98 protein-coding genes, 1 tRNA gene and 1 pseudogene are annotated in these 114,343 nt (G+C 72.4%); 58 read left to right on the top strand and 42 right to left on the bottom strand.

The features are described 5' to 3' along the window. Nucleotides 1-348 precede the first annotated feature (348 nt). Together ACL02R_RS18650 and ACL02R_RS18645 are read left to right on the top strand one after the other, a co-directional pair. Nucleotides 349-1,341: a hypothetical protein gene (locus ACL02R_RS18650; RefSeq protein WP_412798065.1), complete on the top strand. Its 993-nt coding sequence runs from the start codon at nt 349-351 to the stop codon at nt 1,339-1,341. After that, nucleotides 1,338-1,877: an N-acetyltransferase family protein gene (locus ACL02R_RS18645; protein ID WP_412798064.1), complete on the top strand. Its 540-nt coding sequence runs from the start codon at nt 1,338-1,340 to the stop codon at nt 1,875-1,877. Before ACL02R_RS18650 ends, ACL02R_RS18645 begins: the two co-directional genes overlap by 4 nt. 107 nt (nt 1,878-1,984) lie before the next feature. Here the strand turns inward: ACL02R_RS18645 and ACL02R_RS18640 are convergent, their stop codons facing one another. Further along, complete coding sequence (locus ACL02R_RS18640) at nt 1,985-3,187, bottom strand: DNA cytosine methyltransferase (protein ID WP_412798063.1); 1,203 nt, start codon at nt 3,185-3,187, stop codon at nt 1,985-1,987. Between the two features lie 227 nt (nt 3,188-3,414). Between ACL02R_RS18640 and ACL02R_RS18635 the strand changes: the two genes are divergently transcribed. From ACL02R_RS18635 to ACL02R_RS18615, 5 genes are all read left to right on the top strand, one after another. Continuing rightward, nucleotides 3,415-5,487 carry a hypothetical protein gene (locus tag ACL02R_RS18635; protein ID WP_412798062.1) on the top strand — a complete coding sequence of 691 codons (2,073 nt, stop codon included), beginning with the start codon at nt 3,415-3,417 and terminating at the stop codon, nt 5,485-5,487. Continuing rightward, a complete protein-coding gene (locus ACL02R_RS18630) occupies nt 5,488-6,468 on the top strand; it encodes a hypothetical protein (protein ID WP_412798061.1) in 981 nt (326 codons plus the stop codon). Nucleotides 6,469-6,491: 23 nt separating this feature from the next. Then, entirely contained in the window at nt 6,492-11,939 is a 5,448-nt protein-coding gene (locus ACL02R_RS18625) for a DEAD/DEAH box helicase (RefSeq protein WP_412798060.1), read from the top strand. Between the two features lie 122 nt (nt 11,940-12,061). After that, nucleotides 12,062-13,609: an AAA family ATPase gene (locus ACL02R_RS18620; RefSeq protein WP_412798059.1), complete on the top strand. Its 1,548-nt coding sequence runs from the start codon at nt 12,062-12,064 to the stop codon at nt 13,607-13,609. Between the two features lie 92 nt (nt 13,610-13,701). Then, complete coding sequence (locus ACL02R_RS18615) at nt 13,702-14,454, top strand: HNH endonuclease (protein WP_412798058.1); 753 nt, start codon at nt 13,702-13,704, stop codon at nt 14,452-14,454. Between the two features lie 718 nt (nt 14,455-15,172). On the opposite strand, the gene ACL02R_RS18610 is transcribed toward ACL02R_RS18615, so the two are convergent. Together ACL02R_RS18610 and ACL02R_RS18605 are read right to left on the bottom strand one after the other, a co-directional pair. Continuing rightward, a complete protein-coding gene (locus ACL02R_RS18610) occupies nt 15,173-15,517 on the bottom strand; it encodes a putative quinol monooxygenase (RefSeq protein WP_412798057.1) in 345 nt (114 codons plus the stop codon). Between the two features lie 245 nt (nt 15,518-15,762). Beyond that, the gene (locus ACL02R_RS18605) at nt 15,763-16,443 is read right to left on the bottom strand and encodes a type 1 glutamine amidotransferase domain-containing protein (protein ID WP_412798056.1); all 681 of its coding nucleotides are present in this window, start codon (nt 16,441-16,443) and stop codon (nt 15,763-15,765) included. A gap of 157 nt (nt 16,444-16,600) precedes the next feature. Between ACL02R_RS18605 and ACL02R_RS18600 the strand changes: the two genes are divergently transcribed. From ACL02R_RS18600 to ACL02R_RS18570, 7 genes are all read left to right on the top strand, one after another. Continuing rightward, nucleotides 16,601-17,497, top strand: a complete 897-nt coding sequence (locus ACL02R_RS18600; protein WP_412798055.1) for a LysR family transcriptional regulator — start codon at nt 16,601-16,603, stop codon at nt 17,495-17,497. A 425-nt stretch (nt 17,498-17,922) separates the two neighbouring features. Further along, a complete protein-coding gene (locus tag ACL02R_RS18595; protein WP_412798071.1) occupies nt 17,923-19,479 on the top strand; it encodes an ABC transporter transmembrane domain-containing protein in 1,557 nt (518 codons plus the stop codon). Between the two features lie 5 nt (nt 19,480-19,484). Further along, nucleotides 19,485-21,224 carry an ABC transporter ATP-binding protein gene (locus tag ACL02R_RS18590; RefSeq protein ID WP_412798070.1) on the top strand — a complete coding sequence of 580 codons (1,740 nt, stop codon included), beginning with the start codon at nt 19,485-19,487 and terminating at the stop codon, nt 21,222-21,224. Between the two features lie 66 nt (nt 21,225-21,290). Continuing rightward, nucleotides 21,291-22,385 carry an iron-siderophore ABC transporter substrate-binding protein gene (locus ACL02R_RS18585; RefSeq protein WP_412798054.1) on the top strand — a complete coding sequence of 365 codons (1,095 nt, stop codon included), beginning with the start codon at nt 21,291-21,293 and terminating at the stop codon, nt 22,383-22,385. Between the two features lie 146 nt (nt 22,386-22,531). Continuing rightward, nucleotides 22,532-23,560, top strand: a complete 1,029-nt coding sequence (locus tag ACL02R_RS18580) for a FecCD family ABC transporter permease (protein ID WP_412798053.1) — start codon at nt 22,532-22,534, stop codon at nt 23,558-23,560. A 1-nt stretch (nt 23,561) separates the two neighbouring features. Continuing rightward, on the top strand, nt 23,562-24,656 hold the full coding sequence (locus ACL02R_RS18575; protein WP_412798052.1) for a FecCD family ABC transporter permease: 1,095 nt from the start codon (nt 23,562-23,564) through the stop codon (nt 24,654-24,656). Between the two features lie 11 nt (nt 24,657-24,667). Beyond that, on the top strand, nt 24,668-25,570 hold the full coding sequence (locus ACL02R_RS18570; RefSeq protein WP_412798069.1) for an ABC transporter ATP-binding protein: 903 nt from the start codon (nt 24,668-24,670) through the stop codon (nt 25,568-25,570). Here ACL02R_RS18570 and ACL02R_RS18565 read toward each other — a convergent pair. From ACL02R_RS18565 to ACL02R_RS18535, 7 genes are all read right to left on the bottom strand, one after another. Further along, nucleotides 25,511-26,224 (bottom strand): dienelactone hydrolase family protein, encoded by a 714-nt coding sequence (locus tag ACL02R_RS18565; protein WP_412798051.1) that lies wholly within the window; start codon nt 26,222-26,224, stop codon nt 25,511-25,513. The two genes, ACL02R_RS18570 and ACL02R_RS18565, sit on opposite strands and share 60 nt — an antisense overlap. A 67-nt stretch (nt 26,225-26,291) precedes the next feature. Further along, nucleotides 26,292-27,275, bottom strand: a complete 984-nt coding sequence (gene egtD / locus ACL02R_RS18560; protein WP_412798050.1) for an L-histidine N(alpha)-methyltransferase — start codon at nt 27,273-27,275, stop codon at nt 26,292-26,294. Nucleotides 27,276-27,285: 10 nt separating this feature from the next. Continuing rightward, a complete protein-coding gene (egtC, locus tag ACL02R_RS18555) occupies nt 27,286-28,032 on the bottom strand; it encodes an ergothioneine biosynthesis protein EgtC (protein ID WP_412798049.1) in 747 nt (248 codons plus the stop codon). Beyond that, on the bottom strand, nt 28,032-29,417 hold the full coding sequence (egtB, locus tag ACL02R_RS18550) for an ergothioneine biosynthesis protein EgtB (RefSeq protein WP_412798048.1): 1,386 nt from the start codon (nt 29,415-29,417) through the stop codon (nt 28,032-28,034). The genes egtC and egtB overlap by 1 nt, the downstream gene beginning before the upstream one ends. Nucleotides 29,418-29,489: 72 nt before the next feature. Then, nucleotides 29,490-30,818, bottom strand: coding sequence for an ergothioneine biosynthesis glutamate--cysteine ligase EgtA (gene egtA / locus ACL02R_RS18545; RefSeq protein ID WP_412798047.1), 1,329 nt, complete (start codon nt 30,816-30,818; stop codon nt 29,490-29,492). Between the two features lie 153 nt (nt 30,819-30,971). After that, nucleotides 30,972-32,168 carry a M20 metallopeptidase family protein gene (locus tag ACL02R_RS18540; protein WP_412798046.1) on the bottom strand — a complete coding sequence of 399 codons (1,197 nt, stop codon included), beginning with the start codon at nt 32,166-32,168 and terminating at the stop codon, nt 30,972-30,974. A gap of 67 nt (nt 32,169-32,235) precedes the next feature. Then, on the bottom strand, nt 32,236-33,693 hold the full coding sequence (locus tag ACL02R_RS18535) for an FtsW/RodA/SpoVE family cell cycle protein (RefSeq protein ID WP_412798045.1): 1,458 nt from the start codon (nt 33,691-33,693) through the stop codon (nt 32,236-32,238). Between the two features lie 472 nt (nt 33,694-34,165). Between ACL02R_RS18535 and ACL02R_RS18530 the strand changes: the two genes are divergently transcribed. The 4 genes from ACL02R_RS18530 (at nt 34,166) to ACL02R_RS18515 (ending at nt 38,620) form a co-directional block, all read left to right on the top strand. Next, nucleotides 34,166-35,176, top strand: a complete 1,011-nt coding sequence (locus tag ACL02R_RS18530; RefSeq protein WP_412798044.1) for an RNA polymerase sigma factor RpoD/SigA — start codon at nt 34,166-34,168, stop codon at nt 35,174-35,176. A 203-nt stretch (nt 35,177-35,379) separates the two neighbouring features. Continuing rightward, nucleotides 35,380-36,045: a TetR/AcrR family transcriptional regulator gene (locus ACL02R_RS18525; RefSeq protein ID WP_412798043.1), complete on the top strand. Its 666-nt coding sequence runs from the start codon at nt 35,380-35,382 to the stop codon at nt 36,043-36,045. 173 nt (nt 36,046-36,218) lie between these two features. After that, nucleotides 36,219-37,745, top strand: coding sequence for an MFS transporter (locus ACL02R_RS18520; RefSeq protein ID WP_412798042.1), 1,527 nt, complete (start codon nt 36,219-36,221; stop codon nt 37,743-37,745). A 197-nt stretch (nt 37,746-37,942) separates the two neighbouring features. Then, nucleotides 37,943-38,620, top strand: coding sequence for an AMP-binding protein (locus tag ACL02R_RS18515; protein ID WP_412798041.1), 678 nt, complete (start codon nt 37,943-37,945; stop codon nt 38,618-38,620). 97 nt (nt 38,621-38,717) lie between these two features. Here the strand turns inward: ACL02R_RS18515 and mscL are convergent, their stop codons facing one another. The 5 genes from mscL to ACL02R_RS18490 all read right to left on the bottom strand — a co-directional run bounded on the left by mscL (nt 38,718) and on the right by ACL02R_RS18490 (nt 43,054). Further along, nucleotides 38,718-39,221, bottom strand: coding sequence for a large conductance mechanosensitive channel protein MscL (mscL, locus tag ACL02R_RS18510; protein WP_412798068.1), 504 nt, complete (start codon nt 39,219-39,221; stop codon nt 38,718-38,720). Between the two features lie 135 nt (nt 39,222-39,356). Next, nucleotides 39,357-40,007, bottom strand: a complete 651-nt coding sequence (locus tag ACL02R_RS18505) for an RcpC/CpaB family pilus assembly protein (RefSeq protein ID WP_412798040.1) — start codon at nt 40,005-40,007, stop codon at nt 39,357-39,359. Between the two features lie 195 nt (nt 40,008-40,202). Beyond that, nucleotides 40,203-41,042 carry an S-methyl-5'-thioadenosine phosphorylase gene (locus ACL02R_RS18500; RefSeq protein WP_412798039.1) on the bottom strand — a complete coding sequence of 280 codons (840 nt, stop codon included), beginning with the start codon at nt 41,040-41,042 and terminating at the stop codon, nt 40,203-40,205. After that, nucleotides 41,039-41,389: an FmdB family zinc ribbon protein gene (locus ACL02R_RS18495; protein ID WP_412798038.1), complete on the bottom strand. Its 351-nt coding sequence runs from the start codon at nt 41,387-41,389 to the stop codon at nt 41,039-41,041. Before ACL02R_RS18495 ends, ACL02R_RS18500 begins: the two co-directional genes overlap by 4 nt. 111 nt (nt 41,390-41,500) lie before the next feature. After that, on the bottom strand, nt 41,501-43,054 hold the full coding sequence (locus tag ACL02R_RS18490; RefSeq protein WP_412798067.1) for a potassium/proton antiporter: 1,554 nt from the start codon (nt 43,052-43,054) through the stop codon (nt 41,501-41,503). 149 nt (nt 43,055-43,203) lie between these two features. Between ACL02R_RS18490 and ACL02R_RS18485 the strand changes: the two genes are divergently transcribed. Beyond that, nucleotides 43,204-45,912 (top strand): penicillin acylase family protein, encoded by a 2,709-nt coding sequence (locus tag ACL02R_RS18485; protein WP_412798037.1) that lies wholly within the window; start codon nt 43,204-43,206, stop codon nt 45,910-45,912. Nucleotides 45,913-45,968: 56 nt separating this feature from the next. Here ACL02R_RS18485 and ACL02R_RS18480 read toward each other — a convergent pair whose 3' ends face one another. Beyond that, nucleotides 45,969-46,601 (bottom strand): 5-formyltetrahydrofolate cyclo-ligase, encoded by a 633-nt coding sequence (locus ACL02R_RS18480; RefSeq protein WP_412798036.1) that lies wholly within the window; start codon nt 46,599-46,601, stop codon nt 45,969-45,971. 131 nt (nt 46,602-46,732) lie between these two features. Between ACL02R_RS18480 and galU the strand changes: the two genes are divergently transcribed. From galU to ACL02R_RS18435, 9 genes are all read left to right on the top strand, one after another. Beyond that, the gene (gene galU, locus ACL02R_RS18475) at nt 46,733-47,644 is read left to right on the top strand and encodes a UTP--glucose-1-phosphate uridylyltransferase GalU (RefSeq protein WP_412798035.1); all 912 of its coding nucleotides are present in this window, start codon (nt 46,733-46,735) and stop codon (nt 47,642-47,644) included. Further along, nucleotides 47,637-48,911, top strand: coding sequence for a gephyrin-like molybdotransferase Glp (gene glp / locus ACL02R_RS18470; RefSeq protein WP_412798034.1), 1,275 nt, complete (start codon nt 47,637-47,639; stop codon nt 48,909-48,911). The genes galU and glp overlap by 8 nt, the downstream gene beginning before the upstream one ends. Nucleotides 48,912-48,934: 23 nt before the next feature. Next, nucleotides 48,935-49,414, top strand: a complete 480-nt coding sequence (moaC, locus tag ACL02R_RS18465) for a cyclic pyranopterin monophosphate synthase MoaC (protein ID WP_412798033.1) — start codon at nt 48,935-48,937, stop codon at nt 49,412-49,414. Next, nucleotides 49,411-49,899, top strand: coding sequence for a MogA/MoaB family molybdenum cofactor biosynthesis protein (locus ACL02R_RS18460; protein ID WP_412798032.1), 489 nt, complete (start codon nt 49,411-49,413; stop codon nt 49,897-49,899). Before moaC ends, ACL02R_RS18460 begins: the two co-directional genes overlap by 4 nt. Then, nucleotides 49,896-50,519, top strand: coding sequence for a GNAT family N-acetyltransferase (locus ACL02R_RS18455; RefSeq protein WP_412798031.1), 624 nt, complete (start codon nt 49,896-49,898; stop codon nt 50,517-50,519). Before ACL02R_RS18460 ends, ACL02R_RS18455 begins: the two co-directional genes overlap by 4 nt. 139 nt (nt 50,520-50,658) lie before the next feature. Beyond that, nucleotides 50,659-51,585, top strand: coding sequence for a hypothetical protein (locus ACL02R_RS18450; protein WP_412798030.1), 927 nt, complete (start codon nt 50,659-50,661; stop codon nt 51,583-51,585). Between the two features lie 48 nt (nt 51,586-51,633). Further along, nucleotides 51,634-51,707 (top strand) — tRNA-Ala (locus ACL02R_RS18445). A gap of 299 nt (nt 51,708-52,006) precedes the next feature. Continuing rightward, complete coding sequence (locus ACL02R_RS18440; RefSeq protein ID WP_412798029.1) at nt 52,007-52,648, top strand: DsbA family oxidoreductase; 642 nt, start codon at nt 52,007-52,009, stop codon at nt 52,646-52,648. A 28-nt stretch (nt 52,649-52,676) separates the two neighbouring features. Then, nucleotides 52,677-54,137 carry an MFS transporter gene (locus ACL02R_RS18435; RefSeq protein ID WP_412798028.1) on the top strand — a complete coding sequence of 487 codons (1,461 nt, stop codon included), beginning with the start codon at nt 52,677-52,679 and terminating at the stop codon, nt 54,135-54,137. 47 nt (nt 54,138-54,184) lie between these two features. On the opposite strand, the gene ACL02R_RS18430 is transcribed toward ACL02R_RS18435, so the two are convergent. Then, a complete protein-coding gene (locus ACL02R_RS18430; RefSeq protein WP_412798027.1) occupies nt 54,185-55,516 on the bottom strand; it encodes a PHB depolymerase family esterase in 1,332 nt (443 codons plus the stop codon). 27 nt (nt 55,517-55,543) lie between these two features. On the opposite strand from ACL02R_RS18430, the gene ACL02R_RS18425 reads away from it, so the two are divergent. Further along, on the top strand, nt 55,544-56,680 hold the full coding sequence (locus tag ACL02R_RS18425; protein WP_412798026.1) for a PucR family transcriptional regulator: 1,137 nt from the start codon (nt 55,544-55,546) through the stop codon (nt 56,678-56,680). Nucleotides 56,681-56,687: 7 nt separating this feature from the next. On the opposite strand, the gene ACL02R_RS18420 is transcribed toward ACL02R_RS18425, so the two are convergent. Further along, complete coding sequence (locus ACL02R_RS18420; protein WP_412798025.1) at nt 56,688-57,632, bottom strand: alpha/beta hydrolase; 945 nt, start codon at nt 57,630-57,632, stop codon at nt 56,688-56,690. A gap of 304 nt (nt 57,633-57,936) precedes the next feature. Between ACL02R_RS18420 and ACL02R_RS18415 the strand changes: the two genes are divergently transcribed. The 9 genes from ACL02R_RS18415 (at nt 57,937) to ACL02R_RS18375 (ending at nt 67,123) form a co-directional block, all read left to right on the top strand. Continuing rightward, the gene (locus ACL02R_RS18415) at nt 57,937-59,265 is read left to right on the top strand and encodes an SGNH/GDSL hydrolase family protein (protein WP_412798024.1); all 1,329 of its coding nucleotides are present in this window, start codon (nt 57,937-57,939) and stop codon (nt 59,263-59,265) included. 153 nt (nt 59,266-59,418) lie between these two features. Then, entirely contained in the window at nt 59,419-60,654 is a 1,236-nt protein-coding gene (locus ACL02R_RS18410; RefSeq protein WP_412798066.1) for an SGNH/GDSL hydrolase family protein, read from the top strand. Nucleotides 60,655-60,693: 39 nt separating this feature from the next. Beyond that, nucleotides 60,694-60,942: a hypothetical protein gene (locus ACL02R_RS18405; protein ID WP_412798023.1), complete on the top strand. Its 249-nt coding sequence runs from the start codon at nt 60,694-60,696 to the stop codon at nt 60,940-60,942. A 121-nt stretch (nt 60,943-61,063) separates the two neighbouring features. Beyond that, nucleotides 61,064-61,714 (top strand): hypothetical protein, encoded by a 651-nt coding sequence (locus ACL02R_RS18400; RefSeq protein WP_412798022.1) that lies wholly within the window; start codon nt 61,064-61,066, stop codon nt 61,712-61,714. A gap of 280 nt (nt 61,715-61,994) precedes the next feature. Beyond that, entirely contained in the window at nt 61,995-62,909 is a 915-nt protein-coding gene (locus ACL02R_RS18395; RefSeq protein ID WP_412798021.1) for an endonuclease/exonuclease/phosphatase family protein, read from the top strand. A gap of 223 nt (nt 62,910-63,132) precedes the next feature. Further along, nucleotides 63,133-63,819, top strand: a complete 687-nt coding sequence (locus ACL02R_RS18390; RefSeq protein WP_412798020.1) for a LuxR C-terminal-related transcriptional regulator — start codon at nt 63,133-63,135, stop codon at nt 63,817-63,819. Beyond that, entirely contained in the window at nt 63,809-64,492 is a 684-nt protein-coding gene (locus ACL02R_RS18385) for a pyridoxal 5'-phosphate synthase (protein ID WP_412798019.1), read from the top strand. The genes ACL02R_RS18390 and ACL02R_RS18385 overlap by 11 nt, the downstream gene beginning before the upstream one ends. Nucleotides 64,493-65,341: 849 nt before the next feature. Beyond that, the gene (locus ACL02R_RS18380) at nt 65,342-66,040 is read left to right on the top strand and encodes a VanZ family protein (protein ID WP_412798018.1); all 699 of its coding nucleotides are present in this window, start codon (nt 65,342-65,344) and stop codon (nt 66,038-66,040) included. A 174-nt stretch (nt 66,041-66,214) separates the two neighbouring features. Continuing rightward, entirely contained in the window at nt 66,215-67,123 is a 909-nt protein-coding gene (locus ACL02R_RS18375; RefSeq protein ID WP_412798017.1) for a putative RNA methyltransferase, read from the top strand. A 77-nt stretch (nt 67,124-67,200) separates the two neighbouring features. Here the strand turns inward: ACL02R_RS18375 and ACL02R_RS18370 are convergent. After that, nucleotides 67,201-67,642 (bottom strand): annotated as a pseudogene (locus ACL02R_RS18370) (LuxR C-terminal-related transcriptional regulator); the annotation flags it as partial. A gap of 102 nt (nt 67,643-67,744) precedes the next feature. Between ACL02R_RS18370 and ACL02R_RS18365 the strand changes: the two are divergent. Together ACL02R_RS18365 and ACL02R_RS18360 are read left to right on the top strand one after the other, a co-directional pair. After that, nucleotides 67,745-68,278 carry a VOC family protein gene (locus tag ACL02R_RS18365; protein WP_412798016.1) on the top strand — a complete coding sequence of 178 codons (534 nt, stop codon included), beginning with the start codon at nt 67,745-67,747 and terminating at the stop codon, nt 68,276-68,278. Beyond that, on the top strand, nt 68,271-69,062 hold the full coding sequence (locus ACL02R_RS18360) for a MerR family transcriptional regulator (protein ID WP_412798015.1): 792 nt from the start codon (nt 68,271-68,273) through the stop codon (nt 69,060-69,062). The genes ACL02R_RS18365 and ACL02R_RS18360 overlap by 8 nt, the downstream gene beginning before the upstream one ends. A gap of 5 nt (nt 69,063-69,067) precedes the next feature. Here the strand turns inward: ACL02R_RS18360 and ACL02R_RS18355 are convergent, their stop codons facing one another. The 6 genes from ACL02R_RS18355 to ACL02R_RS18330 all read right to left on the bottom strand — a co-directional run bounded on the left by ACL02R_RS18355 (nt 69,068) and on the right by ACL02R_RS18330 (nt 73,766). Then, complete coding sequence (locus ACL02R_RS18355) at nt 69,068-69,808, bottom strand: nucleotidyltransferase domain-containing protein (RefSeq protein WP_412798014.1); 741 nt, start codon at nt 69,806-69,808, stop codon at nt 69,068-69,070. Continuing rightward, nucleotides 69,805-70,089, bottom strand: coding sequence for a SelT/SelW/SelH family protein (locus tag ACL02R_RS18350; RefSeq protein ID WP_412798013.1), 285 nt, complete (start codon nt 70,087-70,089; stop codon nt 69,805-69,807). The genes ACL02R_RS18355 and ACL02R_RS18350 overlap by 4 nt, the downstream gene beginning before the upstream one ends. Nucleotides 70,090-70,203: 114 nt before the next feature. Further along, on the bottom strand, nt 70,204-70,995 hold the full coding sequence (locus tag ACL02R_RS18345) for a phosphotransferase enzyme family protein (protein ID WP_412798012.1): 792 nt from the start codon (nt 70,993-70,995) through the stop codon (nt 70,204-70,206). Between the two features lie 44 nt (nt 70,996-71,039). Then, nucleotides 71,040-72,206: an alpha/beta hydrolase gene (locus ACL02R_RS18340; protein ID WP_412798011.1), complete on the bottom strand. Its 1,167-nt coding sequence runs from the start codon at nt 72,204-72,206 to the stop codon at nt 71,040-71,042. 145 nt (nt 72,207-72,351) lie between these two features. Further along, nucleotides 72,352-72,756, bottom strand: a complete 405-nt coding sequence (locus tag ACL02R_RS18335; RefSeq protein WP_412798010.1) for a hypothetical protein — start codon at nt 72,754-72,756, stop codon at nt 72,352-72,354. Continuing rightward, a complete protein-coding gene (locus ACL02R_RS18330) occupies nt 72,747-73,766 on the bottom strand; it encodes a ScbA/BarX family gamma-butyrolactone biosynthesis protein (protein ID WP_412798009.1) in 1,020 nt (339 codons plus the stop codon). The genes ACL02R_RS18335 and ACL02R_RS18330 overlap by 10 nt, the downstream gene beginning before the upstream one ends. 286 nt (nt 73,767-74,052) lie before the next feature. Here ACL02R_RS18330 and ACL02R_RS18325 point away from each other — a divergent pair, with 286 nt between their 5' ends. Beyond that, nucleotides 74,053-77,070: a BTAD domain-containing putative transcriptional regulator gene (locus tag ACL02R_RS18325; protein WP_412798008.1), complete on the top strand. Its 3,018-nt coding sequence runs from the start codon at nt 74,053-74,055 to the stop codon at nt 77,068-77,070. A gap of 23 nt (nt 77,071-77,093) precedes the next feature. Then, the gene (locus ACL02R_RS18320; RefSeq protein ID WP_412798007.1) at nt 77,094-77,447 is read left to right on the top strand and encodes a hypothetical protein; all 354 of its coding nucleotides are present in this window, start codon (nt 77,094-77,096) and stop codon (nt 77,445-77,447) included. Nucleotides 77,448-77,528: 81 nt separating this feature from the next. Here the strand turns inward: ACL02R_RS18320 and ACL02R_RS18315 are convergent, their stop codons facing one another. The 4 genes from ACL02R_RS18315 to ACL02R_RS18300 are packed head-to-tail and all read right to left on the bottom strand — an operon-like array spanning nt 77,529 to nt 82,507. Further along, entirely contained in the window at nt 77,529-79,328 is a 1,800-nt protein-coding gene (locus ACL02R_RS18315) for a DUF2264 domain-containing protein (protein ID WP_412798006.1), read from the bottom strand. Beyond that, entirely contained in the window at nt 79,325-80,239 is a 915-nt protein-coding gene (locus ACL02R_RS18310; RefSeq protein ID WP_412798005.1) for a carbohydrate ABC transporter permease, read from the bottom strand. Before ACL02R_RS18310 ends, ACL02R_RS18315 begins: the two co-directional genes overlap by 4 nt. Next, entirely contained in the window at nt 80,236-81,180 is a 945-nt protein-coding gene (locus ACL02R_RS18305) for a carbohydrate ABC transporter permease (RefSeq protein ID WP_412798004.1), read from the bottom strand. The genes ACL02R_RS18310 and ACL02R_RS18305 overlap by 4 nt, the downstream gene beginning before the upstream one ends. 43 nt (nt 81,181-81,223) lie before the next feature. Next, the gene (locus tag ACL02R_RS18300; RefSeq protein ID WP_412798003.1) at nt 81,224-82,507 is read right to left on the bottom strand and encodes an ABC transporter substrate-binding protein; all 1,284 of its coding nucleotides are present in this window, start codon (nt 82,505-82,507) and stop codon (nt 81,224-81,226) included. A gap of 162 nt (nt 82,508-82,669) precedes the next feature. Here ACL02R_RS18300 and ACL02R_RS18295 point away from each other — a divergent pair, with 162 nt between their 5' ends. After that, nucleotides 82,670-83,785, top strand: a complete 1,116-nt coding sequence (locus tag ACL02R_RS18295) for a substrate-binding domain-containing protein (RefSeq protein ID WP_412798002.1) — start codon at nt 82,670-82,672, stop codon at nt 83,783-83,785. A 214-nt stretch (nt 83,786-83,999) separates the two neighbouring features. Here ACL02R_RS18295 and ACL02R_RS18290 read toward each other — a convergent pair whose 3' ends face one another. From ACL02R_RS18290 to ACL02R_RS18280, 3 genes are read right to left on the bottom strand one after another with little or no spacing between them, the layout of a single operon-like run. Further along, on the bottom strand, nt 84,000-84,560 hold the full coding sequence (locus tag ACL02R_RS18290; protein WP_412798001.1) for a DinB family protein: 561 nt from the start codon (nt 84,558-84,560) through the stop codon (nt 84,000-84,002). Between the two features lie 53 nt (nt 84,561-84,613). Next, nucleotides 84,614-87,787 carry a CHAT domain-containing protein gene (locus ACL02R_RS18285; RefSeq protein ID WP_412798000.1) on the bottom strand — a complete coding sequence of 1,058 codons (3,174 nt, stop codon included), beginning with the start codon at nt 87,785-87,787 and terminating at the stop codon, nt 84,614-84,616. A gap of 2 nt (nt 87,788-87,789) precedes the next feature. Further along, a complete protein-coding gene (locus ACL02R_RS18280) occupies nt 87,790-88,752 on the bottom strand; it encodes a hypothetical protein (protein ID WP_412797999.1) in 963 nt (320 codons plus the stop codon). Nucleotides 88,753-88,941: 189 nt separating this feature from the next. Between ACL02R_RS18280 and ACL02R_RS18275 the strand changes: the two genes are divergently transcribed. The 3 genes from ACL02R_RS18275 to ACL02R_RS18265 all read left to right on the top strand — a co-directional run bounded on the left by ACL02R_RS18275 (nt 88,942) and on the right by ACL02R_RS18265 (nt 92,301). Beyond that, nucleotides 88,942-91,599, top strand: a complete 2,658-nt coding sequence (locus tag ACL02R_RS18275) for a tetratricopeptide repeat protein (protein WP_412797998.1) — start codon at nt 88,942-88,944, stop codon at nt 91,597-91,599. 72 nt (nt 91,600-91,671) lie between these two features. Beyond that, complete coding sequence (locus ACL02R_RS18270; protein WP_412797997.1) at nt 91,672-91,839, top strand: NAD(P)-binding domain-containing protein; 168 nt, start codon at nt 91,672-91,674, stop codon at nt 91,837-91,839. 33 nt (nt 91,840-91,872) lie between these two features. Continuing rightward, complete coding sequence (locus ACL02R_RS18265) at nt 91,873-92,301, top strand: NADPH-dependent F420 reductase (protein ID WP_412797996.1); 429 nt, start codon at nt 91,873-91,875, stop codon at nt 92,299-92,301. Between the two features lie 4 nt (nt 92,302-92,305). On the opposite strand, the gene ACL02R_RS18260 is transcribed toward ACL02R_RS18265, so the two are convergent. Both ACL02R_RS18260 and ACL02R_RS18255 read right to left on the bottom strand, forming a co-directional pair. After that, entirely contained in the window at nt 92,306-92,470 is a 165-nt protein-coding gene (locus ACL02R_RS18260) for a hypothetical protein (protein ID WP_412797995.1), read from the bottom strand. 20 nt (nt 92,471-92,490) lie between these two features. After that, nucleotides 92,491-93,792, bottom strand: coding sequence for an erythromycin esterase family protein (locus ACL02R_RS18255; RefSeq protein ID WP_412797994.1), 1,302 nt, complete (start codon nt 93,790-93,792; stop codon nt 92,491-92,493). 346 nt (nt 93,793-94,138) lie between these two features. Here ACL02R_RS18255 and ACL02R_RS18250 point away from each other — a divergent pair, with 346 nt between their 5' ends. After that, nucleotides 94,139-94,504, top strand: coding sequence for a hypothetical protein (locus ACL02R_RS18250; protein ID WP_412797993.1), 366 nt, complete (start codon nt 94,139-94,141; stop codon nt 94,502-94,504). After that, nucleotides 94,501-94,758, top strand: coding sequence for a hypothetical protein (locus ACL02R_RS18245; protein ID WP_412797992.1), 258 nt, complete (start codon nt 94,501-94,503; stop codon nt 94,756-94,758). The genes ACL02R_RS18250 and ACL02R_RS18245 overlap by 4 nt, the downstream gene beginning before the upstream one ends. A 78-nt stretch (nt 94,759-94,836) precedes the next feature. Here ACL02R_RS18245 and ACL02R_RS18240 read toward each other — a convergent pair whose 3' ends face one another. Next, the gene (locus tag ACL02R_RS18240) at nt 94,837-95,271 is read right to left on the bottom strand and encodes an ATP-binding protein (protein ID WP_412797991.1); all 435 of its coding nucleotides are present in this window, start codon (nt 95,269-95,271) and stop codon (nt 94,837-94,839) included. 146 nt (nt 95,272-95,417) lie between these two features. On the opposite strand from ACL02R_RS18240, the gene ACL02R_RS18235 reads away from it, so the two are divergent. After that, nucleotides 95,418-96,293: a helix-turn-helix domain-containing protein gene (locus tag ACL02R_RS18235; protein WP_412797990.1), complete on the top strand. Its 876-nt coding sequence runs from the start codon at nt 95,418-95,420 to the stop codon at nt 96,291-96,293. Nucleotides 96,294-96,297: 4 nt separating this feature from the next. Further along, on the top strand, nt 96,298-96,486 hold the full coding sequence (locus tag ACL02R_RS18230) for a DUF397 domain-containing protein (RefSeq protein ID WP_412797989.1): 189 nt from the start codon (nt 96,298-96,300) through the stop codon (nt 96,484-96,486). Here the strand turns inward: ACL02R_RS18230 and ACL02R_RS18225 are convergent. After that, nucleotides 96,471-97,589, bottom strand: a complete 1,119-nt coding sequence (locus ACL02R_RS18225; protein ID WP_412797988.1) for an ADP-ribosylglycohydrolase family protein — start codon at nt 97,587-97,589, stop codon at nt 96,471-96,473. The genes ACL02R_RS18230 and ACL02R_RS18225 overlap by 16 nt on opposite strands. Then, nucleotides 97,586-100,186: a bifunctional FO biosynthesis protein CofGH gene (locus ACL02R_RS18220; protein ID WP_412797987.1), complete on the bottom strand. Its 2,601-nt coding sequence runs from the start codon at nt 100,184-100,186 to the stop codon at nt 97,586-97,588. The genes ACL02R_RS18225 and ACL02R_RS18220 overlap by 4 nt, the downstream gene beginning before the upstream one ends. A 73-nt stretch (nt 100,187-100,259) precedes the next feature. On the opposite strand from ACL02R_RS18220, the gene ACL02R_RS18215 reads away from it, so the two are divergent. The 5 genes from ACL02R_RS18215 to ACL02R_RS18195 all read left to right on the top strand — a co-directional run bounded on the left by ACL02R_RS18215 (nt 100,260) and on the right by ACL02R_RS18195 (nt 106,029). After that, entirely contained in the window at nt 100,260-101,684 is a 1,425-nt protein-coding gene (locus ACL02R_RS18215; protein WP_412797986.1) for a CehA/McbA family metallohydrolase, read from the top strand. Nucleotides 101,685-101,734: 50 nt separating this feature from the next. Further along, nucleotides 101,735-104,668 (top strand): BTAD domain-containing putative transcriptional regulator, encoded by a 2,934-nt coding sequence (locus ACL02R_RS18210; protein ID WP_412797985.1) that lies wholly within the window; start codon nt 101,735-101,737, stop codon nt 104,666-104,668. A 172-nt stretch (nt 104,669-104,840) separates the two neighbouring features. Next, the gene (locus tag ACL02R_RS18205) at nt 104,841-105,158 is read left to right on the top strand and encodes a hypothetical protein (protein WP_412797984.1); all 318 of its coding nucleotides are present in this window, start codon (nt 104,841-104,843) and stop codon (nt 105,156-105,158) included. Nucleotides 105,159-105,298: 140 nt separating this feature from the next. After that, the gene (locus ACL02R_RS18200) at nt 105,299-105,514 is read left to right on the top strand and encodes a hypothetical protein (RefSeq protein ID WP_412797983.1); all 216 of its coding nucleotides are present in this window, start codon (nt 105,299-105,301) and stop codon (nt 105,512-105,514) included. 311 nt (nt 105,515-105,825) lie between these two features. Continuing rightward, on the top strand, nt 105,826-106,029 hold the full coding sequence (locus ACL02R_RS18195; RefSeq protein WP_412797982.1) for a hypothetical protein: 204 nt from the start codon (nt 105,826-105,828) through the stop codon (nt 106,027-106,029). A 600-nt stretch (nt 106,030-106,629) separates the two neighbouring features. Here ACL02R_RS18195 and ACL02R_RS18190 read toward each other — a convergent pair. From ACL02R_RS18190 to ACL02R_RS18180, 3 genes are all read right to left on the bottom strand, one after another. Continuing rightward, on the bottom strand, nt 106,630-108,918 hold the full coding sequence (locus ACL02R_RS18190) for an ATP-binding cassette domain-containing protein (protein WP_412797981.1): 2,289 nt from the start codon (nt 108,916-108,918) through the stop codon (nt 106,630-106,632). A gap of 298 nt (nt 108,919-109,216) precedes the next feature. Continuing rightward, complete coding sequence (locus ACL02R_RS18185; RefSeq protein ID WP_412797980.1) at nt 109,217-109,351, bottom strand: hypothetical protein; 135 nt, start codon at nt 109,349-109,351, stop codon at nt 109,217-109,219. A 69-nt stretch (nt 109,352-109,420) separates the two neighbouring features. Beyond that, on the bottom strand, nt 109,421-109,789 hold the full coding sequence (locus ACL02R_RS18180; RefSeq protein WP_412797979.1) for a hypothetical protein: 369 nt from the start codon (nt 109,787-109,789) through the stop codon (nt 109,421-109,423). Nucleotides 109,790-109,866: 77 nt separating this feature from the next. Here ACL02R_RS18180 and ACL02R_RS18175 point away from each other — a divergent pair, with 77 nt between their 5' ends. Beyond that, complete coding sequence (locus ACL02R_RS18175; RefSeq protein WP_412797978.1) at nt 109,867-110,622, top strand: SDR family oxidoreductase; 756 nt, start codon at nt 109,867-109,869, stop codon at nt 110,620-110,622. Nucleotides 110,623-110,626: 4 nt separating this feature from the next. Then, on the top strand, nt 110,627-111,073 hold the full coding sequence (locus ACL02R_RS18170) for an NUDIX hydrolase (protein ID WP_412797977.1): 447 nt from the start codon (nt 110,627-110,629) through the stop codon (nt 111,071-111,073). Between the two features lie 18 nt (nt 111,074-111,091). Here the strand turns inward: ACL02R_RS18170 and ACL02R_RS18165 are convergent, their stop codons facing one another. Both ACL02R_RS18165 and ACL02R_RS18160 read right to left on the bottom strand, forming a co-directional pair. Next, complete coding sequence (locus tag ACL02R_RS18165) at nt 111,092-111,538, bottom strand: nuclear transport factor 2 family protein (RefSeq protein WP_412797976.1); 447 nt, start codon at nt 111,536-111,538, stop codon at nt 111,092-111,094. An 89-nt stretch (nt 111,539-111,627) separates the two neighbouring features. After that, a complete protein-coding gene (locus ACL02R_RS18160) occupies nt 111,628-113,430 on the bottom strand; it encodes an endonuclease/exonuclease/phosphatase family protein (protein WP_412797975.1) in 1,803 nt (600 codons plus the stop codon). Nucleotides 113,431-113,539: 109 nt separating this feature from the next. Here ACL02R_RS18160 and ACL02R_RS18155 point away from each other — a divergent pair, with 109 nt between their 5' ends. Next, entirely contained in the window at nt 113,540-114,334 is a 795-nt protein-coding gene (locus ACL02R_RS18155; RefSeq protein WP_412797974.1) for a hypothetical protein, read from the top strand. Nucleotides 114,335-114,343 lie beyond the last annotated feature (9 nt).

The following is a 114,343-nucleotide window of genomic DNA, read 5'->3' as shown; positions in this document are numbered from 1 at the left end:
GACGTTTTGACCTCTCCTTTACCTGGCAGGTGAGGATCGCGCGGGCTACCGTGCCCGCATGGACACCACCCGCAACACCGTTCTTGAGGCGTGGATGACCGAACACGGCTACAGCTCCAACAGCCTCGCCGAGGCCGTGAACAGGGCCATTGAACGGTTGACCGGGCGCCCTGGAGGGCTCGACGGCTCATCGGTCCGGGCATGGAAGGCGGGCCGGGTGCCTGGCCAAAGTCAGCCGCCCGCAAGGCACTTAAGGACGTCACCGGACTACCCGCCGTCGCTTTAGGGTTCGTGCCACGGGGCCGGCCTCCGTCCACCCCGGCCCCACCGCAGCAGGAGGACCCCGACATGAAGCGCCGTACCCTCGTCGGCAGCATCGCGGCGGCTGCCGCAGCAGCAGCCTCCCCCGGCACCGCATCGCCGCGCCGTATCGGCATGAGCGACGTCAACCGCCTGAACAAGCGCTTCTCCGAGATCATCGCCAGCGACCACCGCCACGGCGGACAACTCGGCATCGAGCAGCGGGCCGCCGCCCTCGCCGATGAGGCGCTCAATCTCCAGAACGTCGGCAGCGCCACCCAGCGCGTACGAAGCAACCTCTACGCCTCCGCAGCCGCCTTCCGCTCCTCCGCGATGTGGGCCGCCATCGACGGCCGGCGCTACGACATCGCCAAGGCACACATGCGCGAGGCCCAGGCCCTCGCCGAGATGTCCGGCGACCAGGCAATCAAGTTCCGTATCTGGAGCCACGCGGGCACCATGTACCGCCACATGGGCCGACCGGCGGACGCGTTCGCTGCCAACGACGTCGCCCGCAACCTGCACCTCACCCGCCGAGACCCCCTCTTCGCGTCCCTCGGCATGGCCCGCCAGGGGGCCATCCACGGCGCGGCGCAGGACCGCACCGGCACCCGCCGGGCGTTCGAACGGGCGCAGGACGCCATGCTGCGCGCCGACCCCGCCGCCTACCGGCCGGTGTGGATGCTCGCCTTCTACGACCAGGCCGAACTGGACTCCCTGGCCCTCTCCGCACACTTGGCACTCGGCGACTACTCGACCGCTGAGTACCACGCCCATCGCTGCCTGTCCGCCCTCCGGCCCCACATGATCCGTTCCCGGTCCATCACCACCACCCGGCTCGCACACGCCCAGCTCGCACAGGGCGCCCCCGACGCCGCCACAGCCACCGCGATGAAGGTCCCCGCCGAAGCCGCCACCCAGCACGCCCGGGTCACGCGCATGCTGCAGGAGTTCGGGGCCGCACTGCGCGCCACCGCGCCGGGCAGCCCCAGTGTGCAGACCTGGACGGAGCACACCGCCACCTGGAGGATGGCCGCATGACCACGGCGCCCGCCATCGAACTGCGCACCTTCACCACCCTCGACACCGCCCGCGGCGACCTCCTCGACGTGTACGCCGACGTACGCGCCCCACTCCTCCACCTGCCGAACTACGCCGTCACCGCGTTCGGCGAACGCCTGGACCGACACAGCACCGAGCCGGGGTTCACGGCCGTCCTCGCGTACGCGGACGGGCATCCGGTCGGCTACGCCTACGGCAACACCATCGAGCACGGCGACCGCTACTGGCAGCGCACCAGCCCGACGCCGGCCGAGAAATACACCGAGCGCCCGGCGTTGGCCCTGAAGGAGATCGGTGTCCGGCCGGCCTGGCGGAAGACCGGCACCGCCCGCCGCATCCACGACGCACTCCTTGCTACCCGCGACGAGCCGTTCGTCACTCTCATGGTGAACCCGGCCGCCGGGGGCGGGAAGGTCCACGTGCTCTATAGGTCGTGGGGGTACGAGGACATCGGGCGGAGCCAGCCGTCACCGGCCTCGCCGGTCCTAACCGTGATGATCCGGTCCAGCCACTAAAAACCCGCCCCCGTCACAGCCCGCCTTCTGGGTTCAGCGGCGCAGACGCTCCCTCTTCGGCCGAAGGCTCGCCCAGCAACAGATTTCGCAGAAGAGGGCAGATCAGGTCAGCCTCTCGTCGCCAACCGTCGAGGCGAAGGTCCAACCCCCTCGCCTGGATGAGCCTCCTTGGTACCCACGTGCGGTTGGTACGCCTCAGGAATCGGGACAGGCGCGACGGCACGCGGGACCCTCAGCTGACGCTCGGGCAGCAAGGACGGCGCTCCCGACAAGAGACGAGCCCTGGCTGAAGCCCCGCCCAGTTCAAGGTCTCTCACGATTGTTCGCCCCAGCACCTCTGCAAGTAGCGGGGGGGTCGCGTTACCCACCATCCGCCGACCGGCGCGGAACGGCTGATCGATGCTCCATTCATCAGGGAAGGTCTGCAAGCGCATTTGTTCACGCACAGAAAGGGGCCGATTATCCCAGTGGAACGGCCCAGTGCTCGGCCCAGGAGAGGCCGGCAAGGTCCAGGACGGTCGATCCTTGGCCAGCTTCAGCAGAAACGACCAGTACCGGGTTCGCCAGCCGAAGAGTTCCTCACCGTCGCCACGGGCGGTGAGATGGAGATAGTTGCCACCTTCCGGGATGGAAGGCAGTAGCGCTGCCCATTGCCCCGTAGCAACAGGCTTCTCGTCCTCTTCAAGATCCCAAAGCACGTCCCAGGCCCGCATCGGGTCGCCTGCATGCGTCGCCTCTGGCAGGTGAACCTCTGCACCGTCCCGGTACGCAATGCCGATAGCCCGGCGTCGATGCTGAGGCACCCCGTAGTCAGCTGCGTCAACGACCTTGGCCACCATCCTGTAGGAGGTGCCATGCCGATCGTTGATACCCGCGAGCCCATCGTCAATGACCTCGGAGGCGTTCCCGTTCCCTCTCAAGAACCCCTCAACGTTCTCGACAAGCAATGCCTTAGGGAGGAAACCCTCAACCAGGTCGAGCATCCCATGCACAGACTTGGCGCGGTCGTCCTCCATGCCGCTGCGGGCAGTCGAAGCCCACTGCGCAGCCTTTGAAAACGGCTGACAAGGCGGCCCCCCCGCAATGAGGTCGAGTTGCCCGCGCTTCATCCCTAGCGCTCGGGGAGTCAGGTACTGGGCAGCAGTGTTGACATCGCCGTTGCCAGGCATGACCCATCCCGGCCGATTGGCTGCGAGCACGGCCCTGGCGTCAGCGGCAACTTCCATGCAAGCGACGGTAGCCAGCCCAGCCCTCTCCAGACCCGCGTCAAGGCCACCCGCTCCTGTGAAGAGAGAGAGCACCTTCCCCATGGGCCGGGTTCGCGCTGACGATCGTGCGGCGGTCAACGGAGGCACTCCCCGAAGTAGATCTGCTCAATGTCTTGACAGAGGGAGCTCACCGGAGAAAACCGCGGTTGTCAAGGCAGTCGGGCAGTTAAGCGGGCACAGGCACCAAAGGATATCCGACAGATGTTCGAAAAGCGACCAATGTCCTACCGATGGGCTAACGTCTTCCTACGCAGATGAGGGGGTTGCCCATGGACTATGACAGCTGGAACAAAGTTCTCACGGAGTACTTCTTCCCTCTCCGTGAAGCAGCAGCCCCCGTGTACTTGTCGGTAGACGATGCCCTGCTCACCGAACTACTGACCAGTCACACCCAGACTGCCACAACGGTCACGACCGCAGCCGAGAACTTCCAAACTGCCATCAGAAGCCGGGTCTTCGGGCGTGACCCCTTCGAAGGCATCGCCTCCCGTGCTCGCCGCTGGCGCCGATACGGGGCCGCGGGCGACCCGCCCTTCATCGCACTCCTCGCAGCGACAGTGCTCGCGGCCTCCAGGATGCACCGCTCCGGCAACCCTGCAGTCGGCAAGTTTTCCTACTACGGCCCGCTCCGCGAGCTGCTCGGCCTGCACGAAGGCTCCGGCATACCGGACGGCTACGACGTGATCGTGCCCACCCTGTGGGGTCACCTGAAGTGGTGGCTGACCGAGCATGAACAGGGCCGCCGTGGCTTGCCCTCCGCTATTCCCCATGCGACCCAGGTCAACATCGGCTGGTCCCTGTCCCAAGCCGTTCTGGTCGGATCGGACCGCGTGCAAGTCGGGCTGTTCCTGTCAGCGATCGGGGCACAGCCGGGAGATTCGGTCCCCGCAACGGAACTCCTTGCCCGGTTCCAGGAGTGGGTACGGCTCAATCGGCCCAGCCCGCGAATCCAGCGCGCTCTGGCATCGCCGGAGTTGCGACCGATCCTGGCGAGCGTCCTACAGCAGGAACTCGCCCACTACGACGGGCTCCCGAGAAACTCCGCTGGCCTGCCGTATGTGCCCTTGTCTCTCACGACCGATGCCGGCGGTTTCCCCTACGGCATCGCAGCCCGCATCCCCTCCCACCTCCGTCTCGAATCGCTCAGTCTGAACGGCGACATCGTCAGGGTCCCCTCGGGCGCGGAATGGTTACCTCTCACGCCTCCGGACCAGAAGCTCACTCCGGGATCGGCGCTCGAACTGGCCGCCGACACCGCCACACTTATGCTCCCCGCTCGCGACCTCTACGTCCTCCAGGCCAACGACCTGGTCGGGAAGTGGACGTCCGTCAATACAGCGGAAATCGGCGTGCCGCATCGGGTATTGGTGAGAACTGCCTTCGCAGCGCAGGCCGAAGCGGTGATGCTTGCCTGTGGGTCAGGCGCCGTGCGCCAGCCCCGCAGAGTTCAAGTGCCGGACGGCTGGACGTTGTTCAGGGACTACACACCGACCCGAACCACGACGGTCCGAGGCATCGTCGGCCCGCTGGCCCCACTGCACCAGCAGTTGGCCCGCCTGTCCGGCGGCCTCCGCATCGATGGTGGCAAGCAGATCTACCTCCTGGGGTACGCACCCGACCTTGTTCTGCCAGCGACTTCCGATAACCATCCGCGCACCGTCACAATCGACGGGGTGCCCTTGCCGCCGGTTTTCCCAATGTCGACGGACACGATCACGATCCGGCTAGCGGATCGAGTGCACTCCGTCGGCGAGCACGAGATCGAGGTCGAGAATCGCAAGCTCACCTTCACCCTGGTCGAGCGCTACCGAGAGAGGGTTGCCCTGCCACTACTAGCGCTCCCTCCGAGGAGCGACAAGCTGGCTACCATCCCCAGCAGGATCCCGAACGCGGCAAGTCCGTCGGCGCCCGCCCCCTGGCTGCCACCCGGCCATTTGTCCGGCTCGTTCTTCGGAAGCTATCAACGCGACCCGCTCCCTTCGACGAGCCTCCTGCGCCTCGGCGGCTCGATCTACGCCCTGGGCAGGAATCGCCTCGCTGCCCAGCTCGCTCCCGAAGCGCCAGCCTGGATCGCCACCATGGACCACGTGCCTCACGCGATCGACATCGAACCGCTGCTCGCTGCTCTGCCTTTTCAAGCTCTATGGCTGCTTCAGGTGACCAGTTCCCAGAACGCCAGGGCCTGGCGAGCCCCGATCGTCCAAACCGGCTCGTGTGGCGTGCCTTCCGGGAGCTGGACAATTCTGAGCCAAGCCGACTGGCGCAGGCTGACCTCGGGAAACATCACCACCACCGCAGTGGCTTGTGCACAAGACTGGACCGACTACACGGCAGGGAAGTGAATGGTGCACGACGAGCTGCTCCTGTGGTGCTCCGAACGCGGCGCCGGGAGCCTCGATGCCTTCCGCGACACGTACACATGGCTGGGGAAGGGCAAGCAGGACAGTTCGACGCTGGACTGGCGCATCGCGCTGTACAACCTGCAGGTTCTCGGCCATGTCGAAGTTGACTGGGAAGCCCGGATCTGGAGTGTGACGCCACCGGTCCTCACCACCTTGCCCGATTCCGGAGGGCACGCGCTCCTGGTGGGGCAAAGGCCGCTCTGGCTCATACAGCGGCTGGAACGGCTACACGAAGACCCTGACCCTGACATTGCCACCCTCGCACAGTCCGTCGTACCACTTCCGCCATATCGACAGGCCGACGGCCCGTCGGTGCGGATGGTGTCACTAGCGGACCCTGATGAATGCCGCGCCCTCTGCGAGGTACTCGGCATCGCCTTCGAGGACCGCGCCGCGGATCAACTCGTTCTGCGTCTTCCCCGCTTCCAAGAAATGCTTACCGAGCGTGGCGTACAGCGAGGGCCCGGCGGCATCGAGCCTCAGAAGATGTCCGAGGGGGGCAGCGACATCTGGACAGATGTCGAAGGCCACGGCGAACCACCCCTCCACGGCGCCTACCGGTATCAGCGCTACAACACCCACCGCTATATCTACTGGATCGAAATGAGCGGCTTCATCGCCGACAAGCGCACGGTGATGTACGCGGAACTCGCGCGCGCAGAACGCTGGGTGCTGCGGTACAGCCCGCTGCGACAGGAACTTTACGCCCCGAAACGCATGCAGCTACCGCATCTCCACGCCCGCGCCGCCGTGCTGCGCAGCGGGCTGCTGCCGCAACTAACCGCGCTCGACCCGCAGACAGCGCCAGACCGGCAGTCGATCCCTGAGCATAAGAGCTACGTCAGATACGTGAACATCGACGAGGCATTCGCCAGCAAATTGGCCGAATCCCTATACCAGAAACTTCAACTCGTCCCCTAAGTCTGGCCCCCGTGAGGATCTTGATGTCTGGCATCTCCCCGTCGGCCGTCCACGGCCGACTTGCCGAGTACTTCCAGCGGTACTACGACACCGCCTACTCCCTTCGCGACTCTTCGGTGGGCGAGGAACTCAGAGAGCTACTCCGCACTCCCGGGGTCCTCTTTCAGGAGCCGTATCTGGAACTCTTGCCTCAATACGTGCAGTCAGCCCAGACCCTGGATGAGCTAACGGCGGAAATAGGGCTTCCGGAGTTCGCCGGACTTCTAGGATCCGGTCTGCTCCGGGGAATCCCGAGGCTCTATACCCACCAGGCGGAGGCACTGAGGGCAAACAACCACGGACGGGACATCGTGGTGACGTCGGGAACCGGTTCCGGAAAGACCGAAGCCTTCCTCGTCCCGGTGCTAGCCAGACTGACCGATGAATCCCGTCAGTGGGCACCGATAGGGCCCCAGGGTGCCGAGCAGCCCTGGTGGCGCACGTCACAGCACTGGCAGGCTCAGCGCCACGGAAGCGGTCGCCCCTCGGCCATGCGCGCCATGTTCCTCTATCCAATGAACGCACTGGTGGAGGACCAGCTGATCAGGTTGCGACGCAGCCTGGACGCACCGGACGTACGCGACTGGTTCGACAGGCACCGTGACGGCAACCGCTTCCACTTCGGACGCTACACCGGCCGCACCCCGGTTGCCGGCCCGCTGGAGCTAGCTTCCAAGCCGAACTCCTCCAAAATGAAGGAATTGCGCAGAACTCTGGCCTCGATGGAGGACCGAAGCCGCCAACTGGAGCAGCGCATCGCGGACGGCCTTGTGAAGGACGAGGAAGCCCGCTACTTCCTCCAGCGCCCCTTCGGGGCCGAGATGCGTTCTCGCTGGGACATGCAGGTCGCCCCGCCGGACATCCTCATCACCAACTACAGCATGCTCAACATCATGCTCATGCGCCGAGACGAGGATCCCATCTTCGATCGGACCCGTGACTGGCTGGAGAGTTCCAAGGACCACGTCTTCAGCCTGGTCGTGGACGAACTCCACATGTACAGGGGCACTCAGGGCACTGAGGTCGCCTACCTCCTACGCAAGCTTATTGACCGGCTCGGGTTGTCCACCGATTCCGACCAACTGTCCGTGATCGCCACCTCCGCCTCCATGGATCCGGAAAACCCGGTGGACCGGAAGTTTCTGAGCGACTTCTTCGGACGGTCAGCCGACCGCTTCTCCGTGCTGGCCGGTGAACGCGTCCGGACCACGGGCAGGACCGACCTCATGCCCTGGGCAGACACCGTTGGCCAAGGAACAGGTGCCCTGCCGCCACTTCCTGACCGACATGCGGCGCTCCAGGCTGCGTTCAGAGCGAGCGACGAGGACGACTTCCCCCGAGCAAAGCCGCTGACCGACGTGTCCGACAAGCTCTTCCCTGGCCTCGCACCCGATAAGGCGCTGGAGGCCACTGACGCACTCATCTCGCGCCTCGACGAGGAGGCGGATGCCGGCTCGCGATTCCGGCTCCACCTGTTCTTCCGGAACGTCACCGGCATGTGGGCGTGCGCGGATCGCAACTGCTCGGAGGTCCAATCACCCACCGCGGAGTCACCGGCGGAACGCCTGGTCGGAAAGCTCTACAGCCGACCCAGGTATGCCTGCGAATGCGGCGCTCGAGTCCTGGAATTGCTGTACTGCGACACGTGCGGAGAGGTCTTCCTCGGCGGATTCAATTCTCCGATCGTCGGCCACGATCCCACCAGGCGCTACCTGGTATCCACCGCAACCGATCTCGAATCCCTCCCGGACAAAGCGCGCTTCGATCGCACCGCCGATGTGTACAGCATCTTCCTGCCCACTGCGGGAGAACGCTCCGATCTCGACATATCGCCACACAAACACAAGGGTGGCCGACCGAATGCAAAGAATCGGCCGGAATACACGTTCACTTTTGTTCCGGCCTTGCTGGATCCCGTGAGCGGCAAGGTTGGCAGCTACCCGAACGAGGAGAACAACGGATACCTGCTGGTGGCACAGAGCCAACCGCAGGGCCACCTCGGGAAGGTCCGTGCCTTTCCCACAGTCTGTCCCTGCTGCGGGGAAGACAAAGAGATCTTCAAGAACGTCCGCCAGTTCGAGGACCCGTCACGTTCCCGGTCCCCCATCCGCACCATGGGTACAGGTTTTGAGAAGTCCAACCAGGTCCTGACCGATGCCCTCAAGAGGCAGCTGCAGACGAAGATCGTCGTCTTCTCAGACAGCCGACAGGACGCGGCCCGCATCTCGGCGGGCCTGGAGCGGTCGCACTATCAGGACTTGGTCAGGCAGCTCGTGATCGCCGCCCTCGACCATCCGAAGGATCTCGTGGCCCTGGCAGCAGAGTTCTTCAAGGGGAACCAGGCAGGCCAGGCCGCGCTAACCCAGCTCACAACGACTGGTTCACCCGATCTAGTTGCAGCAGTGGTTGCCTTGGCCCATGACAGCCTCACCCCCAAGCACGAACGCGTGCTGGCGGACTACCGGGCCCAGCAGAAGGGCCCGACACTTGTCGAACTCGGCAACGGAGTCAGCGCGCAAGCAGTCACGTACGGCGTGCACCCCGGTGGGCCTTCGTTTTCGCTGAGCGCAAGCACCGAATCCCGGAGCTGGACCAATCTCTACGACTGGACGAGTGGCGTCCCGGTCCAACGGCCCGCTGCCTCCCTCACCAACGATCTGAGCGTCCTGAGTTCCGAAATCCACCGGACAGTGCAAGCACAGGTCCAGCAGGCAGTCTTCGCGGGAGGCGGCCGCGACCTGGAATCGCTCGGCATCGGCCATGCCTCTCAGGACATCACGTTCAAGAGCCGGTTGCTGGTTGACGAGGTCTTCCACCAGGTGTGCCTGTCCACGCTGAGGCTGCTGGGTGTGCGCCGCCAGTTTCAGGAGCAGCGGCCTGAGCCGCCGGCGAATCTGCACACGGCAGCGAGAAAATACATCAAAGCCGTCGCACAACGTCACGATGTATTCCCGGACGCACTGGTCCAAGAGGTGAAGAATGCACTGGGTCTGAGCGACGCCGAGCCCCGGATCGAAGGCCAGAAGATCTGGATTGTCCTGGCCGGCGAGACAGAATGGCGCTGTGAACGCTGCACCAGAAGGCACCTGCACGGTTCCGCCGGCGTCTGTGCCTTCTGCCTCAGCTCACATCTCGTTGCCGAACCCCTCGACCCGGATTCCGTCACCCTGGACGACTACTACACCTTCCTGGCCCGCGAGGCCGGGATCCCCTTCAGACTCCACTGCGAAGAGCTGACGGGCCAGACCGACAACGACGACGCACAGGCCCGGCAAGCCCTCTTCCAGTCGGTCTTTCTGAGCGGGAAGGACATCGAGTTGGTCGATGAGGTCGACCTACTCAGTGTCACCACCACGATGGAGGCTGGCGTCGACATCGGCGCGCTCCGCGCGGTGGTAATGGCAAACATGCCACCACAGCGCTTCAACTACCAGCAGCGTGTGGGCCGGGCCGGCCGCCGGCTCGATCACCTGTCCATCGCCCTGACACTGTGCCGTGGCACCAGGACCCATGACGACCACTACTTCCAGCATCCCTATCGGATCACCGGCGATCCCTCGCCGAGCCCATACGTGGATCTCGATCGCCTGGAGATCCTGCTCCGTTGCTACGCTGCAAGCCTGCTGACTCTCGCCTTCCGGTCGGTCGAGGGAACGTCCGACTGGGATCCGGGACGCAATGTCCACGGGCCCTTCGGGACCGTCAGCGGATGGCCATTGGTGCGGGATGACGTCCGCACTTGGTTGGCCGGCAACGACATCGCTAAGAGACACGCGGGCCAGGTTCTCCTGCAGGGGGCGTCTCCTGGCGCGCCTTCGCTGGATGATCTGGTCTCCTGGGCCACTTCCCGCCTCTACCCCGAGATCGAGGAAGTGGTGACGAACGCGCCGGACGCGGGTCCGCTCAGCCAGTCGCTCGCGGAGCGCGGAGTGCTCCCCATGTTCGGATTCCCCACCCGGGTTCGCAACCTGCATCATCAGAGGCCGCACGGACCGGAACTCACCGACGTCATCGACCGGGACATCGACATCGCCATCTCGGAGTGGGCGCCCGGCGGTGAAGTGGTCAAGGACAAGGCGTTGCACACAGCAGTCGGCCTCGTGACGTACGAGCCCGCCGACGGGCACTGGTTGCCCGGCAAAGCTCCGGACAGTGATCGTCTCACGGTGGGCATCTGCGCCAAGTGCCTCTCCGTCAATCTCCGCGATTCCGAGCATTCGTGTCCTGTGTGTGGGGCCACTGCAGGAGAAGCCGGTGACTACCGGATGCTCCCGTCGTGTCAGCCGCTCGGCTTTCGCACCAGCTACAAGGCTCAGGATTACGACGGCACCTTCGAATTCACGCCACGCGCGTTCTCCGCGCGCCTCACTCTCGACACGACATCAGCGCTCGTCCCACGCTGCACTAAGGCCGCTGAATTCAGGAGTGGCCAGGGACGCATCGTGGTGGTCAACGCAGGAACTGGCGAGGGATACCAGTTCGGCAAGGTCAAGGGACACGACGGTCTACTGGACACAAAACTCCTGGCCGATGCCGACCGCGCGAGAGATCTGGGCCTGCCCACACAGCCTTCGGCCAGCAACGAGGAGAAACTGGCACTGGCCTCAGTGAAACTGACCGACGTTCTTTTGGTCGGCCTCCGCGAGCAACCCGCCGATCTGGCCCTCGACCCAAGACGCATGGCCGCAAGGGCTGCTTGGCTCTCACTCGGTACGGTTTTCAAACTCGCTGCCGTCAGGCTACTGGACATTGACGGAAGAGAACTCTCGGCGGGTCTGTATCCCGACCGAGGAGAAGAAGAAGGCAGTGTCAAGGCACAAGTCTTCCTCTCGGACACCTTGGAAAACGGTGCCGGATATTCGACCTGGCTGGGGAAGCGCCCTACCGACTTCCTGCTCGCTGCGCGTGAGGTCGCGGCCGATCTCACCCGCCACCGCTCCGGCAGCTTGAAGGCCGGGCCATGCGACTCGTCCTGCTACGACTGCCTGCGGGACTATAGCAACAGCGCCTACCACCCGCTGCTCGATTGGCGCCTTGCCACACAGATGGTCGAACTGCTCGATGGGGAGAACCCGGACTTCACTGCCGAGGAGGTCTATGCGTTCGAGCGCGTAGAGCAGTTCGCCAGAAGCTTCTCGCACTGGAAGGCCGATTCCTCCCACGGCCTTCCAGTCCTGAAAGACATACAGCACGATGATCTCGCTGTCCTCATCACCCATCCTCTTGAGTCCTGGACCGGTCCCGCCCGCTCGAAGCGTGTGGCCCGCGCGCTGGCCTCGCTGGAAGCAGAGGGCTTCGAGGTGTTCGAGGAGTTCGAAAACCCGGTCCTGGGCAGCGAACCACCACAGCGCGCGGTCGTCGCCGTCGATACGTTTGAACTGCTTCGACGGCCCGGCTGGATCGAGTCGAGACTACAGAGCCTTTTCGACTGACCGGTCGGGCAGCGGGCAGGGGCACCTTTCTACCCCTGCCAGCTGCCACCGACTCCCCCAGGCTCGCACACCTAGCAGTTCGCTTATATCGGTTCTGGTGGACACACGTCTGGAGTACGCCGATGCATTTTCTTGTAGTGCCTCGCAGCGCGGGCTTCACCGTGCCGTCCAGTCTCCCGGCACTCGTTCTCCGGCGCGACCTCTGGGATGATTTTGGCTTCGAAACCATGTTTGATGCCTATCTGTACCCGTCTCGAACAGAAGCGTCCATCGACTTGGGATCCGTCAAGATCATCAAAAGAGGCCAGCAGGGCGGCGCCACCGAGATGCCCGACAGTTTCATCCGGCTCGACGACAGTTACTGTTCACTCGGGCAGGCATTTTCTTACTACGAAGCACTGCACGGACTTCCAGGTGAATTGCGCGACAGTATTCTGTTCGGGCTCCGCGATATCGCCATCGACCCCTCACTCAGGGAATCTTTCGCCAACGAGCCGGCGATGGCCGCATCACTCCTGCGCTACGGGAACGCCGAACTCGCACTGAGAGACGCCACAGCCCTGTTCGGAGGAGCGATAGCCCCACGGGACAATGCGCTCGCGTTCACGTTCAGAACGAGTGTTGGAGGAGAACCCTTCCCCATTCACTTCGGTTTCGCGGACCGCCACCCCCTGCCCGGCCGCATCAACGTCGTCGTGGGTTACAACGGATGCGGAAAAACGCAGCTCCTTGCCAACCTAGCCAACACCGCACATGCGGACCTAACCGACCGAGCCGACGAGAGCTTCATCCGGCAGTACGGAGAATTCCCCGAAGGAGCCAGTGCTCCACGATTCTCCTCGGTCATAGCCATCTCTTACAGTGCTTTCGATACGTTCGACCTGCCAGGGAAGAACCGACAGGAAGAAGACCGGCTGCAATCAAGCGGTGAGGTCTCCGGATACACCTATTGCGGCCTTCGTAGGTACGATCGCAGTCTTAGTCCCGATTCGCCCCGCACCGGGTCGCTCAAAGGTTCCGAGGAGATCCAGGGTGACATCATGTCTGCCCTCGTTAGGGCTAGCACACCCGAGCGTAAACAAAGGCTGGCAGCAGCCCTCTCTCCGCTGAGCCGCGAACCGTCGTTCAAACGGGTCAAGCTGTCCGACACCTTCGCCTTCGACAGTGATTCGTGGCGGGATTCCTTTTCCGGTCTCAGCACCGGACACAAACTCGTGCTCAACATTGTTGTGCAGCTTGTGGCCCACTTGGAGCCCGGGTCACTGGTCCTCATCGACGAACCCGAATCCCACCTGCACCCTCCGCTCTTGGCTGCCCTGCTCAAGAGCATCAACATATCCCTGGATCAGTTCAACTCCTACGCTGTGATGGCGACACACTCCCCGGTCCTCCTCCAGGAAGTCCCCAGACGTTACGTCAGGGTTCTGCAGCGATTCGGAGATCTCACACTCGTTGCCACTCCGGAGATCGAAACTTTCGCAGAAAATGTAGGACTGCTGACGCGCCACGTATTCAACTTGGATAGCAGCGCGACCGACTATCACTCCACCCTCCGGTCGATGCAGGAGAGCCTGCACCTGGATGAGATCATGGAACTGTTCGATGGCGAGATGAGCGCGCAGTCCATTTCTTACCTGGCGAGCATCAGTCGTGATCGGCCTGCTAGATGATTCGGCTCCCCCGCCCGGACAGGGATCGCCTGGCCGATCTTGATCTCGCTGTAAGCCGGAGACGACCGTCCTCTCGACGTGTGCTCATGGGAGTGCGCACGGGAATCATCGACGCCTACGGAAACTATGAAGACGTGCTACGAGATATTCGCCGGTTTACGTCGCTCGCCCACGGTTCCGATGTGCTCACCAAAGCCCTTCTGGGAAATTACGCGCTTCTGGACAGAGGTCGCCCCCTGGAAGATCTCAGAAACTCGATCTTCCGGACAGCTCTGTCCCGCAACTCTCGGTGCCCGCTATGCGAAAGAGCTCAGGTCTGCGCCCTGGATCACTTCCTTCCAAAGAATCACTTCCCGGAATATTCAATCCTAGCCGACAACCTTGTCCCCGTTTGCGAAAGATGTAATCGACTAAAGGGAGATGAGTGTGACAGGGTAGACGGATTACTTATGTTCCACGCATACTTCGACGAGTTCCCGGACACTGAAATGCTACTCGCGGAAATAGACGTCGACAGCACCATCTCGATCAGATACACTTTGCATCGCTCCGACGAAATTGACGACCTCACCTTCGGGAGAGTCGAAAAGCAGTTCAAGATACTTGGCCTTTTCGATTTCTATCAGATGGAGGCCGTAGCGGAGCTAACGGATCAAATCGATCTATACGATGAAACATATACTTCGCTTGGCGATTCCGGGTTGCAATCAACTCTTAGCGCCTTGGCTCGGGGAGCTGAAAGAAAGAGCGTAAACCACTGGAAGGCAGCACTTTATCGCGCCCTATCTAGAAATGAAGAATTCTGTAGCGGTGGCTATCGACAGCTACTCACATCGCTGAATTGACGGCGTCAATCCGGTGTGCGCCCTGATAGAAGTGGTCTGGGGTGCTAAAGGCAGTGCTGGACAGCCAGCCGCGTCGCAAATCAAGGCGCCCAGGACCTGACCGGGCCCTGACACTCATTCGGCCAGGTCGCCGACACCTGCACTCACATGCGTGAGCGATGCGTGAGCGGACGGCTCAGCACAGCACATCCCAAGTGGGATCTCACACGACGTCGCGGAGCGCTGATCAGGCCAAACAGTACTCCGAGGCAGCACGGTGCATCCCCCGGCAAGGATTCGATCCCACTCCTAAAGCGGGTGTCGCAGGTTCGAATCCTGCCGGGGGCACAGCATTGAGGGCCAGCTCAGGGGCTTCATCCCCGTTGCTGGCCCTTTGCCGTACCAGAGGCCGTGCCGCTTACGCGCCACTATCCCCCGAGGGGCTGTCCGGGCGGACGGTGCGGATCATGGCTCCCAGGCTGTCTGCGATCTCGCGGTCTCTGCCGTTGACGACGTGCTGGTAGATCAGCGCGGCCCGGGGGGTGCTGTGCCCCATCCGGCTCATGAGTTCACTCAGGCTGGCCCGCGAGGGAAGACGTTTCCGCCACGGCCGCGCCCGGCGTAGGCGTCCAGGCGTCCAGGCGTCCAGGCGTCCAGGGCGCGCTCGATCCGCTCACCCCGTTTCACTCGGCCGCGTGCGGGTCAGCCCTGAGGACCGAGGGCAAGACACCCAGGCTGGTCAGGCCGTTGTGCAGACGGTGACGTCGCGGGTCTGAAGGTGGGGGGCGATGTCGGTGAGCACCAGTCGCTGGAAGTGAGGGCTGGTGCGGTGCGCCTCGAACGCCTCGCGGTCGGCATAGCGTTCCAGGAGCACGATGTCGCCAGCCTCCCCCGGGCTGGTCAGGGCCTGGTAGCCGAGGCATCCTGGCTCGGCCGATGAGGCCGCGACCAATGACGGCAGCGCCGACAGCACGAGGTCGCGCCCCTCCGGGGTGGGCTGCCAGCGCGCGATCACGACGATCTGCCCGGGACTGGCGCCGGCCAGCGGCCAGCGGTCGGTCGCGGATTCGCGAGGACTCGCCATGGGGGTGGTTTCTCCGCTCTTGCTCGTGAGGTGTGCGGTGAGCCGTTCGGGACCTGTGCTTGTCGTGCCGGGACCGCGCCCCGCACGACAAGCACCGTCAGTCGGGGAGTGTCAGCCGTCGGCGGTCCACTCGCCGCTGTTGATCTCCTCGATGGTTGCCCACACGACCGGGCGCAGGCCCTCGCCGGTCACAGGGACCCGGGCGTCGGCGACGCGCCCTCTCTTTCTCGCGTGTGTGTTGGCCGTCAGGCGTTGAGGATGGCGACGACGGCCTCGGCGGTGCCGGTGGCGGACGCCGGGTTCTGGCCGGTGGCCAGGCGGCCGTCGCTGACGACGTGGGCCTGGAAGTCGGCGGCACCGGAGTGCTTGGCGCCACGCTCCTCCAGGGCGGTCTGAAGGAGGAAGGGGACCACCTCGGTCAGGCCGAAGGCGGCTTCCTCGGAGTTGGTGAAAGCGGCGATGTTCTTGCCGTCGACCAGATGGGTGCCGTCGGACAGCGTGATGTTGACCAGTGCGGCAGGGCCGTGGCAGACGGCGGCGACGGCGCCATCGGCCTCGTAGATGTCGCGGGCGAGACCGGCCAGGGCCTCATTGTCGGGGAAGTCCCACATGGTGCCGTGACCGCCTGCGTAGAAGATCGCGTCGTAGTCCGCGGCATTGATGTCTTCGGGGCGCCGGGTGGCTTTGAGCTGGGCGGCCATGCGCGCGTCGTCCAGGAAGGCGCGCTGGATGGGATCGGAGGTGTCCACGCCATCCACGGGGGGCTCGCCGCCGGCGACGGATACCAGGTCCACCTGGTGTCCGGCGTCGGTGAACACCTTCCACGGGTGGGCCGCCTCGGGCAGGTAGTAGCCCGTGCCACGGCCGGTGTCGCCGAGGCGGTCGTGGCTGGTCAGTGCGATAAGGATCTTGCCCGTACGGGTCATGCCGTTCTCATTCCGTGGTCTGGGCGGGCATGGTGTTCGGTGGCCCGCCTCCGGAGTCCAAGGTAGGCCGGGCTACCTATCAGCAACCAATGGAAGGATGGGTATCGAGCTATCGGGTTTCTGATGGATTGATGTGCTATCGAGAAGGAGGCCCAGGGTGGACCTGTCACTGCTGAGGACGTTCGTGGCGGTGTACCGGGCCGGTTCGGTGACGCTCGGGGCCAGGCAGGTGGGCTTGGCGCAGCCCACGGCGACGGCGCAGATCCGCGCGCTGGAGGAGCAGTTGGGGCAGCAGCTGTTCGAGCGGCTGGCCCGTGGGGTGGCGCCCACCGCGGTTGCGGACGAGCTTGCGGCCGAAGTCGCCCCGCATGTCGATGCGTTGGCCGCGGTCGTCGAACGCGGCCTGGAGCGCAGTTCCCCGTTCAGTCGGCCGATGCACCTGGCCGGGCCCGCCGAGCTCACCACGACCCGGGTGCTGCCCGCGCTGGCCCCGCTGGTCGGCCAGGGTCTCAGATTGCGGATCTCGCTCGGTCTGAGCGACGACCTGCTCGCCGGACTGTCGGCGGGCCGCTTCGATCTGGTCGTCTCCACCACCCGCCCCCGCGTCCGGGCCGTCACCGCGGTGCCACTCGCGGACGAGGAGTTCGTCCTGGTGTCCGGACGGGAGTGGGCGGCCAGGATCGACCGCGACGCGCTGACCGACAAGGGGCCGGGCCGCCTCGCCGACGTTCCCCTGCTCTCGTACGCGGAGGACCTGCCGGTGATCCGCCGCTACTGGCGCACGCTCTTCGGCACCCACCCGCGCGGAACCGCCGCGGTGGTCGTCCCGGACCTGCGCGGCGTGCTCGCCGCCACCATCGCCGGGGCAGGCATCTCCGTCCTGCCCCGCTACCTGTGCGACCGGGAACTGGGCGACGGCACCCTCGTCGCACTGTTGGAGCCCGAGGTGCCCCCGATCAACACCCTCTACCTGGCCCATCGCACCGGCACCGAGCACACCCCGAACGTCGCGGCGGTCCGCACGCACCTGCTGATGCAGGCCCGCCTGTGGTGACACCACGGCACGTCCGCCTGCCGATCGTGCCGTCCACGACAGCTGTCGGCAACGTCCCCGGGGCGGCGAGGCACCGCGCGAACGCGACCCCAACCCAAGTACCCAGCCACAGGTCATGTGGCCGGAGGACCTGAACTCGGACAGCAGCATCTCGCTCACACCCGTCGCAACGCGCGACCTGCGCGCGTGACGGAACCTTGCGCTCCCGGCCGCTGCGACAGGGAGGCCGAGTCGAGGAGGGCAAGAGACTTAGGGTAGCCTCGCCTAAATTCTGGTCGGGTGAGGAGTCGGAGCCGATGTGGCGTGGGGAGGTGTCGGGGCGGCGTGTGCTGTGGGGTGCCGTGCGGGGGCAGCGGCGGGATGTCGTGGTCGCCGCTGTGCTCGGTGCGGGACACCAGGCGGCCGAGGCGTTCATTCCCGTTCTCATCGGCGTCGTCGTCGACCGGGCCGTCGCCGATGGTGACGGCGGGGGGATGCTGCGCTGGCTCCTCGTGCTCGCGGCCGTCTACGTCGGTCTGTCGCTGAGCTTCCGCCTCGGCGCGCGCGCCGGGGAGCGCGCCGCCGAGCGGGCGGCGCACGCGCTGCGGGTGCGCCTCGTGGACCGCGTGCTGCACCCCGGGGGCGGCGCCGACGAGGGGCGGCTGCCCGGCGTGCTCGCCAGCGTCGCGACGGAGGACACGCGCCGCGTCGGCGCCGTGTGCATGGCGGCGACGCTCGGGATCGGCGCGGCCATGGGCCTGCTGGTGGGCGCGGTCGTGCTGCTGCGCATCTCCGCCGCGCTCGGGCTGCTCGTCCTGCTCGGCGTCCCGGTCATCCTGGTGCTCGGCCACTACCTGAGCAAGCCGCTGGAACGCCGCAGCGCCGCCGAGCAGGAACGCGCCGCGCACGCGTCCGGCGTGGCCGCCGACCTGGTCGCCGGCCTGCGGGTGCTCAAGGGCATCGGCGCCGTGCCCGCCGCCGTGGGCCGCTACCGGCGGACGAGCCGCGCCTCGCTCGGCGCCACGCTGCGGGCGGCCCGCGCCGAGGCGTGGCAGAACGGTCTGACGACGGGGCTGATCGGCGTGTTCATCGCCGTCGTGGCGCTCGTCGGCGGGCGGCTCGGCGCGGCGGGTTCGGTCGGGCTCGGGGAGCTGGTGGCGGCCGTGGGCCTGGCGCTGTTCCTGATCTCGCCGCTCCAGACGCTGGCCTGGGTGAACGCCGAGCTGGCGCAGGGCCGCGCGTCGGCCGCCCGGGTCGCCGAGGTGCTGGCGGCGCCGACCGCCGTCGCGGTGGGCGGGCCGCCGCCGGGCCGCCCGTACGGGGGCGTGCTGCGGCTGCGCGACCTGCACACGGGCGGGCTGCGCGGTTTCGACCTGACGCCGCTGCCCGGCGAGGTGCTCGGCGTGGCGGTGACCGAGCCGGCCCACGCGCTGGCGCTGGTGCGCTGTCTGGGCCGCGAGACCGAACCCGAGGCGGGGGGCGTGGAGTTGGACGGCGTGCCCGTGGACGCCCTGGACCCCGCCGGGGTGCGGGAGGTACTGCTCGTCGCGGCGCACGACGCCGACCTGTTCGACGGGACGGTCGCCGAGAACGTCGCGGCGGGCGCGCCGGAGGGCGCCGACCTGGCGGACGCCATGGCGGCGGCCGGGGCCGACGAACTCGGCGCGGGCCAGGCCGTCGGGGAACAGGGACGGTTCCTGTCCGGCGGGCAGCGGCAGCGCGTCGCCCTGGCGCGCGCACTGGCCGCCGATTCCCCGGTGCTGGTGCTGCACGACCCGACCACGGCCGTGGACGCTGTGACCGAGGCCCGTATAGCGAACGGACTGCGCGCGCTCCGTACGCGTGAGCCAGGGCGTACGACGATGCTGATCACCACGAGCCCCGCGCTGCTCGCCGTCACCGACCGGGTGATGTGGGTGGACGGCGGCCGGACGGTGGACGTCGCGTCGCATGAAGAGCTGGTGCAGCGGCATTCCTCCTACCGAGCGGCGGTGCTGTCGTGAGTGCCATGGACCCCGGCGGCGCGCCGGAGCGCGAGTTGCTGCCCGTCGCGTCCGCTTCCCGTACCCGCGCCGCTGTACGCGATCTGCTGCGCGGCCGTACGGGGGCGGCGGTCGCCGCGTTCGGCACCATGGCCGCCGCCACCGCCGTCGGACTGCTGACGCAGCCGCTGCTCGGCCACATCGTGGACCTGGTCGCGGAACGACGCGGCGCGGGCGTGCTGACGGTGCCCGTGCTGCTGCTCGCGGCCGTCGCGCTGGCGCAGGGCATCGGAACGGCGCTGGGCCTTTCCCTGATCGCCCGCCTGGGCGAGACCGTGCTCGCCGGACTGCGCGAACGGTTCGTCGAGCGCGCGCTGCACCTGCCGCTCACCCAGGTCGAACGGGCCGGTACCGGCGACCTCACCGCCCGCGTCACCGGTGACATCGCCGTCGTCGCCCAGGCCGTGCGGCACGCCATGCCGGAGCTGGCCCGTTCGCTCCTCACCATCGTCCTCACCTTCGGCGCGCTGGCCCTGCTGGACTGGCGCTTCCTGGTGGCCGCCCTGCTGGCCGTGCCCGTGCAGGCCCACACCGCGCGGTGGTACGTACGCCGCGCCGTCCCGCTCTACGCCGAGCAGCGCATCACGACCGGTGCGCAGCAGCAGCAGTTGCTGGAGACCATCGGCGGCGCCGCGACCGTGCGTGCGTTCCGCATGGAGCGGCGGCACGTGGAAGCGGTCGGCGCGCGGTCCTCCGCCGCTGTGGCCGTGACGCTGCGCGGCGTACGGCTGGTGCTGCGTTTCTACGCGCGGCTGCACATCGCGGAGTACGTGGGGCTGACGGCCGTGCTGCTGACCGGTTTCTGGCTGGTGCGTGACGGGTCCGTGTCCATCGGCACCGCCACCGCCGCGGCCCTGTACTTCCACAGTCTCTTCAACCCCGTCAACGCCGCCCTCGTCCTGATGGACGACGCCCAGTCCGCCCAGGCGGGGCTGGCGCGGCTGGTCGGCGTCTCGGACCTGCCGGTGCCTGCCGAGGCCCCCGTGGCACGCGAGGCGCTGCCGGGGGAGATCACGGTCAGCGGGCTCACGTACGCGTACCGGCCAGGGCATCCCGTACTGCACGGCGTGGACCTGGCGGTCAGGCCCGGCGAACGGGTCGCGCTCGTCGGGGCGAGCGGCGCGGGCAAGACGACGCTGGCGCGGATCGTCGCGGGCATCCACGACACGGGGGGCGGCTCCGTACGGGTCGGCGGCGCGGTGGGGCTGGTCAGCCAGGAGGTGCACGTCTTCGCCGGGACACTGGCCGAGGACCTGCTGCTGGCCCGGCCGGACGCGGACGAGGCGGCGCTGCGGGCGGCGCTCGACCGCGTGGGCGCGCTGGAGTGGGCCGAGGCGCTGCCCGGCGGGCTCGGGACGGTCGTCGGTGAGGGGGGCCACCGGCTCACCGCGACGCAGGCCCAGCAGCTCGCGCTGGCGCGGCTCGTCCTGGCCGATCCGCCGGTCGCCGTGCTGGACGAGGCCACGGCTGAGGCGGGCAGCGCGGGGGCGCGCGCCCTGGAGCGCGCCGCCGACCGCGCGCTTGAGGGGCGCACGGCGCTGATCGTCGCGCACCGGCTCACGCAGGCGCGGGCCGCCGACCGGATCGCCGTGCTCGACGGGGGACGGCTGGTCGAGTGCGGCACGCACGACGAGCTGTGCGCGGCGGGCGGGGTGTACGCCGGGTTGTGGAACACCTGGTCCAGCTCACGCGCCGTCGCCCCCTGACGACCCCTTCCCCGGCCCCCGATCCCCTTCCGGAAGATCCATCCGAGAAAGACCAGAGGTACCACCATGCGCCACTCCCCACGTCGGCGGCGGTCCACCGCCGTCGCCGCGTTCGCCGCCCTGCTGCTCACCGCCGCCACCGCGTGCGGCGGCTCGGACGACACGGACGACTCCGGCGCGTCCGGCGGCTCGGCAGGGTCCGGTGACTCCGGCTCCCAGGGGGCGGCCGAGGCCGGCGCGTTCCCCGTGACCCTCGACGGGCGGTTCGGCGAGACGACCATCGAGGAGGAGCCCGAGCGGATCGTGACCGTCGGCCTGTCGGACCAGGACGCCGTGCTGGCGCTCGGCAAGGTCCCCGTCGGCACGACGGACTGGCTGGGCCTGCACGACGCGGCCATCGGTCCCTGGGCCGAGGAGGCCCTGGGCGACGCCGACCGGCCCGAGATGCTGACGGACCCGGGCACCGGGCCGCAGGTCGAGGCGATCGCGGAGTTGCAGCCCGACCTGATCCTCGCCGTCTACTCCGGCCTCACCGAGGACCAGTACGACAATCTGAGCCAGATAGCGCCCGTGGTGACGGCTCCCGAGGGCGTCCCCGACTGGGGCGTGGCCTGGGAGGACCAGACGCGGATCATCGGCACGGCGCTGGGGCAGCCGGAGCGCGCGGACGAGCTGATCGAGGGCGTCGAGGCGACGTTCGCCGAGGCCAGGGAGGCGCACCCCGAGTTCGAGGGGCAGACCGGCGTCGTGGCGACCCCGTGGGAGGGCAACTACGCGTACGGCAGCAACGACCCGCGTTCGCGGCTGCTCGCCGGGCTCGGCTTCTCGATCCCGCAGGAGCTGGACGACGTGATCGGTGACGACTTCGGCGCCACCATCAGCCGGGAGCGCACCGACCTGTTCGACCAGTCCGTCGCGGTGTGGCTCGTCGGCGACACGGAGGCGGCGCCGGACGAGCTGCACGGCGACGCGCTCTACGGGGACCTCGACGTCGTCACGGAGGGCCGCGAGATCTTCGTGAACGAGACGTCGGACCTGGGCGCCGCGTTCTCCTTCGGCACGGTGCTGAGCCTGCCGTACACCGTCGAGCACCTCGCGCCGCTGCTGTCGGCGGCCGTGGACGGCGACCCGGCGACGGCGGTCGAGGCGCCGGCGGAATGACCGGTGGCGCGACCGGCGCGCAGCCCCGTCGGGCCGCCCCCGCCACCGGGCGGGAGCGGCCGGACGGGCCGCCGGGAGCGTGAGTTAAGGTTTGCCTAACCTAAGGACGCCGACGGTGAGCTGAGGAAGCCAGTGGAGAGAGAACGGTGAGCGGTCGCGGCAAGGGACTGCGCCCTCTTTTCCTGGTGCTCGCGCTGGTCGGCGTGCTGCTGGCGGCCTGCCTGCTGTCGCTGATGTTCGGCTCGCGGGAGATACCGCCGGGCGACGTGCTGCGCACGCTGCTCGGTGACGCGCCCGACCCGCGCGTGGACGACATCGTGTGGGACGCGCGCGTGCCCCGTACGGTGCTGGCGCTCGCCACGGGCGCGGCGCTGGGGCTCGCCGGGGGGCTCATGCAGGCGCTGACGCGCAACCCGCTCGCCGACCCGGGCATCCTGGGGGTGAGCGCGGGGGCCTCGTTCGCCATCGTGCTGTCCACGGCGATGCTGGGGATCGGCGCGCCGAACGCGTACATCTGGTTCGCGTTCGCCGGGGCGCTGGCGGCCACGGTCGCCGTGTACCTGCTGGGCGGTTCGGGGCGCGCGGGGATGACGCCCGTGAAGCTGGCGCTCGCGGGGGTCGCGATCACCGGGCTGCTCTCGTCCCTGACGAGCGCGATGGTGCTCGTGAAGCCCGAGGCGCTGAACCGTTTCCGCTTCTGGTCGGCGGGCTCACTGGCCGACGACAACTCGGCCGCGCTACAGCAGGTCGCGCCGTTCCTCGTCGCGGGGATCGTCCTCGCCCTGCTCTGCTCGCCGTCGCTCAACAGCCTCGCCCTGGGCGACGACATGGCGGCGGCGCTCGGCCGCCGCGTCGGCCTCGTCCGGCTGGCGGGCGTCGTGGCGATCACGCTGCTGACCGGAACCGCCGTCGCGCTCATCGGGCCCGTCGTCTTCCTCGGCCTCGCGGTGCCGCACATGGCGCGCGTCCTCACGCAACGGGCCGGCATCGGGCCCGACCAGCGCTGGCTGCTGCCGGTCTCGGCGGCGCTGGCGCCCTGCCTGCTCCTGGTCGCCGATGTCGCGGGGCGGCTCATCGCGCGGCCGGCGGAGGTGCAGGCCGGGGTGCTGGTGGCCTTCATCGGCGGCCCGTTCTTCATCGCCCTGGTCCGCCGCCAGCGGCTGGCGGAGGTGTGACATGACGAGTACGGGAACGGCGGGCACGGAGACGGCGCCGCGGCCGGAACGGGTCTCGGCACGCCGGACGTTCCGCCTCACGGTGCCGCCGGTCTCCGGGTACGTCCGGACACGTCAGCTCGCTGTCTGCGGCGCCCTGACCGCGGCGGTGTTCCTCGCGTTCTGCTGGACCATGTCCGTCGGTGACCTCACCATTCCCTTCGCCGATGTCCTGCGGGCGGTCGCGGGGTCGGGTGACGGGGGAACGCTCCTGATCGTCCAGGAGTTCCGCATGCCGCGCGCGCTGGCGGGCGTCCTGGTCGGCGCCGCGTTCGGCATCTCGGGCGCGATCCTCCAGACGATGACCCGCAACCCGCTGGCCAGCCCCGACATGATCGGCATCACGCAGGGCGCGGGCACCGCCGTCGTCGCGAGCGCCGTCCTCGGCTGGGGCGGCGCGCTGGGCACGCAGACCCTCGGCATCCTCGGCGCGCTGGCCACGGCCCTGCTGATCTGGGTCCTGTCCTGGCGGCGCGGCACCACCGGCTACCGGATCATCCTCGTCGGCATCGGCATCTCGTGGATCTGCACCAGCGCCACCGACTACCTCCTCGCCCGCGGCCGCGCCCTGGAGGCGCAGTCCGCGCTCGGCTGGCTCTTCGGCAATCTGAACGGGCGCACGTGGGAGCACGTCCAGCCCCTCGCCTGGGCCATGGCCGTACTGGTGCCCGCCGCGCTGCTGCTCAGCCGCTGGAGTCTCACGCTGCAACTCGGCGACGACATCGCCACCGCCCTGGGCACCCCGGTGCAGCCGGTGCGCGTGGCGCTGCTGCTGACGGCCGTGGGCCTGGTCGCGTTCGGTACGGCGACGGGCGGGCCCATCGCGTTCGTCGCACTGGCCGCGCCGCAGATCGCCCAGCGCCTCACCCGTACGGCGTGGCCGCCACTGATCGCTTCCGCACTCACCGGCGCCCTGGTCGTCGTACTGTCCGACCTCGCTGCACGCGAAGTACTGCCCGGCACGGAACTGCCGGTCGGTGTCGTCACCGGCGTGCTGGGGGCGCCGTTCCTGCTCTGGCTGCTCATCCGTGTCAACCGCGCGGGTTCAGGAGGCTGACCGTGAAGACCCTGCATCGCGACGTGCCCGGCACCGCCCCGGACACACGACAGTCCCCCGGACCCGACCTGCGCGCCGACGCGCTGCGGCTCGCCTACGGCGACCGGCTGGTGGCCGAACACATAGACCTGGCCATCCCACCGGGCCGCGTCACTGCCATCGTCGGTGCCAACGCGTGCGGCAAGTCCACGCTGCTGCGGGCCCTCGCCCGGCTCCTGGCGCCCCGCGCGGGGGCCGTGCACCTGGACGGCCGCGCCCTGTCGGCCATCCCCACCCGCGAACTGGCCCAGCGGCTCGGCATCCTGCCGCAGGGGCCCGTGGCGCCCGAGGGGCTCACCGTCGTGGACCTGGTCAGCCGGGGCCGTTCTCCGCACCAGACGTGGTGGCGCCAGTGGTCGGGCGGCGACGAGCGCGCCGTGCACGACGCGCTGGCCGCCACCGGGATGACCGAGCTGGCGGACCGCACGGTGGACGAACTGTCCGGCGGGCAGCGGCAGCGCGCCTGGATCGCCATGGCCGTCGCGCAGGGCACCGACGTGCTGCTGCTCGACGAGCCGACGACCTACCTCGACCTCGCGCACCAGATCGACGTCCTCGACCTGGTCACGGACCTCAACCGCGAGCAGGGCCGCACGGTGGTGATGGTGCTGCACGACCTCAACCAGGCCTGCCGGTACGCCGACCACCTGGTCGCGATGAAGGGCGGGCGCGTCGTGGGCGAGGGCGACCCGGCCGAGGTCATCACGGCCGAGGCGGTGGAGGAGGTCTTCGGGCTGCGCTGCCGCGTCGAGCCCGATCCGGTGAGCGGCACGCCGATGGTGATCCCGGTGGGGCGCCACCACGGCGGGGCGTTGTCAGTGGCCCGTGGGAAGGTGGTCCCGCAGGAAGGCCAGGGTGCGGGTCCAGGCCAGTGACGCGGACGGCGCGTCGTACGCCTCCGGGCGTGCGTCGTTGAAGAACGCGTGGCCTGCCGGGTACGAGTAGAGCGTCGGGGTGCGGCCGGTCCGGCGCTTGAGTGTGGTGTGCAGTGTGGTGACGGCGTCCGGGGGGATCGAGTCGTCGTGCTCGCCGTAGTGGCCGAGGACGGCGGCGGTCATGCCCGTGAAGTCGGGGGCGGGCTCGGGGAAGCCGTAGAACGGGACCGCGGCGGCGACGCGGTCGTCCGCCGCGGCCAGGTGGAGGACGAACGTGCCGCCCATGCAGAAGCCGACCGCGCCCACCCGTTCACCGGTGGTCTCCGGAAGGCCGAGCAGGTGGTCGACGGCGCCCGCGAGGAGGGGTACGGCGCGCTCGGGCGGCAGATCGGCGATCATGCGCCGGGCCTCGTCGGTGTCGTGCGCCACGCGTCCGCCGTACAGGTCGGGGGCGAGCGCGACGAAGCCCTCCCGCGCGAACCGGTCGGTGACGTCGGCGATGTGGTCGGTCAGGCCCCACCACTCCTGGATGACGATCAGGCCGGGTCCGGTGCCGGAGCCGGGCCGGGCGAGGTAGCCGTGGGCGGTGGTGCCTGCGCTGGGGAAGGCTGCATTCTGCCGGGCGTTCTGCCGGACGTGCTGTGGAGCGGGCATGGCGCGAGCGTAGTGCGGCCGAGGGCGCCGGGCGGTGCGGCGCGGCGCCCTCGGGCGGGCCGCTGCGTCAGGCGGTGGGCAGGGCCAGGAGGACGGCGAACCGCTCCTGGGGATCGGTCCACCACTGCTCCACGGCGAACCCGGCCGACGCCAGCTCGGCCGTCAGCGGCTCGCGGCGGAACTTGACGGAGATCTCCGTGCGCAGGTCCTCGCCGCGCGCGAAGTCGACGGCCAGGTCGAGGGGCGGGATCTTCGCCGAGGTGGCGACGCGGGCGCGCAGGCGCATCTCCATCCGCTCCTGCTCCGCGTTCCACACGGCGCGGTGGTCGAACGCGCCGGGCTGGAAGTCGGCGTTCAGCTCGCGGTTGAGGACCGTCAGGAGATTCTTGTCGAACTCGGCGGTGACGCCCTGCTGGTCGTCGTAGGCGCGGATCATCATCGCCGGGTCCTTGACCAGGTCGACGCCGAGGACCAGCGCGTCGCCGCCGGTGAGCGCGGAGCGCAGCCGGGAGAGGAACGCGGTGCGCTGCCCGGTGTCGAAGTTGCCGAGCGTGGAGCCGAGGAACGCGACGAGGCGCGGGCCCGTCTCGCCGGGGGGCGGGAGGGCGAGCTCGTGCTCGAAGTCGGCGAGGACCGCGGTGACCGCGAGGGTGGGGTAGTCGCGGGAGAGCGCCTGGCCTGCCTCGCCGAGCGCGGTGCTGCTGACGTCGATGGGGACGTAGCGTTCGAGGGTTCCGGCGGCGGCGAGTGCGTCGAGGAGGATGCGGGTCTTCTCGGAGGAGCCGGAGCCGAGTTCGACGACGGTGCGGGCGCCGGTCTGCTCGGCGATGTCGGCGGCGTGGGCGCGCAGGGCCATGCGTTCGGCGCGGGTCAGGTAGTACTCGGGGAGGCGGGTGATGCGGTCGAAGAGGACGCTGCCCCTGGCGTCGTAGAACCACTTGGGCGACAGCGACTTGGGGCTTGCGGTGAGTCCGGCCGCGACGTCCTCGCGGAGGGCGCCGGCGTAGTGGTCGGCGGGGAGGCGGTCGTCGAGGGAGTACGGAGGTGTCATGTTCGTCCTCTCACAGGGCTTTTATGCTGACCGTGCTGTGATGGGTGGTGAGCAGGGAGTGGTCGGGGACCTCGTGCCAGTCGGGCCTGCCGGGGACGGGTTCGGACGCGACGGTGACCCGGTCGGCGGCGGCGTGGTACCAGAGGGACGCGCCGAGGCGTACGGCGGTGAGGTTGCCGCCGTCGGTGAGAAGGAGGTTGAGACGGGCGTCCGGGCGGACGTCATGGGTGCGGCGTACGACGTCGGCGAGCGCGTCCGCGGGCGCGTGGCCCGAACGGAGGCGGCGCGCCACCAGGAGCCACAGGAGCGCGGCGTCGCTGCGGGCTTCGAGGCTGAGCAGTTCGGCGGCGGAGAGGGGTTCGCCGATGTCGGCGGGGAGTGATTCCCAGTCGTCCACCGACCCGTTGTGGCTGAACAGCCAGGGGCCGAGGGCGAACGGGGCGCTGGCGGCCTCGTCGCGACTGGTGCCCGCCGTGGCGTCGCGGACGGCGGCGACGACGGCGCCGCTGTGCAGGACGGGAAGGAGACCGGGGAGGTTGATGTCGGCCCAGATGGGGATGGCGCGGCGGTAGCGGACCGGGGTGGCGGCGGCGCCCGCTCCCGGCGGGTACCAGCCGATACCGAAGCCGTCCGCGTTGACCGTGCCGTGGTCTTGGAGGCGGGGTGACCAGGATTGTTCGTAGAGGCTGTGCGGCGGGGCGGTGATCAGCTCGGCCAGGGAACGCGGCGGGCCGAGATAGGCGAGGTGGCGGCACATCAGCGGCCGGCCCCGGTGTCGCGACAGGTCCGGAAGCCGGCGAAGATCTGCCGCCTGACGGGGAGGTCCCAGTTGCGGAACGTCCCTCGGCAGGCCACCGGGTCCGTGCCGAACGAGCCGCCGCGCAGCACCTTGTGGGACGTGCCGAAGAACACCTCGCTGTACTCGCGGTACGGGTGCGCGCTGAAGCCGGGGTGGGGTCCGAAGTCGTCGGCGGTCCACTCCCATACGTCGCCCAGGAGTTGCCTGGCTCCGCAGGGCGCGGCGCCCTGGGGGTACGAGCCGGCGGGCGCGGGCTGGAGGTGGCGCTGCCCGAGGTTGGCCTGCTCGGGGCCCGGCGGGGTGTCGCCCCAGGGGTGGCGGAGGGATCGGCCGGTGGCCGGGTCATGGCGTGCGGCCTTCTCCCACTCGGCCTCGGTGGGCAGCCGCCGCCCCGCCCACCGCGCGTAGGCGTCGGCCTCGTACCAGGAGACGTGGCAGACGGGTTCATCCGGCGGTACCGGTTCGGCGTGGCCGAAGCGGCGGCGCAGCCACAGCCCGCCGTCGCGCCGCCAGAAGGCGGGGGCGGTCAGCCGGGCGCGCTGCCGGTGGAACCAGCCGTCGGGGTGCCACCAGCGCGGGTCGTCGTAGCCGCCGTCCGCGATGAAGTCCTGGTAGGCGGCGTTGGTGACGGGAACGGTGTCCAGCCAGAAGGGGGCGACATGGACGGTGTGGGCCGGGCGTTCGTTGTCGAGCGCCCACGGGTCGTCGGCCGCGTCGACGCCCATGGTGAACGGGCCGCCGGGGACAAGGACCTCGCGCGGGAGCCGGTCCGCGCCCGCGGGGGCCGGCCGCGGCGCGGGGGCGTCGAGGACGGCCCGGCCGCGCCGCAGCTGGTGCGTGGCGAGCATCGTCTCGTCGTGCTGCTGCTCGTGCTGCGCGACCATGCGGAAGAGGAAGTCGTCGCCGGGCGGCGCCGACGCGAGGACGTCCAGGGCCCGTTCGCGGACGTCGGCGAGATAGCGGCGGGCAGGTCCGGGGCGCAGCAGGGGCAGGGCGGGCCGGTCGGCGCGTGGGGTGCGGAACGCGTCGTAGTGCGAGTCGAGGTCGGCGCGCAGCGCGGGCAGGCCGCCGGCTGCGCGGACGAGCCAGATGTCCTCCTGGTTGCCGATGTGGGCGAGGTCCCAGACCAGGGGGGACATCAGCGGGGAGTGCTGGGCGAGGAGTTCGTCGTCCGGCAGGCAGTCGGTGAGGGCGAGGGTGCGCCGCCTGGCGGCCTCCAGGGCGGAGCGGGCGTGGGGCGCGGGACTGCCCGGCGGTTCCGGCGCGGTGGCGGGGGCCGTACCGGCGGTGGTGACGGCCCTGGGTACGGCGGGCGGCTCCGGCGTGAGGGTGTCCTCGGTCATCGGTGGCTCTCCTGGCGGCGGAACGGGGGCGGGGACAGCGGGGACAGCGCTGGCTGCGGTGACGGCGGGCGGTCAGGAGCGGGCGGCGGCGTCGAGCTGGTCGTCCGCCGGGCACCGGCCGCGTGCGGCGTACCGCTCGGCGAAGGCGGCGACGGCGCGGCGCAGCGGCGCGTCGGCGGGGTCGCGCGCCAGCACGGACTCGGCGGCGGTCAGGCAGGCGCGGACGGCGGGCCCGAGGAGCGGATCGGACGGCCCCCGGTGCGCGGCACGCAGCCACAGCCCAGGGCCGGGCAGTGGGCCGCCGCCGGTGAGCGGCTCCGTCGCGCGGTGGGCGGCCTCCGCCCCCGCCGGGTCGTCCAGCAGGGCGCGCACGACGGCCAGCGGCACCGTCCAGCCGTCGCCCGGCTGGGCGTCGATCATCCGCAGTTCCAGCCAGCCGCGCGGCCTGACCGGCGGGAAGAGCGTGCCCAGGTGGTAGTCGAGGTCGGCGATGCCGGGGCGTTCACCGTGCGGCGCGCGCAGCCAGGAGCGGAACGAGCGGCCGGGCGGCGCGGACCACGCGGCGGGCGGCGACCGGCGGACGCACAGCAGCGGCGCGTCGAGCGCGTACCGGGTCCAGGCGGCGCGGGGGTCGCCGTCCCCGGCGCCGCGTCCCGGCGTCCCGGTCAGCGCCGGGCGGGTGCGGCTGGGGTCGATCCTGCCCCAGACCGCCTGCCGGGTGGACCGCCAGCCGGTCGGGCGTCCGCGCCACAGCGGCGAGTTGGCGAACGCGGCGACGAGCACCGGGCCGAGCCGGTGGGCGAGCCGCCAGCGGTGGCGGTACCCGGCCGGGCCGTCCGTGTCGTCGCCCGCGTCCACGCAGACCTGCACGGAGGCGGTGGCGCGCATCATGACCCGCCCCGCCGCGCCGTACCGGTCGAAGTAGTCCTCCATGGCGCGGTAGCGCGGGTGGTCGAGCACGCGGGGCTGGGCGCGGAGGGGTTCGAGGCCGCTGTCGACGGGGGCGAGGCCCGCGTCCGCCAGTACCTCGCGCAGCCGGGCGCAGTCGGCGGCGGCGTCCCGTACACAGGTGGCGAGGTCGGGCGCCGGCCGGCTGCTCAGCTCGGTCTGGCCGCCGGGTTCGCGCGTCAGTCGGCTGCCGCCCGGCAGGGCGCCGGGTACGGCCAGCGGGGCGAGCGCGGCGTCGAGGAGGGCGGGCGGAACGGCCCTGCGCGCGTCGCGGGCGTCGCGGACGAGCCATTCCAGCTCGACGCCGACACGCCGCGGCGGGCCCGTGGTGAAGCAGACCCGGCCGACGTGGGCCTCGGCGTCGCGCTCGGACAGGGGGCCGTCGCCGGGCGCGGGCCCCCCGGGCCCCGGGCGCGGGAGCACAGGCGCGCCGGGATCGCGTTCGTCCAGCATCCGCCACCTCCACGCGCCCGTTCTGTCCCGTTTGTGCGGGTCGATGGGTTCACGCTACGGCGGCGGGGGCCGCCCGTCGTGCGGCGGGCGGCCGGGCGGGTGGCGGCCCCCCGGCGCGCCCGCGGGAATGCGGGCGGCCGGGCGGCGCGGGCGTCAGGCGGCGGACGCGGTCAGGCGGCGGACGGCCAGCTCGGCGTAGAGCGCGGCGCCGCCCGGGAGCACCGACTCGTCGAACGCGGCCAGCGGCGAGTGGTTGCCCGGCGCGGTCTCCGGCTCGCGGCCCTCCAGGGTGGCGCCCAGGAAGAGCATGGCGCCCGGCACCTCCGCGATGACGCGGGAGAAGTCCTCCGAGCCGAGGATCGGGTTCTCCATCGGCCGGTAGCGCTCCTCGCCGTGCAGTTCGCGCACGGTGTCGGCGGCGAACGCGGCCTCGGCGGCGTCGTTCACCGTGACCGGGTACTGCTCGGAAAAGTCGGCCTCCACCTCCAGGCCGTGCGCCGCCGCGATGCCGCGGACGACGGCGAGCGTCCCCTCGCGGAGCCTGTCCTTGGCCTCCTCCGAGAAGCAGCGGATGGTGGCGGCGAAGGACGCGGTGTCCGGGATGATGTTCGTCGCCGTGCCCGCGTGGAAGCGGCCCACCGTCAGCACGACCGGGTCGAAGACGTCGAACGCGCGGGTGACGAACGTCTGGAGCGCCGTCACCATCTCGCACGCCGCCGGGATCGGGTCCTTGGCGCGGTGCGGGGCCGAGCCGTGCCCGCCGGCGCCGCGCACCGTGACCTCCAGGACGTTGGAGGACGCCATCGCGGGGCCGCCGCGCGCGGTGAACACGCCGCGCGGGGTGTCGTTCGACATGACGTGCAGCGCGTAGGCGGCAACGGGCCGGTCGCCCGCCGCGTCGAGGACGCCCTCGTCGAGCATCTGCCCGGCACCGTCCCAGCCCTCCTCGCCCGGCTGGAACATGAACAGGACGTTCCCGGCGAGCCGGTCGCGGTGCGCCGACAGGAGGGTGGCCGCCCCCGCGAGCATCGCGGTGTGCAGGTCGTGGCCGCAGGCGTGCATGCGCTCGCCCTGCGCGGCGAACGGCAGGCCGGTGCGCTCGGTGACGGGCAGCGCGTCCATGTCGCCGCGCAGCAGCACCGTCGGGCCGGGCAGCGCGCCCCGCAGGACACCGGTGACCGAGCTGAGGCCCTGGCCGGTGGACAGTTCGAGCGGCAGGCCGTCGAGCGCGCCGAGCACCGTCTCCTGGGTGCGCGGCAGGTCGAGGCCGACCTCGGGCACGGCGTGCAGGTCGCGGCGCAGGCGTATGAGGTCGTCGGACAGGGACAGGGCGTCTTCGCGGAGGTTCACCGGGGCCTCATCTTCCGTGTTCGCGGATGAACGGGTGGAGCGTCGGGGGGTGGTCGAGGCGGGCGTCTCAGAGGATTTCGGGTCGTACCGGGTCGCGGACGACCGGCGTCAGGATCGTAGCGTTCCCCTCCGGCTGTGTCGCCGCCCGCCCGGCGCTGTCGCTGATCCTGATCAGCAGTGCGACCAGCAGGCAGTTCGCCACCATGGAGGAGCCGCCCTGCGCGAGGAACGGAAGTGCCTTGCCCGTCAGGGGGATCAGGCCGGTGACGCCGCCCCCGACGATGAAGACCTGTAGCGCCACGACCGTGGAGAGCCCGGCGGCGAGGAGCTTGCCGAACGGGTCGGTGGCGGCGAGCGCGGCGGCGAACCCCCGCTGGATCAGCAGCACGTACAGCAGCACGACCAGCGTCGTACCGGCCAGGCCCAGTTCCTCGCCGACGGTCGCCAGGATGTAGTCGCTGCGGCCCGCGAACCCGATCTGGTACGAGTGCCCCTCGCCGAGGCCCGTCCCGGTCAGGCCCCCGGCGCCGAAGCTGAAGAGCGACTGGGCCAGTTGGTCCGAGATCAGGCCGGGCGGCCGCTGCTCGGGCGGCAGGAAGATCGCCATCGGGTCGAGCCACGCCTGCACCCGGCCCTTGACGTGCGGCTGCGTGGTGGCGACGACGACCGTGCCGGCCACCGCCATCAGCGCGCCGAGGACGACCCAGCCGGTGCGCCGCGTGGCGATGTAGAGCATCACGACGAAGACGCCGAAGAAGATGAGCGAGGTGCCGAGGTCCCGTTCGTAGAACAGCACGACGAGGCTCACCGCCCAGACCAGCAGCACCGGCCCCGCGTTGCGCCCCCGGGGCAGCGCAAGGCCGAGGACGCGGCGGCCGACGAGGGCGAGCGCGTCGCCCGTCGCCGTCAGGTAGCCGGCGAAGAAGACGACGATCATCACCTTGACGAACTCGCCCGGCTGCACGGACAGCGAGCCGACCGTGATCCAGCGCTTGGCTCCGAACTCGTCCGCGCCGAACAGGGCGGGGGCCATCAGCAGCGCCATCGCGACGGCCATGCCGCTGTAGACGTACCGCTGCAAGATCCGGTGGTGGTGGACCACGACCAGTGTCGCGATCAGGACGCCGACGCCGATCAGGGCCCAGGTCGCCTGGGCTGGCGCGAGGGGCAGCGACTGGTAGTCGGACGGCGGGTGGTGCCGCGCGTAGTCGTGGTCGAGGCGGTCGATCAGCACGAGGCCGAGGCCGACGAGCAGCACGGTGACCGGCAGGAACAGCGGGTCCGCGTACCGGGCGAAGCGGCGTACGGCGAGGTGCGCGACCAGCGCGGCGGCGCCCAGCCCGGCGGCGTACGCGGGCAGGCCGGCGGGTATCCGCTCCTCCATGGCCAGCCCGGCGGCGGCATGGCCGCCCGTGGCGATGGCCACGGCGAACAGGACGAGCGCCAGCTCGGTGTTCCTGCGGCGCGCGGTCCAGCGCCTGACCCACCGGTCGTCCAGCCGGCCGTACCCGCCGTACCCGCGCATCGTTCTCCCCACCCCACCGGACTTCCCCGCTCGAACACGCCGTACGGCGGGCCGGTCCCGAGCGGCAACCTACCCGTGGCGCGGACGGGCGTCACCAGGGAGCCCCCACGACGGGCGCGCGGCGGGGAACGGGCGCGGGGCGCGTGACGGACGGCCGCGGGGCGTGCTCCGACGCCTGGGGGAGCGCGTCGAATGACGGGTTGGGGCGGCGGGTACCCGGAAGCAACTAAGACAGGATCTCGTTCGTCTTGAGGGATGTGGAGAGGATGACCGCGCACCGCGAGGGGGAGCAGGGTACTGCATCGCCCGGAAAAAGTTGCGCCGGTTGGGAATTCTGTCCGTATTCCCGTCGTTGATTCGTTACGGACGCGGGAGGCGAGGGGGCGTTCCCGTCCGGATCACGAGAAGACCTCACGACCAACCCACGAGAAGCCAGCCAGAGGTTTCGACCACTTCGCAAGGGAGTGCACGTATGGCAACCCGTGCCGTCGCCCGGCGCTCGGACACCGACAGTGTCGAGACGACGGGCAGTGTCCGGTCCAGCGCAGGCAGCGATGCCACGGAGCGCGACCTCGTCGGGATGTACCTCGACGAGATCGCCCGTACACCGCTGCTCGACGCCGCGAAGGAGGTGGAGCTCTCCCTCGCGATCGAAGCCGGGCTGTACGCCGAGCGCATCCTCGACGGCGAGGAGGAGCCGCCCGCGGACAGTGCGGTCGCCTCGGCCACACCCGAGGAGCTGCGGCGCATCGCCGTGGCGGGAGAGCGCGCCAAGGACACCTTCATCCGGTCCAACCTGCGGCTCGTCGTGGCCGTCGCCCGCCGGTACCCGCGCAGTGGGCTGCCGTTGCTCGACCTGATCCAGGAGGGCAACGCCGGCCTGGTCCGCGCCGTGGAGAAGTTCGACTACACCAAGGGCTTCAAGTTCTCGACGTACGCGACCTGGTGGATCCGCCAGGCGATCACGCGGTCGATAGCCGACCAGTCCCGGACCATCCGGCTGCCCGTCCACCTGGTGGAGGAGCTGGGTCGTATCCGGCGCGTGCAGCGGGAGTTCAACCGCGAGAACGGGCGCGAGCCGGAGCCCGCGGAGATCGCCAAGGAGCTGGGCTCCAGCGCCGAGCGCGTACAGGACGTGCTCGACTGGGCGCGTGACCCGGTGAGCCTCAACATGTCGGTGGACGACGAGGGCGAGACCCAGTTCGGCGACCTGCTGGAGGACACCTCGGCGGCGTCCCCCGAGCAGTCGGTCCTCGTGATGATGCGCCGCGAGGGCCTTGAGGACCTGATCAGTCGCCTCGACCAGCGGACCGCCGCCATCATCAGGGCGCGGTACGGCATCGAGGACGGCCGCGAGCGCACGCTCACCGAGGTGGGCAAGCAGCACGGCCTCACCCGTGAGCGCATCCGGCAGATCGAGAAGCACGCGCTGCTCGAACTGAAGCGGATGGCCAGCGACTCCGGGTTCGACGCGGCGGCCTGACCGGGCCGCCAGGGCCCCGGCGCCGGAGGGCGCCGGGGCTTTGCGCTGCCCGCCCCCGGAGGCTGTGACACAGGACACACGGGAGCCGGGAAATAACCGGGGACGCCGTATCCGTTTGGGACATTGTCCGCCGGAAGCGGGGAGCCAGTCCCCGATTGCGGACCCGGCGCCGGACGGCGCCCCCGACCGGAGAGGAGCGGCCCATGGGCGGCACGGCCACCGCGACCACCACGGGCCCACGGCTGCGCGCCGACGCGCTGCGCAACCGCGAGCGCATCCTCGCCGCCGCGCGGGAGGCCTTCGTCCTGTACGGGACGGACGCCAGGCTCGATGAAATCGCTCGACGGGCCGGCGTGGGCAATGCCACCCTGTACCGGCACTTCCCCGACCGGGAGGCGCTGCTGATCGCGGTGCTCCTGGACGTGAACCACCGCATCATCGACGACGCCCACGCGGCGCTGGAGGCCGATTCCGACCCCTTCGAGGCCCTTCACAGGCTGGTGCTCAACGCCGCAGGGGAACGGGTCGGCGGGCTGTGCCCGATGCTCGGGGGCGACGTCGACCCCGGCGACCCGCAGCTCGTCGCCAGCAACGCCCGCATGCACGAGATCGTCCAGCGGCTCGTGGACCGGGCGCACGCCTCGGGACAGCTGCGGCCGGACGCCGACTCGGGGGACATCCTCGTCGGCGTCGCCCGGCTCACCTCGCCCGTCCCGGGAACCGACCAGGACGACGAGATGCTGCTGCTGCGGCACCTCCAGATCTTCGTGGACGGGCTGCGCGCACCGGCACCCGGGACCCTGCCCGGCGAGAGCCGCTCCCTGGCCGACCTCAAGGAAGGGATCTGCCGGAGCAGCCGCCGCCACTGACCGGCCGGGACGCCGCCGTCCCGGCCACCGCCACCACCGTCGGACTCGCCGCCGAGTCGCCTTCCCACCGCGTGGCCGTGCCACGCCCCACCCGCTTCACCCTGCCGTCGTTTTTCGCTTTCACCTGATTCGTCACGTATTCAACCATTACGCTTCGTGAGGTAGTCACCCCTATGCCACCGGAAACGGCTGTGAGCCCCGCTCACAGCACCCTCGACCCCAAGCGCTGGAAGGCCCTGATCTTCATCGCGCTGGCGCAGCTGATGGTCGTGCTCGACGGCACGATCGTGAACATCGCGCTGCCCTCCGCCCAGGCCGACCTGGGCATATCCGACGCCAACCGGCAGTGGGTCATCACGGCCTACGCGCTGGCGTTCGGCGGTCTGCTGCTCTTCGGCGGCCGCGTCTCCGACATGTGGGGACGCAGGCGCGCCTTCGTCATCGGCCTGATCGGCTTCGCCCTGGCCTCCGCGCTGGGCGGCGCCGCGCAGAACGAGGCCATGATGTTCGGCTCCCGCGCCCTCCAGGGCGTCTTCGGCGCCCTGCTGGCGCCCGCGTCGCTGTCCCTGCTGACGGTCCTGTTCACCGAGGCCAAGGAGCGCGCCAAGGCGTTCGGCGTCTTCGGTGCCATCGCCGGTGCCGGCGCGGCCGTGGGCCTGCTCCTCGGCGGCGCGCTGACGGACTACCTGGACTGGCGCTGGACCTTCTTCGTGAACATCCCGTTCGCCGCCGTGGCCGCCGTGGGGGCGATCCTGACGATCAACGAGCCCGAGAGCGCCCGCAACCGCGCCCGGCTCGACATCCCCGGTGTCCTGCTGGCCTCGCTCGGCCTGGTCGCGCTGGTCTACGGCTTCGGCCGCGCCGAGCAGGAGAGCTGGGGCGAGACGTTCACCGTCGCCAGCTTCGTCGCCTCCGGTGTGCTGCTGACGCTGTTCGTGCTCGTCGAGTCGCGGGTGCGTTCGCCGCTGCTGCCGCTGCGCGTGATCTCCGACCGGAACCGGGGCGGCGCCTACCTGGCCCTCGGCCTGGCCATCATCGGTATGTTCGGCCTCTTCCTGTTCCTGACCTACTACCTCCAGATCGTCCGCGGCTACTCGCCGGTGCGGACCGGTGTGGCGTTCCTGCCGATGGTGGCGGGCATGATCATCGGCTCCACGCAGATCGGCGCACGCCTGGTGATGCGTGTCCCGCCCCGCGCGCTGATGGTGCCCGGCCTGCTGGTCGCGTCCCTGGGCATGCTGATCCTCACCCGCCTCGAACCGGACAGCGCTTACGTCTCGGTCGTCCTGCCCGCCGAGATCCTGCTGGGCCTGGGCATGGGCACCTCGTTCATGCCGGCCATGAGCCTGGCCACCGAGCGCATCCTGCCGACCGACGCCGGTGTCGCCTCGGCGATGGTCAACGTGTCCCAGCAGGTCGGCGGCGCCATCGGCACCGCCGCGCTGAACACCGTCGCGGCCAGCGCGACCACCTCCTACGCGGTGGCGCACCGGGCCACGGCCACCGACCCGCAGACACTCGAGTTCGCCTCGATGGTGCACGGCTACACGTCCGCGATCTGGTGGGCGTTCGGCATCCTGGTGGCCGCCGCGCTGACCGCCGCCCTGCTGATCAACAGCAAGGGCCACGGCGCACGGCGCGCCGCCGAGGGCGACGATGCCACCGAGGAAGAGCACGCCGTCCCGGTGCTCGTGCACTGACCCGCCCGTGAGACCGAGGCGACACGCCTCGTCTCCTCCCGAGGCCCCCGTGGCTCCCCGCCACGGGGGCCTCGGGCTGTCCGGGCCCCTCCCCCGCCCCCACCCTCCCCGCCCACCCCGCCCCTCCGAACCGACCCGCGCCGCCCCGTCCAGCGAACGTTTATAGGACGTCAATACCGTGCGGGCAGGCTGCCGCCATGTCCGGAGGAGAACGACACGAAGGCCCGTGGGATGGATCGGGCCCGGCCGATGTGGTCAGCCACGCCCAGTTGCTCTGGCAGGGCGGCCGCGTGGCCGGGACACTGGCCCGCCTGGGAGTGGGCGCCGGTGACGCCGTGGCCGTGCAGCTGCCCATGGGGCTCGAATCCATCGCCGTGACGGTGGGGATCATCCAGCTGGGGGCCCGCCGCGTCTCCCTGCCGATCACCCAGCAGTCCGCCTTCGCCCGGGACCGCGTCCGCGAATCCGGCGCGCGGGTGGCCATAGCCGCCGACGCCTGCCAGGCGGAAGGACGGGTGTACGCGGTGAAGGCGGCGCTCGACCGCCTCCTCACGCAGTGCCCGGACATCCACACCGTCCTGGTCGTCCCGCAGCACGCCCGGCCGGTGCCCTGGACGCCCGGCCGCGACCGGTGGTGGCACGAGGCGTTGGCCGAAGGGGCGGAGACCGCGCCGCCGTATCCTGGCCGTATGACCAGCGCCCCCTCCCCCCACCGGCCCGAGGACGCGGCACCGCCCGCGGCCATCGTCTTCGACGACCCGCTGGTACAGCGGGCGGCCGACGACACCGACGAGGGCTGGGGCGAGGGACTGCGCGACGACAGCACCGGGGACCTGGTCCGCTTCCTCAGCGAGAAGCCCCCGCACCACCTCTGAGCCCGCCGCGCCGCCCAGGACACGTGCCGTCCCCGGCACGGCCGGGAGCGCCGCGGCATCCGCGGTGCCCCCGCCGCCGTCAGGTACGCGCGTCCCGCTACGGCCGCCCGTCGGACGGCTTGTCCAGCGACGCGCCCCGCTCGGGCGCCGTGCGCTGCGCTCCCACCGTGGCGCCGCCCGACCGCTGGGCGATCAGCTCGTCCCGGATCTGGGCGAGCAGTTCCAGCTCCGTCTCGACCGGGGGCTCGGCCGGGGTCTCCACCGGCGCCTTGGCCCGCCGCCGGGCGAGAAAGCGGTTCATGGGCAGGATCATCAGGAAGTAGACGACGGCCGCCGTGATCAGGAACGTCAGCGAGGCGCTGACGACCGAGCCCCAGTGGATGGCCACCCCGTCGATCCGGCCCGCCTCGTTCGGCTCGCAGTTCCCGCGCAGGCACAGGGTGTAGTCGTCGAGGTTCTGGGTCCCGAAGGCGCCGATGACCGGGTTGATGACGCCTTCCACCACGGCGTTCACAATCCCCGTGAACGCCGCCCCGATCACGACCGCGACGGCGAGTTCGACCACGTTCCCGCGCATCAGGAAGTCCCTGAATCCGCCCATCACCTCGCGGGCTCCGGCCGCCAGGCCCTTGTTCTCGTCGCTCACCGCTGTCCCTTCCTGCCATTCCGCGTCCACTGCGCCGGACACGCTGCATCAGTACGCGGACACCTGTCCAATCGGGCGTCAGCGACACGTTCACCACCGGGCCACCGCCAATTCCGCCACAGCCGCCGCGCCCGCCAGCTCCGCGGCCGTGCCGGGGCTCACCGAGAGGACGAGGAGCGTGCCCCCGGGCCCCGCGCCCGGGGCCCCCGGCGCGGCTTCGGGCACCTCAGCGACCAGGGCACGACGCGCCACCACGGTGGCCGGTCCCGGCGTCTGACCAGCGGTGTCGGAGGCCGCGAGGACATCCACCCGGTCGCCTGGCCCGACGAGCCGGGCCACCGCCGGGTCGGCGACACGGACAGGCACCGAGACCCTGCGGTCGTCCGGCCCCTCCCTCGCGGCCGGGGACGGCGGCACGGGTGCGGGAGGCGCGGCTCGCACATCAGTGCCCGGGACGAGGAGCGCGAGGACGCCGGCCGCCGCCGCCAGGGCGAGGGCCGCCAGGCGCCGCCGCCCGTGCAGCAGGCGCCGCAGCCGGTGCCGCCCGCCACGGGGCCTGACCGGCGCGAAGGCGGGCACGCCCGTACCGGCCGGAAGGGGAGAACCGGGAGGTCGGCGCACCGCGGGGGAGGGCCTGGCGGCGGTGTCGGTGCCGAAGCCGGTACCGAAGCCGGGGCCGTCGGGGGGCTCGATGGGGGAGAGGGCGGTGTCGGTGACGGAGAGCCGCTGAGGTTCACGCATGGCCACACGGTGCCCGTTCCGCCGGAATCGTGCCGGAGCCTGTGGACGATGCAGGGCCTGTGGAAAACTTCATCACCCGTACGAGGGACCCGCGGCGGCTGCCACCCGTTTCAGGACAGCGCAGCCCATGTCCGAGCAGTGAAAAGGCCCGTGTGTCACGCACGGGCCCGGTCCCGCCGTACGGCGGGACCCGTGTCACGGCAGCGCGATCCCGGGGTCCTGCCCCATCAGGGCGTCGGCGCACAGACAGTCCCGCTCGCCGGTCTCCGGCAGCTTGCCGATCACGTCGAACAGCACCCCGCGCAGCCGCCCGATGTTCTGGGCGAAGACCTCCAGCACCTCCGCGTGCGAGACGCCCTCGCCCACGTCCGCGCCCGCGTCCAGGTCGGTGACCAGCGTGAGCGAGGTGTAGCACAGCTCCAGCTCACGGGCGAGCACCGCCTCGGGGTGACCCGTCATGCCCACGACCGACCAGCCCTGCGCCGCGTGCCAGACCGACTCGGCCCTGGTCGAGAACCTGGGCCCCTCGATCACGCACATCGTCCCGCCGTCCACGGCGTCCCAGTCGTGGGCGCGGGCGGCGGCGAGCGCGGCGGAGCGGCCCACCGGGCAGTACGGGTCGGCGAAGGTCATGTGCACGACGTTCGACCGGCCGCCGTCCGGCAGTGGCTCACCGTCGTAGAACGTCTGTACCCGGCTCTTGGTGCGGTCCACCAGCTGGTCCGGGACCAGCAGCGTGCCGGGCCCGTACTCGGCCCGCAGCCCGCCCACCGCACACGGCCCGAGGACCTGCCGGACGCCCAGGGAGCGCAGCGCCCAGAGGTTCGCCCGGTAGTTGATCCTGGCGGGCGGCAGGTGGTGTCCCCTGCCGTGGCGCGGCAGGAACGCCACGCGGCGTCCGGCCAGCTCGCCCACGACCAGGGAGTCGCTCGGCGGGCCGTAGGGCGTCTCGACGGTGACCTCGGTCACGTCGTCGAGGAACGAGTAGAACCCGGACCCGCCGATGACGCCGATGTCGGCCGCGGGCAGGCTCATGCGGCGGAGGCCGCGCTGCCCGCGCTCGGGGCGGTCGAGGACGAGGACGACGACCCGGACGAGCCGGAGCCGCCCGAGGCGGACGACGAGCCGCCCGCGGAGTCAGCCTTCTTCTCGGCCTTGTCGGCCTTCGCCGACGACGACGGGGCCGGGCTGCTGGACGACGTCGCGTTACGGCTGTCGTTGCGGTAGAAGCCGGAGCCCTTGAAAACGATACCGACGGCGGAGAAGACCTTCTTCAGCCGCCCCTGGCACGAGGGGCACACCGTCAGGGCGTCGTCGGTGAACTTCTGCACCACTTCGAGACCCTCGTTGCACGCGGTGCACTGATACTGATACGTCGGCACGTTCATCCTCCTGGCACTCATCCCTCTGGAGTGCTAACCACTCTCCATCGTGCAACATTCCGGCCCTCCAAGTCCACTGCCGCCCCTCCGCGCGGCTCCCCGCCGGTGCCGTCACTCGCTGCGCGGCGGGGGTGCGACGGCGTCAGGGGCGGACAGCCAGCCCGCCAGTTTGCCGCCGCGCCCCACCGCGATCAGGCGGCGTTCCACGGCGTCACGGACGGCGTCCGTCGCCACGACCAGCAGTTCGTCCCCATGGCGCAGCACGGTGTCCTGACCGGGGACGAAGCTGCGGCCGTCGCGCACCACCAGCGTGACGGCGGCCTGGGGCGGCAGCCGCAGTTCGGCGACCTCCACGCCGTGCATGCGGGATCGCTGCGGGATCGTGACCGAGAGGAGGTGGCCGCGCAGCCGTTCCAGCGGGGCGGACTCGATGTCCACGTCCACGGTCTTCTCGCCGTCCCCCAGCCGCAGCCGCCGGGCGACCCAGGGCAGTGTCGGCCCCTGGAGCAGCGTGAAGACGACGACCAGGACGAAGACGACGCTGAAGATCCTGTCGCTGTCGGGCACGTCCGCGACGACGGGGATGGTCGCCAGCACGATGGGCACCGCGCCGCGCAGTCCGGCCCATGACAGGAGCACCTGCTCGCGCCAGGGGCGGCGGAAGGGCAGGAGGCACAGCAGCACGGACAGCGGGCGGGCGAGCAGGGTGAGGACGCCTCCCACGATCAGCGCGGGCACGAGGTCGTCCCCGAGGGTGTCCGGATTCACCAGCAGGCCCAGCAGGACGAAGAGCCCGATCTGCGCCAGCCACGCCACCGCGTCCGCGAACCCCCGCGTGGCGGGCCTGTGGGGCAGGCCCGCGTTCCCCAGGAGCACGGCGCAGACGTAGACGGCCAGGAAGCCGCTGCCGTGGAGCAGGGCAGCCGACGCGTAGGCGAGGACGGTCAGTGAGAGCACGGCGATCGGGTACAGGCCGGCGGCGGGCAGCGCGACGGCCCGCAGTCCGTAGGCACCGGCCTTGCCGACGAGGAGGCCCACGGCCAGTCCGATGGCCAGCTCGGTCACGATCTCGGCCGGGAGGACGTACCACTGCTCCGCGGTGCTGTGGGAGCCCAGTTCGGAGAAGCCGACCACCAGGATGACGACCGGGGCGTCGTTGAACCCGGATTCCGCCTCCAGCACGCCGGACAGCCTTCTGGGGAGGGGTACGCGGCGCAGTACGGAGAAGATGGCCGCGGCGTCCGTCGAGGAGACGACGGCGCCCATCACGAGCGCCGACTGCCAGCCGAGTCCCACGAGGTAGTGCGCCGCGGCGGCGGTGATCCCGACGCTGACGCCGACGCCCGCGGTCGCGAGGACGGCGGCGACGGGGAGGGTGGGCCTGATGTCCCGCCAGCGCGTGCCGAGGCCGCCCTCGGCGAGGATGACGACGAGGGCGGCGTAGCCGATCAGCTGGGTCAGCTCGACGTCGCTGAACTCGATGCCGATGCCGTCGGAGCCGAGGGCGACGCCGATCGCCAGGTAGAGCAGCAGCGACGGGAGGCCGCTGCGGGACGTGAGGCGCACGGCGGCGACGGCGACCAGCAGGACGAGGGTGGCGGCCAGCAGCAGTTCGTTGAGGCGGTCGACGGTCAGGGGCGGGTCCTCTCCTCGGAGCGCTGACAGCGGGGATATGGGGTAATTCGCGCCATGTGCCGCGAATTTACCATCATATGATCGCGGCGATCCGGGCGGCTGACTCCCCGTAGGCTCACCTCAGTGGCCGTATGTCTATGGTTGCTTCCCATCGCTCAGCTGCCCTGCGAAGGACAGAAATGCCCGCCAAGAAGCCCAGGCGACGCGGTCGTCTGCTCGTGATCGCGCTCGTCGTCATGCTCCTGGCCGGTCTCGGCTACGGCGCCTACTGGAGTGTCAGTACCGTGCGAGCCTCCTACCCGCAGGTCTCGGGGGAACTCGCGCTCGACGGACTGTCCGCGCCGGTCACCGTGGAGCGCGACGCGAACGGCATCCCGCAGATCTACGCGAGCACCCCGGAGGACCTGTTCCGCGCGCAGGGGTACGTCCAGGCGCAGGACCGGTTCTACGAGATGGATGTGCGGCGCCACATGACCGCCGGGCGGCTGTCGGAGATGTTCGGCGAGGACCAGCTGGAGACCGACGCTTTCCTGCGCACCCTCGGCTGGCACGCGATCGCGCAGCAGGAGTGGGACCAGGAGCTGTCCGAGGACACCCGGGCGTACCTGGAGGCGTTCTCGTCGGGCGTCAACGGCTACCTGGCGACGCACAGCGGGGCGGAGCTGTCCGTGGAGTACGCCGCGCTGGGTTTCGTGAACGACTACGAGCCGGAGGCGTGGACCCCCGTGGACTCCATCGCCTGGCTCAAGGCCATGGCGTGGGACCTGCGCGGCAACATGCAGGACGAGATCGACCGGGCGCTGATGGGCCAGCGGCTCTCCCCCGAGGAAATCGAGGACCTGTACCCGGACTACCCGTACGACACCGCCACGCCGATCGTCTCCGAGCCGGGCGACAACACCGGGGAGTTCCCGCCCCTGGACGGCGAGGTGGGCACCATGGGCGCGGAGGAGGCACTCGAAGGCGCGTCGACGCAGCTGGGCGCGCTGTCGCAGACGCTGAGCGACCTGCCCGGCCTGCTCGGCCCCGAGGGCAGCGGCATCGGCTCGAACTCGTGGGTCGTCTCGGGCACGTACACGACGACCGGCGCGCCCCTGCTGGCGAACGACCCGCACCTCTCGCCGTCACTGCCCGGCATCTGGTACCAGATGGGCCTGCACTGCACCGAGCTGAGCGCGGAGTGCCCGTACGACGTGTCCGGTTTCACGTTCTCCGGCATGCCCGGTGTGATCATCGGCCACAATCAGTCGATCGCCTGGGGCATGACCAATCTGGGCGCGGACGTGACCGATCTGCGTCTGGAGAAGCTCAGCGACGGCAACTATCTGCGCGACGGCGAGCAGGTCCCGTACGAGACGCGCTCCGAGACGCTGAAGGTGGCGGGCGGCGAGTCGCGCGAGATCACGATCAGGTCCACGGAGAACGGGCCGATCATCTCCGACCGCCTCGACGAGCTGGCCCAGGTGGGCGACAGCGCGCCGGTCGACGAGTCCGGCCCCGACCGCGGCGACGGGTACGCCGTCTCCCTCACCTGGACCGCGCTGCGGCCGTCCCACACGATGGACGCCGTCTTCGCGCTCGACCGCGCGACCGACTTCGAGGACTTCCGCGCCGCAGCCCGCGACTTCGCCGCTCCCTCCCAGAACATGATCTACGCCGACACCGCGGACAACATCGGCTACCAGGCCCCGGGCGACATCCCCGTACGCGGCCGGGGCGACGGCCGCTACCCGGCGCCCGGCTGGGACTCCGCGTACGACTGGCGCGACGAGTACGTCCCGCAGGAAGACCTCCCCTGGGAGATGAACCCCGAGCGCGGCTACATCGTCACCGCCAACCAGGCCGTCATCGACCCCGCCGACGACGCGAACGACGTCTTCCTCACCGAGGACTGGAGCTACGGCACGCGCAGCAACCGCATCGGCGAGCTGATCGCGGAGAAGATCGCCGACGGCGGCAAGGTCTCCCTCGGCGACATGCAGGAGATCCAGCTCGACAACCAGAACGCGATGGCGGAGGAGCTCGTCCCCTACCTCCTCGACATCGAGGTGTCGGACCCGTACGTGCGCGAGGCGCAGGAGCTGCTGGAGGGCTGGGACTTCAGCCAGGACGCGGACTCCCCCGGCGCCGCGTACTTCAACGCCGTGTGGCGCAACCTGCTCAACCTGGCCTTCGGCGAGAAGCTGCCGAAGGAGCTGCGCGTCGAGGACCAGTGCCTGCGCGTCACCCCGGCCGACGAGTCACAGCCGCTCGACGACCTGACGGGCCGTCCGCGGACGGTCGTCGAGTGCGGCGAGCGGTCGCCCGAGACCGCGCAGCCGGACGGCGGCGACCGGTGGTTCCAGGTCGTGCACGGCCTGCTGGAGGACCCCGACAACGCCTGGTGGTCCGCTCCCGCGACCGCCGACCAGCCCGCCGCGGAGAACCGCGACGAGCTCCTCGCCCGCGCCCTGCGCGACGCACGCTGGGAGCTGACCGCCGAGCTGGGCAAGGACGTCAGCACGTGGAGCTGGGGCCGGCTGCACCGCCTGATGCTGAACAACCAGACGCTCGGCACGGAGGGTCCGGGCCCGGTGCAGTGGCTGCTCAACCGCGGCCCGTGGAACCTCTCCGGCGGCACCGACGCGGTGGACGCCAGCGGCTGGAACGCGGCGGGCGGCTACGACATCACCTGGGTGCCGTCCATGCGGATGATCGTCAGCCTGGACGACTTCGACGAGTCCCTGTGGATCAACCTGACGGGCGCCTCGGGGCACGCGTACCACGACAACTACACCGACCAGACCGAGCTGTGGGCGCGCGGCGAGTACCTGCCGTGGGCGTACGGGCGGGACGCGGTGGGCGAGCGGTCCGCGCACACACTGGAGCTGGTCCCCGGCGGGGAGTGACATGCCGGGAACCGGGGGGCGGGCCCGCCCGTTCCCCCGGTGAGCGCCCCGGCGGTTCAGCCCGCCGCGCCGTCCCCGGACCGCCCGCCGGGGAAGCGGAAGACCTCCTCCGGGGTGACCGCCGCGTGGACGAGCTGGTCGTGCGGTTCACGCGGCAGCTCGGCGACCACCTCGTGCCCGTACACCAGGGCCACGAGCGCCGGACGTGTGCCCGCCGCCGCCAGGCGGGCGAGCGCCCGGTCGAAGCTGCCGCCGCCACGGCCCATGCGGACGCCGCGCCGGTCCACCGCCAGACCGGGCAGCAGGACGGTGTCCGCGCGGGTCACGGCGTCGGGGCCCAGGCGCGGGCCGCCCGGCTGGAGCAGCCGGATGCGCCCGGCGTGCTCGGCCTCCACGAGCCGGTCGCGGCCCTCGTACACGGCCCAGTCGAGGTCGTCGTCCGGCAGCAGCACCGGCAGCAGGACGCGCACGCCGCGCCCGGCGAGCCCGGTGAGCAGCTCCGCCGTGCCCGGCTCGCTGCCGACCGACACGTACGCGGCGACCGTGGACGCGCCCGACACCTCGGGCAGTTCGAGGACACGCCGCGCCAGCGCGCGGGCCGCCTGGGCGATCTCGTCGTCCGCCATCGCGGCGCGCACGGCGAGCAGATCCCGCCTGACCTCCCGTTTCAGCAGGGCCCTCTCCTCCATGATCCCCACCCGCTCCCTTCACACACGGTCCCGATTTCCACGCAATCAGATGCCGCCCAAACCCGCTCATAACGCGACGTTCATCCGCAAAGTACTCGGTCCACGCACACTAGATGGATAAAGTGACCGGCATGACGTCACCACGCCCCCGGATCAGCAAGGCTGTCATTCCCGCCGCCGGGCTCGGCACACGGTTTCTCCCCGCCACCAAGGCCACTCCCAAGGAAATGCTGCCGGTCGTCGACCAGCCGGCCATCCAGTATGTGGTGGAGGAGGCGACGGCGGCCGGTCTGACCGACGTGCTCATGATCACGGGGCGCAACAAGCGGCCCCTTGAGGACCACTTCGACCGCAATTACGAGCTGGAGGACGCCCTCCGCCGCAAGGGCGACGACGAACGCCTCTCCCGCGTCCAGGCGTCCACCACGCTCGCCACCATGCACTACGTCCGCCAGGGCGACCCGAAGGGCCTCGGCCACGCCATCCAGTGCGCCGCACCGCACGTCGGCGACCAGCCGTTCGCCGTCCTCCTCGGCGACGACCTGATCGACCCCCGCGACCCCCTGCTGACAATGATGATCGACTGCCAGGCCGAGCACGGCGGCAGCGTCATCGCGCTCATGGAGGTCGACCCGGAGAACATCCACCTCTACGGCTGCGCCGCCGTCGAGCCCATCACCGACCGCGTCATGCGCGTCACCGGCCTGGTCGAAAAGCCCGACACCGCCGACGCCCCCAGCAACCTCGCGGTCATCGGCCGCTACGTCCTGCACCCCGGCGTCTTCGAGGTCCTGGCCAAGACCCCGCCGGGACGCGGCGGCGAACTCCAGCTGACCGACGCACTCCAGGCGATGACCGGCGACTCCGCCCTCGGCGGCCCGGTCCACGGCGTCGTCTTCAAGGGACGCCGCTACGACACCGGCGACCGGAGCGACTATCTTCGGGCCATCGTCCGTCTCGCCTGCGAACGCCCCGACCTCGGCCCCGGCTTCAGGTCCTGGCTGCGCGGCTACGTCGCCGAGGAGATGCCCGGTCTTGACTGACACCTGGTCCGTCGAAGAGCACCTGAACGACATCCTGGCGGCCGTCCGGCCCCTGGAGCCGCTCGCCCTCCCGCTCCTCGACGCCCACGGCTGCGTCCTCGCCGACGACGTGCCGGTGCCCGCGCCGCTGCCCCCGTTCGACAACAGCTCGATGGACGGGTACGCGGTGCGGACCGCCGACGTCGAGGGCGCGAGCGCGGACTACCCGGCCGTCCTCACCGTCGTGGGGGACATCGCCGCGGGACACGGCGCGCCCGCCGCCGTGGGGCCTGGCCAGGCGGCGCGCATCATGACCGGCGCGCCGCTGCCGCCGGGCGCCCAGGCCGTGGTCCCCGTGGAGTGGACCGACGGCGGGCTCGGCGGCGGCCCCGCCGACGCGATGCCGTCCACCGGCGGCCCCGAGGTCCGCGTCCTGCGCCCGGCGCACGCCGGGCAGCACATCCGGGCGCGCGGCAGCGACGCGCGCCCCGGCACCGTCGCGCTCACCGCGGGCACGGTCCTCGGACCGCCGCAGCTCGGCCTGCTCGTCGCCACAGGACACGCCACCGCCGCCGTACGGCCGCGCCCGCGCGTCGTCGTCCTGTCCACCGGCAGCGAACTCGTCCCGCCGGGCCGGCCCCTGGAGCCGGGACAGATCCACGACTCGAACAGCTACCTCCTCACGGCCGCCGCCCAGGACGCGGGCGCCGTCGCCTTCCGCGCCACCGCCGTCGCCGACGACCCGGCGTCGCTGCGCGCGGCCCTCGACGACCAGCTGGCCCGCGCGGACGCGGTCGTCACCAGTGGGGGCGTCAGCGTGGGCGCGTACGACGTGGTGAAGGAGGCGCTCACCGGCTCCGTCGATTTCCGGCGCCTCGCCATGCAGCCGGGCAAGCCCCAGGGGTTCGGTCTGCTGGGGCCCGGCCGCGTACCGCTGTTCGCCCTGCCGGGAAACCCGGTGAGCGCCTATGTGTCGTTCGAGCTGTTCGTGCGCCCCGCGCTGCGCGCCATGGCCGGGCACACCCCCGACGCCCTGCACCGGCCGCGCACCACGGCGCGCCTCGTGGCGGACGGGACGCTGGAGTCGCCGTCCGGCAGACGCCAGTTCCTGCGCGGCGCGTACACCGCCCCCGCTGCGGGCGAACGACTGGGCACCGTACGCCCCGTCGGCGGCAGTGGCTCGCACCTCGTGGCCGCCCTCGCCCGCGCGGACGCGCTGATCGAGATCCCGGAGGACGTGTCACGCGTGGCCGCCGGTGCCGAGCTGACGGTGCTGCTGCTGAACTGAGCAGAGGGGTACCGTTACTGCTCATGAACACCCCCCATCTCACCCATCTCGACGGCTCGGGAGCCGCCCGGATGGTGGACGTGACCGGCAAGGACGTCACGGACCGCACCGCACGCGCCACCGGTCGCGTCCTGGTGGCGCCCGAGGTGGTGGAACTGCTGCGCGGGGAGGGCGTTCCCAAGGGCGACGCACTGGCCACCGCCCGCATCGCCGGAATCATGGGGGCCAAGCGCACCCCGGACCTGATCCCCCTGTGCCATCCACTGCCCGTCTCCGGCGTGACCGTGGACCTTGAGGTGACGGACACCGCCGTCGAGATCTCCGCCACGGTCCGCACCACGGGACGTACCGGCGTCGAGATGGAGGCGCTGACCGCCGTGGGCGTCGCCGCGCTGACCCTCGTGGACATGGTGAAGGCCGTCGACAAGGCCGCCGTGATCACCGACATCCGCGTCGAGGAGAAGTCCGGCGGCACGTCCGGGGACTGGAGCCGCGCCCGATGACCGCCTACCGCGCGCTCGCCCTCACCGCCTCCAACCGCGCCGCCGCGGGCGTGTACGCGGACACGGGCGGCCCGCTGCTCGTGGCGGCCCTCACCGAGCTGGGCTTCGCCACCGACGGGCCCCGCGTCGTCGCGGACGGCGAACCCGTCGCCGACGCCCTGCGCGCCGCCGTCGCCGAGGGGTACGACATCGTCCTCACCACAGGCGGCACCGGCATCTCCCCCACCGACCGCACACCCGAGATGACCCGCGCCGTGCTGGACCGCGAGGTCCCCGGCATCCCCGAGGCCATCCGCGCCGCCGGGGCGGCCGCCGTCCCGACCGCCGCGCTGTCCCGCGGACTGGCGGGCGTGGCGGGCGGCACCCTGATCGTCAACCTCCCCGGCTCCACGGGCGGGGTACGCGACGGCCTCGCCGTGCTGCGCCCGATACTGCGGCACGCGGTGGACCAGTTGCGCGGCGGCGACCACCGGCCACGGCCGTGAACGCGCACTTCTGGCCCGTGCAGCTCGCGGACGGACCGGTCGGCCTGCGCCCCATCAGGCTGCGCGACCAGACGGCCTGGCGCGAGGTCAACCAGCGCAACCGCGAGTGGCTACGCCCGTGGGAGGCCACCATCCCGCCGGCGCCGCCCGGACATCTGCCGCCGCGCAGGCCGACGTTCCGGCAGATGGTGCGTCATTTGCGGGCGGAGGCGCAGGCGGGACGGATGCTGCCGTTCATCGTGACGTACGACGGTCGGCTCGTCGGTCAGCTCACGGTCGCGGGCATCACCTGGGGATCGATGTGTTCCGGCCACATCGGGTACTGGATCGACCGTGCCGTCGCCGGGCGCGGTGTCATGCCGACGGCGGTCGCGCTGGCGACGGACCACTGCTTCCGCCACCTCGGGCTGCACCGCGTGGAGATCTGCATCCGCCCGGAGAACGGGCCGAGCCGCCGCGTCGTCGAGAAACTCGGCTTCCGCCCCGAGGGCGTCCGGCCCCGCTATCTCCACATCGACGGCGCGTGGCGCGACCACCTGGTCTTCGCACTGACGGCGGACGAGGTGCAGGACGGATTGCTCAACCGGTGGCGCGAAAGCCGCAACGCCCCTCAGAAATAAAACACGCGTTCGAATTAAAGACCCCATTCGAGTCATGGTTGATAACAATCCGAAGAAACACCCGAGATGACGGCCTGATCGTGCGACACACCGTCCTATTTAGCCGCTCCACCCGGGGGAACCCCTCTACGGTGTCACCGTGAGCAGCAGTGGCCTCATCTTCGCAGTGATCGTCGGCGCCTGGGCCGCGTACCTCGTGCCGATGTGGCTCCGCAGGCAGGACGAGCTGAACGAGGCCCGCCCGACGGAACGCTTCAGCACCGCCATCCGGCTGCTGACACGCGGCAGACGCGCCCCCGCGACGGGCGTGGACACCGCGGTCGGCACCGGCGACGACGCACCGGGCGCCCCCCGGGACGCCGCCGTACCCGCGACCGACCCGTCCCTCCCCGCCATCCCGTCGGCGGACCTCCGCTCGTTCGCCGAGCCCGTGGCCGAACCGCCCGAGCCGACACCCGCGCCCGGCGCCGTCCAGGCCCGCGCGACCGTCCTGGCGCGCCGGCGCCGTACGACGATGGTGCTCTTCGCCGCCTTCACGCTCGGCGGGATCTACGCGCTGTCGGGCGGCGGCTACCTGTGGGTGCCGTGCATCCCGGCCGTCCTGCTGGCCGCGTACATCGTGCACGTCCGCAGGCAGGAGCGGCGGCGTTACGCGGTCGCCGTGGACCGCAGGCGCGCCGAGGAGGCCGCGCGGCGGCTGCGGCAGCGCACGCAGGCGAGCGCTCAGGCGCGGCCGGAGAAGCCGTCGAAGGCGATCGTCGAGCAGACGGACCACGCGGAGTGGGTGGACCAGCAGCGCCGCGCGGCGGCCACCGTGGCGGCCGAGGAGCAGCAGAGCTGGGACCCGGCGCCGGTCCCGCTGCCGACGTACGTGAACGCGCCGGTGGCGCCCCGTACGGCGCGCGGCGTCGACATGGACGCCCCGGACACCTGGAGCGCCGCCCGCTCGACCACGGCGGGCACACCGGCCGCCGCGCCGCCCAAGGCCCAGCCACCGGGCCCCCAGCGGACCCCGCTCTTCGACCAGTACGCGGACGACGACCACCGCCGGGCCTCCGGCGAATGACGGATTTCGGCCCGACGCGGGAGTGCTGTAGAGTTTTCCACGCAGCAAGGGCCTGTAGCGCAGCCTGGTAGCGCATCTCGTTCGCAACGAGGGGGTCAGGGGTTCAAATCCCCTCAGGTCCACAGCTGAAGCCCGTTCGCTACACCAGGTAGAACGGCACACGAGAGGCCCCGCCGACTCCGGTCGGCGGGGCCTCTCGTTCGTGTGTGCCCGGCGGGTTCTTGTGGTGGCTCTTGCTGAAGCCGGCTGTCCGGCTACATGACGCTCTCTCACGTGTCGTGCGGGGCCCTGTGGGCGGTGTGGTGTGTGTCACGGTGAGGTGGGGGTGTGTGGGCTTGGGCTGGAGTCGTACACGGGGGTTGTGGGCTTACCTTCAGGTGGGGACTTACCGAGGGTAAGTTTCCTGCCTACGGTGGGGCGGGTGACAGACATCAGTCTTGAAGTGTGGTCGGATCTGATCTGCCTGTGGTGCTACATCGGCAAGCGGCGGCTCGCTGGGGCCCTGGAGCGGTTCGAGTGGCGTGATGCCGTGCGGGTGCGGTGGCGTAGTTATGAGTTGGACCCCGCTACGCCTGGTGGTGTTGACGAGACCATCGCGCAGCGCATGCTGCGGCGGCAGGGGATTCCGCCGGAGCGGGCCGCGCAGTTGCTCGCGCATGTCTCGCGGGCCGCGGCGGACGAGGGGCTTGAGTACGACCTGGAGCGCGCGCGGCCGGTCAACACCCTGGATGCCCACAGGCTGCTTCATCTCGCCGCCGACCACGGGCTCGCCGACGCCGTGCAGGAACGCCTGATGCGCGCGTACACCCGTGAAGGCGCGCTGTTGTCCGACCACGCCACGCTCGTGCGGCTCGCGGGCGAGGTGGGGCTCGCGGAGGACGCGGCGCGTGCCCTGCTGGCGTCGGACGACCGTACGCGGGAGGTCCGTGAGGACGAGGCGCGGGCCGCCGGGTTGGGCCTGTCGGGCGTGCCGTCGTTCGTCGTGGACGGGCGGTACGCCGTGTCCGGCGCCGAGTCGGCCGATTCCCTGCTCGCCCTGCTGCGCAGCGCTGCGGGCGTCTGACACACCGTTCCGAGAGGTTCCCGTTCCCATGAGTACCGAACTGACGCAGCCGACCGCCTCCGCCCCGCCCGGACTGGGGGCGCGGCTGGGTGTCGTGCTGGCCGTCTGCTGCCTGGCGCAGTTCCTGGTGACGTCCAGCGTCGCCGTCGTCAACGTCGCGCTGCCCAGCATGCGGGAGTCCGGGCTCGGCTTCACCGCCGACAGCCTCCAGTGGATCGTCAACGCGTACACCGTCGCGTTCGCGGGCTTCCTGCTGCTGGGCGGGCGGGTCGCCGACTTCTTCGGGCGGCGGCGCGTGCTGCTCGCCGGGGTCCTGGTGTTCACCGTCGCCAGCCTCGCCGCTGGTGTCGCGCCCAGCGCGGGCGTCCTGATCGCGGCCCGTGCCGTGCAGGGGCTCGCCGCCGCTGTGATCGCGCCGACGACCCTGGCCGTGCTGGGGACGAGCTTCACCGATGTGCGCAGCCGCCACAGGGCGTTCGGTGCGTGGGGTGCCGTGTCCGGGGCGGGTGGTGCGTTCGGCGCGCTGGCCGGGGGTGTCCTCACGGACGCGCTGTCGTGGCGGTGGATCTTCTTCGTCAACGTGCCGGTGGGGCTCGTGCTGCTGGCCGGGGCCGCGTGGGTGGTGACCGAACTGCGGCACCACCACGGCACGGTGCGTGAACTCGACCTGCTGGGGGCCGTCACCGTCACGGCCGCTGTCCTGCTCGCCGTGCTGGGGATCGTGCAGGGCGGGCCCAAGGGCTGGACGTCCGCCGCATCGCTCGGGCCGCTGGTGGCGGGCGTGGTGCTGCTCGCGCTGTTCCTGCTGATCGAGCACCGCTGGGCGCCCAGTCCCCTGCTGCCGCTCGACGTCTTCAAGTCCCGCTCGGTGAGTGCGGCGAACGTCGTGGCGCTCACCAGTGGCGCCGCGCTGTTCGGCACGTTCTACTTCCTCACGCTCTACCTCAGCCAGGTGCGCGACTACAGCCCGCTGCGCACCGGCTTCGCCTATCTGCCGCTCGCTGTGGCGATCATGGTGGCCGCCCAGTTCTGCGCGCCGCTGATCCGGGCGGTGGGGCCCCGTACGACGCTGGTGCTGGGGATGGTCCTCAGTGCCGGCGGCCTGTTCTGGCTCGGGAGGCTCACCGAGGGGTCGTCCTTCGCCGGCGGCGTGCTCGGTCCGACGCTGGCGCTCGGTGTGGGCCAGGGGATCTCGATGTCCGCCACCGCCATCGCCGGTGTGGCCGGGGTGCCCGCCCGGCGGGCCGGGCTGGCGTCCGGGCTGCTCAACGCGGCGCGCCAGCTGGGCGGCGCGGTCGGCCTCGCGGTGCTCGCGGCCGTGGCCGCCGCCCGCGTCACCGGCCTCGCGGAGGGTGGCGTGCCCGGTCCGCACGCGTACGCGTCGGGCTACGGCCTCGCGTTCACCGTCGCCGGGGTCCTGGCCCTGGCGGGCGCGCTCACGGCCCTGGCGGCGCCGGGTGGTACGCCGCGGCGGGGCGGGGCCGCGTAGGGATCGCGGGTGCCCGCCCCGGCGTGGGGCCGGGGCGGGCGGGCGGATCAGGTGCAGGGGGAGCCGTTGAGGGCGAGGTTCGTCGGGCCTGCGCTGTTGCCGGTGTGGGTGGCCTGGTAGCCGATGCCCACGCTGGCGCCTGGGGCGATGGCCGCGTTGTAGGCGACGTTGCGCGCGCTGACGGTTCCGCCGGTGGCGGTGAAGGTGGCGTTCCAGCCCGAGGTGATGGTCTGGCCCGCCGGGAGGGAGAAGGTCAGCGTCCAGCCGTTGACCGAGGTGGTGCCGGTGTTGGTGAGGGTGAGGGAGCCGGTCAGGCCGGTGTTCCACGTGTTGGTGGTGACTGTCACCGCGCAGTCGGCGTCGCCGGGCGGGTCTTCGGGGTCGCCCGGGTCACCGGGGCCGCCCGGGTCGGTGGGGTCGTCGAGGCCGAAGAAGGTGATGGCCCGCGCGGCCATGCCGCCGGTGGGCAGCGAGTGGCCCACGCCGTTGACGCTGATCGCCTCCACGGGCGCCTGGTCACCCGTGCCGCCGTAGCGCGTACGGGTCCAGGACGGCTGCGGGCTGTCCGTCAGCGACGGCGTCTGGCTGACGCCGTGCACATTGGTCCACTGCTTGATCTCCTCGGCGAAGTTCGGGTACCGCAGTGTGGTGTCGGTGGTGCCGTGCCATACCTGCATGCGCGGGCGCGGACCGTTGTAGCCGGGGTAGGCGGCGCGTACGAGGTCGCCCCACTGCTGCGGGGTGCGCGTCACCTGGCCGTTGGCGCAGGCGCTGTTCCAGCCGGAGCCGTCCGTGGTGGCGAAGCAGCCGAAGGGGACGCCCATGAACGCGGCGCCGGCCTTGAACACGTCCGGGTAGTCGCCGAGCAGCACGTTCGTCATCATCGCGCCGGACGACGCGCCGGTGACGTACACGCGGTCGGGGTCGGTGCCCAGGGTGTTCTGCACGTACCTGACCATGGACACGATGCCCACCGGGTCACTGCCGCCGTCGCGCCGCAGTGCCTGCGGGGAGGAGACGTCGAAGCACTGCCCGCTGCGGGTGGCCGACGGGTAGATGACGACGAATCCGTAGCGGTCGGCGAGCGAGGCGAACTCGGTGCCCGAGTAGAACGCCGGACCGGTGCCGGTGCAGTAGTGCACGGCGACCAGGACCGGCGGTTCGTCCTGGACGGTGTCCGGCACGTAGAGGTGCATACGCAGGTTGCTCGGGTTGGCGCCGAAGCTGGTCACCTCGGTCAGGCCGGCGGCGGACGCGGAGGGCGCGTTCACCAGCAGTGCGGCGAACAGAGGAAGCACCCCGGCCAGCAGCGCGGCGCACAGCCTGCGCAGGCGGGTGCGGGGCGTGTCGGACGGGGGTGACGCGGCTCTGGTGGACATCTCGGTGCCCTTTCTAGACTGCGGGCTGTGAAGGGTCTGCTGCTGCGGCTGTCCTCACTCGACGCGGACGCCGCCGCCGCGGTGCGGGTCATCGCCCACTACCAGGCGCTGCTGAGCGGCGGCGCGGTCGATCCTGTGGTGCTGGTGCGTTCGACGGCGGGGCTGGCGCAGTGCCCCGCCGGGGCCGAGACGGCGGACGGCCGTACGGCCCGGTTCGCTCCCGACGGGGTCGCCCTCCCCGGCGTGCCAGGCCGTGTCTCCGACAGCGTGGAGCTGCGCCCGGCCGGGCGGGTCTGGCTGGAACGGGACGGCGGGTCCGGCCCGTTCGACGCGCTGGTCCTGGAGTGGATGGCCATCGCGGCGCGGATGGGCCCGGGGCGCGGGGGCGCGTCGCCGCAGGCGGCGGACCCGGCGCTGGTGGAGCTGGTCCTGTCGGAGCGTGAGGCCGTGGAGGACCGGGCGCGGGCGCTGCGGCTGCTGGGGGTGCACCCGACGCTGCCGCTGCGGGTGGTCGCGGTGGCGGACGCGTCGGGGGCGGACGCGGGTCTGGTGGCGGTGTCGCTGCTGGCGCGCGGCGGTGCACCGGCGACGGTACGGGTGGCCAACGTTGGCGCGCTGGCTGCGGCCCTTGTGCAGCCGCAGGGGGGCGGGGAGTCACCGGCGGGCGGGTTGCGAGAGGCGGCGGGGGAACGTGCCCGTGCGCTGGCGCCCGGGGTGGGGCGTAAGCAGGACGTGCGGGTGGGGGTCGGCGGTCTGGTGGCGCCGGTGCACGCGGGGGTGTCGTGGGGGCAGGCGCGGGCGGCGCTGCGGTTCGCGGTGCCGGGCGGGGGCGTGGACGAAGTGGTCGTGGACCACGCGGAGCTGGGGCCGCTGGCGCTGCTCGCCGAGGTGTCGGCCGCGCGGCTGCGGGCCGAGCCCGGGGTGCGGGCCCTGGCCGAACTGGCGGAAGGGGACGGCGGGGCGCTCGGGGTGGAGGCGCTCGCCGCGTTCTGCCGTACGGGGTCGTTGCGGCGGGCGGCGACAGCGCTGCATCTGCACCACAGCTCGGTGGCGGCGCGGCTGGCGGTGGTGGAGGGGGCGCTGGGGTGGCGGCTGCGTGAGCCGGGCGGGCTGCTGCGGGCGCAGTTGGCGCTGTACGCGTGGCGGCTGTCGGCCGCGGGGTGACGGGCGGTCACGGCGCGAGTCCGGTGCGCAGAGCGGTCACGGCCTCGGAGGTGACGCGCTGGGCGATCGCGGAGTGGGTCACGGCGGCGCTGCCGTGGAACGTTCCCGGGTAGCGGCGCAGTTCGACGGGTACGCCCGCCGCTTGCAGTCCGGCGGCGAATGCGACGCCTTCGTCCCGCAGCGGGTCGAACTCCATGACGGCGATGAACGTGGGGGGCAGCCCGCGCAGTTCGGTCGCACGGGCGGGAGCGGCGTAGGCGGGGACGCCGGGTGTGCCGGGGACACCGGGGCCGAGGTAGGCGTCCCAGCTGAGCTGCGCGTTGCGGCGGTGCCAGACCGGGGTGTCTGTGAAGCGGACGGCGCTCGGGGTGGCGAGGCGGTCGTCGAGGGCGGGGCTGTGCAGGTGTAGGTGGCGGATGGGCGGGCCGCCCTCGTCCCTGGCCAGCAGGGCGATGGCGGCGGCGAGTCCGCCGCCCGCGCTGTCGCCCCACACGCCGATCCGGCCGGGGTCGGCGGAGAGCTGGGCGGCGTGGGCGGCGGTCCAGCGCAGGCCGGTGTAGGCGTCGTGCAGGGCGGCCGGGTAGGGGTGTTCGGGCGCGAGGCGGTAGTCGGCGGAGACGACGACGGCGGGGAGCGCGCGGCAGAAGTGAAGGTTGGTGTCGTGGTCGACGTCGGGTGAGCCGAGGACGAAGCCGCCACCGTGCAGGCTGTACAGCGCGGGCAGGGGGCCGGGGACGCCGAAGGGGCGGTAGACGCGTAGCGGAACGTCGGGGGCGCCGTCGTGTCCGGGGGCGTGTGTCTCGTGCACCGCGACGCCCCGGGTGTCGGCGGTGGGGAGGGCGGCGGCCAGTTCGGCGGCCTGGGCGCGGCGCGCGGCGGCGAGGTCGGTGATGTCGACGGGCGGCATCATGGCGACGGCGGCCGCCAGTTCGGGATCGAGCGGGTAGCACACGCTGTCCTCCCTCCGGTGTGGCGGGCGCGTCACCGAACGGTCCCATGGGGCGGGAGCGGGGGTCATCAGACGGGCGTCGGGGATACGGCGGCCAGGGTCCGACACGTGCGCGCGGCTTGTACGCGGGTGTGGCGGGCGGCCGGGAGGCCGGGCCTGCGGCGGGGCGTCCGTGCGCGCAGGACTGGGCGTACGGGTGGGTGGGGTGGGGCTGACGCGGCTTCTTGACGCGGGTGGTGGCCGTTCCTATGGTCACCGCGCCTGACCGGGCGCAGTCGCCCTCGACGCTGAGGAGCCCTTCGTGAAGATGTCCGTTCCGCGTCCCCGCGGGTCCGCCGCCCACCGGCGCCGCCGCAGGGTGATGGCCGCGCTGGCGGGGCTGCTCGCCGCCCTGTGCCTGCTGACCACCGCGCCCACCGCCGGGGCGGCGGGCGCCGCCGGGTGGGGCGGGCGCACGGAGTGGGTGGGGGCGTGGGCGTCGCCGGTGACCACCGTGCCGGCGAGTGACGGCACCGCGTTCGAGGACCAGACGCTGCGGCAGATCGTGCGGACGACGCTGGCGGGTGACACGCTGCGCGTCACGCTGACCAACGTGTTCGGCACGGCGCCGCTCGTCGTGGGCGAGGCCAGGATCGCGCGGCGGGCGGACGGAGCGGAGGGGCCGCGGGTGCGGCCGGGCACGGACCGGCGCCTCACGTTCGGCGGGCGCGGGTCGCTGGCCGTGCCGGGCGGGGGCGAGGTGGTGAGCGATCCGGTGCGGTTGCGCGTACCGGCGGGCGCCGACCTGGCGATCAGCCTGCACCTGCCGCGGCGTACGCCGGGCGGGACGGTCAACGCGTTCGCCGGGCAGGAGAACTTCGTGGGCGAGGGGAACGTCACGGGGGCCGCCGACTTCACGCCGAGCGCCGTCACGGCGTCGTGGTACTTCCTGTCGGGCGTCAGCGTCGCCGCACGGCACGGGGACCGCGCGTCGGCCGTCGTCGCGCTGGGCGACTCCATCACGGCGGGCACGACCGTCAACGCCAACCACCGGTGGACCGACTTCCTCGCCCGCAGGCTGCGCGCCGCGCCGGGGCGGGACGCGACGGCCGTGCTCAACGCGGGGATCAGCGGGAACCGCCTGCTGCGCGACCCGAACCCCCCGGCGGGCTCCGACGCGGAGGCGTACGCCGCGTACTTCGGCGAGAGCGGGCTGCGGCGCTTCACGCGCGACGTGCTGGCGCGGCCCGGCGTGCGCGACATCGTCGTGCACCTGGGGGTGAACGACATCGGGCATCCGGGGACCGTCGCGCCCTCGTCGGAGCGCGTCACCGCCTCCGACCTGATCGACGGCTACCGCCAGCTGATCTCCCGGGCGCACGCCCGGGGCGTACGGGCGCACGGCGCGACGATCACGCCGTTCCGCGACACCCCGCTGGGCTTCTGGACACCGGAGAACGAGCGGGTGCGGCAGCGGGTGAACGACTGGATCAGGACGTCCGGCGCGTTCGACTCCGTCGTGGACTTCGACGCCGCGCTGCGCGACCCCGCGCGGCCCGACCGCCTCGCGGCCCGCTACGACAGCGGCGACCACCTGCACCCGAACGACCTGGGCAACGAGGCGATGGCGCGGGCGGTCCCCGCGCACCTGCTGTGAGCCTCACCGGCGGCGTACCGACCGGCGCCGACACCGACAACTGACCGCGTACCGCGACCGCGAAGGACTCCTCAGGTGGATGGACACAACGTGACCAGGCGCGTGCACGGACGCGTGAACAGGCGCGCCGCGCTGACCGGCCTCACCGGCGCCGTGACGGGCCTGACCGCCCTCGGGGCGACGCCGGCGGCGGCGCGGTCGGGCGGCGAGAGGTGGGTGGACACGTGGACGGCGATGCCGCAGCTCACCGAGCCGCACAACCTGCCGCCCGCGCCGTTCACGGGCAGCGACGGCGTCCTCGCCGACGCGACGCTGCGGCAGACCGTTCATCTGACGATCGGGGCGCGGCGGGTGCGGCTGTCGTTCTCGAACGAGTTCGGCGGCGCGCCGCTGCCGCTCACGTCGGTGGCGGTGGCGCTGCCCGCCGGGGGCAGGGCGGGGGCGCGTGCCGTCGTGCCGGGTTCGACGCTGCCGGTGACGTTCGACGGGCGGGCGTCGGTGACCGTGCCGGTGGGGGCGCGGTACGTGTCGGACCCGGTCGACGTGCGGGTGCCGCCCGGTGGGGAGCTGACCGTCACCGTGCATCTCGCCGAGGGGCAACGGTCCTTGTCGGTGACCTCGCATCCCGGGTCGCGCACCACGTCGCACCTGGTCGCGGGCGATCACGTCGCCGCCGAGGACCTGCCGGGCGCGACGCCGGTGGACCACTGGTACTTCCTGAGCGCCGTCGAGGCGTGGGCGGCGCGCGGCAGCAGGGCGGCCGCCGTCCTGGGCGACTCGCTGACGGACGGCCGGGGTTCGACGACCAACGGCAACGACCGGTGGCCCGACCGGCTCGCCGCGCGGCTGCGGGAGCGGCGGGCCACCGAGGACGTGGCGGTCCTCAACCAGGGCGCGGGCGGCAACCGGGTGCTCCTGGAGGGGCTCGGGCCGAGCGCCGTGTCGCGCCTGGACCGCGACGTGTTCGCGCGCAGCGGCGTCACGCGGCTGATCGTCTTCGAGGGGGTCAACGACATCGGGACGGCGGCGGCGACCGCGGCGGCGCAGGAGGCGGTGACGGCCGATCTCGTGGCGGCGTACGGGCAGTTCGTGACGCGTGCGCACGCGCAGGGTGTCGCGGTGTACGGCGCAACGCTCACGCCGTTCGGCGGCAACGCGGCGTACGACGACCCGGCGGGGCTGCGGGAGGCGGCGCGGCGGGAGGTCAACGCGTGGATACGGGGCAGCGGCCGGTTCGACGCGGTGCTCGACTTCGACGCGGCGGTGCGTGACCCGGCCCGGCCGGAGCGGCTGCGGGACACGGTCCACGACGGCGACTGGCTGCATCTGACGCCCGGGGGCTACGCGATGCTGGCCGCGGCCGTGCCCCTCTCCCTGTTCCGTGACTGACGGACGCGTTCGGTACGGGCTCCGGCGGGGAGGGCTGTGGTGCTGTCCGTGAGGGTCGTCGGCAAGATCACGTGCCCCAACGGGAAGATCTGTGTCGGCAGGGAGCTGGGCGACGTGCGGCTCGGCTACTTCGGCAGCCCGGCACGGGCGTTGCCGGAGCAGGACGCCGACCGGGAGCCGCACCGGGAGGAGATGCGGCTCATTCCGGAGCACCGGTCGGACGATCCGTGGATCGGCTGCGACCGGGTGTCCAAGTCCCTTCCTGCTGCGACCGGTTCAGGGGGGTAGGCGGGCGTTTCCTCGGTCGGGACCGACATGGCGGCGATCGTGCCCTGCGCCTGGTGAAACATTTTCGGCTGTCAGTGGCGTCACTTAGAGTGACAGTACTGATTCGGAGAGGGTGGGGATGATGGCGAAGGCACGGAAGTTCGGGCCGGTCCAGCTGGCGAGGTGGCTCGGGCTGGCGGGGTGGCAGATCGCGTACGCGCGGGAGCGTGGGCTGGTACCGGCGCCGGATCTGGCGGAGGGCCGCTGGTCGGAGGCGCTGGCGAAGACGCTGCCCGAACGGGCGGAGGAGATCCGGGCCGCGGTGGGCGACCGTCCGGGCGTCGGCACGGTGAACGCGGCGCGCCATCTCGCCGTCCACAGCGGGCTGGACGTGGAGCGTGCGGACGTCCTGGAGCTGGTCGCGCGCGGGCTGCTGCGCCCGGTGGGGCGCTACCGGGGCAATCCGGTCTACGCGGTGCGGGACCTGGAGGAGCTGCCGCGCGAGCGGGTGGGCGCGGTGGTGGAGGAACGGCTGGCGTGGACCGGGGCCAGCGCGACGGCGGTGGAGGCCGCGCGGCTCCTGGGCTGGTCGGTGGGCCTGTTCGAGGTACGGGCGGAACGCGCGGGTCTGGTGCCGCGTGCGGACGGCAGGTATCCCCGGGCGGAGGTCGTACGACTCGGTGCCGGTCCCTGGGACATCCCGGTGGACCGGGGTGGCGGCGAACGGGGCGGGCCGCCGGTCGGGCGCCGCGAGCCGGTCGCGGTCGGCGCGGGCGGGGGTGGCGGGGTGTAGGGAGTGGGGTCGAGGTGGTGGGGGCGGCGTCGCCGGGCCGGTGTCCGTGCGGTGCACCGTACGGGAGTGCGGGGTTCTGGCGCGGCGCGCTCCCCCACCAGGCCCCCGGAAGGTGGCCCGTCGCGTGGAGGAGGCCATCGGGGAGGGAGGATCGGGAGCGGTAGGTGCACGGCAGGGGGGTGAAGGTGTGGGTGTGGTGGTGGAACACGGTGAGGCGCCGGAAGAGGCGGAGGCTGGAAGGCGGGCGCGGGTCCGCGCGGTGGCGCGGGTGGTGTGTGCTGTGGCGGTCGCCCTTGTGGGGGCGGTGGTCCTGGTCCGGCTGACCGGACTGGACGGAGGCTCGTATCTCGCCCTCGTCATGGCGGTGTTCCCCTGGGTTGCCGTGGGCAGTCTGGTCCCACTGGGGGTGGCGCTGGCCCTGCGGGCGCGGTGGCTGTCCGGCGTGGCGGGGGCCCTCGTGGTGGTCGAGCTGTGCCTGCTGCTGCCGCGCTTCCTGGGCGGAGGCGCGGAGATACCGGCGGACGCGCCCCGGCTGCGCGTGGCGACGAGCAGCGCCCACGCGGGGGCGGTGGACCCGGCCGCGCTGGTCGATCTCGTCAGGACGGAGCGGGTGGACGTGCTCTCCGTGGCCGAGCTGTCGGCGGAGACGGCCCGCGCCCTGGACAGCGCGGGGATGGCCGGCCTCATGCCCTACCGGGAGCTGCGCCCGGAGGCCGACTCGTCGCTCTACTCCCGGCTGCCGCTGTCGGACGGCGGGCTGCTGCCGCTGGACACCACCTGGCCGCAGACAGGGGCCGATGTACAGGTGGGCGGCCGGACGGTGCGGCTGGTCGCCGTGCACACCTACTACCCCCTGGGCGATCCGGGACGCTGGGACGCCGACATGACGGCGCTCCGGGAGGAGGCGGCGCGCGGGAGCGAGGACACCGTGTTCCTGGGCGACTTCAACGCCACGCTCGACCACGGCCCGATGCGGGACCTGCTGGCGGCCGGGCTGGCGGACGTCCACGACGAGCTGGGGCAGGGCTGGGCACCGACCTGGCCGGAGGGCCGCCGGTACCCGACGCTCATACAGCTGGACCACGTGCTGCACGGGCCGGGACTCGCAGCCGTGTCGGTGCACGAGGCAGCCGTGAAGGGCAGCGACCACCGGGCGGTCGTCGCCGAACTGGCCCTGACCGGCTCAGGGACGTGAGGGGCGGGCGAGGGGTCCGTCGGCGGGAGACGTGGCTCCGTGGAGCCAGGGAAGGGGCGGAGGATGGCTCTGTGGCGGGATGTCCAGGGGCTGTGGCACCCATACGCTACGTGACCATGTGGAAGACCATGACAGGCCTGTTGGCCACGGTGGGAGATGGATTCCGGTGGGCGCTGGTCGCTCGGGCCCCGCGTCCGGCGGGTGCGGAGAAGCGGGGTAGCGGATGACTCGGCGTCGTGGCCCGATCGGGAATCCTTGTCGTCTGGCTCGTCGCGATGATGTTCGCGGGGCCGACCGAGACGGACACGATGCCGCCGACCGGCCTGTTGTACGGCGCCGTCACGATCCTGCCGGCCCTGCTGATGCCGCGGTATCCCTTCGCGGCCTGGCGATGGGCGTACATCCACGCCTGGGTCGCGCCGTTGCTGATAGGGCGTGGACATCGCTGCCCACACTGTCCGAGCAGACGTGGGTGCTGATGCTGACGACCTTCGACCTGGACGAGTACGTGTTCGAGGCGCTGCGTGCCGGGGCGTCCGGGTTCCTGCTCAAGGACGCCACCGCCGGGGAACTGGTGCACGCCGTCCGGGTGATCGCGTCGGGCGACGCGCTGCTCGCGCCCTCGGTGACCCGGCGGCTGATCGAGGATTACGCGACACACCCGCCCGCCGGTCGCGGCGGCGACCGGGTGCCGCCGTCCCTGACCGGCCTGACGGCACGGGAACGGGAAGTCCTCGCGCTGATCGCGCGCGGGCTGTCCAACACGGAGATCGCCACCGAACCGGTCGTCGCGGAGGAGACGGTGAAGACGCACGTCAGCCGAGTGCTGAACAAGCTGGGGCTGCGCGGCCGTGCTCAGGCCGTGGTCGCCGCCTACGAGTCGGGACTGGTGGTGCCTCATGGGAAGTGAAGCGGAGAACGCGGTACGGGAGCTGCTGGCCGCGCACCCCGTGATGGCGCGGGACCTGCCGCCGTTCGAGCCGGCGGGCGCTCCCGCAGAGCCCCGGGCGCTGTTCGCGGCCTGGCTCGCGGAGGCGGCGGACGCCGGGGTGCCGGACGCGGGCGCGGTGACGCTGTCCACCACGGATGGGGACGGTCTGCCGGACGCGCGGATCGTCGCGCTGCGGGACGTCGATCCGGACGGCCGCTGGGTGTTCGCGAGCGACGCGGACAGCCCGAAGGGGCGGCAGCTCGCGGCGGTGCCCGCCGCCGCCATGACGTTCTACTGGCCGGCGCAGGGCAGGCAGGTGCGGGTGCGCGGACCGGTGGAGCGGGCGTCGGCCGAGGTGGCGGCGCGGGAGTTCCTGAGCCGCTCGCCGCTCTCGCGCGCGGCCGGGCTGGTGGCGCGGCAGAGCGAACCCCTCACGTCGGCCGACGACTTCGGCCGGGCCCTGGCGGAGGCGCGGCGGCGGGTGGAGGCGGACCCGGAGGAGGTGGCTCCCGGGCACACCGTGTGGCGGCTGCGCGCCGACGCCGTGGAGTTCTGGCAGGGCGAGAAGGGCCGGGGGCATGTACGCCTGCGGTACGACCGGGGCGCGGGCGGCGATCCGGGCGGCTGGTCGCACACGCTGCTGTGGCCGTGACGGCGCGGCCGTCCCTGGCTGCGCCGGCCGACCTGGGGCGCGGGGCTGCCCGCGCCCCCACGGCACCGCCGGGTCACCCGCACACGGCGGCCCTTACGCTGCCGCGTCGTCGCAGTGACCAGCCGCCGCTGTCTCCCCGGTCCTCGTACGCGCGAGCGACTCGGCCAGAGCGAGGACCGGCTGCCGCCGCGACGGGGTGGAGAAGTCCTCCGCCCCTTCGGCCGCTGGGCGGTCTCCATGGGGTCGGTAGGTCGTCGGTCGTCTCGTGGCGAAGCGTGGCGTGCCGTGGCGGCATTGACCGCCGGATGAGTCGGGGGCGTCGATCGCTCCGTCGCCTGCGATGGGGCTGCGAGGTGTGACGTGCTGAAGCGTTGACGGGTGGTGGAAGACGGTCCGCGAACGCCTACGGCACTGGTCGGCCGACCGCGCCTGGGACCGCATCCTGGCCCATGACCGGCGACGCTGCGATGCGTCGGCCAAGTGGCCCGGCGCCGTTCGGGCCCGCCGTTCGGCGGGAACTTGGACGGCCGCACCGAGCTCGCACCTGTCAGGAACCGTGGCGGGCAAGGGTCTCCCCCTCGCCTGCCGCCGTACAAGCGCGCCACAGACGGGCCCCGGGTCCGGCCGGCCGCTGTCCTCCGCGTTCAAGGGTGGTCCATCCCCCGGCAGGGCGCTGCTTCCCTGGGACCACGCGGCGGACGGAGTCCGTACCTGCCCGACACGTCCGCTGAATCCCCAGGGGCTGACTGGCCGTCAAAGAGGCTCCGACAGGTGCGTCGAACTCCGGCGTGCGGTGTGCGGCTCGGGGTAGCCGGAGCGTGCGGGAGTCCACCCACCGAGGGGGTAACGATGGCCTTTGTCACGCGGTTCCGCACGGTGCGCAGGGGCAGGCTCCCTGAGCCTGTCGGCGCGCCCGACGACACGCGTCCCTCCACACACGACGACATCCCTTCCGACACGACCTACCCGGACGAGCCCCTCGCGCCCGAGGAGCCGCCCGCACCGCGCGTTCCCCTGTTCCAGCGCCGCACCTTCGGCGCCGCCGTGGCCCGCGTGCTGGTGATGGCCATGGCACTGGTGCTGATGGTCGCCTTCGCCGTCGCGCTGGCACGCGTGACGCTGGTGCCGTCGCCCGACTCGTCCGACCTGATCCACACCAACCTGCGTCCCGGGGCCTCGATCCGCACCTATCTCGACCAGCCCGACTGGTCCGACACCGTGCAGCAGATCGGCGGCAACGTGCTGCTCGGCGTCCCCTTCGGCTTCCTGCTCCCGGTCCTCTTCCCGCGTATCCGGGGGCTGCTGCGGGTCGCGCTGTTCACCGCGCTGGTGATGGTGATGGTGGAGTCGGCGCAGGGCCTGATCGTGGAGGGCAGGGCGTTCGACATCGACGACGTCATCCTCAACACGCTCGGGGCCCTGATCGGCTTCCTCATCGTGGGCCGGCGCCTGAGCCACGCGCTCTACCCGCGCCGGACGCACTGGTGGCACCGCTGGACACGGCGCCGTCCCGTCGAACAGCCGGTCGCCGACGAGCGGTACCCCTGACCTCGGCGGTAGCGTGGCGGGATGGCATGCCACGGCGGACCGCACACGTTCCTCTGACGGGGAGGACGGGAACAGCGGCGTGACCTCAAGGAGGGCGTCGCTGTTCTCGGCGTGCGCACCCGAGCGGTTCCACCGATCCCGACCCGCGGCCGTCACGGCTGCCGAGGACCCCGCATGTCCGACGTACCCCTCAGTGGCTCCCCCGTCTCTCCTCCCCGTCCCGTCGCCCCCGTGCCGCCGCCGTGGCAGCGGATGCTGCGTGTGCTGTGCTGCCCGCCCTGCGGTGGGGATCTCACGCTGACCGGCCGCACCCTGCGCTGCGCGCGGCGGCACACGTTCGACCTCGCCCGGCAGGGCTACGCGCCGCTGCTTGCGGGCGGCAGACCGGCCGCGACCGCCGACACGGCCGACATGGTGGCGGCACGCGAACGTTTCCTCGGCGCGGGCCACTTCATCCCCCTGACCGACGCGCTGGCCGCCCGGACGGCCGCCCTCTGCCCGCCGGGCGGCGTCCTGCTGGACGCGGGCGCCGGGACCGGGCACCACCTCGCCGCCGTGCTCCGCGCCCTGCCGGACGGCACGGCGGGTCTCGGCCTGGACACGTCGGCCCCGGCGCTGCGCCGCGCGGCGCGCGCGCACCCGCGCGCGGTGGCGGCGAGCTGGGACGTGTGGCAGCCGCTGCCGGTGCGGACGGACGCGGTGGACGTGGTGCTGAACGTGTTCGCGCCGCGCAACGGCCCGGAGTTCCGCCGCGTGCTGTCGCCCGCCGGTGCCCTGGTCGTCGTGACGCCGACGGGGCGTCACCTCGCGGATCTGCGGCGGTCGCTCGGCCTGCTGTCGGTGGACGGCGCCAAGGACGAGCGGCTGCGGCACTCCCTGGGGGCCCGCTTCGTGCAGCAGGGCCACGAGGAGCACGACCATGTGCTCGACCTGGGCGCGGAGGAAGTGGCGCAGCTGGTGGGGATGGGCCCGACGGCCCGGCATGTCGGCGCGGACGAGCTGCGGGCGCGCGTGGCCGGGCTGGGCGAGCCGTGCCGGGTCACCGCGTCGTTCCGCATCTCCGTCTACCGGCCACGCGCCTGACCGCCGGGCCCGGCGACCCCGGGTCGTGGTGAGCTGACGGATGCGGCGTGGGGGGCGGACAGCGTTGCCGGTTTCGGTCAGTGCGGGCCCGGGGCGCCGGATGAACGCGGGACGACGAGGCCGTTCTCGTGGGCCAGGACGACGAGTTGGGCGCGGTCGCGGGCTCCGGGCTTGATCATGGTGCGGCTGACGTGGGTCTTGGCGGTGGTGTGGGAGATGACCAGCCGCTCCGCGATCTCCTCGTTGGAGGGGCCGGCGCCGACCAGTGTGAGGACCTCGCGTTCGCGTCGGGTGAGCACGTCGAGGGCGGGACACGTACTCGGAGATGAGCCGGTGGGTGATCTCCGGGGACAGCAGGGCGTGGCCCTCCACGGCGACCCGGATGGAGCGCAGGAGTTCGGTGGGCTCGGTGTCCTTCAGCAGGAAGCCGCAGGCGCCCGCGCGCAGCGCCTCGAACACGTGGACGTCCAAGGCGTAGCTGGTGAGGATGACCACGCGGACGTCGCGGAGGGCGGGGTCGGCGGCGCGGATCAGCGGCTGGGACGCGGGGTGAGTGGGTGCGGGTGCCGACCGGCGCGTGCTGTTGACCCTCACGCCGCGTGGGGGTGAACGATGCAACGCATGAGCGATTTCTTTCCCGCTTTCGAGATGAGTCCTGTGCCCGTCCCCGGCCCGGACGCGGTCGCGCCGGAGCCGTTCCGGGGGATCTACGGGATGCCGGCGTTCGTGACGGTGCCGACGGACGATCTGGCCGCGTCCACGGACTTCTGGGTGCGCGGGCTCGGGTTCTTCGAGTTGTTCGGCATCCCCGGACAGCTGGTGCACCTGCGCCGCTGGGCGTTCCAGGACGTGCTGCTCGTCGCCGCCGAGGCCGGTGCCGCGCGGGCGGAGGTGCCCGCGATGAGTGTGAGTTTCTCCTGCGTGCTGAACGAGGTGGAGCCGGTCGCGGAGGCGTGCCGCGCGCTCGTGGCCGACCGCGTCACCGGCCCGCGTGACACGCCGTGGAACACCCGCGACGTCGAGGTGATCACGCCCGAGGGGGCGCGGGTGGTGTTCACGGCGGCCAAGCCGCTCGCGCCCGGCAGCCCGGAGGCGCGGGCGCTCGCGGCGGTCGGGATCACCGCGCCCGGGAGCGACGGCGACGGCCGTGGCTGACGCCGGTCTCACGGTGGGGGCGACCGCCGGACGCGTGGGGGTGACCGTCCGCGCGCTGCACCACTGGGACGAGGTCGGCCTGGTGTCGCCGTCCCTCCGCACCACGGCCGGGTACCGCCTGTACACCGACGCGGACGTGCAGCGGCTTGAGCGCGTCGTCGCCTACCGCGACCTCGGTCTCGGGCTCGACGCGATCCGCGCGGTCCTCGACGACACGAGCACGGGGATCGGGGCCGCGCTGCGTGAGCAACGCGTCCAGCTCGCCGGGCAGATCGACGACCTGCGGCTGCTGGACGAACGCCTTGAGCGGATGGCCGAGGCCCACGAACGCGGGATTCTGCTGAGCGAGGAGGAGCAGGCGGCGGCGTTCGGCCCCGGCTGGGACGCGCGCAGAACGGGGGAGGCGCGTGTTCTGTGGGGAGAGTCCCCGCAGTGGGCGCAGTTCGCCGAACGCTCCGCCTCCCGCACGCGCGAGCAGTGGCGGGCGCTCGCCGGGGCGATGTCCGCGCTCGAACGCGACCTGGGCGACGCGCTGGACCAGGGCGTCGCCCCGGGCAGTCGGGAGGCGGACGTGCTGGTCGAGCGCCACCGGGAGGTCTTCTCACACTTCTTCGCGCTCACCCGGCGGATGCAGGTGTGTCTGGGGCGCATGTACGAGTCGGACCCGGGCTTCGCGGCCCACTACGACGGTGTACGGGCGGGGCTGGCGTCGTGGTTCCGGCGGTGTGTCGACGCGTCCGCGCGCGCCCATGGGATCGACCCGGACACGGCGACCTGGCAGTAGCGGAGTCAGGCGAGGGCGAGCAGGCAGGGGCGCAGGCGGGCGGCCTCGGCCGGGGAGCTGTGGGCCAGTTCGGTGAGCAGGGCGCGTACGGTCACGGCGAGCGCGCGGGAGAGTTCGGTGGGGTCCAGCGCGCGCACCAGTGTCGCCTCCAGCGGGGCGGTGACGGCGGCCGGAAGGCGGTCGGCGCCCTTGGCGTACGCGGTGGGGAGGCCGAGGCGTGCGGAGGCGAGGGTCAGGATGTGGTCCCGGGTGGCGCTGATCCAGTGCTCGGCGTTCCAGTACGCGCCGCGCTCGATGGCGATCCGCGCGTGCAGCACGTGGTGCCAGGCGAGGCCGGTCAGGTGGCCGGGGTCCGGGGCGGGCGCGGGCCGTGGCGCGGCCGGGGTGCCGAAGACTGCGCGGAACCCGCCGTCGCCGACGGGCCCGAAGGCGCCGCCGGGGGCGAATCCGAGATCGACCTCCAGCGGCTCGGGCAGCAGGAACGCCCGGTAGGTCGCCCCGCCCGCGTGCAGGTCGAAGTGGTGGAGGGCGCCCAGCTCGCCGTAGAGGTACGCGGTCCAGTCGGCGAGCGTGTCGGCCACGGCAACGTCCGGGGCCAGGCCGAGGAAGAGGTCGATGTCGGACCAGCGGTCCTCGGTGCCGCGCGCGGCCGAGCCGGTCAGGGCCGCGCCCGTGACGGCGCTGTCGGCGCGGGCGCGGTCGAGGAGCAGCGTACGGACCTGGTCGCGGCGCGCGTCGGTGCTCATCCGGGTGCGGCGGTGGAGTCGGAGTGGCCCAGGGAACGGCCGGGTGCGACGCGGTCGCGGACCAGCCGCTTGACGGCGGTCGGCTCGGGGAAGCCCTGGGTCTTGCGGTCCCAGACCGTCTCGCCGTCCACGCTGACGCGGAAGACGCCGCCGGTGCCCGGCTGGAGCGCGACGGCGGAGACGTCGGTCTCGAAGGTGGTCAGCAACTCCTGTGCCAGCCAGGCCGCGCGCGGCAGCCAGCGGCACTGCGTGCAGTACTCGATCCGTACCTCGTGTCCCATGCCGGACCGCCGCCTTCCCGCCGTGCTGTGCCGCTCGTGCTGTGCCGCTCGTGCTGTGCAGTCATCCTCCGGCCGCCGTCGCGGGAAAGTCCAGCACTGCCCACGACGCGGACGTCAGTCCAGCAGCGCCCGTGCCCACAGCCCGCTGCGCGCCTCGATGTACTCGGCGTCGCCGAGCCAGGCATCGCCGTGCCCCGTGCGCCAGTGGGTCGCCCACGGCTCCTCCCCCACCGCCGCGCGCTCCCGCAGGAAGTCGTACATCCCCCGGACCCGGCGGCCGAGCAGCGGTACGAGGGCGCGGCGCTGCGCCTCGTCGAGGCCGTACGCGTCGGCGAAGACCCGCAGGCGCGCGGCGTTCTCGTCGTCCGGCCGTCCGTAGGGCGGGGCGGCGGTGAGGCGGACGAAACCGTGGCAGGCGTAGGCGAGGTCCCACAGGCGGGTGGTGGGGCCGGCGCCGTCCCAGTCGATGAGGACCCAGGATCCTTCGGGGCCGTCTGCGACGAGGTTCCACGGCGCGATGTCGCCGTGCCCGATGAGGGCGGGCCCGTCGTCCAGGACGGGCAGCAGCCGCTGCCAGGCGGCGTCCGGCGGCGGGGTGAACGTCTCCGCCACGTCGTGGAACGCGCGGATCAGCCGGGCGACGCGCGCCAGCCGCCCGGCGGGGGCCAGCTCGTCCATCCGGTCGGGCCACAGCGTGGTGCCCGGCGCGTGGCCGAGGATCTCGCGGCCGCACCCGTCGGTGCCGAGGGGGCGCGGCGCGGCGTCGAAGCCGGACGCGTGGAGGTGCCGCAGCAGCGCGTGCACGGCGGGGGTCCACGGTCCGGCCGGGCGGCGTACGGTGTCCCCGGCCCGTACGACGCCCGCGCTCACGTTGCCCCCGGTCAGGGGTACTTCACGCTCGTCCATCCGGCGCATTCTGGCAGCGGCGCGTGCGGCTTGTCGCGTTCGTTTCAGCCGCCGTGGCGGGTGAGCCAGTCGGCCAGGGCGTCGTGGAGGACATCCGCGCGGCGCCCGAACGTCACGTAGTGGCCGGCGCCCGGCACGGTCACCAGCTCGGTGTCCGCGCCCGTGAACAGCTCGCGCTGCTCGCGCGGGTCGCCGACCCGGGGGTCGTGCTCGCCGAAGAGCAGCAGCACGGGGGCGTCGATGTCGGGCAGGTGGCGCAGGTCGGACAGGACGGCGGTCGGCTGGGACACCATCTCGCCGCACGGGTGCGGGCTGCGCAGCGGGACGGCGAGGCGCAGGACTTCGGGCGGGACGTCGGTGAAGTTCTCCTCGGCGAACGCGGCGGGTGTCGGGTCGTAGTAGGCGTAGCCGTTGTCGGCGCCGGAGAGGCAGGGGCCGAGCGCCGTGAAGAAGGGGGCGTTGACGCGGGGGTCGAGGCCCACGTCGGTCCAGTCCATGAGGACGAGGCCGTCGATGCCGTCGAACGAGTAGCCCGCGATCTGGGCGAGCTGGGCGCCGTTGCCCTGGCCCGCGAGGAAGACGTGGTCGAACGCGGGTGGTGCCGCACGGCCCGCGCCGTGCGTGCGGTAGTCCCCGTCGCGCAGTTGCTGGGTGATCTGGTGGGCGATGTCGGCGCTGCCGCCCAGGCACAGGCCGGTGCCGTTCGGGATGTCGCTGGCGCCGTAGCCGAGGCGGTCGACGGTGAGCGAGGCGTGGCCGCGCGCGGCGAGTTCGCGGGCGAGGTGGTGGCCCTGGGCGTCGAGCCGCCAGAACCACTCGCCGCTGGCGATGTCGTGCTGGTACAGCGTGACGGACAGGTCGTCGCCGCTGTCCAGGAGGGCGCGGGGCGCGGTGAGGTGACCGCGCACGGTGTACGTCCCGCCGTCCACGGCGCAGACGGACAGGGAGCGGTTGACGTTCCTGACGGTGAAGCTGACGGGTATCTCGACCACGTCGGCGGGAAGCGCCGCCGGGGAAGGCGCGGTGGGTGATGCGTGCTGGGCTGCCTGGTGTGCGGGTGGTGGGTCGGAGGGTGTGCCGACGGCCTGCCTGGCCGGGGCGGCCCATGCGTGCCGGGACTCCGTCGCGAGTACCTGGGTGAGCGACAGGAGGGCCGCCGCGGCGGCCAGGAATGGTCTGCGGGCGCGCGCCATCGTGATGGGACCTTTCACGTCACGTGGTGGGAAGGAGGTATGGGGCGCCGTGGGGGAACGGGAGGGGCACGGGAGACACAGGAGTTCCGATGCCATGCGGAAAGCCCGGCGGCGCAGGGCCGCCGGGGCGGGAGTGCGTGCGTGGGGGACGTGGGCCGCTTGGTCAGGCGGCCAGTACGGCGGACGTGGCGGAGCGGGTCGTGCGGAGCGGGGAGAGGCGCGGGAGAGGGGAGCGCCCGGCGCGTACGGGCTGCCCGCGAGTGCGGGGAGCGGATGCGTCGGCCTCGGCGGCGGCGTCGCCGCTGTCGGGGTCGTCCGGACGCTCGGCGCTGTCCGGGCCGTCGGGTTCAGCGGGCGGCAGGCGGCTGCCCAGCTCGGCCATCAGTGCCGCGCCGTGCCGCTCCGTCGCGGCCTCGACGGCGGCGGCCACGGTCTCGCGCGGCATGCCGGAGCGGCCCGCCGTACGGCCGGGCCCGGCCAGCGGGTTGGACAGGGTCTCGCCGTAGTCGTCCGCGAGCGGGGTGAGCGGGACGGCCCGGTGGTCCGGGTCGCCGGGTGTCAGGACCACTGCGCCACCTCGATCAGGACCTCGCTGACCGTGTGCTCGCCCTGGCTCACGCGGACGGCGACCGGCACGGCCAGCAGCCCCAGCTCCTTCGCGTGCCGCACGCCGTCCACCTGCGCGGTGGCCGTGGTGTTCAGGTCGAGTTCGGCGAAGTCCGTGAAGTCAGCCCGCAGCCGGGTGACGGCCAGTTCGCTCGGGAAGAGGCCGTGCAGCCGCGCCACGGCGGCGACGGCGAGCTGGCGCGCGGCCTCCAGCTGGAGGTTGCCCGGGATGTGGTCGAGCTGGTGGTCGAAGAGGTGCGGATGCTCGGTGTCGACGACGAGCCGGGCCTGCGCGGTGCCGCGCGGTCCGACCGTCGGCTCGGTCACCACGACGTTGCGGCGGTCGCGGCGGCCGACTGTCGCCGGGGCCGCGGGCGCGAGCCGGGAGCTGAGGACGGCGGTCCGGTCCGCGGCCGCCGCCCGGTCGCGGCCCTTCGCCCGCAGCATGCCGAACGCGCGGCGGCCGATGAACGCGAGCCCGCCCGACGCCTCCAGCGTCCGCACGCCGTCCACCAGCACCGTGCCGTCGAAGTCGAAGCCGAGGACGCGCCCGGCCCTGTTGCGCTCGGGGCGCACCGTCAGGACGACGACGACGTGCGCCGGGCGCGGCCCGATCCGCAGCGCCTCCAGCGAGCGCACCCAGTAGTTCATCGACTTGAAGATGAAGGCGCTGTCCAGGGCGACACCGAGGTGCTGGTGCGCCACGTACACGCCCGCCTGCCGCATCACCTCGACGAGGAGCAGGAAGTCGTAGCCGGCCGAGTGCTCTCCGATGACATGGCCGCGCGGCAGCTGCGCCGCGACCTCGAAGGACGCCTCCGACCGGCCGATGCCGTTGGTCGCGGCGGCGACCGAGTCGGTGACGAAGACCTCGGCGATCGAGGCCCGGTGCACCATCGCGCGCGGGACGGTCGCGTCGTACGTGAGCCGGTCGCGCGTGGTGGACGAGGGGAGTTCCATGGGCAGGGTCATTGCCGTGCTCTCCTTCCGGGTCCGTGCGGGCACCCCCCGGTGCCCTGTCGGCGACGATGACGGGCCCCGCTGACGGGAGGCTGGAAGAAACGCTGAAGAGACTGCGCGATGTGTTGTGCAGAATGCGCATGCGCGACCAAACGGTGCCTAAGGGAGGGGTGTTGATGAACACCACGTAACCGTCCACCCACGCACACGCGCCATCGCCTATGCTCCACATATCAGCTGGGGGCACCACCGAAAGTGACCATTTCGGGTACGTTGTGATCGAATACGGGGTTTCGTCATGACTGAATACGGGGTTCGATTCGAGGTTCTCGGCCCATTGAGAGCACTACGGGCCGGGGCGGAGATCCCCCTCGGCCCGCCCAGGCAACGAGCCGTCCTCGCCGCGCTCTTATTGCGCGCGCCGCGGCCCGTGTCGGCCGAGCGCATCATCGCGACCGTGTGGGGGGCCGACGGGCCCACCCCCTCGGTCAATCTCATCCAGAAGTACGTGTCGGGCCTGCGCCGCTGCCTGCCCGCCACCGCACCGATCACCCTCACCACCGCGGGCTACGCGATCGACCCGCGCGGCGGCTTCGACCTGTGGGAGTTCGAGGAACTGCTCGCCGCCGCACGCTCGTTCAAGAACGAGGACAAGCCCGCCCGCGCCGCCGAGGCGCTCACCCGGGCCACGGCGCTGTGGCGCGGGCCGCTCGCCGAGGACACCATGGGCCCCGGCATAGAGCTGGAACGGGACCGGCTCGCCGAACAGCAGCTCATCGCCCTGGAGGAGAGCCACGCGCTCGGCCTCGACCTGGGCCACGGCCCCGAGCACGTCCCGGAACTCGTGCGGCTCGCCGCCGAACACCCGCAGCGCGAGCACCTGCACGGCCTCCTGATGCGGGCACTCGCCCGTTCCGGCCGCCAGATCGAGGCGCTCAACGTCTACGCGCGCATCCGCCAGCGCCTCGCCGAGGAGTACGGCACCGATCCCGGTCCCGAACTGCGCGCCGCGCACCAGCTCGTCCTGTCCGGGGGCGCCCAGGCACCGCGCAGGCCGCCCCCGGAGAAGGCCCCGGCGGCCGTCCCCGCCCAACTGCCGCACGACGCGTACGGCTTCACGGGCCGGACCGAGGAGGTCGGCCGGATCACGGGGCTGCTGCGCTCCGGCGGCATGCCGATCGTCTATGTCGAGGGCACCGCGGGCGTGGGCAAGACGGCACTGGTCGTCCACTGCGCCCACCAGGTGGTCGACGACTTCCCCGACGGCCAGCTGTTCGCCGACCTGCGCGGCTTCGACCCGCTCGGCCCCGCCCACCCGACGGAGATCCTGGGCGGATTCCTGCGGTCCCTCGGCGTGGCCAACCAGCACGTACCGCCGGACACCCGGGAGCGGTCCAGCCTCTTCCGTTCCCTCCTCGCCAAACGCCGCGTACTGGTCGTGCTCGACAACGCGGCGCACACCGAGCAGATACGCCCGCTGCTGCCCGGCAGTCCTGGCTGCGCGGTGCTGATCACCAGCCAGCGCCGGCTGACCGGGCTCGTCGCGGGCGAGGGCGCCCGGCACGTGGACCTGCCCGTGCTCCCGGCGCAGGACGCCGAGCAACTGCTGCACACGATGCTGGGGCCCGCCGCCGGGAAGTCCGCCGCGGAGATCGCGCGACTGTGCGGCTATCTCCCGCTGGCGCTGCGGCTGGTGGCGGCCGGCGCGTCCGTGACCGACGAGGACCTCGACGGCATAGCCCGGCGCCTCACCTCCGAGGACCCGCTGGCGCACGCCGCCGTGCCGGGCGACGAGCAGCTGTCCGTCTCGGCGTCGCTCGACCTGTCGTACCACTCGCTCGACGAGACGTCCCGCCGGGTGCTGCGGCGTCTGTCGCTGGTGCCGGGGCCGAAGCTGACCCGGCGCGCCGCCGCCGCGCTGGCGGGCCTCGGCGACGAGGAGACCGAGCGGGTGCTCGACTCGCTGGTCGCGGCGAACCTCATCGAGCCGCACGGCACGCACCGCTACCGCTTCCCGCACGACCTGCTGCGCGAGTACGCGCGCCGCCGCGCCCTCGCCGACGAGCGGCCGGACGAGCGTGCGGCGGCCGTCCACCGGCTCACGGCCTGGTCGCTGCGCGCGGCCTCGGTGCTCGCGGGCGGCCCGGTGCGGCTGCACGTGGCGGGGCCCGACGGCGTCGTCACGACAGGACCCGCCCCGGACAGCGCGGCGGCCCGCCTCCTGCGGCGCGAGGCGGGCGGCGAGCTGCGCAACCTGCCCGCGCTCGCCGGATGCGCGGCCGAGCACGGCCCGTTCCCCGCGGCCTGGATGCTGGCCCAGCGCCTGTGGGGCATGTGCAAGCACAACAGCCTGATGCCCGAGTGGCTGGCGGGCGCGCTGGCCGGGCTGCGCGCGGCGCGGCGCGCCGGTGACCGCGAGGCGGAGGGCGAGCTGTGCGTCTCGCTGACCGACGCCATGCTGATCGCGGGGAAGGTGGACCAGGCCGAGAAGTACGCGCGGCAGGCCCTGACCATCGGGCACGAGGAGCGGCTGCCCGGCGTCCAGGCGGCGGCGTACGAGTACCTGGGCAGGCTGCGCTGGCTCGCGGGCGACCTGACCGAGGCGCGGGACCTGCTGACGCACTCCGTGGAGCAGTTCACGGCGGCCGAGCGGCCCGAGCAGATCGCGCTGGCGCTGTGCGGCCTGGCCCGGGTCGAGGTGGACCTGGGGCGTCCGCACATCGCGGTGCGGTACCACCGCACCGCGCTGCGGCTGGCGCGTTCGCTGCGCATCGTCTGGCTGGAGGCGCTGGCTCTCACCGAGATGGGGGTGGCGCAGGAGGACCTGCGGCAGCTGGAGCAGGCGGTCGCCGCGCAGGAGGCGGCGCTCGCGCTCAGCGACCGGCTGCCGAGGATGGCGGCGCTGTCGCAGGCGTACCTCGGCGCGCTGCACGCGGCGGGTGGGCTCGCGGGCGCGGCCAGGTCGGCCGTGCGGGAGGGGCTGCGGGTCGCCGAGGCGCACAGCGACCGGTGGGCCCTGGCCGAGTGCCACAACGCGGCGGGGCGGACGATGACGCTCGTCGGCGACCGGATGGAGGCCGTGGGCCACCATCAGGCGGCGCTGACCGTCTCGCGCGGCCTGGGCTACCGGCGGGGTGAACTGCACGCGCTGGTAGGACTCGTCGCGTCCATGCAGGACACGGCGGAGCGGACGCTGCTGGAGCGGCAGGCGGGCAGCATGGCCCGCAGACACGGCTACGCCGGTGTGGCCCGTCGTCTGATGCAGCACCAGCCGAGGGAGAGGGACGTGGCGGCACCGTTCGCCCGCATAGCCTGAGCCTCCGCAGAGGGAGGTGCCGGGTGTTCGACCATCAGCGGTCGGAGGCACGGGTGACTTCGGTCGCGCCGTGGGGAGTCCTGGTCGTGCTGGAGGACGGCACGGCGGGGCTCGTGGACAAGGCGAAGCTGCCCGCGTGGCGCAATGACGCGCCACTGCCGCAGCCGGGAGATTCCCTGTCCGTCGTCGTGCTGGACGCGACGCGTGATCCCGTGCGGGTCAGCGCGCTGCCGGAGGACGCCGCCCTGGCGGAGCGGGCGCGGGCGCTGGCGGGCGGTCTGGTGAACGAGGTGGTGCGGCTGCGGGAGGCGGATGTCCCGGCGCGGGTCCGCGAGGCGCGTGCGTGGGTGGCGCGGCACCGGGACGCGCTCGCCTGACGGCTGGGGCGGCACCGGCACGTGCCGCGCGTACGCGGGGAGGCGTGGCCGCGGGCACGTGCCGGTGATACCCCGGCTGCGCTATGCGGCGCCGGTGGGGAAGGTGTCGCTTTGGCCGTCAGGCCAGGTGACGGTGGCCGTGGGCGCGGTGGGGTGGAGCGCGAGGCGTGGTGCCGTGGGTAGCGTGCCGGGCGGGGTGGAGCCCAGGTACAGCGCGACGGCATGGGGGGCGCCGGCGGATGCGGCGGCCTCGTAGATGGGCGTCGCGCTGTGCGTGCCGTAGGGATTGACGTCCTGCGCGCGGTGCAGGGTGACCGTCGCGTTGAACGCCGGGTACAGCACGAGCAGTGCGCTGGTCAGCCCGTCCGCGCGGCGTGTCAGGCCGTGGTCGCCGGAGGGCTCGGCGGGTCCCGCGAGGGTGTGCCCGGGGATGCGGACCGGGTCCGAGCCCTTGGCGTGCACGACGCGGACCTCCCAGGGCCCGTTGACCGCCGAGGCGGTCGTGATGCCGCCGGAGCGGGACAGGGCGGTGCGGCCCGTGAGCGAGAGCGGCTCGACGGGGGTCTCGCGGTCCGGGTCGGGCCCGTCGTAGTCGGGCGCGGCGTGCGTGGAGTAGGCGCGGCGGCTGTAGACGTGGTGGTAGGGCGGGGTGTGGTCGGTGCCGTGGTTGGAGATGCGGACGACGCCGTCCGACGCCGTGCCTGAGACGAGCCAGCCGGGTACGGGCAGGGCGCGTGTGAAGTCGCCCCGCTCGACGGGTAGGTCCTGCTCCTGCGCGGACCACACGGGGTGGTCGGGTGGGAGGAGCAGCCCGGTGAAGCCCTTGCTGGCCCAGTAGGGCGAGGCGGGTCCCGAGTACGGCTGGCGCACAGGCTCGAAGCGGCGGTGCCAGCCGAGGGAGAGCAGCCCGTTCTCCTCGGTGGCGCCACGGTCCAGGAAGTGGCGCAGCATGCCGCTGGCCGCGCGGCGGGTGAGTCCCGGCGGCAGCGGGTTGGCGTCGAACAGCGCGCCGTTGAAGAACGGGGCGGCGGCGGCGAAGCGGTACGTCAGCGACCGCCCCTGGAACAGCGGCGCCCCGTCACCGCCGACGAGGTAGGGCGCGGCGTCCTGGAGGAACGCGCTGAGCCGTTCGCGGTAGCGGGCGGACAGCGCGGCGGTCTCGGGGGTGTCGCCGGTGATGCGGCAGTACCACAGCGGGTACAGGTGCATGGCCCAGGCGTTGTAGTGGTCGAAGTTCCGCTCGTCGCCGTCCGAGTACCAGCCGTCGCCCCGGTACCAGCCGTCGGTGGCGGCGACGGCGTGCTCGATGTCGGCGGTGGAGTACGGGGCGCCCACGGAGCGCAGGAACGCGGCGACGACCGCGCGGAACCACACCCAGTTGTTCTGCGGGACGTCGATGCCTGACATCTGGGAGAGCCAGGCGACGGCGCGTTCCCGTACGCCGTCGTCCAGGCGGTCCCACAGGACGGCGCGGGTCTCGTGCAGGGCGAGGGCGACGGAGGCGGCCTCGACGCGTGCCTGCCCGATCTCCTCGGGCGTGGGCCAGCGTTCGGGCGAGGCCGGGTCCGTGCCGGCGGCGATGCCGGTGGCGTACGGGGCGACGACCGGCTCGGGGTCGGCGGCGTGCGCGGCGCGGAAGGCGGCCAGGAGGAACGTGCGCGCGTACCCCTCCAGGCCGTCGCTCCAGCGCCCTGAGACGCTGGCCGGGCCCGGCAGGTCGATCAGGGAGCCGCTGGGCGTGGCGTACGGGCGCACCGCGGCGAGCATGCCGTCGGCGGCCCACTCCCAGTGGGCGCGGGTGTAGCCGGTGCGCGGGGAGAGCCGGTGGTCCTCGGGCGGGGCCGCGCTGTGGGGGAACGGGCTGTGGGGGGAGGTGCTCAACGTATGCCGCCTTCCGTCAGGCCCGCGCGCCAGCGGCGCTGGAGCGGGATGAACAGCAGGATGAGCGGGATGGTCGCGACGGCGGAGCCGACGACGACCATGCGCGTGTAGTCGGGGTTCTGCCCGTCGGCCGAGCTCCATGTGAACAGGCCCTGGCCGATGGTGAAGAGGTCGTTGTCGGTGATCATCACCAGGGGCAGGAAGAAGTTGTTCCAGATGGCGATGAACTGGAACAGGAAGATGGTGAGCGCGCCGGGGCCCATCAGGCGCAGGCCGACGGAGAAGAAGGTGCGCAGTTCGCCGGCGCCGTCGAGCCGGGCGGCCTCCAGCAGTTCGTCGGGTATGGCGCCGGAGGAGTAGGCGCGGGCGAGGTAGACGCCGAAGGGGTTGACCATCACCGGGATCAGGACGGACCAGTACGTGTCCGTCATGTGGATCTCGGACATCATCAGGTACAGGGGGACGACGATCGCGGTGTGCGGGATCAGCACGCCAGCGATGACGACGGCGTACCACTTCTCGCGGCCGGGGAACTGGAACTTGTCGAAGGCGTACCCGGCGGCGACCGACAGCAGCGTGGCGATGGCGGCGCCGCCCAGTGCGTATCCCGCAGTGTTGAGTATCCAGCGGGCGAAGACGCCGTCGTCCTGGCGGAAGAGGTCCGCGATGTTGTCGAAGACGTGGAATCCGGCGGAGGGCGAGAAGCCGTTGGCGCTGTACAGCTCGGGCAGTGTCTTGGTGACACCGAAGACGAGCCAGATCAGCGGCATCAGCGTGTAGATGGCGGCGATGGCGCACAGGATCGTGGCCGTGGAGCGGCGCAGCCACCAGGCGCGGCTGTGCTCCTCCGGCCGGGAGTCGCGGGGTGTGGCCTCCGGCGCGGGGCGCTCGGTGGTGAGGACGTCGGTCATCGGGCGCTCCTCCGGTTGGCGAACGTGGTGACGGCGAAGGAGAGGACTCCGGCGAGGACGGCGATCAGGACGGAGACGGTGGCGGCGTAGTGGTAGTCGTTGCTGTTGAAGGCGGACGAGTAGGCGAGCATGTTGGGCGTCCAGGTGCTGGTCACCGAGCTGTTGCCGGAGGCGGACATGATCTGCGGCTCGGTGAACAGCTGGAGGGAGCCGATGATGGTGAAGAGCGTCGCGACCATCACGGCGGGGAAGACCTGCGGCAGTTTGACGGACACGGCGGTGCGGATCTCGCCCGCGCCGTCGATGCGCGCGGCCTCGACGGTGGCCTTGGGGATGGCCTGGAGCGCGACGTAGATCAGCACGACGTTGAAGCCCAGTGACTGCCACACGGCGATGTTGACCAGCGAGCCGAGGACACCGCCGCCGTTGAGGAAGTCGGCCTGTATGCCGATCGCGTCCAGTGCGTCGACGATGGGGCTCAGGCCGGGGGTGTAGAGGTACACCCAGACGATCGCCGCGATCAGTCCGGGGACGATGTGCGGCAGGAAGAGGACCGTCTGGAAGAAGCGGCGCGCGGCCGTCATGGCGCTGTCGAGCAGCAGCGCGAAGAGGGCGGCGAGCGCGATGAGCAGCGGCACGTAGATCACGCCGTACAGCAGGACGCGGCCCGTGCCCTGGAGGAACTGCTCGTCGGTCAGCGCGCGCGTGTAGTTGTGCAGGCCCGCGAAGACGCGCTGCGGGCCGTCCCAGCCGATGCCCTCGTAGCGCTCGCGGAAGAAGCTGAGCCACAGCGCGTAGAGCATCGGGCCGATGTAGGTGAAGACGAACAGCGCGAAGAAGGGGCCGAGGAGCAGCAGTACGCCGCCCCGCCTGCCGCCGCGTCCCGTGGTGCCTCGCGCCGTCGCGCCGGTGCGGGCCTGGGTGCCGGTGATGGATGCCATGACTGTCCCTGTCGTTCCTCTCCGTCGGGCCGGGGTCGCCCCGTCAGCCCGTCACCTCGTAGCCGCGCTGGCGCATCTGGTCGAGCATGTCGTCGTGCCAGCGGCGCAGCGCGGCGGTCAGGCCGCCGGGTGAGCCGACGGTGGCGCCGGTGCGGTCGTTGAGGCGCTGGAAGCCGTTGGTCATGTCGGGACCCCACTCCCAGGAGGGGTCGATGCTGAGGGCCGCCTCGCGGGCGACGGCGGTGAGGTCCATGCCCTGGACGTACGGCATGGCCGCCTCGGTGGCCTCGCCCCAGGCGTCGGCGAGGCCGAGGTTCGCGGGGAAGGCGGTGGACATGGTGGCCGCGGCCGCGACGGCGTCGGGGGAGGTGGAGACCCAGCGGGCGAACTCCATGGCCTCGTCCGGGTGGGGCGAGCCGACGGGGAGTGTCATGACGGAGCCGCCGTAGTTCCCGGCGCGCGGCTGGCCGTCCCAGGTGGGCAGGGGGACGACGCCCCACTTGCCGGCCAGGTCGGGCACGAAGCGGGAGAGGTTGGCGGCGCTCCAGGGGGCGGCGAGCAGGGTGAGGGAGGTGCCGGCGTTGAGGTCGTTGATGTGCTTCTCGGCGTACGTCGGCTCGGCGTTGACCAGGCCGTCCTCGATCATGCCGTCCCAGTACTCGGTCATGCGGCGCGTGGCCTCGTCGTCCGTGTCGAGGTTCCAGGTGCCGGTGGAGGTGTCGAACCAGTGCGCGCCCGCCTGCCAGGCGAGGCTGGAGACGAGTCCGGCGTCGGCGGTGCTGAACGTGGTGATGGCCGCGTCCGGGTCCAGCTCCTTGAGCCGCTCGGCGGTGGCGCGGTACTCGTCCCAGGTGGCGGGCGGTTCCAGGCCGTACTCGTCGAAGAGGTCGGAGCGGTAGAACAGCACGGTGGGGGCGACGTCCTTCGGCAGGCCGTAGACCTCGTCGCCGAGCGCGGCCTGGCTCCAGGCCCACTGGGGGTACTGGTCGGCGAGGTCGGCGACGCCGTAGCGGGTGATGGGCTGGATGACGTTCTGCGTCACGAAGCCGGGCATCTGCGGATACTCGACCGTGGCGACGTCGGGGGCGCGGCCGGCCCGGACGGCGTTGAACATCTTCGAGTAGCCGCCGGACGTCCCCGCCGGGATCTGCTCGAAGTTGACCTGGATGTCGTCATGCGTGGCGTTGAAACGGTCCACGATCTCCTGTGAACCGGACACCCACGACCAGTAGGTGATCTCGGTCGGACCGTCGGCGCCACCGTCGGCCAGCCCGCAGGAGGCGAGCATCAGGACCGAAGCCGCCGCCGCGACAATGCGTCGGAGCACGAGGCACCTCTCCTTCGTTGGCGTTGTGCCCCAGCACACTGACCCAACTACGACAATCAGTCAATAGAAACGATCAGTTTCATCCATCAACATCCACGAGCAGCCATGAACATCAATGAACGTGCACTAAGCTTCACGCAGCATCGAGAGAGGACGCGGGACATGGCCGACATGCTCGTGGAACAACGCCAGGAGCTGCTGCTGCGCGAGCTGCACGCCACCGGTGCCGTACGCGTGGCCGAACTCGCCGAGCGCTTCGGTGTGTCCACGGGCACGATCCGCCGCGACCTCCAGGAGCTGGCCGACCTCGGCCGCCTCACCAAGGTGCGCGGCGGCGCCATCCCCGTCGAACGCGCGGCCCCCCCGCCGTCCCCCGCCGACGCCGAACCGGCCGCGCCCGCCGCCCCCGAGCCGGCGCCCCCGGCGGGCGACCGCACGCTCGGCCTGCTCGTGCCCTCCGCGACGTACTACTACCCGGGCGCCATCGCCGGGGTCCGCGAGGTCGCCGCCCGGCGCGGCGCGCGCGTCGTCATCGGCCTGACCGACACCGAACGGCCGCGCGACGTACCGCAGATCGAGGAGCTGTGCGACTCCGGCGTGGCCGGGCTGCTCGCCGCCACCACGGGCCCGCACCACGTGCCCGAGGCGACACTGGAGGCCCTGCGCGCGTGCGGACGCCCGTTCGTGCTGATGGAACGGCAGCCGCTCGACCCGTACGAGCCCTGCCAGTACGTGGTCACCGACCACCGCCAGGGCGCGTTCCTCGCCGTGAAGCACCTGCGGTCCCTCGGCCACGAACGGGTCGCGCTCTACATGACCCAGACTCCCACCGCGCCGCTGGTGCAGGAGGGCTGGGCGGACGCGGTCCGCGCGCTCGGCCTCGACCCGGCGGCGCCCGCCGTAGACGCCGGGTACAACCCGCTCGGTTCGGCGCGCGCGACGCGGCAGTACGACGCGTTCATCGACGCCTGCCTCGACGGGAAGGTGCGGGCCGCGCTGGTGCACTCCGACCACGACGCCGTGGAGATGCTCCAGCGGCTGCGCGCCCGCGGCCTGCGCTCACCCGAGGACCTGGCGCTGATCGCCTACGACGACGAGATAGCGGCGCTGGCGGAGGTGCCGCTCACCGCGGTCTCGCCGCTCAAGCGGCAACTGGGCGTGCTGGCCGCCGAGATGCTCTTGGACCAGCTCGACGCCGACCCGCCCGCGCCGCGCCGTGTGACGATCCAGCCCCGGCTGATCGTCCGGCGCTCGTGCGGAGGCGTGGCGGAGGAGTGACGCGTACGGTGACGACCCGTCAGCTGCCCGGCCCGTAGCCGGGATCGGGCTCGTGGCGCGGGGTCCACCAGGCCAGGACCCCGGCCAGGCCGAGCGCGAGCGCCACCACGACGCCGGGGCCGCGCACGTGCCCTTCGAAGCCGCCGTGCAGGCTGAACGCGGCCCATGGCGCGCCGAGGAGGCACCCCCTGCGGACGGACGCGGGCGGGCCGCGTCACTGGCCCACCCGGCCGTCGATGCACTCGCGCAGCAGGTCGGCGTGCCCGCAGTGGCGGGCGTACTCCTCGATGCGGTGCACCCACAGCCCCCGGGCGGAATCGCCGTCCCGGCACACCCGTGCGCCGAGGTCCGGATGCGCCGACAACGCCGCGTCGGTCGCGGCCTGTTCGCGGGCCAGGTCGGCGAACGCGCTTTCGACCAGCTCCTGTCGCGGGGCCGCGCCGCCGAAGTCGCCGTCCCGCGCGCCGTACAGCCTCGGCGCGGGCACCTCCGAGACGATCCAGCCGCGCCAGTCCCGCTCGACCTCGGCGAGATGGCGGACCAGTCCGAGCAGGGACATCGTGGACGGCGGCACCGACCGGCGCGCCATCTGCTCCGCGTCGAGCCCCTCGCACTTCAGCAGCAACGTCAGCCGGTAGTCTCGCAGGTACTCCCGCAGAGTCGCCAACTCGCCGTCCGGCGCCACCCCGTCACTGTCGCGGGGGTCCTCGTCGGGGTCCACCCACATGTCGGGGAAGACGCGCGCCCTGCTCCACCGTTCCGGCACCTCGGTCACACTCCGCAGCCTGGAAGACACCGGCGCGCTCCGCAAGGGATTTCCCGGCACGCTCACCGCTCCTGCACGCCCGTGTGGACGTGCGCCGCCCAGCGCGTCACCAGGCGCGGGGTGACCTCGCGCGCCGTGCGCACCGCCTCGTGCAGCGCGAGCGCCGTGTCGCCGTGCGCCCGGCGCGCGGTGTAGAAGTCACGCGCCAGCCGGTCCGCCGCGCTGTCCTGCACCTGCCACAGCGTCGCGACGGCGTGCCGGAACCCGGCCAGCCGGAACGCCGACCCCAGGTGCACCGCCTCGTCCGCCAGGTCGTCCGTCCCCAGCCCGGTGGAGCAGGCCGACAGGAACGCCAGCTCCGCGTCCCGCACCCGCAGCCGGTGGATGTCGCTGATGAGCAACGGCCCGTCGTCCAGCACAAGATGGCCCACGGCCGGACGCGCCGGGTCGAGGTGCGCGTGGCAGGCGAAGTGCGCCAGACCGCCCGCGCGCAGAAGGGAGAGGACCCGTTCGCGCGTCGCCTCCCTGCCCGTCAGCACCCGCCCGCCGATCTCGCCGGTGACAAACGCGGCCTCCGCCAGCGCGCCCGGCAGCGGGCGCGCCCCCGGCGCCTCCGGCACGGCCACCACCAGCGCCGGGAGCCACGTGCCGTCCGCCGCGCGCGGCACGGCGCGGGCGGCGCGGATCGTCGGCGTGTACGAGGACACCACGCGGTCGAGGACGGCGCGGTCGCCGTCGTGGTGCCCGGCGGCGTGCAGCGGCAGCGCGGCGAGCGCGCCGGTGGGCGACCACCACACGCGCGGCCAGGGCGTCCCGTCCGGCGGCGGCGCCGCGTACCCGAGGGCGTCGAGCACCGGCCCGGCCACCGTGTCCCACAGCCAGGCGAGCGTGTCGCGCAGGGACTCCTGCGCCTCCACGCGCGCCGGGCGGCGGACGGCGGGGTCGTGCGCGGCGGCCGTGTCGCGGGCGAAGCGGCGGGCGCGGTCGTCGAGTTCGGCGGGGCGCAGGGCGGTGAGGGGGACGACGCGGAGGCCGGTGGCGTCGAGGACGAGCGCGTCGCAGCGGTGCTCGCTCACGTTGACGGTGACGACGGGCCCGGCCGTCGTGTGCGCGGCGAGCCGGTCGGCGGTGGGCGGGCGCAGGAAGTCGGCGAAGCCGGGCAGGGCGCGGACGCGGGCGACGGCGTTGCGCCGCTCGGCGCCGAGGCGGTGGCGGCGGTCGGGGTCGTCGAGGCGGGAGTTGAGCGCGTCGCGGACCCGTTCGAGCGTGTCGGCCAGGCCGGGGGCGACGGCGCGCAGGTCGGTGGTCTCGCGGTCGAGTTCGAGTGCGGTGGTGAGGAGGATGGCGCGGCCGTGTTCGAGGAGTTCGAGTGCGCGCGCGTCCTGTCCTGCGTGGAGGGCGGCGGCGGCCGCGTCGCGCGTGACCTGGAGGCGGCCGGAGAGCAGCTCGGCCCGGTCGGCGGCGCGCAGGTGCGCCGGGGCCAGCTCGGGGAGCACGGCGACGGCCCGCGCGTACCCCTCCGCCGCCGTCGCCCAGTCCCCGGCGCTCGCGGCCCACTTGCCCCAGTTCCGGCCGGCGCTCAGGCGCAGTTCCGGCTCGGCCTCCTCGGTGGCGGTGAGCGCCCGGAGGGTGGCGACGGCTTCGGGGAGCAGGCCCGGTTCTCCGTGGTCGGTGGCCCGTTCGCCGAGGATGAGCCCCAGGTTGAGGAGGGCGGCGCAGCGGGTGCCGGGCCTGGCGGTGCCCTCGGCGGCGGTGCGGTACGTGTCGGTGATCTCGGCGAGGAGGTCGCGGTCGCCGGTGAGCAGGTGGCGTTCCTTCAGGGCGGCGCCGGTGTTGATGAGGATGTTGGTGCGGGCGGCCGGGGTGGACGGCAGGGCGGCGGCCGCGCGGAGCAGGGCGGTGGCCTCGTCGAGTTCGGGGGTGTCGGTGACGGCCGTGCCGGTGGCGGCGCGGTGGCGGTGCAGGTGGAGGAGCGCGACGGCCAGGTCGTCCAGGTGGTCGGCCGTGGGGCCTTCCGGGACGGTGTCGCGCAGGAGCCGTACGGCTTCGGTGAGATGGGCGGCGTGCGGGTCGTACGCGTAACGGGTCAGGAGGGCGCGGCCGAGCGCGCCCGCGACGCGGCGGCGGGTCGCCTCGTCCGCGGCCGTCGCCGTCGCCTCGCGGGCGGCGGCCAGCGCCTCGTCGGCGGCGGCGCGGTCGGACGTGCGCTGGTGGCGCCGCAGCAGCATCTCGCTCAGCTCGGCCAGCCGCCGCGCGCGGTCCGCGTGCCCGAGCAGCCCGGACACGCGGACGGCCGAACGGACGGCGGTGATCGCGGAGTCGAGGGCGTCGTCGTCGGGGGCGGCGAGATAGCGGGCGTAGTGGGCGCGGGCGAGGAGGCTCCAGCGCTCGGGGACGCTGAAGTGGTCAGGGGGGAGTGCGTCGATCGCCGCGCGGAGGAGGACGATCGCCTCGTCCAGGTCGGCGGGGTCGTCGTCGCGCTGACCGCGCAGGGAGAGGGCGTGGCCGAGGAGACGGTCCACCTGGACGGGGTCGGCGTGCGCGCCGGACGGCGGGGCCAGGGACCGCAGGAGGGCAACGGCACGGTCGAGATCGGCGGGCCGCGGGGTGCCGTGGTCCTGCCGCATGACCAGGGCCGAGCAGAGCAGGAGGGACGCGATCCCGTGCTCGGGCGTGTACGCGGTGAGCGCGGCCATGGCGTGGTCGAGCGTGTCGGCGGCGTGGTCGAGGACGGTGCGCGGGTCGCGGCCGGGCGGGGACACCGGGAGGGGGAGGGAGCCGCGTTCCGCCTCGGGGATGCCCTGGGCCGCGACGTCCGCCATCGCCTGGCCCGCCACAGCCGCCGCGCGGCGGGGGTCGCGGCGGGCCTCGGGGGTGCGGTCGAACAACGCGGCGACGGGCGGGGGCAGTTCGCCGCGCGACCTGCCGCGGCGCGACGTGTCGAAGAGGCAGAGCTGGCTGAGGGCCGCCTCGTACGGGGTGGCGGCACGCTCGTGCTCGCCGCGCGCGGTCAGCGCCTCGAACTGGCACCAGTGCAGGCGGCCGACGGCGAGCACGTACGCCTCGCCGGTGGCGCCGAGGCCGCCGCGGCCGGGTAGTTCCCTGATCAGGCGGGACGCTTCGAGGTCGGCGTCGACGGTGAGGACGGCGTCGGCGTCGCGGGCGCGTTCCCAGGCGTCGGCGCGCGCCCGGACGGCGGCGAGGAGGGGCGAGACCGTCTCGTGGCGGCGGAACACCGTCAGCCCCTCGACAAGCCGATGGCCTTGAGCACTTCCAGGAAGCGGGGGGTGATCTTGAGGACGTGGGGGTCGTCCTTCGTCCCGCTGTGGGGCGCTCCCGGTCCCAGGGTGGGCAGGGAGATGGGTTCGAGGACGCCGTCCGACCACCACAACAGGTCGGTGGTCAGGCGCCGTTCCTCGCCGCCGGGGCGGGCGAGCAGCTCGCGCCCGGCGGCCTGGAGGTAGGGGCCGCGGACGAAGAGGTCGGGGCCGGTGATGGCCCAGTACAGCAGGACGTCCGTGCGGGGCACGGAGACCAGGGCGCCGTGCGGGGCGCCGCCCGTCAGCTCGTCCATCCGCAGGAGGTGGGACGCGGTCCACTCCCCCGTGCCGGTGAGGACGCGGCAGCCGGAGCCGGGCTCGCCGAACTCGTTGTTCTGGCACGGCTCGCGGTGCAGGTTGTGCGTGGTGAGGGCCCACAGCTCGTCCGGGGAGACGTCCCAGTGGGCGAGATGCGCGGTCTCGACGGTGAAGTTGCCCCCGTCGGTGACGAGGCAGGGGACGGCGGTCAGGCCGCCGCCGAGGTCACGGGCGGTGCCGCCGGCGGCGGTGCCCGCGGGCTCGACGCGCGGCAGGAGGCGGTGGCGGACGGCGTCGAACGGGCCGTCGAGCAGGCGCAGTCCCTCGGCCACGGCAGCGTTGCGCCGCTGGAAGACCTCGGCGAGCGCGGCGGGCCACAGGGCGCGCGGGTGGTCGCGTAACTCCTGCGCGAGCGGCGCCAGTTCGGTCATGTACGGCTGCCCCTCGCGGGTGTACCCGCGGGCGTACGGCCGGCCGTCCTCGACGCGGACGCCGTCACCGCGCTCGTCCCTGACCGACTCCTCCACCAGCGCGCGGAACGCGTCCCACTCGTCCGGGCTGAACCACGCACACCACCCGGGCACGGCGGAAGTCCGCCCGGCACGCCGTCGGAACAGGCTCATCCGGACAGGGTAAGTCGCCCGGCGCGCACGGGACATGGCTTTGCAGAATCACGGGGACGGGACTGTTTCCGAACCGGGACCGGGGCGCCCCGGCGGTCGGGTAGCTCGCCGGGGAGTGGTCGGTGGGTGCGCGTTCGGCGAGGGGTGGAGGGCGATATGGAGCCGCTGGCGGCCGGAGATCCCGTACGCGTGGGTGATTTCGTGTTGCGCGGCCGCCTCGGCGCCGGGGGGATGGGGAAGGTGTTCCTCGGCCGGTCGCCGGGCGGGCGGGCGGTGGCGGTGAAGGTCGTCCACCCGCACCTGGGACAGCAGGCGGAGTTCCGGCGCCGCTTCCGCCTGGAGGTGTCCGCCGCGCGGGCGGTCGGCGGGGCGTTCACGGCGGCGGTGGTGGCGGCGGGGCCCGAGGACGACACGCCGTGGGTCGCGACGGTCCACGTCCCGGGGCCGACGCTGGCCGAGGCCGTGAGCGCGGCCGGGGCGCTGCCGGAACGCTCGCTGTGGCCGCTGGCGGCCGGGCTGGTCGAGGCGTTGCAGGCCATCCACGCCGAGGGCCTGCTGCACCGCGACCTCAAGCCGTCGAACGTGCTGCTGGCGGCGGACGGGCCGCGCGTCATCGACTTCGGGATCGCCCGCGCGATGGACGCCACGGCGCTGACCGAGACCGGCGTCACGATCGGCACGCCCGGGTTCATGGCCCCTGAGCAGGCCGAGGGCGGCCAGGTGGGCACGGCGAGCGACGTCTTCTCCCTCGGCGCCGTCCTCGCGTACGCCGCGTCCGGTGCCGAACCGTTCGGCCAGGGCCCGCCGTTGGCGATCCTGCACCGCGTCGTCACGGGTGCGCCGCGGCTCGACGGGCTGCCGGAGGCGGTGCGCGCCGTGGTCGCCGCGTGCATGGCCAAGGCCCCGGCCGACCGGCCCACGACGGCGCGGCTCCTCGACCTGATCACCGCCCACTGGGACCCGCCGCTCGACTTCCCCACCGCCCAGCCGTGGCCGCAGGCCGTGACGACGCTGATCGACGCGCACGCCGCCCCCACCGCGGCGGCGCCCGCGCCGGAGCAGGAGCCTGACGCCCGCGCCGCGGCGGCGCGCCTGGTCACCGAACGGGAACGCCTGCTCGGCCCCGACCACCCCGACACCCTCGACGCCCGCAGCCGCCACGCGAGCGCGGTCGGCGAGGCAGGGGACCACGCGGAGTCGGCACGCCTGCACGCCGAGCTGGTCACCGCCCGGACCCGTGTCCTCGGCCCCGGCCACATCCACACCCTGCTGTCGCGCCACCACCACGCCTGGGAAGTCGGCGAGGCGGGCGCACACGCCGAAGCCGCCCGCCTGTACGCCGGACTGGCCACCGACTCGGCACGCGCCCTGGGGCCCGACCACCCCGACACGCTGAGCGCCCGTTCCGTCCGCGCCTCCCACCTCGGCAGGACGGGGGAGCACGCGGAGGCCGCCCGGCTGCTGGCCGAGGTCGCGGCCGACCGGACACGCGTCCTCGGCCCCGACCACCCCGAGACCTTGCACACCCGCCGCAACCACGCGGGCGAACTCGGCGAGGCGGGCGGCGCGGTGGACGCCGCCCGCCTGTACGCCGAGCTGGCGCGCGACTACGCCCGCGTCCTCGGCCCCGACCACCCGGAGACGCTCAACGCGCAGGCGAGCCACACGCGTTACCTCGGGAAGGCGGGCGAGCACGCGGAGATGGACCGGGTGTGGGCCGACCTGGTGCGGGACCACGAGCGTGTCTTCGGCCCCGACCATCCCACGACCCTTGCGGTGCGGCACAACCACGCCCGCTTCGTCGGCGAGAACGGGGACCACCGCGAGTCGGCACGCCTGCACGCCGAAGTCGCCGCCGCACGCGCCCGCGTCCTGGGACCGGACCACCCGGACACCCTCTACGCGCGCGACTTCCACGCCTGGGAGCTCGGCGAGTCGGGCGAACACGCCGAAGCCGCCCGGCTGATGGGCGAACTGGCACCCGACTACGCCCGCGTCCTCGGCCCCGACCACCGCGACACCCTCAACGCCCGCAACCACCAGGCGCGTTACCTCGGCCTGGCGGGCCAGAACGCGGAGGCCGCCCGGCTGTGGGCGGAAGTGCTCCCCGACTACGCAGGCGCTCTCGGACCCGACCACCCCGAGACGCTAAACGCCCGGCATCAGCACGCCCGCTTCGTCGGAGGAACGGGGGACCGCCGCGAGTCGGCGCGGCTGCACGCCTCGGTGGCCGCCGACCGTGCGCGCGTCCTGGGAGCGGACCACCCCGACACGCTCAATGCGCGCGACTTCCACGCCTGGGACCTCGGCGAGTCGGGCGAACACGCCGAAGCCGCCCGGCTGATGGGCGAACTGGCACCCGACTACGCCCGCGTCCTCGGCCCCGACCACCGCGACACTCTCAACGCCCGCAACCACCACGCCCGCTTCCTCGGCAAGGCGGGCGAGCGCGCGGAAGCCGCCCGGTTGTGGGCGGAACTGCTCCCCGACTACGCGCGCGTCCTCGGCCCAGAGCACCCCGAGACGCTCACCGTCCGGCACAACCACGCCCGTTTCGTCGCCGAGAAGGGGGACCACCGCGAGTCGGCACGCCTGCACGCCGAAGTCGCCGCCGCACGCGCCCGCGTCCTGGACCCGGACCACCCCGACACCCTCTACGCCCGCGACTTCCACGCCTACGAGCTCGGCGAATCCGGTGAACACGCCGAAGCGGCGCGCCTGATGGCCGAGGTCGCACGGGACTACGCCCGCGTCCTCGGTCCCGACCACCGCGACACCCTCAACGCCCGCAACCACCACGCCCGTTACCTCGGCAAGGCCGCCCAGTCACGCCCCCGCCCGACGTAGGCCGGATGGGGTAGCGGGGGGCGCGACCGCGGCCCGACGCGCCGCGGTCCGGCGGCACCTAGCGTCGGACCCATGGAGATCGCTGTCATAGGAACGGGCAATGTCGGACGCGCCCTCGCCGGGGCGTGGGCGCGGGCGGGCCACGGGGTGGTCCTCGGGTCGCGGCGGCCGGAGGACCCGGAGCTGCGCGGCGGGCCCCTGCCGGTACGGCACGTGGCCGCGGCCGTCGCCGACGCCTAGGTGGTCGTCAACGCGACGCCTGGCACCCCGTCCGTGGCGCTGCTCTCCTCGGTCGGCGCGGACGCGCTGGCGGGGAAGGTGCTGCTGGACGTCGCGGTGGGCTTCGGCGAGGACTGGTCGCTGTCGCATCCGGTGGAGAGCATGGGCGAGGAGATCCAGCGGACGTTCCCGGCGCTGCGTGTGGTGAAGACGCTGTGCACCGTGGACTCGTCGGTGATGGTCGCGCCGGGCTCGCTCGAAGGCCCGAGCACGCTCTTCCTGTCGGGCGACGACGCGGCGGCGAAGCGTACGGTGGCCGCGCTGCTGCGCGACCTGGGCTGGCCCGCCGACTCGTTGCACGACCTGGGCGGGATCGCGACCGCCCGGGGCCAGGAACACTTCGCGCTGCTCTTCATCGGCATCGCCCAGTCCCTCGGCACCCACGGCTTCAACATCCGCGTGGTCCCCCCGGCGGGGAACTGACCGCTCAGCGCCGGCGTCGGAGGGCCACCAGGGCGGCGGCCGCGACGACGGCCGCGCAGCCGCAGGCGAGCGCGGGGAACGTGCCGCCTCCGCGCAGGGACAGCGCGGCGTTCGCCAGGGCACCGGCCACCAGGACGGTCCACAGGAACAGGCGGATCAGGACGGACATGGGGCGGCTCCTCTGCCGGTTCACGTCAGGGGGCGGGCGCCGTGCAGGCGGCCGAGGTGGATGAGGCTGTCATGCCCCTCGGCGAGGACGTACTGCCGGTAGGGGTCGTCGGGGTGTCCGATGTCCCGGGTGGGGCGCGGGGTGGCGAGCCACGTACGGGCGGGGGCGGGGACCGTGCGCGGGTCCAGCGCGAAGTCGCGGTGCCCGGCGAGGCGGGCGGCCCGTTCGAGGGTCTCCTCACTGCTCCCCCGTTGCGGGGGCGGGAAGGACGTCGTGGCCCAGCCGCCGCCGGGGCCGGTGTCCACGCGTTCGCCGTGGCCGAACGTCGTGCCGATGGCGAGGTAGTCGCGGCCGAGCCGTTCCCGGAGGAACGCGCCCTGCGTCGTCGGGTAGTAGTCGGGGTCGTAAGTGGCGTACGCGGTGTGGCCGTTGTGCGCGGAGACGAGCACCTTGCCGCCGACGTGGCGGTGCCACCAGGCGACGTTGTGGGCCATCAGCGCGTCGCGGCGGCGCAGGGCCTGCCGGTGCTGTGCGTGGTCGGTGAAGTCGGTGGCAAGCAGGGCGGTGGTCTCGGCGATGTTCCAGGCGTGCTGGGCGGCCCAGGCGTACGGGGTGGCGGCGGGCCGGCCGGGCGCGGGGAGGCGTTCGGCGGCGCGGCGTGCGAGGCCCGCGAGCCGTTCGCGGTCCGCCGGGGGCAGCGCGGCGAAGTCGGCCGCGGTCGGCCGGGCGCGCAGCTCGCGGTAGCAGTCCTCGAACTCCGGCAGGGCGTGCGGGCGGTGGCGGCCCACGTACGCCAGGACGCCGTCGAACAGCGCCTCGCCCAGGCGGGGCTGTGACAGGTCGGCGCCCACGAACCGTACGGGACGCCGTTCATTCCGCCGGTTGTGCTCGCGCATCCACCGGAACAGCGCCAGATACTCCTCGACGTGCCAGGGCCATGCCCCGCCGCCGAACTCGTCGTCCATGATGCGGCGCGGATCGCCGCTCCCCGTGCGTACGTACGCGTCGAGGCGCAGGCCCACGCTCCAGCTGACCTCAAGCGCGAAGGCCGTGAATCCCTTCTCCGCCACGAGGTGACGGAAGACGCGATGCTTCAGCTCGTACAACTCGTGGGCGCCGTGGACGACTTCGCCGAGGCCGACCACGGGCGCGTCCCCGATCGCCCGGCCCAGCGGCCTCAGGTCGTCCAAGGGACGGGCGGCGCGCGCGAGGGCACGCGTCACATCGGCGTCCCGAGCACGGGCGGCGGGCGCGAGGGGCAGCGCCGTCAGGGCGGGCAGGGCGAACGCGGCGAGCGCGGCGCGTCGTGTCAGGGGGGTCATGCGGCCGTCCGGTGTGCTGGTATCTCATGTTCTCGGTGCGGGACCCACACTCCCCGCCACGACCACCACGAACCATCCAGCCGCCCGCCCGATCAGCACTACAGCAGGCTGTACCCCCTCACATGAGGTCGAGGGGTTCCGTGCCCCGCTGTTCGGTGCGCGGGCCGGTGACCTCGATCCGCAACGTCTCGCCGGTGCACCTCAGATGCACCCGGAACATGCGTCCGGACACCCGGCCGTGAGTACCGCGTCGACGGCACTCCGGTGTCCACCGCACAGTCGCTGCGCGATCACATGAACGCTTACAGTGATCGACGTGCCGGTTGCGACGTCGAGAGGACAAACCGTGGGCACTGATGCTGCCGAGGGCGAGGGTCGGCCGACACGGTCACCTCACCGGCTGGACGAGGACGAGGGGCCGCAGAGCATCGCGGAGTTAAAGGCGGCGCTCGCGCCGTGGCCCGGGGACGTGGACGCGTTCAGCGCGCGGCTGGAGACTGTTGCGTTCCCTGCGATCGGCGAGCTGATCGCGGAGTACCGGACGCTGTGGCTGGCACGCGTCCACCCCGCGCTGCGGCAGGCCGCGCGGGAGAGCGAGGACGCGACGACGCCGGTGAGTCCGTGGGACGAAGTCATGGCCGACTATGACGAGGACTTCGCCCTGCGCCCCGACGCCGCCGTGCGCGACGATCCGGGCCGGAGGACGCCGTGAGCTACAAAGTCGTCGTCCTGGACGACGCCCGCCGTGGCATGGCGAGCCTGACACCGCCCCGGCGCAAGGCCGTCAACGAGGCCGTACGCGGCGTCCTCACCGCCCGCCCGCTCGATGTCGGCGAGATCTTCGAGGGGAAGGGCCCGACCGCGCTGCGCCGCCTCGTCCTCTCCCAGGCCGGAGTCTCCATCAGCTACCGCGTCTTCCCCGACCGCGTGGAGGTGCGCATCGTCTGGCTCATCGGGCATCCCTGAGTCCACACGGCAATCGCCGAGGCGAGGCGGGTACGCACCCGTCCTCGCCGTCGAGCACCTGTGCGGCGGCCCATGCCCTTACTGCCGCTGCTTGAGGTCGATCTCGGCCCAGACGGTCTTGCCGACGACGAGGGGTTCCGTGCCCCAGCGGGAGCAGAGGCCGCCGACGAGGAGGAGGCCGCGTCCGTACTCCTGGTCGTCGGCGGGCTGGCGCTGCTCGGGGAGGCGTTCGGTGCGCGGGTCGGTGACCTCGATGCGCAACGTCTCGTCGCTGCGCAGCAGATGCACCCGGAACATGCGTCCGGACACCCGGCCGTGGAAGATCGCGTTGCCCGCCAGCTCACTGACGATGAGCGCGGCATCCCCCGCGACCTCGGGCAACCCCCACTCCTCCCCCACAAGCCGCGCCGTCCGCACCCGGGCCAGCCGCACACTGCGCGGCAACGGCGTGTAGGTGAGGCGGTCTTCGTGGAGGACGCCGTTGGGCTCGGGCACGGAAGAGGGCACGTTCATGCGATCACACCTTCGCACTCGTGGTGATTCACTGAGCACCGACCGTAGAGCACCAAAGAACTCGGAGACAATCGTCTCGGAGAATTTAGTCTCCAAAGAGTGAACCGGTTAGACGCGATGGGACGTCAGGTCGGAGACTGGGCGTCGTGAGCAACAGCGCATACCTCGGCAACCGCGTCTCGACCGTCCTGGGCCGCAGGCTCGGCAGTGACCTGTCGCGCCTACGGGACGCGGCCGGGATGACGCAGGCGCAAGCCGCCGCCGTGCTCGATGCGACGGCTACGAAGATCGTCAAAATGGAGCACGGCTGGGTCCCGATGCGCGAGCCGGATCTGCGGGCTCTGTGCGACGCCTACCGCGTCTCGGACCCTCAGATCGTGGATCGGCTACTCGCCCTGGCTCGCATTGACCGCGATCGACGCAAGACCAAAGGTTGGTGGTCCAGGGCTACTTGGTCGTCGGTACTGAAGGAGTACCTGGCGATGGAGGAGGTCGCCACGCGACTGCGGTGCATGCAACTGACTGTGATCCCAGGACTGCTTCAGACCCCCGATTACGTACAGGGGCTGTTCCTGGGCAACACGGACTACGTACCCGTGGAGTTTGAGGAAGCCGTCAACATCCGCTTGAAGCGGCAGCAACGCCTGTACGGAGACGACCCGCTGAAGGTACAGGCGATCATCTGGGAAGGGGCTCTGCGACAGCTCATCGGCAGTCCCGAAACCATGCGCCATCAGTTGGGGCACCTGATCGACATGGCGGACCACCCGAGCCTTCGCCTTCAGGTCCTCCCGTTCAATGCTGGCGCCATTGGTTGCCCGAGCAGGGCGTACACCATCCTCACGTTCGACCCGTCCGAGACGGTCGATGTCGTTTACGAGGACGGAGTCAACGAGGCTTTCGTGGCCGAGAACGAGGAAGAGAGCAGGATCTACGACCGTCATTTCCAGCGCATGGCCGGGGCTAGTCTGGACACGGTTCAGTCGCGACGGCTGATCGAGAAGGTACGTAAGGAGCTATGACCCGATGCCCGAGAGCACCTTCATCAAGTCCAGCTACAGCCAAGCCGCCACTGAGTGCGTCGAAGTGGCGGCTGGCGTTCTGGCTAGTGTGATGGTCCGGGATTCGAAGGATGTTGACGCGGGGCTCGTGCGCATCCCGGCGGAGGCGTGGGGGGCGTTCCTCGGGCGGGTGAAGGGTCAGCCCCTCGGGTAGCGGTCCAGCCAGGCCGGGGAGGAGTCGGCGGGGGTGTGCAGGGCTTGGCCCTGTGTCATCTCCATCGCGAAGTCGTCGGCCAGTTCCAGGATCGTCGGGCGGCCCTCCAGCTCGGCCAGCCATGCGGGTGGGAGGGCCGTTTCGCCGTGGAGGGCGCCGAGGAGGTTGCCGCAGATCGAGCCGGTGGAGTCGGAGTCGCCGCCGTGGTTGACGGCGAGCAGCAGGCCGTGGGCCATGTCCTCCGCGACCAGCGCGCAGTACACCCCCATCGCCAGGGCCTCCTCCGCCACCCAGCCCTCCCCCAGCGACTCGACGCGTTCGGCCGAGGGGAGGCCCTGGCGTACCGCGCCGAGGGCCTGTTTCAGGGCGGCCGTCGTCTCCTGGTGGTCGGGGCGCGCCGCCAGCAGGACGAGGGCCTTCTGCACGGCCGTGTCCAGGTCGTCGCCCAGCACCACCGCGTGCACGATCGCGGCGAACGCCCCGGCGGCGAGCTGGCCGGTGGGGTGGCCGTGGGTCTGGGCGGCGCATTCGACGGACAGTTGGAAGACGAGCGGCGCGTCCCAGCCGACCAGCAGGCCGAACGGCGCCGACCGCATCACCGTGCCGCAGCCCTTGGAGTCGGGGTTCTTCGGCCGCTCCACCGTCCCCATCACGGCGTCGCCGAGGCCGACGAGGCACGCGTTCCCGGGGGCGCGGCGCGCGTACAGCCACTCCTGGCGGGCGAGCCAGCCGTCGTGGGGGCGGCGTTCGTCGGGGCCCCAGTCGCGCTGCGTCTGGTACCAGCGGCGGTAGGCGGCGTGCAGGTCGGTCGGCGGGTGCCAGGCGCCGGTGTCGCGGCGTACGTGCGCCCGTATGAGCCCGTCCACCGTGAAGAGCGTCATCTGCGTGTCGTCGGTGACGGCGCCGCGCCGCCCGTACGCGGGCACGTAGTCCGTCACCCCGGCGGGCCCGTGCGCCGCGCGGATGGCCTCCAGGGAGTCGAACTCGATGCCCGCGCCCAGCGCGTCGCCGATCGCCCCGCCCAGCAGGCAGCCCCGCACGCGGCTGCGGAAGTCCTGCTGGTCGGCGCGGCCCCACAGCCGCCCGGCCCCCGGGGTGCTCACGCGTCACCGCCCAGGACGGGCAGCAGCTTCGGCAGGCGGCCGTCCGCCTCGGCCGCGCGGGCGGCGCGCTCCGGGGCGACCTCGCCGTACGTGGTGGTGCGCAGGCGGGACGGGCGGCCCGCCGCGTCGGCTATCGCCCGCAGGTCGGCGACGGAGCGGTAGGACCCGTAGGAGGAGCCCGCCATGCGGGAGATGGTCTCCTCCATCAGCGTGCCGCCGAGGTCGTTGGCGCCGGAGCGGAGCATCTCGGCGGCGCCCTCGGTGCCGAGCTTCACCCAGCTGGTCTGGATGTTGGTGATGTGCGGGTGGAGCAGGAGGCGGGCCATGGCGGTGACGGCGCGGTTGTCGCGTGCGGTGGGGCCTGGGCGGGCGATGCCGGCCAGGTAGACGGGCGCGTTGGTGTGGACGAACGGGAGGGTGACGAACTCGGTGAAGCCCGCGACGCCCTTCTCCTCGTTCCGCCGCTGCATGTCCGCCAGGGTCCGCAGGTGCCCGAGCCAGTGGCGCGGCTGGTCCACGTGGCCGTACATCATGGTGGACGAGGAGCGGATGCCCAGTTCGTGCGCCGTACCGACGACGTCGATCCATGTGTCGGCGGGCAGCTTGCCCTTGGTGAGGACCCAGCGGACCTCGTCGTCCAGGATCTCGGCGGCGGTGCCGGGGATGGTGTCGAGGCCGGCGTCGCGGGCGGCCGTCAGCCAGTCGCGGACGGACATCCCGGTGCGCGTCGCGCCGTTGACGATCTCCATGGGCGAGAACGCGTGGACGTGGATGCCGGGGACGCGTTCCTTCACGGCGCGGGCGATGTCGAAGTAGGCGGTGCCGGGCAGGTCGGGGTGGATGCCGCCCTGCATGCAGACCTCGACGGCGCCGACGTCCCAGGCCTGCGCGGCGCGGTCGGCGACCTGGTCGAGGGAGAGGCTGTACGCGTCGGCGTCGGTGCGGCGCTGGGCGAAGGCGCAGAAGCGGCAGCCGGTGTAGCAGACGTTGGTGAAGTTGATGTTCCGCGTGACGATGTACGTGACGGTGTCGCCGACGACGGAACGGCGCAGGTCGTCGGCGACGCGGCACAGGGCGTCCAGCGCGGGCCCGTCCGCGTGGAGGAGGGCGAGGGCCTGGTCGTCGGTGAGGCGCGTGGGGTCGTCGGCGGCGACGGCGAGGGCCGCGCGTACGTCGGTGTCGATGCGCTCGGCGGCCTTGCCGGGGGCGGCCAGTTCGGCGAGGGCGGCCCAGTCGCCGTACACGTCGTCGAAGTCGTCGCGGCGGTCGGAGGTGCGGCCCTCGGTGTCGATGGTGCGGTGCAGGTCCGTGCGCCCGGCGGCGGTCAGCGGCTCGTCGGGCTCCTGCCAGGGCAGGCCGCGCGGCATCGCGCCGGGGCGGGCGAGCCCGGTGTCGGGGTCGGCGAGCGCGGTGACGTGCGGCAGCAGGCGGGGGTCGAGCCACGGTTCGCCGCGCTTGATGAACTCCGGGTAGATCGTGAGCCGTTCGCGCAGGTCGAAGCCGGCGGCGGCGGTGCGGGCGGCCAGGTCGTCGATCTGCGGCCAGGGGCGCTCGGGGTTGACGTGGTCGGGGGTGAGCGGGGAGACGCCGCCCCAGTCGTCGATGCCCGCGCGGACGATCAGCGCGTACTCCTCGTCCACCAGGTTCGGCGGGGCCTGGATGCGGGCGGCCGGGCCGAGCAGCAGGCGGGTGACGGCGATGGCGGCGGCCAGTTCCGACAGCTCGGCGTCCGGCATGGCGCGCATCGCCGTGTCCGGCTTGGCGCGGAAGTTCTGGACGATGACCTCCTGGATGCCCCGGTACGTGCGGGCGGCGGCGCGTATGGCGAAGACCGACTCGGCGCGCTCCTCGTACGTCTCGCCGATGCCGATCAGCAGGCCGGTGGTGAACGGCACGTTGGACCGCCCGGCGTCCTCCAGGACGCGCAGCCTGACGGCGGGCTCCTTGTCGGGCGAGCCGTGGTGCGGGCCGCCCGGCTCGGACCACAGGCGGGTCGCGGTGGTCTCCAGCATCATGCCCATGGACGGCGCGACGGGCTTGAGGCGCTGGAAGTCGAGCCAGGACATGACGCCCGGGTTGAGGTGCGGCAGGAGGCCGGTCTCCTCCAGCACGCGGACGGCCATGGCCCGTACGTACGCGAGCGTGTCGTCGTACCCCTCCGCCTCAAGCCACTCGCGCGCCTCGGGCCAGCGGTCCTCCGGCTTGTCCCCGAGGGTGAACAGCGCTTCCTTGCAGCCGAGCGCCGCGCCCTGCCGCGCGATGTCGAGCACCTCGTCGGGCGACAGGAACATGCCGTGGCCCGCGCGGCGCAGCTTCCCCGGAACGGTCACGAACGTGCAGTAGTGGCAGCGGTCGCGGCACAGCCTGGTCAGAGGGATGAACACCTTCTTTGAATAGGTGATCACCCCCGGCCGGCCCGCCGCTTCGAGGCCCGCGTCCCGCACCCGCGCCGCCGCGCCCGCGAGCCGTTCGAGGTCGGCGCCCCGCGCCTGGAGGAGGACGGCGGCCTCGGACACGTCGAGCGCGACCCCCGTCTCGGCCCGCCGGAGGGCGCGGCGCATCGCGTTGGCCGTGGGGACAGAGGGACTCGTAGTCATCCTCCGAGCATAGAAGCGGGCTGTGACATCCGGACACGGTGCCTCGGGCCGCGATCGCCGTTAGCCTCGCGTTGTGGATTTCGCAGGAGCGACCGGAGCGGGCAGCGAGACACGGACCGTGCGCGGGCATCTGCCTCCGGGGGCGCCGGACTTCGTGTACGTACCGGTGGAGGTGCCGCCGGGGGTGCGGCGGCTCACCGCCGCGTACCGGTACGACCGGCCCGAGGTGCCGCCGGGGACGTACGGGAACGGCCTCGACATCGGCCTGTTCGACGCGCGCGGCACCGGCCCCGAGGGGTTCCGCGGCTGGTCGGGCGGGGCGCGCGACACGTTCACGGTCGGCGCGGCGGGCGCGACCCCCGGCTACCTGCCGGGCCCGGTGGACGCCGGGACGTGGCACGTCGTCCTCGGCCCGTACACCGTCGCGCCCGGCGGCGTGGACTACGAGCTGACCGTCACGCTGGAGTACGGCCCGCCCGAGGACGCGCCCGCGCCGCCCGCGTACCCGCCGGAACGCGCCGCCGGGCGCGGCCGCGCCTGGTACCGCGGCGACTGCCACCTGCACACCGTGTACTCCGACGGCCGCCGCACCCCCGCCGAGGTCGCCGCCGCCGCACGGGCCGCCGGGCTCGACTTCCTCACCACCACCGAGCACAACTCCCCCTCGGGCCACGGCGCATGGGACGGCCTGTGGGGCGACGACCTGCTGATCCTGTGCGGCATCGAGGTGACGACGCGCAACGGGCACTGCCTCGCGCTCGGCGTCGAGCCCGGCACGTTCCTCGACTTCAGGCACCGCGCCCGCGACACGTCCTGGGCCGCGACCGCGCGGGACATCCGCGCGGCGGGCGGCGTCGTCGTCCCCGCGCACCCGCACGCCGCGTGCGTCGGCTGCTCCTGGCGCTTCGGCTTCGCGGACGCGGACGCCGTCGAGGTGTGGAACGGGCCGTGGACCCCCGACGACGAGGCCGCCCTCGCCACGTGGAGCGGCCTGCTGCACACCCGGGACGACGGCCGCTGGCTGCCCGCCATGGGCAACAGCGACAGCCACCGCGAGCCGCAGGTCATCGGCCTGCCGCAGACGGTCGTCCTGGCCGACGAGTTGAGCCGCCCGGCGATCCTGGCGGGCCTCGCGGCCGGGCGCAGCTACCTCGCCGAGTCGGCCGCCGTCACGCTCGCCCTCAGCGCGACGGACGCGACGGACGCGGCGGGCGCGACGGCCGGGATCGGCGAACGCCTCGCCACCGCGCCGGACGCGCCCGTGACCGTACGGCTCGACGTGACCGGCGTACCGGGCGGGACGGCGCGGCTCGTTACCGACCAGGGCGTAATCCTCGGTGTCCGGCTGCCCACCTCGGGTAGCGGTACGGTGATGTGGCACACAACGGCCGCGGCGACCGCACACGTACGGGCCGAGGTGCGGCACGGGGACGAACCGGCGGGGGCCATGGCCGGGATGACCAATCCCGTCTTCCTCCAAGGCGCCCCAGGCCGATAGACTTCCACGTTCGCCCCATACGTTAATGAGGTTGAGAAGCAGAGGACGCCATGGTCGATGCCGAAGGGACCACGGGGGGGCTCACTCCTGCGCTGCGCTTCGCCGTGCTCGGACCGGTCCGCGCCCGGTACGGGGACCGGCCGCTGCCGACCGGCTCGCCTCAGCAACGGGCCCTGCTGGCCGCCCTGCTGCTCCGCAGGGGCCGGGCCGCGACGGCGCAGGACCTCGTCAACGCGCTGTGGGGCGAGGAGTCGCCGCAGCAGGCGCTGGCGGCGCTGCGGACATACGCGTCGCGGCTGCGCAAGTCGTTCGGCGCGCGGCAGTCGGTGCTCGTCAGCGAGTACGGGGGCTACGCGCTGCGGCTGGAGCCCGAGGACGAGCTGGACATCGACACGGTGACGGGGCTGACCGCCACCGCCGACAAGTGCGCGGCGTCCGGCGACCTCACGCGGGCGCACGAACTGTACGGCCAGGCGTTGGAGTTGTGGGACGGCGAAGCCCTCGGGGGTGTGCCGGGACCCGAGGCGGAACTCCAGCGCGCCCGCCTCGCCGAGCAGCGCCTCGGCATCGTCGAACAACGCCTCGACATCGGCCTCCAGGCCGGCTTGCACGCCGAGTCCGTGTCCGAACTGACCGCGCTCACCACGACGCACCCGTTGCAGGAGCGGCTGCGCGAGCTGCTGATGCTGGCGCTGTACCGCAGCGGCCGGCAGGCGGAAGCGCTGGCCGTCTACGCCGACGCGCGGCGGCTGCTGATCGACGAGCTGGGCGTCGAGCCGCGCGCCGAACTGTCCGACCTCCAGCAGCGGATCCTCAACGCCGACGCCACCCTGAACGCCGCCGCGCCCGCGGCGCCGGCCGTCCCCGTGCTGGTACGGCCCGCCCAACTCCCGGCTGCCGTGCCCGACTTCACCGGCCGGGCCGCGTTCGTCGCCGAACTGGGCGCCCAACTGGCCACGGCGGGCGGGCAGGTGATGGCGGTCTCGGCCGTCGCGGGCATCGGCGGCGTGGGCAAGACGACGCTCGCCGTGCAGGTCGCCCACGCGGCGCGCGACCAGTTCCCCGACGGACAGCTCTACGTCGACCTCCAGGGCGCGGGCGCGACACCCGCCGATCCGCAGACGGTGCTCGGCGCGTTCCTCCGCGCCCTGGGCACGCCCGACAGCTCCATACCGGACGGCATCGCCGAACGCGCCGGGCTCTACCGCTCGTTGCTCGACGGCCGCCGCATGCTCACACTGCTCGACAACGCCCGGGACGCCGCCCAGGTCCGGCACCTGCTGCCCGGCACGCCGAGCTGCGCCACGCTGATCACCAGCCGCATGCGCATGGTGGACCTGGCGGGCGCGCACCTCGTGGACCTCGACGTCATGAGCCCCGAGGAGGCGCTGACACTCTTCACCCGCATCGTCGGCCAGGAGCGGGTGAGCGCCGAACGCGAGGCGTCCATGGACGTGGTGGCGGCGTGCGGCTTCCTGCCGCTGGCCATCCGCATCGCGGCCTCGCGGCTCGCGGCGCGCCGGACGTGGACGGTCTCCGTCCTCGCCCGCAAGCTCAGCGACGAACGGCGGCGGCTGGACGAGCTCCAGGCGGGCGACCAGGCGGTCAAGGCGACGTTCGAGCTGGGGTACGGGCAGCTGGAGCCGGCGCAGGCGCGGGCGTTCCGGCTGCTCGGCCTCGCCGCCGGGCCCGACATCTCGCTGCACGCGGCGGCCGCGCTGCTCGACCGGGACGTGGAGGAGGCCGAGGAACTGCTCGAAGGGCTCGTGGACACCTCGCTCCTGGAGTCGGCCGCCCCCGGCCGCTACCGCTTCCACGACCTGGTACGTCTCTTCGCCCGCGCCTGCGCCGAACGCGACGAACAACCCCCGGCCGAACGGACGGCCGCCGTCACCCGCCTGCTCGACTTCTACCTGGCGACCGCGTCGGAGGTCTACGCGCTCGAACGCCCGGGGGACGCGACGGTGGAACACATGCACAAGCCGGACCGTCCCGGCCTCCGCTTCGACGGCGTACGCCCGGCCCTGGACTGGCTCTTCGGCGAGGCGGACAGCCTGCTCGGCAGCGTCCTCCAGGCGTCCGGCGGGGCAGGGCACGCCCGGCAGATCGCCGATCTCCTCGTCATGTCACGGGACCTGGCGGAGTCCGGCGCGTACGCGAGGCAGTTCATCAGGGCTGCGGAGACGGTGCTCGAAAAGATCGACGGCTCGGGGGACGCGCTGGCCGAGGGGCGTGTCCGCATCGCGCTGACCCATGCGCACAGCCTCGCGGAGCGAGTCGACATCGCGGAGGAGCAGGCCAAGCACGCGCTGCTGCTGGGAGTGGCGGCCGAGGACCCGGTCACCGCGTCCCACGCCCTGAACGAGCGCGGCATCATCGCCTACTACCGAGGGCTGTACGAGGACTCGCGGGAGTACCTCTCCCGCGCGCGCGACGCGTTCCGCGAGCAGGACAACATCTCGGGGCAGGCCAGCGCGGTCAGCAACCTCTCCCGCGTCCATCTGACGATCGGGGACCCCGGCAAGGCCGTCGGGCTGGCTCAGGAGGCGGTCACGCTCTACCGCGCCGTCGGATCACGGCTCCGGCTCGCGAACGGCCAGTACGCGCTGGGTCTGGCGCTGATGGGATCAGGTGAGTACGAGGCGGCGACCGGCGAGTTCGAGACAGCGCTGGCGATCTTCCGTGAGACGCGGCAGCGGCTGTGGACCGGGATGGCCTACCACCACCTGGCCAGTATCCAGTTCACCCTCGGGTTCCCTGCCCAGGCGGCGGGCCTGGCGGAACGGGCACTGGCCGAACTCCGGCACGTCGACGGCCCCCGCCGGGAGGCGGACACCCTGACACTGCTCGGCCGTGCCCTCGACGGCGTCGGCCAGCCGGGGCGTGCCCGCGCCTGCTGGGAACAGGCGCTTTCCACCTACGCGGCCCTGGGCCGGGCGGAAGCCGCGGAACTGCGGAACCTTATCGGCACTGTCGTCGTCTGAAGCCTCAAACCACCGATCCGGCCTATTTACCGATCGTTTATCGGCGGGTGGAACTGTCGGGTGCCCAACCACCCGGTCCGGAGCGGTGGTTGCCAGGCAGCGTCCCGCTGTGGTCACGGGGGAGTCCCCGCGGGTCCTGCCGTCCGTCCTGCCGTACGAACGGAGTTTGACCATGACCGACGTCAAGCCGCTGGACCCCGGGTCTCTGGATGAGCCGGCCGTGGCCGAGCCGGCCGACAGCCACATCGTGAGCGAGCCGGAAGGCACCGACGGGACCATCCGGCCGCTCGACAGCCACATCGTCAGCACCCCAGGCCCCACCGCGCCCAAGGCCCCCAAGCCGACCGACAGCCACATCGTCAGCGAGCCGGAAGGCACCGACGGGACCATCCGGCCGCTCGACAGCCACATCGTCAGCACCCCAGGCCCCACCGCGCCCAAGGCCCCCAAGCCGACCGACAGCCACATCGTCAGCGAGCCCCAGGGCTGACGCCGCCATCCGTGGAGGAACCGGCCGGGACGGGTACCGCCGTCGCGGCCGGTTCCTCCCGCGTCGGAGCTGGGCATGTTCTCCACCAACGATTCGGCCAAGCACACATCCGTCACGAACTCGACCCAGGAGTCTCCGAGATGAACCGCTTAGGAAGACTTGCCGCCGTCGGCGGCGCGCTTGCCCTCACCCTGGCCGTGGCCTCGCCCGCGCTGGCGGACAGCCACATAGCCGGAGCCGAGGACAGTCACATCGCTGACAGCCACATCGCCGACGGCCAGGTCCTCGGTGGCCAGGTCCTCGGTGTCGCGCCGAAGCCGACCGACAGCCACGTCATCGGCGGGCCCGCCGACTGACGGCGGAGGACGAGCGGCCGGTGCGGCCCCGCCCGGGGTACGCCACCGGCCGTTCGTGCTTTCCGTACGCCGCGACGTGGACCGTTCGCGGTAGCGATGCCTCGCCACCGTCGCATGCGCCGTCACTCGGGAACGCGCGTGGGCAAGCTGGTCGCGGTGCGCGCGAGTTGATCCGCTTCCGCTGCTGTCCGGCACTGCGCACGCGTACTACCGTACGAACGTGAAGATCGCGGCGGGCTGTTGAAGCCCGCGTGGTCGGTCTCCGCCTCGCGGGGCGGGGGCGCGTCGCACAGAACAGTGGGGAACACCGCGTGAACCGTACGCAGAAGCTGCTCGGCGCGGGCGCGATCGCCGTGGCCCTGGTGGGCCTGAGCGCCGGCTCGGCCTTCGCCGACCTGCACGCCACGGGCCCGGGGCAGGGCGACACCCGCTCCACCAACCCCGGCCAGGGCGACGCCTACGCGACCAACCCCGGGGCGAACGGCGAGCGGCCGCTGGACGACCACGCCGAGTGAAGCCGTAGCTGACGGGCACTCCGTCCCGTACGCCGACAGCGGGTCCTCCGGGGCCCGCTGTCGGCGTTTATCGCCTGTTTATGGCGGGCTGCCATTCTCTAGGAGTCCGGTCGCACAGGGGTGCGCGGCCGGGACCTCGGGAGGTGTCCGGCGGCTGCGGGGGAGCCGCCGGACACTCCGGTCACCGAGGCCGGGCGACGCGGAGGGGGGTCGCCCGGCCCGGACGACGGCCGGCCCGGACGGCAGGAGGGGGGCCGTCCGGGCCGGTCGCGTTCCGGTGCGGTCGCCGACCGCTTCGGACACGATGCGACGTCCGCCACCGCTCCGTGCTCGACGGAGCCGACCCTGACCGGCCTGACCGGCCGGGGGACTTTGCCCGGAGACGCGCAGCAGCCGTAACATACGGAACCGTACGGTGGGCACGACCCCGTGGCCCGCCGTCGCGGGCCACCGCCGTGGCCCTGGGAGTGCCCGGGTGCCGGCAGACCCTTCCCCCGGTCCGGTACCCCGTCGGCCGAGGCCGCCGTACGGCGCGTCCGGCCGGGGCACCCGGAGGGCGGGTCGCAGGCGGCCCGCCCTCCCTCACCGCGCCCCGCGCGGTCAGCCGCCGACGTACGTGCGCAGGTGCCGTGCCGTCAGCGTCTCGCCCGCCGCGACCAGTTCGGCCGGGCTGCCGGTGAAGACGACCTGCCCGCCGTCGTGTCCGCCGCCGGGACCGATGTCGATGACGTGGTCCGCCCGCGCCATGACGGCCTGGTGGTGCTCGATGACGACCACGGTGTTGCCGTCGTCCACCAAACGGTCGAGAAGCGCCAGCAGTTGATCGACATCGGCCAGGTGCAGTCCGGTCGTGGGCTCGTCCAGGACATACACGGACGACTCCTGCGCCATGTGGATGGCCAGCTTGAGCCGCTGCCGCTCGCCGCCCGACAGAGTCGTGAGGGGCTGGCCGAGGCGCACGTACCCGAGGCCGACGTCGGAGAGCCGCCGCAGGATCGCGCGCGCCTGCCCGCCGGTGAAGACCTCGGCCGCCTCCTCGACCGCCATGTCCAGGACCTCGCCGATGTTCCGGCCGTGCAGCGTGTACGCGAGGACCTCGGGCGTGAACCGCTTCCCCTCGCACCGCTCGCAGACCGACGCGACACCCGCCATCATCGCGAGGTCGGTGTAGACGAGGCCGATGCCGTTGCACCGCGGGCAGGCACCCTCCGAGTTCGCGCTGAACAGGGCCGCGCGCACGCCGTTGGCCTTGGCGAACGCGTTCCTGATCGGGCCGAGCAGCCCGGTGTACGTCGCGGGGTTCGAGCGGCGCGAGCCCCGTATCGGCGACTGGTCGGCGACGACGACGCCGTCCTCCTTCGCCAGGTAGCCGTGCACCAGCGAGCTCTTGCCCGAACCGGCCACGCCGGTCACGGCGGTCAGGACACCGAGCGGGAAGTCCACCGTGACGTCGCGGAGGTTGTGCAGGTCGGCGCCCTTCACGGTGAGGGCGCCGGTGGGCGTGCGGACCTTCTCCTTGAGCCGGGCGCGGTGCCCGAGGTGGCGGCCGGTGAGGGTGCCGGAGGCGCGCAGGCCCGCGACGTCGCCCGCGTAGCAGAGCTGCCCGCCCGCCGCGCCCGCGCCGGGACCGAGGTCCACGACGTGGTCGGCGATGGCGATGACCTCGGGCTTGTGCTCCACGACGAGGACGGTGTTGCCCTTGTCGCGCAGGCTGAGGAGCAGGCCGTTCATGCGCTGGATGTCGTGCGGGTGCAGGCCGGTGGTGGGCTCGTCGAAGACGTAGGTGACGTCGGTCAGACTGGAACCGAGGTGCCGGACCATCTTCACGCGCTGCGCCTCGCCGCCGGACAGCGTGCCGGAGGGGCGGTCGAGGCTGAGGTAGCCGAGGCCGATGTCGGTGAGGGAGTCGAGCAGGCCGCGCAGCGAGGCGAGGAGGGGCGCGACGGACGGGTCGTCGATGCCGCGCACGACCTCGGCCAGGTCGCTGATCTGGAGGGCGGCGCACTCGGGGAGGGTGCGGCCGTGGACGGTGGCGGAGCGCGGTGCCTCGGCGAGGCGGCTGCCGTCGCAGTCGGGGCAGGTGGTGAAGACGACGGCGCGGTCCACGAAGGCGCGGATGTGGGGCTGGAGTGCGTCGCGGTCCTTGGCGAGGAAGATGCGCCTGACCTTCACGAGCAGGCCCTCGTAGGTGGTGTTGAGGGAGCCGGCGGAGATCTTGGTGGCGGGCTTGTTGAGGAAGTCGTCCCACTCCCGCTCGGTGAAGTCGCGCAGCGGGCGGTCCGGGTCGTAGAGGCCGGACTGGGCCATGACCTGCCAGTACCAGTTGCCCACGGAGAAGTTGGGCACGGTGATGGCGCCGCCGTTCAGGGACAGGTCGCGGTCGACGAGCTGGTCGATGTCGATGTCGGTGACGTGCCCGGTGCCCTCGCAGCGCGGGCACATGCCCTCCGGGCCGTTGAAACTGAAGCTCGTGGCCGGGCCGACGTACGGGGTGCTGAGGCGGCTGAAGACGATCCGCAGCATGGTGAACGCGTCGGTGACGGTGCCCACGGTGGAGCGGGAGTTGGCCGTCATGCGCTCCTGGTCCACGACGATGGCGGCGCTGAGACCGTGCAGCGCGTCCACGTCGGGGCGGGACTGGCTGGGCATGAACGACTGGATGAACGCGGTGTACGTCTCGTTGATGAGCCGCTGCGACTCGGCGGCGATCGTGCCGAAGACGAGGGAGGACTTGCCCGAGCCGGAGACGCCGGTGAAGACGGTCAGGCGCCGTTTGGGCAGGTCGAGGGATATGTCGCGCAGGTTGTTCTCGCGCGCGCCGCGCACCTCGATGAGCGAGTGGCTGTCCGCTGCGGCGGCGGTCCGGGGCGCGGTGGGATCGTCGGGCATGGCGGGGCTCCTTGGCGGTGGCGGTCCGGGGAGGAACCGAGTGTGCCAGAGATCCGGGTACACCGTACCCATTTTCTGGCCTGGCCCCTGCACCGGGTCGGACGCTCGGGGGCCGAGCGTAACGGGAGGGTCTGACAACCCCGGCCCCGCGCCGCCGCTACCGCGGTTCGACCCTGGCGTTGTGGCGGTGATCGTCCAGAGCTTCCGCGACCTGGTCCCGGATCAGGTGCCACGCGGTCCGCTCCGCGCCGATGGCGAGATTCATCGCCCGCCGTCGATCTCGCCGGCGTCCTGGGCATCACGTGAGGTAGGCGGCGGCGGTGTCCGCCATGCTCTCCGGATCGATCTCCGCCGAAAGTTCTTCTTGCAAAGCCCAGGGGTTGGGATCGGCCCGCTCCTCGACTTGGGAGCGCATCAGAATCACGTCAGACACTGCCTGTCCACCGCCACCCGGTCGCAATTGTTGACAGGACATGAACCTATGCGGCAGCAACGGAAACGATCAAGTCTCCCGAGGCTGCACGGCGGCGGCGAACGTGTCGAAGAGCGCCCAGCCGTCGTGTTCCACCGCGCCGCGCGCGGTGGGCATCAGGCCGTCCGCGAGCGCGGCGTCCAGGAAGCGGCGGGCGACACCGGGCCGGTGGAGGTTGAGCACGAGGCTTCCGCCGCCCACCGTGCCGCCGGGCGACAGGCCGTCCGCGATGATCCGGCCCGGCCCGCCGGGGAAGACGAGGCGGAGCGTCGCGGACGTCCCGTCGCGGCGCAGGGAGAGCTTCTCGCGGCAGGCCGGGGGGCGGTGGTCGTGCCGGACGCTCCACCACCAGAGGGTGTCCCCGACGACGAGACGGCGGGCGCGGCGGTGGTCTCGCATACCGCGACGATACGCGCCGCCCTGCCCTCGGCAGAAAAGACTTTCCCCACGCTGCGCCCACTGGGAGGCTCGGGGCCATGTCAGCTTCTTCCCAGCCCCTCCGGGGCAAGGCCGCCGTCGTGACCGGGGGTTCGCGCGGCATCGGGCGCGCGATCGTCGAACGGCTCGCGCGCGACGGCGCCGAGGTCGTGTTCAGCTACGCGCGAGCGCGGGAACTGGCGGCCGGGGTGACGTCCGCCGTGGCGGCGGCCGGCGGGACGGCGCACGCCGTGCGGGCCGACTTCACCGACCCGGCCGCCGCCGGGGCCCTGATGGAGCGGGCCTCGGAACTGCTCGGCGGCCTCGACGTGTTGGTCAACAACGCGGCCGTCGTCCTCCCCTCGCGCACGCTGGCCGAGACGGAGGAGGACGCGTTCGACCAAGCGCTCGCCGTCAACCTCAAGTCGGCGTTCCTGACGCTGCGGTACGCCGCGCGGCACATGCGGGCGGGCGGGCGGATCGTCAGCATCTCGACGCTCAACACCACGCGCCCCGCCCCCGGGATCGCCCTCTACGTCACGGGCAAAGGCGCGCTTGAGCACCTGACCGCCGTCGCCGCGCTGGAGCTGGGCGGGCGCGGCATCACGGTCAACACCGTCTCGCCCGGTGCGACGGACACCGACATGCTGCGGGCCGCGAACGCGCCGGAGGCGCTGGAGCGCGTGCCCGCGCTGACGCCACTGGGGCGGCTCGGCGAACCGGCGGACATCGCGGACGTCGTCGCGTTCCTCACCGGACCCGACGGCCGGTGGGTCACCGGCCAGAACATCCGGGCCACCGGCGGCCTGGGCTGACGGGATGCGTTTCCGGTCGGCCGCCTACGCCGTGTGCGTCGGGGACGGGAAGGTGCTGCTCGCCTGCCACGCGCCGCCGGGGCGCGAGCCGAACGGGACGCTCCCCGGCGGCGGGATCGTCAGGGAGGTCGCCGGGGAGACCGGCTGCGAGGCGGTGGTGAAACGCCTGCTCGGCGTGGACTCGCGGGTCGTCCCCGCGGTCGAACGCGCCGTGCCCGGCGGCGGACCCGAGCACCAGAACGTCGGCGTCTTCCACCAGGTCCGCGTCACCGGCGGCCGGCTGAGGCCGGAGCCGGGCGGGGAGATCGCCGAGCCCGTCCGGACCCCTCTCCCCGAGGTCGCCGGTCTGCGGCGGCCGTCGCCGGTCGATGCCGGTCCGGCCCTGGCGCGGACGCTTCCGGCGACCGGGCACGTCCCTCCCGTCGCGGTCGGCGGCCTGGTGCGGCACTGAGGCGGCGGGGGAACGGGGTCAGGAGCGCCAGACGGGGTGGACGTGTATGCGGGTGAAGCGCCAGCCGACGGGGGTGCGCAGGGCGCGCAGGTCGTAGCGCTCGCCGACCGTGAAGTCGGGTTCGCCGGACGGGCCCGGCTTGTTGAACGTGACGGTCCGGGTGGCCCGGACGGTGGCCTCGTCGCCGTCGAGCGCGATCGCGACCCCGGCGGTGGCGTGGTGGGTGGTGACCTCGGCGGCGTGGCTGCCGCGGGCGTGGGCCGCAAGGGCGTCCGCCCCCTCGACCGCGCCGCCGGGGAACTCCCCGACGACGCCGGGGGTGAAGAGGGACGCGGTGTCGTCGAACGCCTTGTCGTCCAACCAGTGGCCGAGCCGGGCGGTCAGCTCCGCAAGATCCAGGCGGTCGGCGAGGTCGGCGAGGCTTGCCAGGTGAGCGCGTGCAGGGGTGTGACGGCTGGGGGACACGGGGACCGCCCTTCACGGAAATGATTGGCGCGACCAACAGTACCTCTATTGATTGGTCACGCCAACCGTTTCCGCTCGCGGGCGCGCGGTCAGTCGAGGTAGACGGTGGCCGTGAGCGGGAGATGGTCGGAGGCCTCGGTGCCGGTCAGTCGTACGTCGCCGAACGCCACGCCCTGTCCGCCGAGTATCCAGTCCACCCGGCGGGGCGGCCCCACGGCGGTGTCGCGGTCGGCGAGGCCGTCCGCGCCGTCCTGGGCGCTGTGCAGCCCGGCCGCCAGCAGGGCGGCGACCTCCGGCGAGTCCGGCTCGGAGTTGAGGTCACCGGCGAGCACGGCGTGCGGGTCGCCGTCGAGGGCGCGCAGCAGCGGCTCGTGCTGGGCCGTGTCTGGACCGGTGTGCGCGGTGACGACGCGGGCCGTCTCCCCGTCCGTGAGGCGCAGGTCCACGACGGCGTGGGACCGCTCCCCGGGCAGGACGCCCGTGTCGGCGGCGGTGACGGGGAGGCCGGTGAGCAGGAGGTTCCCGCTCGCGCGGTCCCCGGCCGGGGACCAGACGGCCGTGACGTCGAGGCGGCGCTCCAGCCACGTCCGCAGGTCGAGGCCACCGGCGGCCGCCCGGCCGCGCGGCACCTCCTGGAGGACGACCACGTGTGCCCCGGAGTCGCGGATCACGTCGAGGACCGCCTCGGGGTCGAGCCGCCCGTCGCGGTCCACGGCGTAGTGGATGTTCCAGGTCATGAGGCGGTACATGCCGCCCGCCGTGTCGGTCGGCAGCGGCTCGGGGACGGCACGCAGCGCGCCGGCGAGCGGCGGGAGGGCCAGCAGCAGCGCGGCGAGGACGACGGAACGGAACGCGCCGGGCAGCGCGGCGGGCGCCACGCGCGCGGGGCCCGTCCCCGCGATCGCCGCGCAGCCGATGCCCGCCACGACCAGGAGAGCGACCAGGGCGGCCCATGAGCTGAAGGCGACCCGCGAGGCGGACGGCAGGGCGACCAGCGCGTGCCCGAGTCCGGCGCCCGCCCCGGCCAGCGCGGGCCCGGCCAGGGGTGAGGCCAGGGGCGCGGGCAGCGGCAGGGCCAGCGTGCGGCGCAGCAGCAGGGGAAGCGCCGCGACGGCCAGCAGGACGGCGGGCGCGGCGGGCCAGGACGGTGCCAGCAGCAGAACGGCTACGGCGGCCGTCGCCACAGCGGGCGAGACCCAGCGCTCCACCGCGGGCAGCGGACGCGTCAGGGCGAGTACGGCGAGGGCCGTGCCCGCGGTGATCCACAGTCCGGCCATGTCCCAGGAGAGCCCGGCACGGGCAGCGAGCACCGCGGGCGAGCCGAGCAGGACGCCGTACAGGGCCAGCGCCGGACCCAGCAGCGCCAGACCCGCGTCGCCGACCGGCTCGTCCGGCGCCGGAACGGGGTGCCGCCGCAGGTACTCGGCGGCCACGCCGAGGGCCGCCGCGCTCAGCAGCGCGACCGCCCAGCCGGGCACCCCGCCGCGCCAGACGGGATCGAGACCGGACAGCGGCAGCCGCAGGGCGACATCGGCACCGACACCCAGCGCGACGGCGCGCGCGACCGGACCGGGCGCGGAGCGGCGCGCGACCAGCAGCACCGCGCCGAGCGCGAGCCCGGCCGCCACGGCGACGACCAACGGCACCTGCGCGCCCGGCACTTGCACGACCAGGCGGGCCACGGCCGCCGCGGCGAGCCCGGCGGGCAGCGCCGCGCGCGACCCGAGCCACCAGACGAGCGGCCCGCCCAGCGCGGCCACGGCGCCGACAGTCAGCGCACCGGCCACCGACGCGCCCGACACGGTCCCGGCGACCCGCAGCGCCTCCAGGGCGACGAGGGTCGTCACGGCCGTGAGCGGGGATATCAGGCGCCCCGGCGCCACGAGGATCATGACGGCTGAGAGTAGTGCCCGCCGGTGGCGCTCCCGCCGCTCGGGGTGCGGACCCGGCCGGACGCACGTAGCGTCGATCGGAGGACGAGAGAGGTCGAGGAGGCTCGCCATGTGGCGAAACACACTCGGGACCGTGCTCGCCGTCCTCGCCGCGGCAGCGGCCATCATCAGTGTCTTCTTCCACTGGTACGGCTCACGCGACGGGCGGCTGTACAAGCTGACGCAACTGTTCACGAGCGAGGGGATCACCCGTTCCCACGCGAACCTGCTCACCGGGCTGTTCCTGGTGATGCTCGTCGCCGCGGCGGTCACACTGCTGGGGCTGCTGCTGATGTCCCGGTGGCTGGTGGCGCTCGCAGGCCTGATCGTGCTGGGCTTCACCATCCTGTGGATGGTGCGCCAGTACCAGGTGGACGACAACCTGACCGTCGGGGACGGCAACCTGAAGTTCCCGGCCGTGCTCGCGCTGATCAGCGGCGCCGCGCTGTGGCTCGCCTCGGCGCTGATGCCGGGCCGGAGGGCCGCGCGGCTGGCCGCCGCGGGCCACGGACACCAGCACGGCCGCCACCGCCAGGAGCGGAAGGAGCGGAAGGACCGCCAGGGTCGCAAGGAGCGCGAGGAGGGTGAAGGCAACGCGCCCGAGCCCCGGCAGCGCACCGTCCAGGCCGAGGACACGGTGCGGCCCGGCCCGTGGCAGCACCCGCCGGACGAGTCCGACGCGGGCCCCGAACGCGGCACGGGCGGCTACCACGAGGGGTACGAGGAGCGCTACGGCCCCGAGCGCACGGGCGAGCAGCGTGACCGGGACGCCCAGGAGGGCAGGGGCATCCACGACGAACGGGAGCACCGGGACGGCCGGGGCGACGACTCCGGCGACGGCCACCGGGGCCGCGACGCCGCCTGACCTCACGTC

The sequence above is a fragment of the Streptomyces sp. MS19 genome, assembly GCF_047200595.1.
Lineage (GTDB): Bacteria > Actinomycetota > Actinomycetes > Streptomycetales > Streptomycetaceae > Streptomyces.
Note: the sequence above shows the minus strand (reverse complement) of the source record. Positions and strands in the feature narration are given on the sequence as shown.

Bases quoted from the DNA above. Each gene is read 5' to 3' on its own strand.
- ACL02R_RS18650 (WP_412798065.1), top strand. From the start codon at position 349: ATGAAGCGCCGTACCCTCGTCGGCAGCATCGCGGCGGCTGCCGCAGCA.
- ACL02R_RS18270 (WP_412797997.1), top strand. From the start codon at position 91,672: ATGGAGATCGCTGTCATAGGAACGGGCAATGTCGGACGCGCCCTCGCC.
- ACL02R_RS18375 (WP_412798017.1), top strand. From the start codon at position 66,215: ATGTCCGACGTACCCCTCAGTGGCTCCCCCGTCTCTCCTCCCCGTCCC.
- egtA (WP_412798047.1), bottom strand. From the start codon at position 30,818: ATGCTGGACGAACGCGATCCCGGCGCGCCTGTGCTCCCGCGCCCGGGG.
- ACL02R_RS18385 (WP_412798019.1), top strand. From the start codon at position 63,809: ATGGGAAGTGAAGCGGAGAACGCGGTACGGGAGCTGCTGGCCGCGCAC.
- ACL02R_RS18630 (WP_412798061.1), top strand. From the start codon at position 5,488: ATGGTGCACGACGAGCTGCTCCTGTGGTGCTCCGAACGCGGCGCCGGG.
- ACL02R_RS18260 (WP_412797995.1), bottom strand. From the start codon at position 92,470: ATGTCCGTCCTGATCCGCCTGTTCCTGTGGACCGTCCTGGTGGCCGGT.
- ACL02R_RS18330 (WP_412798009.1), bottom strand. From the start codon at position 73,766: ATGACCCTGCCCATGGAACTCCCCTCGTCCACCACGCGCGACCGGCTC.
- egtD (WP_412798050.1), bottom strand. From the start codon at position 27,275: ATGACACCTCCGTACTCCCTCGACGACCGCCTCCCCGCCGACCACTAC.
- ACL02R_RS18620 (WP_412798059.1), top strand. From the start codon at position 12,062: ATGCATTTTCTTGTAGTGCCTCGCAGCGCGGGCTTCACCGTGCCGTCC.
- galU (WP_412798035.1), top strand. From the start codon at position 46,733: ATGACGTCACCACGCCCCCGGATCAGCAAGGCTGTCATTCCCGCCGCC.
- moaC (WP_412798033.1), top strand. From the start codon at position 48,935: ATGAACACCCCCCATCTCACCCATCTCGACGGCTCGGGAGCCGCCCGG.
- ACL02R_RS18255 (WP_412797994.1), bottom strand. From the start codon at position 93,792: ATGACCCCCCTGACACGACGCGCCGCGCTCGCCGCGTTCGCCCTGCCC.
- egtC (WP_412798049.1), bottom strand. From the start codon at position 28,032: ATGTGCCGCCACCTCGCCTATCTCGGCCCGCCGCGTTCCCTGGCCGAG.
- ACL02R_RS18525 (WP_412798043.1), top strand. From the start codon at position 35,380: ATGGGCGGCACGGCCACCGCGACCACCACGGGCCCACGGCTGCGCGCC.
- ACL02R_RS18230 (WP_412797989.1), top strand. From the start codon at position 96,298: ATGCCCGAGAGCACCTTCATCAAGTCCAGCTACAGCCAAGCCGCCACT.
- ACL02R_RS18625 (WP_412798060.1), top strand. From the start codon at position 6,492: ATGTCTGGCATCTCCCCGTCGGCCGTCCACGGCCGACTTGCCGAGTAC.
- ACL02R_RS18460 (WP_412798032.1), top strand. From the start codon at position 49,411: ATGACCGCCTACCGCGCGCTCGCCCTCACCGCCTCCAACCGCGCCGCC.
- ACL02R_RS18155 (WP_412797974.1), top strand. From the start codon at position 113,540: ATGTGGCGAAACACACTCGGGACCGTGCTCGCCGTCCTCGCCGCGGCA.
- ACL02R_RS18575 (WP_412798052.1), top strand. From the start codon at position 23,562: ATGACGAGTACGGGAACGGCGGGCACGGAGACGGCGCCGCGGCCGGAA.
- ACL02R_RS18310 (WP_412798005.1), bottom strand. From the start codon at position 80,239: ATGACCGACGTCCTCACCACCGAGCGCCCCGCGCCGGAGGCCACACCC.
- ACL02R_RS18380 (WP_412798018.1), top strand. From the start codon at position 65,342: ATGGCCTTTGTCACGCGGTTCCGCACGGTGCGCAGGGGCAGGCTCCCT.
- ACL02R_RS18170 (WP_412797977.1), top strand. From the start codon at position 110,627: ATGCGTTTCCGGTCGGCCGCCTACGCCGTGTGCGTCGGGGACGGGAAG.
- ACL02R_RS18280 (WP_412797999.1), bottom strand. From the start codon at position 88,752: ATGAGCCTGTTCCGACGGCGTGCCGGGCGGACTTCCGCCGTGCCCGGG.
- egtB (WP_412798048.1), bottom strand. From the start codon at position 29,417: ATGACCGAGGACACCCTCACGCCGGAGCCGCCCGCCGTACCCAGGGCC.
- ACL02R_RS18205 (WP_412797984.1), top strand. From the start codon at position 104,841: ATGACCGACGTCAAGCCGCTGGACCCCGGGTCTCTGGATGAGCCGGCC.
- ACL02R_RS18565 (WP_412798051.1), bottom strand. From the start codon at position 26,224: ATGCCCGCTCCACAGCACGTCCGGCAGAACGCCCGGCAGAATGCAGCC.
- ACL02R_RS18485 (WP_412798037.1), top strand. From the start codon at position 43,204: ATGCCCGCCAAGAAGCCCAGGCGACGCGGTCGTCTGCTCGTGATCGCG.
- ACL02R_RS18345 (WP_412798012.1), bottom strand. From the start codon at position 70,995: ATGGACGAGCGTGAAGTACCCCTGACCGGGGGCAACGTGAGCGCGGGC.
- ACL02R_RS18430 (WP_412798027.1), bottom strand. From the start codon at position 55,516: ATGTCCACCAGAGCCGCGTCACCCCCGTCCGACACGCCCCGCACCCGC.
- ACL02R_RS18505 (WP_412798040.1), bottom strand. From the start codon at position 40,007: ATGCGTGAACCTCAGCGGCTCTCCGTCACCGACACCGCCCTCTCCCCC.
- ACL02R_RS18355 (WP_412798014.1), bottom strand. From the start codon at position 69,808: ATGAGCACCGACGCGCGCCGCGACCAGGTCCGTACGCTGCTCCTCGAC.
- ACL02R_RS18350 (WP_412798013.1), bottom strand. From the start codon at position 70,089: ATGGGACACGAGGTACGGATCGAGTACTGCACGCAGTGCCGCTGGCTG.
- ACL02R_RS18480 (WP_412798036.1), bottom strand. From the start codon at position 46,601: ATGGAGGAGAGGGCCCTGCTGAAACGGGAGGTCAGGCGGGATCTGCTC.
- ACL02R_RS18365 (WP_412798016.1), top strand. From the start codon at position 67,745: ATGAGCGATTTCTTTCCCGCTTTCGAGATGAGTCCTGTGCCCGTCCCC.
- ACL02R_RS18175 (WP_412797978.1), top strand. From the start codon at position 109,867: ATGTCAGCTTCTTCCCAGCCCCTCCGGGGCAAGGCCGCCGTCGTGACC.
- ACL02R_RS18160 (WP_412797975.1), bottom strand. From the start codon at position 113,430: ATGATCCTCGTGGCGCCGGGGCGCCTGATATCCCCGCTCACGGCCGTG.
- ACL02R_RS18390 (WP_412798020.1), top strand. From the start codon at position 63,133: ATGACTCGGCGTCGTGGCCCGATCGGGAATCCTTGTCGTCTGGCTCGT.
- ACL02R_RS18400 (WP_412798022.1), top strand. From the start codon at position 61,064: ATGGCGAAGGCACGGAAGTTCGGGCCGGTCCAGCTGGCGAGGTGGCTC.
- mscL (WP_412798068.1), bottom strand. From the start codon at position 39,221: ATGGGCGGATTCAGGGACTTCCTGATGCGCGGGAACGTGGTCGAACTC.
- ACL02R_RS18305 (WP_412798004.1), bottom strand. From the start codon at position 81,180: ATGGCATCCATCACCGGCACCCAGGCCCGCACCGGCGCGACGGCGCGA.
- ACL02R_RS18515 (WP_412798041.1), top strand. From the start codon at position 37,943: ATGTCCGGAGGAGAACGACACGAAGGCCCGTGGGATGGATCGGGCCCG.
- ACL02R_RS18200 (WP_412797983.1), top strand. From the start codon at position 105,299: ATGAACCGCTTAGGAAGACTTGCCGCCGTCGGCGGCGCGCTTGCCCTC.
- ACL02R_RS18530 (WP_412798044.1), top strand. From the start codon at position 34,166: ATGGCAACCCGTGCCGTCGCCCGGCGCTCGGACACCGACAGTGTCGAG.
- ACL02R_RS18520 (WP_412798042.1), top strand. From the start codon at position 36,219: ATGCCACCGGAAACGGCTGTGAGCCCCGCTCACAGCACCCTCGACCCC.
- ACL02R_RS18210 (WP_412797985.1), top strand. From the start codon at position 101,735: ATGGTCGATGCCGAAGGGACCACGGGGGGGCTCACTCCTGCGCTGCGC.
- ACL02R_RS18325 (WP_412798008.1), top strand. From the start codon at position 74,053: ATGACTGAATACGGGGTTCGATTCGAGGTTCTCGGCCCATTGAGAGCA.
- ACL02R_RS18295 (WP_412798002.1), top strand. From the start codon at position 82,670: ATGGCCGACATGCTCGTGGAACAACGCCAGGAGCTGCTGCTGCGCGAG.
- ACL02R_RS18240 (WP_412797991.1), bottom strand. From the start codon at position 95,271: ATGAACGTGCCCTCTTCCGTGCCCGAGCCCAACGGCGTCCTCCACGAA.
- ACL02R_RS18220 (WP_412797987.1), bottom strand. From the start codon at position 100,186: ATGACTACGAGTCCCTCTGTCCCCACGGCCAACGCGATGCGCCGCGCC.
- ACL02R_RS18190 (WP_412797981.1), bottom strand. From the start codon at position 108,918: ATGCCCGACGATCCCACCGCGCCCCGGACCGCCGCCGCAGCGGACAGC.
- ACL02R_RS18535 (WP_412798045.1), bottom strand. From the start codon at position 33,693: ATGCGCGGGTACGGCGGGTACGGCCGGCTGGACGACCGGTGGGTCAGG.
- ACL02R_RS18415 (WP_412798024.1), top strand. From the start codon at position 57,937: ATGTCCGTTCCGCGTCCCCGCGGGTCCGCCGCCCACCGGCGCCGCCGC.
- ACL02R_RS18635 (WP_412798062.1), top strand. From the start codon at position 3,415: ATGGACTATGACAGCTGGAACAAAGTTCTCACGGAGTACTTCTTCCCT.
- ACL02R_RS18435 (WP_412798028.1), top strand. From the start codon at position 52,677: ATGAGTACCGAACTGACGCAGCCGACCGCCTCCGCCCCGCCCGGACTG.
- ACL02R_RS18610 (WP_412798057.1), bottom strand. From the start codon at position 15,517: ATGGCGAGTCCTCGCGAATCCGCGACCGACCGCTGGCCGCTGGCCGGC.
- ACL02R_RS18590 (WP_412798070.1), top strand. From the start codon at position 19,485: ATGGACCCCGGCGGCGCGCCGGAGCGCGAGTTGCTGCCCGTCGCGTCC.
- ACL02R_RS18585 (WP_412798054.1), top strand. From the start codon at position 21,291: ATGCGCCACTCCCCACGTCGGCGGCGGTCCACCGCCGTCGCCGCGTTC.
- ACL02R_RS18180 (WP_412797979.1), bottom strand. From the start codon at position 109,789: ATGCGAGACCACCGCCGCGCCCGCCGTCTCGTCGTCGGGGACACCCTC.
- ACL02R_RS18645 (WP_412798064.1), top strand. From the start codon at position 1,338: ATGACCACGGCGCCCGCCATCGAACTGCGCACCTTCACCACCCTCGAC.
- ACL02R_RS18640 (WP_412798063.1), bottom strand. From the start codon at position 3,187: ATGGGGAAGGTGCTCTCTCTCTTCACAGGAGCGGGTGGCCTTGACGCG.
- ACL02R_RS18605 (WP_412798056.1), bottom strand. From the start codon at position 16,443: ATGACCCGTACGGGCAAGATCCTTATCGCACTGACCAGCCACGACCGC.
- ACL02R_RS18500 (WP_412798039.1), bottom strand. From the start codon at position 41,042: ATGAGCCTGCCCGCGGCCGACATCGGCGTCATCGGCGGGTCCGGGTTC.